This is a genomic window from Cupriavidus pinatubonensis (genome assembly GCF_019602855.1).
In the GTDB taxonomy this organism is placed as follows: Bacteria; Pseudomonadota; Gammaproteobacteria; order Burkholderiales; family Burkholderiaceae; genus Cupriavidus; species Cupriavidus pinatubonensis.
Window position 1 is genome coordinate 2,536,916 of sequence record NZ_CP080767.1, and the last position, 112,386, is coordinate 2,649,301.

At 64.5% G+C, this 112,386-nt stretch carries 108 protein-coding genes, 7 tRNA genes and 4 pseudogenes (2 of these 119 only partly in view); 42 read left to right on the forward strand and 77 right to left on the reverse strand.

The genetic code is table 11. From position 1 onward, the window contains the following. The 3 genes from K2O51_RS24390 to gloB all read right to left on the reverse strand — a co-directional run. Positions 1–1,312, reverse strand: the 5' portion of a protein-coding gene (locus K2O51_RS24390) for a propionate--CoA ligase (protein WP_011298343.1). It extends 581 nt beyond the left edge of the window; 1,312 of the gene's 1,893 nt are visible here — the first part of the coding sequence; it begins with the start codon at positions 1,310–1,312; the stop codon falls past the left edge of the window. 169 nt (positions 1,313–1,481) lie between these two features. Then, entirely contained in the window at positions 1,482–3,155 is a 1,674-nt protein-coding gene (locus tag K2O51_RS24395) for a transglycosylase SLT domain-containing protein (protein ID WP_220630897.1), read from the reverse strand. Positions 3,156–3,308: 153 nt separating this feature from the next. Further along, entirely contained in the window at positions 3,309–4,109 is an 801-nt protein-coding gene (gene gloB, locus K2O51_RS24400) for a hydroxyacylglutathione hydrolase (RefSeq protein ID WP_011298345.1), read from the reverse strand. Positions 4,110–4,121: 12 nt separating this feature from the next. On the opposite strand from gloB, the gene K2O51_RS24405 reads away from it, so the two are divergent. The 6 genes from K2O51_RS24405 (at position 4,122) to K2O51_RS24430 (ending at position 9,344) form a co-directional block, all read left to right on the forward strand. After that, a complete protein-coding gene (locus K2O51_RS24405) occupies positions 4,122–4,916 on the forward strand; it encodes a class I SAM-dependent methyltransferase (protein WP_041679653.1) in 795 nt (264 codons plus the stop codon). 63 nt (positions 4,917–4,979) lie between these two features. Then, on the forward strand, positions 4,980–5,417 hold the full coding sequence (gene rnhA / locus K2O51_RS24410; RefSeq protein ID WP_011298346.1) for a ribonuclease HI: 438 nt from the start codon (positions 4,980–4,982) through the stop codon (positions 5,415–5,417). Between the two features lie 31 nt (positions 5,418–5,448). After that, a complete protein-coding gene (gene dnaQ, locus K2O51_RS24415; protein ID WP_041679992.1) occupies positions 5,449–6,162 on the forward strand; it encodes a DNA polymerase III subunit epsilon in 714 nt (237 codons plus the stop codon). A 120-nt stretch (positions 6,163–6,282) separates the two neighbouring features. Continuing rightward, positions 6,283–6,357, forward strand: a tRNA-Val gene (locus tag K2O51_RS24420). Positions 6,358–6,615: 258 nt separating this feature from the next. After that, positions 6,616–7,164, forward strand: coding sequence for a hypothetical protein (locus tag K2O51_RS24425; RefSeq protein WP_235679765.1), 549 nt, complete (start codon positions 6,616–6,618; stop codon positions 7,162–7,164). 206 nt (positions 7,165–7,370) lie between these two features. Further along, positions 7,371–9,344: a sensor domain-containing diguanylate cyclase gene (locus K2O51_RS24430; protein WP_049796422.1), complete on the forward strand. Its 1,974-nt coding sequence runs from the start codon at positions 7,371–7,373 to the stop codon at positions 9,342–9,344. Positions 9,345–9,393: 49 nt separating this feature from the next. Here K2O51_RS24430 and K2O51_RS24435 read toward each other — a convergent pair whose 3' ends face one another. The 6 genes from K2O51_RS24435 to K2O51_RS24460 all read right to left on the reverse strand — a co-directional run bounded on the left by K2O51_RS24435 (position 9,394) and on the right by K2O51_RS24460 (position 15,512). Further along, positions 9,394–11,109, reverse strand: coding sequence for an ABC transporter substrate-binding protein (locus tag K2O51_RS24435; RefSeq protein WP_245001962.1), 1,716 nt, complete (start codon positions 11,107–11,109; stop codon positions 9,394–9,396). A gap of 129 nt (positions 11,110–11,238) precedes the next feature. Next, the gene (locus K2O51_RS24440) at positions 11,239–11,547 is read right to left on the reverse strand and encodes a DUF2160 domain-containing protein (RefSeq protein ID WP_011298361.1); all 309 of its coding nucleotides are present in this window, start codon (positions 11,545–11,547) and stop codon (positions 11,239–11,241) included. Between the two features lie 28 nt (positions 11,548–11,575). Continuing rightward, the gene (locus tag K2O51_RS24445; RefSeq protein ID WP_011298362.1) at positions 11,576–12,397 is read right to left on the reverse strand and encodes a carbohydrate ABC transporter permease; all 822 of its coding nucleotides are present in this window, start codon (positions 12,395–12,397) and stop codon (positions 11,576–11,578) included. Beyond that, positions 12,390–13,274, reverse strand: a complete 885-nt coding sequence (locus K2O51_RS24450; RefSeq protein ID WP_011298363.1) for a carbohydrate ABC transporter permease — start codon at positions 13,272–13,274, stop codon at positions 12,390–12,392. The genes K2O51_RS24445 and K2O51_RS24450 overlap by 8 nt, the downstream gene beginning before the upstream one ends. Continuing rightward, positions 13,271–14,389 carry an ABC transporter ATP-binding protein gene (locus K2O51_RS24455; RefSeq protein WP_011298364.1) on the reverse strand — a complete coding sequence of 373 codons (1,119 nt, stop codon included), beginning with the start codon at positions 14,387–14,389 and terminating at the stop codon, positions 13,271–13,273. The genes K2O51_RS24450 and K2O51_RS24455 overlap by 4 nt, the downstream gene beginning before the upstream one ends. A 1-nt stretch (position 14,390) precedes the next feature. Beyond that, entirely contained in the window at positions 14,391–15,512 is a 1,122-nt protein-coding gene (locus tag K2O51_RS24460) for an ABC transporter ATP-binding protein (RefSeq protein WP_220630899.1), read from the reverse strand. A 156-nt stretch (positions 15,513–15,668) separates the two neighbouring features. Here K2O51_RS24460 and K2O51_RS24465 point away from each other — a divergent pair, with 156 nt between their 5' ends. Further along, the gene (locus K2O51_RS24465; protein ID WP_182142199.1) at positions 15,669–16,439 is read left to right on the forward strand and encodes a DeoR/GlpR family DNA-binding transcription regulator; all 771 of its coding nucleotides are present in this window, start codon (positions 15,669–15,671) and stop codon (positions 16,437–16,439) included. A 76-nt stretch (positions 16,440–16,515) separates the two neighbouring features. On the opposite strand, the gene purU is transcribed toward K2O51_RS24465, so the two are convergent. After that, positions 16,516–17,382 carry a formyltetrahydrofolate deformylase gene (purU, locus tag K2O51_RS24470; protein WP_011298367.1) on the reverse strand — a complete coding sequence of 289 codons (867 nt, stop codon included), beginning with the start codon at positions 17,380–17,382 and terminating at the stop codon, positions 16,516–16,518. Between the two features lie 69 nt (positions 17,383–17,451). Beyond that, complete coding sequence (locus K2O51_RS24475; RefSeq protein ID WP_011298368.1) at positions 17,452–18,294, reverse strand: NUDIX hydrolase; 843 nt, start codon at positions 18,292–18,294, stop codon at positions 17,452–17,454. 47 nt (positions 18,295–18,341) lie between these two features. Here K2O51_RS24475 and glpK point away from each other — a divergent pair, with 47 nt between their 5' ends. The 4 genes from glpK to K2O51_RS24495 all read left to right on the forward strand — a co-directional run bounded on the left by glpK (position 18,342) and on the right by K2O51_RS24495 (position 22,451). After that, on the forward strand, positions 18,342–19,892 hold the full coding sequence (gene glpK, locus K2O51_RS24480; protein ID WP_011298369.1) for a glycerol kinase GlpK: 1,551 nt from the start codon (positions 18,342–18,344) through the stop codon (positions 19,890–19,892). 54 nt (positions 19,893–19,946) lie between these two features. Further along, complete coding sequence (locus K2O51_RS24485; RefSeq protein ID WP_011298370.1) at positions 19,947–21,551, forward strand: glycerol-3-phosphate dehydrogenase/oxidase; 1,605 nt, start codon at positions 19,947–19,949, stop codon at positions 21,549–21,551. Positions 21,552–21,594: 43 nt separating this feature from the next. Further along, positions 21,595–21,972: an MliC family protein gene (locus K2O51_RS24490; RefSeq protein WP_011298371.1), complete on the forward strand. Its 378-nt coding sequence runs from the start codon at positions 21,595–21,597 to the stop codon at positions 21,970–21,972. Positions 21,973–22,058: 86 nt separating this feature from the next. Further along, positions 22,059–22,451 carry a hypothetical protein gene (locus tag K2O51_RS24495; protein ID WP_011298372.1) on the forward strand — a complete coding sequence of 131 codons (393 nt, stop codon included), beginning with the start codon at positions 22,059–22,061 and terminating at the stop codon, positions 22,449–22,451. A 23-nt stretch (positions 22,452–22,474) separates the two neighbouring features. Here K2O51_RS24495 and K2O51_RS24500 read toward each other — a convergent pair whose 3' ends face one another. The 4 genes from K2O51_RS24500 to K2O51_RS24515 form a co-directional block, all read right to left on the reverse strand. Then, on the reverse strand, positions 22,475–22,705 hold the full coding sequence (locus K2O51_RS24500) for a hypothetical protein (RefSeq protein ID WP_011298373.1): 231 nt from the start codon (positions 22,703–22,705) through the stop codon (positions 22,475–22,477). A gap of 137 nt (positions 22,706–22,842) precedes the next feature. Continuing rightward, the gene (locus tag K2O51_RS24505) at positions 22,843–23,244 is read right to left on the reverse strand and encodes a YXWGXW repeat-containing protein (protein ID WP_011298374.1); all 402 of its coding nucleotides are present in this window, start codon (positions 23,242–23,244) and stop codon (positions 22,843–22,845) included. A gap of 118 nt (positions 23,245–23,362) precedes the next feature. Then, entirely contained in the window at positions 23,363–23,566 is a 204-nt protein-coding gene (locus K2O51_RS24510) for a hypothetical protein (RefSeq protein WP_011298375.1), read from the reverse strand. A gap of 98 nt (positions 23,567–23,664) precedes the next feature. Beyond that, complete coding sequence (locus tag K2O51_RS24515; protein WP_011298376.1) at positions 23,665–24,126, reverse strand: DUF4149 domain-containing protein; 462 nt, start codon at positions 24,124–24,126, stop codon at positions 23,665–23,667. Positions 24,127–24,491: 365 nt separating this feature from the next. On the opposite strand from K2O51_RS24515, the gene yfiR reads away from it, so the two are divergent. The 4 genes and pseudogenes from yfiR to K2O51_RS35255 form a co-directional block, all read left to right on the forward strand. Continuing rightward, positions 24,492–25,079 carry a regulatory sequestration protein YfiR gene (gene yfiR / locus K2O51_RS24520; RefSeq protein ID WP_041679656.1) on the forward strand — a complete coding sequence of 196 codons (588 nt, stop codon included), beginning with the start codon at positions 24,492–24,494 and terminating at the stop codon, positions 25,077–25,079. After that, positions 25,076–26,353 (forward strand): annotated as a pseudogene (gene dgcN, locus K2O51_RS24525) (diguanylate cyclase DgcN/YfiN). Before yfiR ends, dgcN begins: the two are co-directional and overlap by 4 nt. A 33-nt stretch (positions 26,354–26,386) precedes the next feature. Next, on the forward strand, positions 26,387–26,776 hold the full coding sequence (locus K2O51_RS35675; RefSeq protein ID WP_342394096.1) for a hypothetical protein: 390 nt from the start codon (positions 26,387–26,389) through the stop codon (positions 26,774–26,776). Continuing rightward, positions 26,755–26,811: pseudogene (locus K2O51_RS35255) on the forward strand (OmpA family protein); the annotation flags it as partial. The gene K2O51_RS35675 and the pseudogene K2O51_RS35255, both read left to right, overlap by 22 nt. Before the next feature lie 157 nt (positions 26,812–26,968). Here K2O51_RS35255 and K2O51_RS35810 read toward each other — a convergent pair. The 3 genes from K2O51_RS35810 to K2O51_RS35590 all read right to left on the reverse strand — a co-directional run bounded on the left by K2O51_RS35810 (position 26,969) and on the right by K2O51_RS35590 (position 28,157). Further along, entirely contained in the window at positions 26,969–27,094 is a 126-nt protein-coding gene (locus K2O51_RS35810) for a hypothetical protein (protein ID WP_425332987.1), read from the reverse strand. Positions 27,095–27,303: 209 nt separating this feature from the next. After that, a complete protein-coding gene (locus tag K2O51_RS24540) occupies positions 27,304–27,891 on the reverse strand; it encodes an aminotransferase class IV (RefSeq protein WP_280640417.1) in 588 nt (195 codons plus the stop codon). Beyond that, entirely contained in the window at positions 27,888–28,157 is a 270-nt protein-coding gene (locus tag K2O51_RS35590) for an aminotransferase class IV (RefSeq protein ID WP_280640418.1), read from the reverse strand. The genes K2O51_RS24540 and K2O51_RS35590 overlap by 4 nt, the downstream gene beginning before the upstream one ends. A 193-nt stretch (positions 28,158–28,350) precedes the next feature. On the opposite strand from K2O51_RS35590, the gene K2O51_RS24545 reads away from it, so the two are divergent. After that, positions 28,351–28,575 carry a DUF2188 domain-containing protein gene (locus K2O51_RS24545; RefSeq protein ID WP_011298382.1) on the forward strand — a complete coding sequence of 75 codons (225 nt, stop codon included), beginning with the start codon at positions 28,351–28,353 and terminating at the stop codon, positions 28,573–28,575. A gap of 96 nt (positions 28,576–28,671) precedes the next feature. On the opposite strand, the gene K2O51_RS24550 is transcribed toward K2O51_RS24545, so the two are convergent. From K2O51_RS24550 to acs, 4 genes and pseudogenes are all read right to left on the reverse strand, one after another. After that, entirely contained in the window at positions 28,672–29,325 is a 654-nt protein-coding gene (locus K2O51_RS24550) for an acetyltransferase (RefSeq protein ID WP_140950755.1), read from the reverse strand. 252 nt (positions 29,326–29,577) lie between these two features. Further along, positions 29,578–29,668 (reverse strand) — tRNA-Ser (locus K2O51_RS24555). Positions 29,669–29,727: 59 nt separating this feature from the next. Then, positions 29,728–31,780, reverse strand: a pseudogene (locus K2O51_RS24560) (sodium:solute symporter family protein). Between the two features lie 102 nt (positions 31,781–31,882). Further along, positions 31,883–33,865, reverse strand: coding sequence for an acetate--CoA ligase (gene acs / locus K2O51_RS24565; protein WP_011298385.1), 1,983 nt, complete (start codon positions 33,863–33,865; stop codon positions 31,883–31,885). Positions 33,866–34,170: 305 nt separating this feature from the next. Here acs and K2O51_RS24570 point away from each other — a divergent pair, with 305 nt between their 5' ends. The 4 genes from K2O51_RS24570 to murI all read left to right on the forward strand — a co-directional run bounded on the left by K2O51_RS24570 (position 34,171) and on the right by murI (position 38,312). Continuing rightward, positions 34,171–35,079, forward strand: coding sequence for a DMT family transporter (locus K2O51_RS24570; protein ID WP_220630900.1), 909 nt, complete (start codon positions 34,171–34,173; stop codon positions 35,077–35,079). Between the two features lie 103 nt (positions 35,080–35,182). Then, positions 35,183–35,716 (forward strand): TIGR00645 family protein, encoded by a 534-nt coding sequence (locus K2O51_RS24575; RefSeq protein WP_220630901.1) that lies wholly within the window; start codon positions 35,183–35,185, stop codon positions 35,714–35,716. A gap of 190 nt (positions 35,717–35,906) precedes the next feature. After that, complete coding sequence (locus K2O51_RS24580; RefSeq protein ID WP_011298388.1) at positions 35,907–37,430, forward strand: fumarate hydratase; 1,524 nt, start codon at positions 35,907–35,909, stop codon at positions 37,428–37,430. 72 nt (positions 37,431–37,502) lie between these two features. Next, complete coding sequence (gene murI, locus K2O51_RS24585) at positions 37,503–38,312, forward strand: glutamate racemase (RefSeq protein ID WP_041679658.1); 810 nt, start codon at positions 37,503–37,505, stop codon at positions 38,310–38,312. A 3-nt stretch (positions 38,313–38,315) separates the two neighbouring features. On the opposite strand, the gene K2O51_RS24590 is transcribed toward murI, so the two are convergent. After that, entirely contained in the window at positions 38,316–40,616 is a 2,301-nt protein-coding gene (locus K2O51_RS24590; protein WP_011298390.1) for an AAA family ATPase, read from the reverse strand. 408 nt (positions 40,617–41,024) lie between these two features. Here K2O51_RS24590 and K2O51_RS24595 point away from each other — a divergent pair, with 408 nt between their 5' ends. From K2O51_RS24595 to K2O51_RS24610, 4 genes are all read left to right on the forward strand, one after another. After that, positions 41,025–41,681 carry an energy transducer TonB gene (locus K2O51_RS24595; protein WP_011298391.1) on the forward strand — a complete coding sequence of 219 codons (657 nt, stop codon included), beginning with the start codon at positions 41,025–41,027 and terminating at the stop codon, positions 41,679–41,681. A gap of 33 nt (positions 41,682–41,714) precedes the next feature. Continuing rightward, the gene (locus tag K2O51_RS24600; protein ID WP_011298392.1) at positions 41,715–42,443 is read left to right on the forward strand and encodes a MotA/TolQ/ExbB proton channel family protein; all 729 of its coding nucleotides are present in this window, start codon (positions 41,715–41,717) and stop codon (positions 42,441–42,443) included. Positions 42,444–42,467: 24 nt separating this feature from the next. Then, positions 42,468–42,881: an ExbD/TolR family protein gene (locus K2O51_RS24605; protein WP_011298393.1), complete on the forward strand. Its 414-nt coding sequence runs from the start codon at positions 42,468–42,470 to the stop codon at positions 42,879–42,881. A gap of 229 nt (positions 42,882–43,110) precedes the next feature. Continuing rightward, positions 43,111–43,431, forward strand: coding sequence for a hemin uptake protein HemP (locus tag K2O51_RS24610; RefSeq protein ID WP_140950739.1), 321 nt, complete (start codon positions 43,111–43,113; stop codon positions 43,429–43,431). A 131-nt stretch (positions 43,432–43,562) separates the two neighbouring features. Here the strand turns inward: K2O51_RS24610 and K2O51_RS24615 are convergent, their stop codons facing one another. Both K2O51_RS24615 and K2O51_RS24620 read right to left on the reverse strand, forming a co-directional pair. Further along, positions 43,563–43,970 carry a GlcG/HbpS family heme-binding protein gene (locus tag K2O51_RS24615; protein WP_011298395.1) on the reverse strand — a complete coding sequence of 136 codons (408 nt, stop codon included), beginning with the start codon at positions 43,968–43,970 and terminating at the stop codon, positions 43,563–43,565. Positions 43,971–44,155: 185 nt separating this feature from the next. Continuing rightward, positions 44,156–44,413, reverse strand: coding sequence for a hypothetical protein (locus K2O51_RS24620; protein ID WP_011298396.1), 258 nt, complete (start codon positions 44,411–44,413; stop codon positions 44,156–44,158). Positions 44,414–45,206: 793 nt separating this feature from the next. Between K2O51_RS24620 and K2O51_RS24625 the strand changes: the two genes are divergently transcribed. Continuing rightward, positions 45,207–45,293: transfer RNA gene (locus K2O51_RS24625), tRNA-Leu, on the forward strand. A 52-nt stretch (positions 45,294–45,345) separates the two neighbouring features. On the opposite strand, the gene K2O51_RS24630 is transcribed toward K2O51_RS24625, so the two are convergent. Then, the gene (locus K2O51_RS24630; protein ID WP_011298397.1) at positions 45,346–46,431 is read right to left on the reverse strand and encodes a YeiH family protein; all 1,086 of its coding nucleotides are present in this window, start codon (positions 46,429–46,431) and stop codon (positions 45,346–45,348) included. A 95-nt stretch (positions 46,432–46,526) separates the two neighbouring features. On the opposite strand from K2O51_RS24630, the gene K2O51_RS24635 reads away from it, so the two are divergent. Next, positions 46,527–47,438 carry a LysR family transcriptional regulator gene (locus K2O51_RS24635; RefSeq protein WP_011298398.1) on the forward strand — a complete coding sequence of 304 codons (912 nt, stop codon included), beginning with the start codon at positions 46,527–46,529 and terminating at the stop codon, positions 47,436–47,438. Positions 47,439–47,497: 59 nt separating this feature from the next. Here the strand turns inward: K2O51_RS24635 and K2O51_RS24640 are convergent. From K2O51_RS24640 to uvrC, 5 genes are all read right to left on the reverse strand, one after another. Next, a tRNA-Cys gene (locus tag K2O51_RS24640) sits at positions 47,498–47,571 on the reverse strand. A gap of 103 nt (positions 47,572–47,674) precedes the next feature. Then, a tRNA-Gly gene (locus tag K2O51_RS24645) sits at positions 47,675–47,750 on the reverse strand. Between the two features lie 70 nt (positions 47,751–47,820). Then, positions 47,821–47,896 (reverse strand) — tRNA-Gly (locus K2O51_RS24650). A gap of 145 nt (positions 47,897–48,041) precedes the next feature. Continuing rightward, the gene (pgsA, locus tag K2O51_RS24655) at positions 48,042–48,641 is read right to left on the reverse strand and encodes a CDP-diacylglycerol--glycerol-3-phosphate 3-phosphatidyltransferase (RefSeq protein ID WP_011298399.1); all 600 of its coding nucleotides are present in this window, start codon (positions 48,639–48,641) and stop codon (positions 48,042–48,044) included. A 99-nt stretch (positions 48,642–48,740) separates the two neighbouring features. Further along, positions 48,741–50,732 carry an excinuclease ABC subunit UvrC gene (uvrC, locus tag K2O51_RS24660; RefSeq protein ID WP_140950737.1) on the reverse strand — a complete coding sequence of 664 codons (1,992 nt, stop codon included), beginning with the start codon at positions 50,730–50,732 and terminating at the stop codon, positions 48,741–48,743. Between the two features lie 124 nt (positions 50,733–50,856). Here uvrC and earP point away from each other — a divergent pair, with 124 nt between their 5' ends. Continuing rightward, positions 50,857–52,020: an elongation factor P maturation arginine rhamnosyltransferase EarP gene (gene earP / locus K2O51_RS24665; RefSeq protein WP_011298401.1), complete on the forward strand. Its 1,164-nt coding sequence runs from the start codon at positions 50,857–50,859 to the stop codon at positions 52,018–52,020. Between the two features lie 236 nt (positions 52,021–52,256). Continuing rightward, positions 52,257–52,817 (forward strand): elongation factor P, encoded by a 561-nt coding sequence (gene efp, locus K2O51_RS24670; protein ID WP_011298402.1) that lies wholly within the window; start codon positions 52,257–52,259, stop codon positions 52,815–52,817. Between the two features lie 95 nt (positions 52,818–52,912). Here the strand turns inward: efp and nagZ are convergent, their stop codons facing one another. The 21 genes from nagZ to K2O51_RS24775 all read right to left on the reverse strand — a co-directional run bounded on the left by nagZ (position 52,913) and on the right by K2O51_RS24775 (position 72,772). Next, a complete protein-coding gene (nagZ, locus tag K2O51_RS24675) occupies positions 52,913–53,962 on the reverse strand; it encodes a beta-N-acetylhexosaminidase (RefSeq protein ID WP_220630902.1) in 1,050 nt (349 codons plus the stop codon). 15 nt (positions 53,963–53,977) lie between these two features. Next, positions 53,978–54,400: a holo-ACP synthase gene (gene acpS, locus K2O51_RS24680; protein WP_011298404.1), complete on the reverse strand. Its 423-nt coding sequence runs from the start codon at positions 54,398–54,400 to the stop codon at positions 53,978–53,980. Then, positions 54,397–55,179 carry a pyridoxine 5'-phosphate synthase gene (gene pdxJ / locus K2O51_RS24685; RefSeq protein ID WP_011298405.1) on the reverse strand — a complete coding sequence of 261 codons (783 nt, stop codon included), beginning with the start codon at positions 55,177–55,179 and terminating at the stop codon, positions 54,397–54,399. The genes acpS and pdxJ overlap by 4 nt, the downstream gene beginning before the upstream one ends. Before the next feature lie 37 nt (positions 55,180–55,216). Next, the gene (gene recO / locus K2O51_RS24690) at positions 55,217–56,092 is read right to left on the reverse strand and encodes a DNA repair protein RecO (protein ID WP_011298406.1); all 876 of its coding nucleotides are present in this window, start codon (positions 56,090–56,092) and stop codon (positions 55,217–55,219) included. Positions 56,093–56,097: 5 nt separating this feature from the next. Next, entirely contained in the window at positions 56,098–57,033 is a 936-nt protein-coding gene (gene era / locus K2O51_RS24695; protein WP_011298407.1) for a GTPase Era, read from the reverse strand. Beyond that, positions 57,030–57,800 (reverse strand): ribonuclease III, encoded by a 771-nt coding sequence (gene rnc / locus K2O51_RS24700; protein ID WP_011298408.1) that lies wholly within the window; start codon positions 57,798–57,800, stop codon positions 57,030–57,032. The genes era and rnc overlap by 4 nt, the downstream gene beginning before the upstream one ends. A 1-nt stretch (position 57,801) precedes the next feature. Continuing rightward, entirely contained in the window at positions 57,802–58,182 is a 381-nt protein-coding gene (locus K2O51_RS24705) for a DUF4845 domain-containing protein (protein WP_373460943.1), read from the reverse strand. A gap of 54 nt (positions 58,183–58,236) precedes the next feature. Further along, positions 58,237–59,136 (reverse strand): signal peptidase I, encoded by a 900-nt coding sequence (lepB, locus tag K2O51_RS24710; RefSeq protein WP_011298410.1) that lies wholly within the window; start codon positions 59,134–59,136, stop codon positions 58,237–58,239. A 92-nt stretch (positions 59,137–59,228) separates the two neighbouring features. Next, positions 59,229–61,022: a translation elongation factor 4 gene (lepA, locus tag K2O51_RS24715; RefSeq protein WP_011298411.1), complete on the reverse strand. Its 1,794-nt coding sequence runs from the start codon at positions 61,020–61,022 to the stop codon at positions 59,229–59,231. Positions 61,023–61,318: 296 nt separating this feature from the next. Next, on the reverse strand, positions 61,319–62,815 hold the full coding sequence (locus K2O51_RS24720) for a DegQ family serine endoprotease (protein ID WP_011298412.1): 1,497 nt from the start codon (positions 62,813–62,815) through the stop codon (positions 61,319–61,321). 118 nt (positions 62,816–62,933) lie between these two features. Further along, complete coding sequence (locus K2O51_RS24725; RefSeq protein WP_011298413.1) at positions 62,934–64,013, reverse strand: MucB/RseB C-terminal domain-containing protein; 1,080 nt, start codon at positions 64,011–64,013, stop codon at positions 62,934–62,936. Positions 64,014–64,021: 8 nt separating this feature from the next. Next, positions 64,022–64,660, reverse strand: coding sequence for a sigma-E factor negative regulatory protein (locus K2O51_RS24730; RefSeq protein WP_011298414.1), 639 nt, complete (start codon positions 64,658–64,660; stop codon positions 64,022–64,024). 110 nt (positions 64,661–64,770) lie between these two features. Beyond that, positions 64,771–65,370, reverse strand: a complete 600-nt coding sequence (gene rpoE / locus K2O51_RS24735; RefSeq protein ID WP_011298415.1) for an RNA polymerase sigma factor RpoE — start codon at positions 65,368–65,370, stop codon at positions 64,771–64,773. A 636-nt stretch (positions 65,371–66,006) separates the two neighbouring features. Beyond that, positions 66,007–67,239 (reverse strand): beta-ketoacyl-ACP synthase II, encoded by a 1,233-nt coding sequence (gene fabF / locus K2O51_RS24740; RefSeq protein ID WP_011298417.1) that lies wholly within the window; start codon positions 67,237–67,239, stop codon positions 66,007–66,009. A gap of 194 nt (positions 67,240–67,433) precedes the next feature. Further along, positions 67,434–67,673: an acyl carrier protein gene (gene acpP / locus K2O51_RS24745; protein ID WP_008644813.1), complete on the reverse strand. Its 240-nt coding sequence runs from the start codon at positions 67,671–67,673 to the stop codon at positions 67,434–67,436. Positions 67,674–67,842: 169 nt separating this feature from the next. Continuing rightward, positions 67,843–68,592, reverse strand: a complete 750-nt coding sequence (gene fabG / locus K2O51_RS24750; RefSeq protein ID WP_011298418.1) for a 3-oxoacyl-ACP reductase FabG — start codon at positions 68,590–68,592, stop codon at positions 67,843–67,845. Between the two features lie 26 nt (positions 68,593–68,618). Then, a complete protein-coding gene (fabD, locus tag K2O51_RS24755) occupies positions 68,619–69,548 on the reverse strand; it encodes an ACP S-malonyltransferase (RefSeq protein WP_011298419.1) in 930 nt (309 codons plus the stop codon). Positions 69,549–69,616: 68 nt separating this feature from the next. Further along, the gene (locus K2O51_RS24760) at positions 69,617–70,597 is read right to left on the reverse strand and encodes a beta-ketoacyl-ACP synthase III (protein WP_140950735.1); all 981 of its coding nucleotides are present in this window, start codon (positions 70,595–70,597) and stop codon (positions 69,617–69,619) included. Between the two features lie 53 nt (positions 70,598–70,650). Further along, a complete protein-coding gene (gene plsX, locus K2O51_RS24765) occupies positions 70,651–71,727 on the reverse strand; it encodes a phosphate acyltransferase PlsX (RefSeq protein WP_011298421.1) in 1,077 nt (358 codons plus the stop codon). 151 nt (positions 71,728–71,878) lie between these two features. After that, a complete protein-coding gene (rpmF, locus tag K2O51_RS24770) occupies positions 71,879–72,058 on the reverse strand; it encodes a 50S ribosomal protein L32 (protein ID WP_008644820.1) in 180 nt (59 codons plus the stop codon). Positions 72,059–72,178: 120 nt separating this feature from the next. After that, positions 72,179–72,772: a DUF177 domain-containing protein gene (locus K2O51_RS24775; RefSeq protein ID WP_041680000.1), complete on the reverse strand. Its 594-nt coding sequence runs from the start codon at positions 72,770–72,772 to the stop codon at positions 72,179–72,181. A gap of 168 nt (positions 72,773–72,940) precedes the next feature. On the opposite strand from K2O51_RS24775, the gene K2O51_RS24780 reads away from it, so the two are divergent. Then, on the forward strand, positions 72,941–73,540 hold the full coding sequence (locus K2O51_RS24780) for a Maf-like protein (RefSeq protein WP_011298423.1): 600 nt from the start codon (positions 72,941–72,943) through the stop codon (positions 73,538–73,540). Positions 73,541–73,554: 14 nt separating this feature from the next. Continuing rightward, entirely contained in the window at positions 73,555–74,286 is a 732-nt protein-coding gene (locus tag K2O51_RS24785) for an SAM-dependent methyltransferase (RefSeq protein ID WP_220630903.1), read from the forward strand. Positions 74,287–74,351: 65 nt separating this feature from the next. Here the strand turns inward: K2O51_RS24785 and K2O51_RS24790 are convergent, their stop codons facing one another. Genes K2O51_RS24790 through K2O51_RS24805 form a run of 4 tightly spaced genes read right to left on the reverse strand, consistent with a single transcriptional unit; the run spans position 74,352 to position 77,689 of the window. Next, positions 74,352–75,536 carry a S49 family peptidase gene (locus K2O51_RS24790; RefSeq protein WP_011298425.1) on the reverse strand — a complete coding sequence of 395 codons (1,185 nt, stop codon included), beginning with the start codon at positions 75,534–75,536 and terminating at the stop codon, positions 74,352–74,354. Positions 75,537–75,593: 57 nt separating this feature from the next. Further along, on the reverse strand, positions 75,594–75,998 hold the full coding sequence (locus tag K2O51_RS24795) for a Rieske (2Fe-2S) protein (RefSeq protein WP_011298426.1): 405 nt from the start codon (positions 75,996–75,998) through the stop codon (positions 75,594–75,596). Next, positions 75,991–76,650, reverse strand: a complete 660-nt coding sequence (locus K2O51_RS24800) for an HAD-IA family hydrolase (RefSeq protein WP_220630904.1) — start codon at positions 76,648–76,650, stop codon at positions 75,991–75,993. Before K2O51_RS24800 ends, K2O51_RS24795 begins: the two co-directional genes overlap by 8 nt. Further along, a complete protein-coding gene (locus K2O51_RS24805) occupies positions 76,631–77,689 on the reverse strand; it encodes an RluA family pseudouridine synthase (RefSeq protein WP_011298428.1) in 1,059 nt (352 codons plus the stop codon). Before K2O51_RS24805 ends, K2O51_RS24800 begins: the two co-directional genes overlap by 20 nt. 772 nt (positions 77,690–78,461) lie before the next feature. Here K2O51_RS24805 and K2O51_RS24810 point away from each other — a divergent pair. The 5 genes from K2O51_RS24810 (at position 78,462) to K2O51_RS24830 (ending at position 85,265) form a co-directional block, all read left to right on the forward strand. Then, positions 78,462–81,599 carry an Rne/Rng family ribonuclease gene (locus K2O51_RS24810; RefSeq protein WP_220630905.1) on the forward strand — a complete coding sequence of 1,046 codons (3,138 nt, stop codon included), beginning with the start codon at positions 78,462–78,464 and terminating at the stop codon, positions 81,597–81,599. A 167-nt stretch (positions 81,600–81,766) separates the two neighbouring features. Beyond that, positions 81,767–82,891, forward strand: a complete 1,125-nt coding sequence (gene moaA / locus K2O51_RS24815) for a GTP 3',8-cyclase MoaA (RefSeq protein WP_041679660.1) — start codon at positions 81,767–81,769, stop codon at positions 82,889–82,891. Positions 82,892–82,913: 22 nt separating this feature from the next. Continuing rightward, on the forward strand, positions 82,914–83,513 hold the full coding sequence (mobA, locus tag K2O51_RS24820; protein WP_011298431.1) for a molybdenum cofactor guanylyltransferase MobA: 600 nt from the start codon (positions 82,914–82,916) through the stop codon (positions 83,511–83,513). 15 nt (positions 83,514–83,528) lie between these two features. Beyond that, positions 83,529–84,818 carry a molybdopterin molybdotransferase MoeA gene (gene moeA, locus K2O51_RS24825; RefSeq protein WP_011298432.1) on the forward strand — a complete coding sequence of 430 codons (1,290 nt, stop codon included), beginning with the start codon at positions 83,529–83,531 and terminating at the stop codon, positions 84,816–84,818. 162 nt (positions 84,819–84,980) lie between these two features. After that, on the forward strand, positions 84,981–85,265 hold the full coding sequence (locus K2O51_RS24830; protein WP_011298433.1) for a hypothetical protein: 285 nt from the start codon (positions 84,981–84,983) through the stop codon (positions 85,263–85,265). A 42-nt stretch (positions 85,266–85,307) separates the two neighbouring features. Here the strand turns inward: K2O51_RS24830 and K2O51_RS24835 are convergent, their stop codons facing one another. The 6 genes from K2O51_RS24835 to K2O51_RS24860 form a co-directional block, all read right to left on the reverse strand. Continuing rightward, positions 85,308–86,774, reverse strand: a complete 1,467-nt coding sequence (locus K2O51_RS24835) for a DNA recombination protein RmuC (protein WP_011298434.1) — start codon at positions 86,772–86,774, stop codon at positions 85,308–85,310. Between the two features lie 10 nt (positions 86,775–86,784). Continuing rightward, on the reverse strand, positions 86,785–87,780 hold the full coding sequence (locus K2O51_RS24840) for a 2-hydroxyacid dehydrogenase (RefSeq protein WP_011298435.1): 996 nt from the start codon (positions 87,778–87,780) through the stop codon (positions 86,785–86,787). 4 nt (positions 87,781–87,784) lie between these two features. Next, complete coding sequence (locus K2O51_RS24845) at positions 87,785–89,209, reverse strand: sodium:proton antiporter (protein ID WP_011298436.1); 1,425 nt, start codon at positions 89,207–89,209, stop codon at positions 87,785–87,787. 152 nt (positions 89,210–89,361) lie between these two features. Continuing rightward, positions 89,362–90,048 carry a LutC/YkgG family protein gene (locus K2O51_RS24850; protein ID WP_220630906.1) on the reverse strand — a complete coding sequence of 229 codons (687 nt, stop codon included), beginning with the start codon at positions 90,046–90,048 and terminating at the stop codon, positions 89,362–89,364. Between the two features lie 92 nt (positions 90,049–90,140). After that, positions 90,141–91,319, reverse strand: a complete 1,179-nt coding sequence (gene pncB / locus K2O51_RS24855; protein ID WP_011298438.1) for a nicotinate phosphoribosyltransferase — start codon at positions 91,317–91,319, stop codon at positions 90,141–90,143. An 84-nt stretch (positions 91,320–91,403) separates the two neighbouring features. Next, positions 91,404–91,949 carry a hypothetical protein gene (locus tag K2O51_RS24860; RefSeq protein WP_011298439.1) on the reverse strand — a complete coding sequence of 182 codons (546 nt, stop codon included), beginning with the start codon at positions 91,947–91,949 and terminating at the stop codon, positions 91,404–91,406. 326 nt (positions 91,950–92,275) lie between these two features. Here K2O51_RS24860 and fdxA point away from each other — a divergent pair, with 326 nt between their 5' ends. From fdxA to K2O51_RS24875, 3 genes are all read left to right on the forward strand, one after another. Continuing rightward, positions 92,276–92,599 (forward strand): ferredoxin FdxA, encoded by a 324-nt coding sequence (fdxA, locus tag K2O51_RS24865; RefSeq protein ID WP_010814656.1) that lies wholly within the window; start codon positions 92,276–92,278, stop codon positions 92,597–92,599. A gap of 74 nt (positions 92,600–92,673) precedes the next feature. Next, a complete protein-coding gene (locus K2O51_RS24870; protein ID WP_011298440.1) occupies positions 92,674–93,780 on the forward strand; it encodes an NAD(P)/FAD-dependent oxidoreductase in 1,107 nt (368 codons plus the stop codon). A 255-nt stretch (positions 93,781–94,035) separates the two neighbouring features. Further along, positions 94,036–94,111 (forward strand) — tRNA-Asn (locus K2O51_RS24875). Between the two features lie 50 nt (positions 94,112–94,161). On the opposite strand, the gene K2O51_RS24880 is transcribed toward K2O51_RS24875, so the two are convergent. The 9 genes and pseudogenes from K2O51_RS24880 to K2O51_RS24920 form a co-directional block, all read right to left on the reverse strand. Next, entirely contained in the window at positions 94,162–94,305 is a 144-nt protein-coding gene (locus K2O51_RS24880) for a hypothetical protein (RefSeq protein WP_166486969.1), read from the reverse strand. Further along, positions 94,278–94,642: pseudogene (locus tag K2O51_RS24885) on the reverse strand (TorF family putative porin); the annotation flags it as partial. The gene K2O51_RS24880 and the pseudogene K2O51_RS24885, both read right to left, overlap by 28 nt. 30 nt (positions 94,643–94,672) lie before the next feature. Then, positions 94,673–95,368, reverse strand: coding sequence for a two-component system response regulator KdpE (gene kdpE, locus K2O51_RS24890; protein WP_011298441.1), 696 nt, complete (start codon positions 95,366–95,368; stop codon positions 94,673–94,675). Between the two features lie 34 nt (positions 95,369–95,402). Continuing rightward, positions 95,403–98,258 carry a DUF4118 domain-containing protein gene (locus tag K2O51_RS24895; protein ID WP_220630907.1) on the reverse strand — a complete coding sequence of 952 codons (2,856 nt, stop codon included), beginning with the start codon at positions 98,256–98,258 and terminating at the stop codon, positions 95,403–95,405. 63 nt (positions 98,259–98,321) lie between these two features. Then, entirely contained in the window at positions 98,322–98,948 is a 627-nt protein-coding gene (kdpC, locus tag K2O51_RS24900) for a potassium-transporting ATPase subunit KdpC (RefSeq protein ID WP_220630908.1), read from the reverse strand. A gap of 26 nt (positions 98,949–98,974) precedes the next feature. Further along, positions 98,975–101,050, reverse strand: coding sequence for a potassium-transporting ATPase subunit KdpB (gene kdpB, locus K2O51_RS24905; RefSeq protein WP_425333000.1), 2,076 nt, complete (start codon positions 101,048–101,050; stop codon positions 98,975–98,977). Between the two features lie 163 nt (positions 101,051–101,213). Then, the gene (kdpA, locus tag K2O51_RS24910; protein WP_220630910.1) at positions 101,214–103,031 is read right to left on the reverse strand and encodes a potassium-transporting ATPase subunit KdpA; all 1,818 of its coding nucleotides are present in this window, start codon (positions 103,029–103,031) and stop codon (positions 101,214–101,216) included. Beyond that, positions 103,031–103,120 (reverse strand): K(+)-transporting ATPase subunit F, encoded by a 90-nt coding sequence (gene kdpF, locus K2O51_RS24915; protein WP_041679662.1) that lies wholly within the window; start codon positions 103,118–103,120, stop codon positions 103,031–103,033. The genes kdpA and kdpF overlap by 1 nt, the downstream gene beginning before the upstream one ends. Then, positions 103,120–103,290 carry a hypothetical protein gene (locus tag K2O51_RS24920; protein ID WP_220630911.1) on the reverse strand — a complete coding sequence of 57 codons (171 nt, stop codon included), beginning with the start codon at positions 103,288–103,290 and terminating at the stop codon, positions 103,120–103,122. The genes kdpF and K2O51_RS24920 overlap by 1 nt, the downstream gene beginning before the upstream one ends. A 536-nt stretch (positions 103,291–103,826) precedes the next feature. On the opposite strand from K2O51_RS24920, the gene rpsU reads away from it, so the two are divergent. The 4 genes from rpsU to K2O51_RS24940 all read left to right on the forward strand — a co-directional run bounded on the left by rpsU (position 103,827) and on the right by K2O51_RS24940 (position 106,332). Next, positions 103,827–104,039, forward strand: coding sequence for a 30S ribosomal protein S21 (gene rpsU, locus K2O51_RS24925; protein ID WP_008648415.1), 213 nt, complete (start codon positions 103,827–103,829; stop codon positions 104,037–104,039). 169 nt (positions 104,040–104,208) lie between these two features. Next, positions 104,209–105,120, forward strand: coding sequence for a nodulation factor ABC transporter ATP-binding protein NodI (gene nodI, locus K2O51_RS24930; protein WP_041680003.1), 912 nt, complete (start codon positions 104,209–104,211; stop codon positions 105,118–105,120). Between the two features lies 1 nt (position 105,121). Then, complete coding sequence (locus K2O51_RS24935; protein WP_220630912.1) at positions 105,122–105,991, forward strand: ABC transporter permease; 870 nt, start codon at positions 105,122–105,124, stop codon at positions 105,989–105,991. A gap of 71 nt (positions 105,992–106,062) precedes the next feature. Continuing rightward, positions 106,063–106,332 carry a hypothetical protein gene (locus K2O51_RS24940; protein ID WP_235679763.1) on the forward strand — a complete coding sequence of 90 codons (270 nt, stop codon included), beginning with the start codon at positions 106,063–106,065 and terminating at the stop codon, positions 106,330–106,332. A 29-nt stretch (positions 106,333–106,361) separates the two neighbouring features. Here the strand turns inward: K2O51_RS24940 and K2O51_RS24945 are convergent, their stop codons facing one another. From K2O51_RS24945 to accD, 6 genes are all read right to left on the reverse strand, one after another. After that, positions 106,362–107,567 carry an O-succinylhomoserine sulfhydrylase gene (locus K2O51_RS24945; RefSeq protein WP_011298449.1) on the reverse strand — a complete coding sequence of 402 codons (1,206 nt, stop codon included), beginning with the start codon at positions 107,565–107,567 and terminating at the stop codon, positions 106,362–106,364. Between the two features lie 286 nt (positions 107,568–107,853). Beyond that, the gene (purF, locus tag K2O51_RS24950) at positions 107,854–109,380 is read right to left on the reverse strand and encodes an amidophosphoribosyltransferase (RefSeq protein ID WP_011298450.1); all 1,527 of its coding nucleotides are present in this window, start codon (positions 109,378–109,380) and stop codon (positions 107,854–107,856) included. A 100-nt stretch (positions 109,381–109,480) separates the two neighbouring features. Then, complete coding sequence (locus K2O51_RS24955) at positions 109,481–109,978, reverse strand: CvpA family protein (protein ID WP_041680005.1); 498 nt, start codon at positions 109,976–109,978, stop codon at positions 109,481–109,483. Between the two features lie 35 nt (positions 109,979–110,013). Continuing rightward, the gene (locus tag K2O51_RS24960) at positions 110,014–110,751 is read right to left on the reverse strand and encodes an SPOR domain-containing protein (RefSeq protein ID WP_011298452.1); all 738 of its coding nucleotides are present in this window, start codon (positions 110,749–110,751) and stop codon (positions 110,014–110,016) included. 103 nt (positions 110,752–110,854) lie between these two features. Beyond that, complete coding sequence (folC, locus tag K2O51_RS24965) at positions 110,855–112,165, reverse strand: bifunctional tetrahydrofolate synthase/dihydrofolate synthase (protein ID WP_220630913.1); 1,311 nt, start codon at positions 112,163–112,165, stop codon at positions 110,855–110,857. A gap of 140 nt (positions 112,166–112,305) precedes the next feature. Further along, positions 112,306–112,386, reverse strand: partial view of an acetyl-CoA carboxylase, carboxyltransferase subunit beta gene (accD, locus tag K2O51_RS24970; protein WP_011298454.1) — the end only. 792 nt of this gene lie beyond the right edge of the window; 81 of the gene's 873 nt are visible here — the last part of the coding sequence; its start codon lies off the right edge, out of view; it ends in the stop codon at positions 112,306–112,308.

Here is a 112,386-nt window from a genome sequence, read left to right on the forward strand (position 1 = left end):
TCTGCCCCGGGGCACACTCCTCGCCGGTGCTCTCATCGACGATGCGCAAGTCATAGCCATACGCCGGCACGCCCGGCGAGCCGAGCTTGGGCTGCAGCGCCTCGATGCCGCGCTGGATCGCGATGATCGGCCAGCCCGATTCTGTCTGCCAGTAGTTGTCGACCACGGGCTTGCCGATGCCATCCTGGATCCACTGTGCGGTGGGCTCGTCGAGCGGCTCGCCGGCCAGGAACAGCAGCCGGAGGCTCGACAGGTCGTATCGCGTCAGGAACGCCGGATCCTGCTTCTTGAGCACGCGGATGGCCGTGGGCGCGCTGAACATCAGGTTGACCTTGTACTGCTCCACCAGCCGCCACAGGATGCCGCCGTCCGGGCGGATCGGCGTGCCCTCGTACATCAGCGTGGTCATGCCCGCGAGCAACGGGCCATAGACGATGTAGCTGTGCCCCACGACCCAGCCGATATCCGACGCCGTGAACATGGTGTCGCCGGCCTTGCCGCAGAAGATGTAATCCATGGAAGTGGCCAGCGCCACGGCATATCCGCCCGTGTCCCGCTGCACGCCCTTGGGCTTGCCGGTGGTGCCGGACGTGTAGAGCACGTAGGACGGTTCGGACGACTCCAGCCACGTGCACGGCACCTGCGCGCCGGCCACGCGTTCGCGCCAGGCTGCGTAGTCTTCATCGCGGCCATCGACGCGCGGCATGTCCGCGAGCTTGCGATCGACCAGCAATACTTTCTCGGGCTTGTGGCTGGACAGGCGGATGGCTTCGTCGAGCAGCGGCTTGTACGGCACCACCTTGCCGGCTCGCGAACCGGCGTCGGCACTGATCACCACGCGCGGCTGCGCATCATCAATGCGCGCGGCAAGGCTGACCGATGCAAACCCGCCGAACACGACCGAATGGATCGCGCCAATGCGGGCACAGGCGAGCATCGCGAACGTCGCCTCGGGGATCATCGGCATATAGACCAGCACGCGGTCGCCCTTGCGCACGCCAAGCCCCTGCAGGATGGCCGCCATGCGGTTGACCTCCTCGTGCAGTTGCGCGTAGGTGTAGGTGCGCTGCTGGTCGGTTTCGGTGGATACCCAGACCAGCGCTGGCTGCTGAGCGCGGGCGGCCAGGTGCCGGTCCAGCGCGTTATGGCACAGGTTGGTGCGGCCGCCGACGAACCAGCGCGTGAACGGTGCGCGGCTGTTGTCGAGCACTTGTCCGAACGGGGTTTCCCAATCGATGCGCTGCGCCTGTTCGGCCCAGAACCCCTCAGGGTCGGCCAGCGAACGGGCATGCACGGCATGGCTTGCCGTCATGGCAGGTCTCCTCCGCTTCTGCGGTCGTTATCGTCCTGCTAGTTTGCCACCGGCACGGCGTCCTGTGCGCCTTCGGCCAGATGGGCATGCGGCACTCCGCGCCGCGCCGAGGCAAAAAAAACGGGGCGTGCCCAGGCAACGCCCCGTTTAGTCCGGCGATTCCGGCGCCCTATCGCGCCTTGGCAGCCTTCGAAGCCCCCTTTGACGAGGCCTTGACCGACGGCGCAGACTTGGCGGCGGCCGAACGCGAGGCGCCAGCGCTCTTGCTCGCCGCCTGGCGTGGTGCGGCTTCCACCGTCATGCGCTTGCGGCCTTCCGCCTTGCCTTTGCCCTTGCCGGACGCGGATACGCGTACCACCTCGGGCTTGTCGGCCTCCGGTTCCGCGCGTGCGGTGCGCGTGGCCTTGCCGGCGCCGCCGGCGCGAACCGGCACCATCAGCACCAGGCTTTGCCCTGCGACCAGCTTGGTGCCTGAGAGCTTGTTCCACGACAGCACCTGGCTGGGCGATACCCCGTAGCGGTGCGCCACCGAGGTCACCGTATCCCGGCGCCCTGCGCGCACGACGAGGCGGCGGGCATCGGGCAGGTCCGGCTCCATCGCCAGCATGGCACTGTCGGCGAGCGTGGCGCTGATGTCCTGGTCGTGGTGGCCGGAGCGCGGGATCATCACCGTCGAACCTGCCTTCAGCCGCATGCCGCGTGGGATGCTGTTGATCTCGCGCAGCGTGTCCGGATCGACATTGAGGCGCGCCGCGAGCGCTTCCACGCGTTCTCGGTTGTCCACCGTCACCGCGGTCCAGCTCGACAGCCCGCCGCGGTAGGTGTTCAGGTTGTACTGGAAGCGTTCGGCGTTATCGAACGGCAGCAGGATCTGCGGATTCGACGCCCCCAGGATCACCGGCCGGTTGAACGACGGGTTCAGCGCCTTGAACTCCTCGAGCGACATATTGGCCAGCTTGGCCGCCAGCGTGACGTCGATATCGCGGCTCGTTGTGACCGTCACGAAATACGGATGGTCCGGGATCTCGGGCAGCCTGACGCCGTACGCGGCCGGGTTGGCGATGATGTTCTTCACCGCCTGCAGCTTGGGCACGTAGTAGCGTGTCTCGTTCGGCATGGTCAGGCTGGCGTAGTCCGTCGGCAGGCCGCGCGCCTGGTTGCGCGCAATCGCGCGCGACACCGCGCCCTCGCCCCAGTTGTACGCCGCCAGCGCGAGATGCCAGTCGCCGAACATGTCATAGAGGCGCGCCAGGTAGTCGAGCGCCGCGTCGGTCGACGCCAGCACATCGCGGCGTTCGTCCCGGAACATGTTCTGCTTCAGGTTATAGGTCTTGCCCGTGCTCGGGATGAACTGCCACATGCCCGCCGCCTTGGCGCTCGACTGCGCCTGCGGATTGAACGCACTCTCGACGAACGGCAGCAACGCCAGTTCGGTCGGCATATTGCGCCGCTCCAGCTCTTCCACGATGTGATACAGGTAGCGGCTCGAACGCGCCACCATGCGTTCCATGTATTCCGGTCGCTGCGAATACCACTGCGTGCGGTCGTCAACCAGCGTCCCTTCCAGGTCCTGCATGGCGAAGCCACGGCGGATGCGATCCCAGATGTCGGTGGACGGACCACGCAGCCAGTCCAGCCCGGGCTGATCCGGGTTCATGCTGGCTGCGCCAGGGGCAAGCGTCTTGTCGACGCTGAGCGAGTTGAGCGGGTCCTTGCCGCTGCGCGCGGAGGTCAGGGCGGTCGGGGCGCCGGACGCACTGGCGCCGGGCGGTGTGGGCGTGCTAGCGCAGGCTGCGAGCAGCGCCACGCTTGCAAACACCGCCAGTAATCGACCAAATTTCATTAAATTCTCGAATTGTGACGCTAAAAGGTTGCGTGATGCTAAAAAAAACAGGCTTTCACGTCAATGAGATTTTCCAGAAGACAATTGGCATTCGACTTGTCGCAGACCCTTGCCGCACGGACGCAAGCGAGCCCGCGAGGTTGATCACTACACTCAGCGGAAGTTGTCTTTCCAGCCACGCAGCGCGCCGAACGCTTCCGCATCTCCTGCCACGCTGCCGCCCTGGGCCTTGACCGCCTCCCGCACCGTCGGTTCTCGCGAACGCAGGAACGGATTGACCTGGCGCTCGAGTCCGATCGTGGACGGCACAGTCGGCTGGCCCGCTTCACGCAGCGACTCGACGCGCGCTTCCCAGTCGGCCAGCGCGGTGTTGCCGGGTTCCACTGCGCGCGCGAAGCGCACATTGCTGCGCGTGTATTCATGTGCGCAGTACACGCGCGTCTCACCGGGCAGCGACGCCAGCTTGTCAAGCGACGCGAGCATCTGGGCCGGCGTACCCTCGAACAGGCGGCCGCAGCCGGTAGCGAACAGCGTATCACCACAGAACACGACCGGGCCAACGCCTGGCAGGTCGCCGGCGTAAGCAACATGGCCGGCCGTATGACCCGGCACATCCAGCACGCGAAACTGCAGCGCGGGCGCCGGCAACGTCACCGTATCGCCTTCGCGCACGGCCTGTGTGCGTCCGCCGATGCGTTCCCCGGCGGGCCCGATCACGGGCATCGGCGCGCCGTCGTGCGTAGTCGGATAGGCCGAAAGCAGCTCCGCCACACCGCCCTGGTGATCACCATGGTGATGGGTGATTACAATAGCGCCCAGAGCCAGGCCCTTGTCCTTCAGGAACCGCTCCACCGGCGCCGCCTCGCCGGGATCGACCACGGCGGCATTGCGGCCGTCGTGGATGGCCCAGATATAGTTATCCTGGAATGCGGGGATCGGCTCCACTTTCAACATGCGCGTGCTCCTATGGCTGACCGTCCGATTGTAAGCTGGGAAGACTGGCTGGCTTCGCCCCCCGGGCAATACATGCTCGAGTGGGAGGCGCGGCAATACGACCGGACCGTGCCGGATATTTTCGGCTATCACGCGGTCCAGATGGGGCTGCCCGCCATCGATACCCTGCGCGAGAACCGGATGCCGTTCTCGGCGCTCGCGCTCGATCCTGCCAGTGGCCCACACGGGCCGCGCGCGGCACACCCGGACGCGCGCCAGCTGCTGTGCCGCTTCGACGAACTGCCGTTCGACACCCAGAGCATCGACCTGGCCACTCTGCCCCATGTGCTGGAGTTCGCCGAAGATCCGCACGAAGTCCTGCGGGAGGTATCGCGGGTGCTGATGCCCGAAGGCCGCGTGGTGGTGACGTGCTTCAACCCGATGAGCCTGTGGGGCGCGCGCCAGGGCCTGAACCGCCTTGGCGCCATGCCGTTCCTGCCGACGGATGCGCAGTCCATCGGCTTCGTGCGCATCAAGGACTGGCTCAAGCTGCTCGGCTTTGACATCATCCGCGGCCGCTTTGGTTGCTACTGCCCCCCATACCGTACCGAGCGCTGGCTGCAGCGCGCCGCGTTCATGGAAAAGGCCGGCGACCGCTGGTGGCCGATCTTCGGCGCGGTCTACATGATTTCCGCGGTCAAGCGTGTGCGCAATATCCGCCTGGTCGGCCCGGCCTGGAAGACTGCCAAGGCGGCACTCGCGCCTGTCGCCGCGCCGGTGGCTACGCCGACGGGCACGCACGGCAAGACGCCGGGCGACGAAAGCTGACCCGGCCGGCGCGCACACATAACTCCTGTGGCAGCCCTTGCGGGCTGCCCTGACAAACGACACATGCAAGAAGTAATCATCTATTCCGATGGCGCCTGCAAAGGCAATCCCGGCCGTGGCGGCTGGGGCGCGGTACTCGTGGCCGGCACGAACGAAAAAGAGCTGTTCGGCGGCGAGGCCAACACCACCAACAACCGCATGGAGATGACCGCGGTCATCGAGGCGCTGCGCGCGCTCAAGCGGCCCTGCACCGTGCAGGTGTACACCGACTCGCAGTACGTGCAGAAAGGCATCAGCGAATGGCTGCCGGGCTGGAAGGCGCGCGGCTGGAAGACGGCCGACAAAAAGCCCGTGAAGAACGCGGACCTGTGGCAGGAACTCGATACGCTCGTACAGCCGCACAAGATCACCTGGCACTGGGTGCGCGGACATAATGGCCACCCTGGCAACGAGCGCGCCGATGCGCTTGCCAACCGCGGCGTTGCATCGCTCGCCTCCTGACCTCGCCCTGCCGTCCGCTAGAATGCGCGCCATGCGACAAATCGTTCTCGACACCGAAACCACTGGCCTCAATGCCGCCACGGGCGACCGCCTGATCGAAATCGGGTGTGTCGAACTGGTCAACCGCCGGCTCACGGGCCGCCACCTGCACTTCTACGTCAACCCCGAGCGCGACATCGACGAAGGCGCCATCGCCGTGCACGGCATCACCGTCGAATTCCTGGCCGACAAGCCAAAGTTCGCCGAGGTCGTCAACGAGGTCCGCGACTTCGTGCAGGACGCCGAGCTGATCATCCACAACGCGCAGTTCGACCTGGGCTTCCTGGATATGGAGTTCCGGCTGCTCGGCTTGCCGCCGTTCCGCGAACACGTCGGCAGCGTGATCGATACCCTGCTCGAAGCGCGCCAGATGTTCCCCGGCAAGCGCAATTCGCTGGATGCGCTGTGCGACCGGCTTGGCGTGAGCAACGCGCACCGCACGCTGCACGGCGCGTTGCTCGATGCAGAACTGCTGGCAGAGGTCTACCTGGCCATGACGCGCGGCCAGAACTCGCTGGTCATCGACATGCTCGACGGCGCCGAAGCCGCGGACGGTTCCGTCGCGGAATCAGACCTTTCGCACATCGTCCTGCCTGTGCTGTATGCGAGCGAAGCCGAAGTGTCCGAGCATCTCGCTGTGCTCAAACAACTGGACAAGGCAAGCGGCGGCAAGACGGTATGGCAGGACACCCCCGCAGTGCAATAGCGCCCGGCACCCATCTTCTGAAAAAAAATCTGAGAAAAGGGCTTTACAAGATACAGGAAGGTCTGCATAATCTCGTTTCTCAGCTGCACGACAGTGTCAACGCGAAAGCGAAGCAGCCTGGGGTGGTTAGCTCAGCGGTAGAGCACTGCCTTCACACGGCAGGGGTCACAGGTTCAATCCCTGTACCACCCACCAGATTCCAAAAAAGCCAGCTTTGTGCTGGCTTTTTTCATTTCCGCCTCCCTGCTGCAAAGCCCCGGTTTCAACTAAGCGGCATCGTCTCATTCCGGTTCCAATCCCGCGTCGATACGGTAGTCCGCTTCACAACCGAGCAGGAGCGGGCTCATGCCGCAACCCTCCCTTCCAACACGTTGGCAACCAGCCGCCACACAGCCAGCATTCGCGTGGACCGGCCGCTACCCAATATCACCTGGCTGGTTCGAAATCCGCCCCGTGCGCATTCCTCGCGACGCCAGGCCAGTCTACGACGAGGACTTTGACTGCATCACGGGCTACCACCGCTGCTTCGGGCGAACCGCGCTCACGTATGACCTGCTGGGTGGTTTCGTGGCGATCGATGAAGTAGGCGAAGCCGGGTTGCTGCAAGCCGCGGCGCCCTACCTCGCCATCGGCGCACTGTGGCAGCCCGGTGCCACTGGCATGACGCGCGCCGGCTTCCATGCCGAAGGCGCCGCGCTGGGCGCGCGTACAGGCGCCAGCCTTCGGCAACGGGTCATTGAACTATCGCGGCTGCCGCTGCATTTCTCTTTGGCAGCCCTGGCCGACATGCAGCAGGCTGAGCGCTTCGTGCCCTTGCATATCCTTCGGCTCGCGATGCGATGCGGCTGCTGCGAGCCGTCGACCGATGACGACGATACCGCCGCCGTACGATACACCGCCGGCATCACGCGTAAACAGATGCCGGCGTTGCTGGAGCTGGCCGTGCGGGTCGCCGACCGCGCCATCCTGCGCATCCGCCAATGGCCGCTCGGCGCTGCGTAGCGCGCCCGACCGTCGCATCGTTGCCACCGATTGCATAGACGGAGTGCCGCATGCCCCACAATGCCGAACCATAAAGTTCCATGTGCGTGGCGACAAGTAGGACATCTGCTACCCTGAACGCCTGGTTCCGTACGAATAGGGCGGGGTCGTCATTCCACATGCCCCTGGGACCGGAAAACGGGTCAGTGCGCAGAAGAAAAGTAACCATGCGTCACTCAATAAAGCTGCGGATGGCGGTGGCAACCGCCATGGTGGTTACGTTGATCATCGTGCTGCGGGCGCTCTACTCGCAGTACTACGCGTACCACACGCTGAAGGAGCTGCTGCAGAACCATCAGGACTCGCAAGTCCGGATGGTGGCCGAACAGCTCGATGGAAAGTTCGAGATTCGGGCGTCCATGCTGCGCCATATGGCCCAGCAGTTTGCGCCCATGCTTGGCAGTCGCCCTGCCGAACTCCGACGCATGGCGGCACAAATGCCGGATTTGCCGGACACCTTCAACGCCGTCTTCATGGCCGCTCCATCAGGCGAAATGATCTTCAGCACGGCCGTGCCGGAAGGCGTGCGTATGAGCCTCAGCGACCGCGACTATTTCCGGGCGATTGTGCGCGGCGCGCCGTTTGCCGTATCCGACCTGCTGCAGGGCAAGCTCACCAGGTCGCCCGGGGTGGTATTGGCAGTTCCGCTGCGCGGCCCCGGCGGCGAACTGCGTGCTGTGCTCGGCGGCGTGATCAACCTTTCTCTGGACAATTTCCTGCGCGAACTGGCGCGCAGTCCGGTCGGCGTCACGGGTAGCTACTGCCTGGTTTCCGCCGGCCCCCGACCGCGCTACGCCATGCACCGGGATCCGGCCAAGCTGCTGACGCCCGCCCGCGCCATCGGCGAGACGTGTGGCGCGGACCAGCCCGAGTCGTTCTGGGAGCCGATCCGTCCGCGCCGGCCGATCGTGGGTCGTTACCTGCTGGAATCGAATGGCTGGGAGTTGGTCGCAGTCCTGCCTGCCAACGAGGCCTATGCGCCGCTGATCGAAGCCAGGCGCCGAATGTTCGCCATTGTCGGCCTCTCGCTATTGGTTGCCGGCGCGCTGATGTGGCTGGCGATGTGGCGCTTGCTGGCGCCGCTGCACCGGCTGCATCGCGCCGTGCGAGGCATCACTGCCAACCCGGCCGCCATCAAGGAACTGCCAGTCGGCCGCGAGGACGAAATCGGCGAACTCGCTTCCACGTTCGCCGAAGTCATGCACCAGCTTTCCGAGCGCGAAGCCGCGCTGAAAGCCGCCAAGGACCACGCCGCCGAGAGCGAGAAGCGCATCGAGGCGATCGCCAACCATGTACCCGACTTTGTCTCGTTCATCGACATGAATGAGCGCTTCGTCTTCGTCAACCAGGCCTACGCACGCCATTTCGGCTTGCCGGCACAGCAGATCATCGGCCTGACGTTGCGCGAGCTATGGGGCACGCAGGCCTATCTGGCCTCGCGGCCCTACCTGGAGCAGGCGCTGGCGGGCAAGGTCGTCAGGTTTACGCGCGAGAGCCCGGACGGCTCCGAATGCATGCAGTTCACCTGCCAGCCAGCCTGGAACGACACGCATGACGCGATCCATGGCATGCACCTGTTCGCACGCAATGTCACGAGCGAGCGCCAGAAGCTGCGCAGCCTGGAAGCGCAGACCGTGTCGGACCACCTGACCGGACTGCTGAACCGCAAGGGCTTCGACCGACGCTTTGCCGAAGCACTGGCGCGCGCCGATGACAGCGGCCAGGCGGCAGCACTATTGCTGGTCGACCTGGACGACTTCAAGGCCGTCAATGACGGCTACGGGCATTCGATCGGCGATCGCCTGCTGGTCGCTTTCGCGCAGCGCCTGACCCGCAGCGTGCGCAAGAACGATGCCGTGGCGCGCATCGGGGGCGACGAGTTTGCGGTGATCCTCGAAAACGTGGGCGATGTCCGCGCGGTCGAGCGTATCGCCAGCACCATCGTGCAAACTGCGCTGGCACCGGTGATCATCGACGGCCATGAACATGCGGCCACGGTCAGCGTCGGCTCGGCGATCCACCGCCCCGGACAGGGCATGTCCGTGAGCGAGCTGTTCATGCGGGCCGACATGGCGCTGTATGAAGCCAAGCGCCATGGCAAGGCCCGCTACGCGGCGCCGCTGGAAGATTCGACGGCCTGATCCACTGCGACACCGGAGCCTGCCCATCCGGACAGGCCCGCTTCCCGCCTCAACGCACGCGCCCCTCCTTCCAGGCCTGCAGCAGCTTGTCGTAGGCGATGGTCTCGCCCTTCGGCTTCTCGTTGTCGAGCTTCTTCCACGGTGCGTGGTCACTCGACAGCCACTTCGACGGATCGCTCTTCGCATTAAGCTTCGGCGCGCAGTTCGTCATGCCCGCACGCTGCAACCGTGCCATGACCTGATCCATCTCCTCGGCCAGGTTGTCCATGGCGGCCTGCGGCGTCTTTTCGCCGGTCACGGCGGTGGCCACATTCTTCCACCAAAGCTGCGCGAGCTTCGGATAGTCGGGCACGTTGGTACCGGTCGGCGTCCACGCCACACGTGCCGGGCTGCGATAGAACTCGATCAGCCCGCCATACTTGGCCGCGTTCTTGGTCAGGTACTCGTGGTGGATATCGCTGTCGCGGATGAACGTCAGCCCAACCAGCGACTTCTTCAGCGACACCGTCTTCGCCGTCACGAACTGCGCGTAGAGCCATGCAGCCGCTAGCCGGTTCGGATCGGTGTTCTTGAAGAACGTCCACGAACCCACGTCCTGGTAGCCGTTCTGCATGCCCTGCTTCCAGTACGGGCCATACGGCGACGGCGCCATGCGCCACTTGGGCGAACCGTCGGCGTTCACCACCGGCAGGCCCTTCTTGGTCATGTCGGCGGTGAAGGCCGTGTACCAGAAGATCTGCTGTGCGACCTGGCCCTGTGCCGGCACCGGGCCAGCTTCCGAGAAGGTCATGCCCATGGCCTGCGACGGCGCGAACTTCTTCATCCAGTCGATGTACTTGGTGAGGGCGTAGACCGCTGCAGGGCTGTTGGTGGCGCCGCCGCGCGACACCGACGCACCCACCGGCGTGCACTTGTCCTCCGCCACGCGGATGCCCCATTCGTCGATCGGGATGCCGTTCGGCAGGCCCTTGTCGGCTGTGCCCGCCATCGACAGCCAGGCATCCGTGAAGCGCCAGCCGAGCGATGGGTCCTTCTTGCCGTAGTCCATGTGGCCGTACACCTTCTTGCCGTCGATTTCCTTCACGTCGTTCGTGAAGAAGTTGGCAATGTCCTCATAAGCGGACCAGTTGGTCGGCACGCCGAGGTCATAGCCATACTTGGCCTTGAACTTGTCCTGCAGGTCCTTGCGGGCGAACCAGTCGGCGCGGAACCAGTACAGGTTGGCGAATTGCTGGTCGGGCAACTGGTACAGTTTGCCGTCGGGCGCGGTGGTGAACTTCGTGCCGATGAAATCCTTTACGTCGAGTCCGGGGTTGGTCCACTCCTTGCCCGCGCCGGCCATGTAGTCCGACAGCGGCAGGATGGCGCCGTAGCGGTAATGGGTGCCGATCAGGTCGGAGTCCGAAATCCAGCCGTCATAGATCGACTTTCCCGACTGCATCGACGTCTGCAGTTTTTCCACGACATCGCCTTCCTGGATGATGTCGTGGTTCACCTTGATGCCAGTAATCTCCTCGAACGCCTTGGCGAGCGTCTTGGATTCGTATTCATGCGTAGTGATGGTTTCCGACACCACGCTGATCTGCGTAACGCCCTTGGCTTTGAGCTTGGCGGCCGCGTCGATGAACCACTTCATCTCGGCCTGCTGCTTGTCCTTCGAGAGCGACGAGGGCTGGAACTCGTTGTCGATCCACTTCTTCGCTTCGGCCTCGCCAGCCAAGGCGTGGCCGCATGCCAGCGCGGCCGCGCAGGCAAGGACTGTCATTCCCGACTTCACGTGCACGTTCATCAGTGTCTCCTCAAGAGCCCCCTCCCCGTTTGCTGTCCGGGCGCGGCCCCGGGGAAGGGATAAGCCGCATGTCCCATGACTTCGGTCGCGTGTCGTGCCGCGCTTTCAGCCCTTGCGCATGATCAGCAGCAACACCAGCATAGACAGGCCGAAGCTGATCCAGATAGACGGCTCCTCGGGCAGCGACAACCAATGCGTGATCTTTTCACCCAGCCCCACCCACGCGAGGTTGATCCACGCCGCGCACATCAGGCCGATGAACAGCCGGTCGCCGCGCGTGGTGGCAATCGGCAGGAAGCCCTTGCGCATCACGGCCGGCGAGCGGACTTCCCAGACCGTCATGCCGAGCAGCATGACGACGATGCAGGCGAAGAACACGGCCACGGGCGTGGTCCAGACCATCCAGCTCAGCATGGCGATCTCCTTTCCGTCGGCAACTGCACTACACGCGGCCCATCGCGAAGCCCTTCGCGATGTAGTGGCGCACGAACCAGATCACGATGCCACCGGGCACGATCGTAAGCACGCCGGCAGCGGCCAGCACGCCCCAGTCCATGCCCGACGCCGAAACCGTGCGCGTCATAGTCGCCACGATCGGCTTGGCGTTGACCGACGTCAGCGTGCGCGCGAGCAGCAGTTCGACCCAGCTGAACATGAAGCAGAAGAACGCCGCCACCCCGACACCAGCCTTGATCAGCGGCAGGAAGATCGTGAGGAAGAAACGTGGAAAGGGATACCCGTCGACATAGGCGGTTTCATCGATCTCACGCGGTACGCCCGACATGAAACCTTCGAGAATCCACACCGCAAGCGGCACGTTGAACACCAGGTGCGCAAGTGCCACGCCCAGGTGTGAATCCATCAGCCCGATGGTGCTGTAGAGCTGGAAGAACGGCAGCAGGAACACCGCCGGCGGCGTCATGCGGTTGGTCAGCAGCCAGAAGAACACATGCTTGTCGCCGATGAACTGGTAGCGCGAGAACGCGTAAGCCGCAGGCAGCGCCACGGTAATCGAGATCACCGTGTTCATTGCCACATAGATCAGCGAGTTGATGTAGCCCGAGTACCACGACGCATCGGTGAAGATGGTCTGGTAGTGCTCGAGCGTGAACGCCGCCGGCCATAGCGACAGCGTCGACAGGATTTCCTCATTGGTCTTGAATGACATGTTCACCATCCAGTAGATCGGCAGGATGGCGAACAGCAGGTAGACCAGCAGGAACGCAGGGCGCCACCATGTGGCGCGATCGCTCGTATCAGCCATGGGGCATGTCCTCGCTGCCGGCGGTGCCCGCGCGCTGCATCCAGTTATAGAGGACGAAGCACAGGAGCAGGATGATCAGGAAGTAGACGATCGAGAATGCTGCAGCCGGGCCAAGGTCGAACTGGCCGACGGCCTTCTGCGTCAGGTACTGCGACAGGAACGTGGTGGCATTGCCCGGCCCCCCGCCGGTGAGCACGAACGGCTCGGTGTAGATCATGAAGCTGTCCATGAAGCGCAGCAGCACCGCGATCATCAGCACCCCGCGCAGCTTGGGCAACTGGATGTAGCGGAATACGGCGAAGCGGCTCGCGCCGTCGATCTGCGCGGCCTGGTAGTAGGCGTCGGGAATGGCGCGCAGGCCCGCATAGCAAAGCAGCGCGACCAGCGGCGTCCAGTGCCAGACGTCCATCACCAGCACGGTCACCCAGGCATCGAAGGCGCTGCCGGTGTAGTTGTAGTCAAACCCCATGGCGTCGAGCGCGGCGCCAAGCAGGCCGATATCGGTGCGGCCGAAAATCTGCCAGATAGTACCGACCACGTTCCACGGGATCAGCAACGACAGAGCGACGATGACGAGCACCGCAGATGCCTTCCACCCCTTCGCCGGCATCGCCAGCGCCAGCAGGATGCCCAGCGGTATTTCCACGAGCAGTACTGCGAGCGAGAAGCCCAACTGGCGCAGCAGCGCGTCATGAAGTTCGCCATCGCGCAGCACCGTGCGAAACCACTCCGTACCGACAAACACGCGCCGCTCGGGCGAGATGATGTCCTGCACCGAGTAGTTCACGATGGTCATCAGCGGCAGGATGGCCGAGAACGCCACGCACAGCACCACCGGCAACACCAGCAGCCACGCCTTCTGGTTGATGGGCTTCATGACGGGCTCCCGGGCACCAGCACTTCGTTCACGTAGTAGCACGTGTGGCGGTTGAAGACGGACAGCCACGCGGTGTCGCCGGGGCGCAGTGCCGCGGCCTCGCCGCCCAGCCGCGCGCGCAGCGTGCCGGCCTGTCCGCCGGCTTCCTGCAAGGTGCCGGTCACGAGCCAGTAGGTTCCGATATCCTGTGCGCGCTCGACGCGAACGGGCACCGCCTGTGCGTCGTCCTGGCCGGCCAGTCGCAAATACTCGGGCCGCACGCCGACGCGGAAGCTGCCCGCCTCGCGCAGCGCGCCCGCTACGGCATCGGGCAGCGCTGGCAAATAGCGGCGCCCGGCAATTTCCACGGCACCCTCGCGCCAGTCCGCCGACACGAAGTTCATGCCCGGCGAACCGATGAAGTGTCCGACAAACGTGTGTGCGGGCCGCCCGAACAGCGCGTCGGCCGACCCCACCTGCACGGCCTTGCCGCGCGACATCACGACAACCTGGTCGGCAAAGGTCAGCGCCTCGGTCTGGTCGTGCGTCACGTATATCAGCGTCAGCCGGAATTCGTGATGGATCTCCTTGAGCTTGCGCCGCAACTGCCATTTCAGCTGCGGATCGATCACGGTCAGCGGTTCGTCGAACAGAATCGCCGACACATCATGCCGCACGAGGCCGCGCCCCAGCGAGATCTTCTGCTTGGCGTCGGCCGCCAGTCCGCTCGCACGCCGGTCCAGCGATGCCGACAGTTCAAGCATCTCGGCCACCCGCCCTACCCGCTCGCGCACCTGCGCCGCCGGCACGCCGCGGTTGCGCAGCGGAAAGGCGAGGTTCTCCCCCACGGTCATGGTGTCGTAGATCACCGGGAACTGGAACACCTGCGCGATATTGCGCGCCTGCGGCGACTCGGCGGTGACGTCCCGCCCGTCGAACAGGATGCGGCCCTGAGACGGCCGCAGCAGCCCCGAAATGCAGTTCAGCAGCGTGGTCTTGCCACAACCCGAGGGGCCCAGCAGCGCATAGGCGCCGCCGTCCTCGAAGCTGAACCTGAGCGGCAGCAGCGCGTAGTCGTCATCGGAGCGCGGATCGGCCACGTAGGAATGGGCGAGATCAAGGTCGACGCGCGCCATCTCAGCCCCCCGTCGCTGCGCCGGCAGGCGGAACAGTGGCCGCCAGGCCGCCGGGCCGGCGCGGCGCGCTCAAGCGCCGGCCGCTGTCATCGAACACGTAGAGCTGCGCCGGGTCGAGATGCAGCGTCAGTGGCGCACCGAGCCGGAGATCGAACACGCCCGCGAACTGCGCCACCAGGTTGCCGACCGGTGTATCGGCATGCACGAAGGTATCGGAACCGGACAGTTCCGCCAGTGCCACGCGGCCAGGCACGGGGACCGATCCCGGCACGCCATCGAGTCGCAGTGCGGCCGCGCGCACCCCCACAGTAACGGGGCCGGCGTGGCTGCCCGCTCCGGGCACGGGCACCGCGATGTCGTCCGACAATGTGACCCAACCGCCTCGCAGCGAGCCTTCCATGAGATTCATGGGCGGATCGCTGAACGCGCGCGCGACGCGCAGCGAATCGGGATAGTGGAAGACCTCGGGCGTCGGGCCGTATTGCAGCAATTCGCCGGCATCGAGCACGGCGGTGTAGCCGCCGAGCAGCAGCGCCTCGGCCGGCTCGGTGGTGGCGTAGACCACAGTGGCATCGCCTTGCGCGAACAGGTGGGTCAGTTCTTCGCGCAACTCTTCGCGCAGCTTGTAATCGAGGTTGACCAGCGGCTCGTCCAGCAACATCAGCGGCGCGCCCTTGGCTAGCGCGCGGGCCAGCGCCACGCGCTGCTGCTGGCCGCCCGAGAGTTCTGCCGGGTAGCGGTCCAGCAAGTGGTCGATATGCAGCCTCGCCGCCAGCGACCGCACGCGTGCCGCGATGTCATCGCGACTGGCCTGCCGCTGCAGCCGCATCGGAGAAGCGATGTTGTCGAATACGCGCATCGACGGATAGTTGATGAACTGCTGGTACACCATCGAGACATTGCGCTCGCGCACCGACACACCAGTCACGTCGGCGCCGTCTACCAGAACGCGGCCGGCGCTGGGGCGGTCCAGTCCGGCCATCACGCGCATGAGGGAAGTCTTGCCGGCTTGCGTGGCGCCAAGCAGCACTGTCACCGCACCCGCCATGGGCGCCAGCGACATTGGATAAAGGCAGGCTTGCGAGCCCGCTTGCTGCGCAATGCCCTCAAGACTCAGCTGCATCCGATCTCCATGTTCGAACTTCCCCTTCCACCAGGAAGCCAGCGCGCTGCGGGCGCCCAATGTGTGGCTTATGCTCGTTTTAGTAAATGAACGAACATAAAACAATAGTGCACCGCATCATTTGTTTTCGTTTGTGTTTGAACTAGAATGCCTCGCATGACCCTGAATCCCCGCCAGACCGCCCTTCTCGAAGAAGTCCGCACCCAGGGCTTCGCGTCGATCGACGCGCTTGCGCGAAAATTCGGCGTGACATTGCAGACCGTTCGGCGCGACGTGAATCTGCTGGCCGAAGGCGGCATGCTCGCGCGATTCCACGGCGGGGTGCGGGTCGAGGGCTCGACGACAGAGAACATCGCTTACCGGCAGCGGCAGGTGCTAAATGCCCAAGGCAAGGTGCGCATTGCGCGCGCGGTGGCCAAGGTGGTACCCGAAGGCTGCTCGCTGATCCTGAACATCGGCACCACGGTGGAAGAGATTGCGCGTGCGCTGATGCATCACCGCGGCTTGCGCGTGATCACGAACAACTTGAACGTGGCCAATATCCTGGCGGACAACCCCGACTGCGAAGTCATCGTCGCTGGCGGCGTATTGCGCTCGCGCGACCGCGGCATCGTCGGCGAAGCGACGGTGGAGTTCATCCGCCAGTTCAAGGTCGATATCGGGCTGATCGGCATCTCGGGCATCGAGGCCGACGGCACGCTGCGTGACTACGATTTCCGCGAGGTCAAGGTGGCACGCACGATCATGGAGCACGCGCGCGAGGTGTGGCTGGCCGCGGATGCCAGCAAGTTCCATCGCCAGGCAATGGTGGAACTGGCGCACCTGTCGCAGATCGACAGGCTGTTCACCGATGAGCCGCTGGTGGCCCCGTTCGGGCAGATCGTGGCGGACAGCGGAGTGAAATGTGTGGTGGCGGACCAGGACTGACGCTGCCGCCGCGGCGGCGCACGCCAGTATCCGCATACCGGCCGGCGCGATGCGCGCCGGCGGCGAATTGCAGCAATTACTTGAAGACGACGGTCTTGTGGCCGTTCAGCAGGATGCGGTGTTCCGCATGCCACTTGACTGCGCGGGCGAGCGCCACGCATTCGACATCGCGGCCCACGGACGTGAGCTGGTCGGGGTCCATGCTGTGATCCACGCGCGCGATTTCCTGCTCGATGATCGGGCCTTCGTCGAGATCGGCCGTCACATAGTGCGCGGTCGCCCCGATCAGCTTCACGCCGCGGTCATGGGCCTGGTAATACGGCTTGGCACCCTTGAAGCTCGGCAGGAACGAGTGGTGGATATTGATCGCGCGGCCGGCCAGCTTGCGGCACAGGTCATCCGACAGCACCTGCATGTAGCGCGCGAGCACGACGAGGTCGATGTTCTGGTCGCGCACCACTTCAAACACGCGCGCTTCCTGCGCGGCCTTCTGCTCGGCCGACGCGTTCATCAGCGGCAGGTGGATGAACGGCACGTCGTAGGACGCGGCGAGCTGGTAGAAGTCGCGGTGGTTCGAGACGATGGCGGCAATCTCGACCGGCAGGCCGCCCACCTTGGCACGGAACAGCAGGTCGTTCAGGCAGTGTCCGATCTTGGACACCATGATCATCACGCGCGGCTTGGCGGAGGCATCGAACAGCTCCCACTGCATGCCGAACTGGTCGCCGACCGGCGCGAACGCCGCCTTCAGCGCATCCAGGTCCGGACCGCCGGCCGACGGGGTGAAATGCACCCGCATGAAGAAGCGGCCGGTGAATTCATCACCATACTGGTCGGAATCGACGATATTGCAGCCGTGCTGGAACAGCAGGCCGGAGACGGAATGAACGATGCCCGGCTGGTCCGGGCACGAAAGAGTAAGAATGAATCCGGTGTTGCTCATCGTGTGTTGTTCTGTCGGGTGCGTGCGGCACGGGGCCGGGAGAGCGCAGGCGGGGCCCGGGGCCCTGCATCAGGCGGGATTGCCCGCCGGGGCCAGCCAGCCGCGTCGGCGGAGAGCATCCAGCGTCACCAATGTCGCATCGACCGTCATGGCGCCGGCCGACATGATAGCAAGCAATGCGTCGGGACCGATGCGGCGGTGCTCGGCCACCTCGCCGTCCTGGTTATGCGGCGTGAAGTCCGCGGGCAGCTCCAGATCATAGACATAGACGTGCTCCCACTGCACGCCTTCCGGAATCTCGCGCAGCACTTCGATGCAGCCATGAGCCTGCACGCCGCGCGCCAGTGCGGCCGGGATGCCGGATTCTTCCTCGCATTCGCGCACCAGCGTGGCGAGCGGATCGCTACCATGAGGCATGCCGCCGGCGACGAGGTTGTCCCACATGCCGGGATCTACCGCCTTGCTCTGGCTACGGCGCGAGATCCAGAACGTCGGCTCGCCATGAACCACGCCGTTCATGTGAGAAGCAAACGTCAGCAGGCCCAGGAAACGCGCGGCGGCACGTTCGACCACCGCAAGCGCTGGCGCATCCAGGGACGGCGTCACCGCAAACAGCTCGTCGCGCCAGCCGCGCACATGTCCGCCCTCGGCCAATTGCCTTGCCAGCGCCTCGAGCGCGGCACTGCGTACCGCGAAGTCGCCACGTCCCGGCAGCAGTTCGACGCAGGGGCCCGACGGCGTCTGCTCTTCCGGCCCGAGCACGCAACCCATGCCGCGCAGGACATCGGCATGGGCACGCGGCAGCCAGCCGACGTGCTGCCCCGCCACCATCAGGCGCAGCTTGGTGGCGCGGTCGAACGGGCTGCGCGCGGCGATGGACGCGTCAATGGCGGCAAGGGTGTCGGTGGGCATCGGCGGACGCAAGTTACGCAAGTTGAGGATTTTCAGGGACGAAAGGCATGAACCAGCAGACCACGCAGGCCGCGCAGCAGCAGTTCGTACTGGCGCTGGACCAGGGCACGAGCAGTTCGCGGGCCATTCTGTTCGACCACGCCGGCAATGTGGTACGGCTTGCCCAGCGCGAATTCCGCCAATATTACCCACATCCCGGCCACGTCGAGCACGACCCGTACGAAATCTGGCAGACGCAGCTCGCGGTCGCGCACGAGGTCCTGAACGACGCGGGTATCTCGGCCTCGCAGTTGCGCGCAATCGGCATCACGAACCAACGCGAAACCACGGTCCTGTGGGACCGCAAGACCGGCGAGCCCGTGGGCCGCGCGCTGGTCTGGCAAGACCGCCGCACCGCGCCCATGTGCGAGGCACTGCAGGCGGCCGGCCATGCCGGCATGATCCGCGACAAGACCGGGCTCGTCATCGATGCCTACTTCTCCGGCACCAAGCTGCGCTGGATGCTCGACAACGTCAAGGGCGCGCGCGAACGCGCCCAGCGCGGCGAACTGGCGTTCGGCACGATCGACAGCTGGCTGATCTGGCAGCTCACCGACGGCGCGCGCCATGTGACCGACGTGTCCAACGCTTCGCGCACGATGCTGTTCAATATCCACAGCTTCGCATGGGACGATGCGCTACTCGCATTGCTGGACATCCCGCACAAGGTGCTGCCGGAGGTGGTGCCCTCCAGTGGCCAGGTCGCGCGCACGGTGCCGCGGCTGTTTGGCGCGGAAGTCCCTATTGCCGGCATCGCGGGCGACCAGCAGGCCGCCACGTTCGGCCAGGCCTGCCTGTCTCCGGGCATGGCCAAGAACACGTATGGCACGGGTTGCTTCCTGCTGATGAATACGGGGCCGCAGCCGGTGGTCTCGCGCAACCGCTTGCTGACGACGGTCGGATGGCAGATCAACGGGCAGACGCAATACTGCCTGGAAGGCGGTGTCTTTATGGGCGGCGCCACGATCCAGTGGCTGCGCGATGGCCTGAAGATCATCGCAAGCGCCCCGGAGGTCGAGCCACTCGCGCGCCAGTGCACGGACACGGGCGGTGTGGTGCTGGTGCCGGCCTTTGCCGGCCTCGGCGCGCCGCACTGGGATGCATTCGCACGCGGCACGCTGGTCGGTATGACGCGCGGCACCGGCCGCCCGCAGATCGCACGCGCGGCGCTGGAATCGATTGCGCTGCAGAGCGTGGACGTGCTCGATGCCATGCAGAAGGACGCCGGCATTTCGCTCGCGGAACTTCGCGTAGACGGCGGCGCGTCGCGCAGCGACCTGCTGATGCAGATGCAGGCCGACCTGCTCGGCACGACCGTGGTACGTCCGCGCATCACCGAAACGACGGCACTGGGCGCAGCCTACCTGGCCGGCCTCGCCACCGGGTACTGGAGCGACCAGGAGCAGATTTCCCGGCAATGGCAGGTGCAGCAGCGCTTCGAGCCCAACCTGTCCGCCGATGAACGCGCGCACCGGCTGTCGCGCTGGCACCGCGCCGTGGAACGGGCCCGCGACTGGGCCCGGGAAGATCACGAGGCCACCAGCGGCAAGAGAACGTGACGCGCCGTCGCGGCCACACCTTACGGAACCCTTTATTCAGATTCAGAGAGTGTCATGCCGAAAGCCCCGACCCCGATCCAGCCGCCGTCCCGAGCCGCCCTGCTCGCAAGGCTGGAACGCGAGCCGCGCTGGGACGTGATCGTCATCGGTGGCGGCGCCACCGGCCTCGGCACGGCCGTCGATGCCGCGTCGCGCGGATATCGCACACTGCTGGTGGAGGCCGCCGACTTCGCCAAGGGCACGTCGAGCAAGGCCACCAAGCTCGTGCACGGCGGCGTGCGCTACCTGGCCCAGGGCAATATCAGCCTGGTGCGCGAAGCGCTGCATGAACGCGGGCTGCTCGCCCGCAACGCGCCTCACCTCGTGTGGCCGCTCGGCTTTGTCGTACCGGCTTACCAGCTGTTCGACCAGCCGTTCTATGGCATCGGCCTGAAGCTTTATGACATGCTGGCCGGCGGCCTGAATCTCGATGGCAGCCGCTGGCTCAACCACCGCGAGGTACTGGCCGCCGCCCCCACGCTGGCCGAGCATGTCGGCGGACGCCCGCTGCGCGGCGGCAACCTGTACTTCGACGGCCAGTTCGACGACGCACGCCTCGCCATTGCGCTGATGCGCACGCTGTTCGACGTCGGCGGCACCGCCATCAACTACCTGCCGGTAATCGGCCTGTCGCAGCAGGGCGGCGTGGTCAATGGCGTGACCGTGCGAGATGCGCTTGGCGATACCACGTTCCGCCTGCGCGCGGATTGCGTGGTCAATGCCACCGGCGTGTGGGTGGATGCCATCCGCCGGATGGAAGACGGGCAGGCGCGCACCATGGTCGCGCCGAGCCAGGGTGTGCATCTGACGCTGCCGCGCAGCTTCCTGCCCGGCGATCGCGCCATCCTGATTCCGAAGACCGATGACGGCCGCGTGTTGTTCGTGGTGCCGTGGAACGGGCATGTCATCGTCGGCACCACCGACACGCCGCGCAAGGACCTGCCGCTGGAGCCTGGCGCAAGCGGCGACGATGTGGATTTCATCCTCGATACCGCTTCGCGTTACCTGGCGCGCGACCCCGGCCGCACCGATGTCACAAGCGTCTGGGCCGGATTGCGGCCGCTGGTCAAGGCGACAGGCGAGGCATCCACGGCTTCGCTGTCGCGCGAGCACACCATCGTGGTGTCGCGCGCCGGGCTGATCACGGTGACCGGCGGCAAATGGACCACGTACCGCAAGATGGCCGAAGATGTCATCGAGACGGCCATCCAGCGCCAGATGCTGCGCGCCGCGCCTTGCGTGACCGCCGATCTGCCGCTGCACGGCGCGAGCGGCCTGCCAGCCGACCTGCCCGCGCCGAATTCGGTGTCGCCCGATCGCTACTATGGCAATGAGTTGCCCGCATTGCGCGCCTTGCCCGGCATCGACCATGTCCTGGCGCCGGCGTCCGGGCTGACCGAGGCGCACGTGCGCTTTGCGGCTCGCCATGAACTCGCGCGCCGCGTCGAGGATGTGCTGGCGCGGCGCAACCGCGCGCTGTTCCTGGACGCGCGCGCGGCCGTGGAAGCCGCCCCACAGGTGGCAGCGATCCTGGCGGAAGAACTGGGCCACGACGAAGCCTGGCAGGCCAGCGAAGTGGAAAACTTCCGCAAGCTCGCCGCCGGATACATGCTCGACTGAACGTGACGGATGCCGGATCCACGTATCCGACCGGAAAACTGATATGACCCATCACCCGCACCCGCACCCGCTCGCCCTCCCCGCCCTGCTTCTGGCCGTTTGCGCCAGCGCCAGTGCATTCGCCGCAGGCGCCCCCGGCATCGACAGCGTTCGTTTTCCCGACGTCCGTACCGTGCGGTACCAGTGCGACGGCGGCAAGGACCTGACCGTGCGCTACTTCAACAGCCCGGACAACCAGGCAGCCATCCTGCGGCTCGAAGGCAAGCCGGTGCTGGCGGTCAGCGTCGTGAGCGGTTCCGGCGCGCGCTATGTGGGCGGCCGCTATGAATGGTGGACCCAGGGCGACGACGGCACGCTGCGTGACCTCATGCAGACAGACGCCAGTCCGCCGATGCTGGGCGGGTGCCGCGCGGTGCGATAGCGCGCTCCGCCACTCCGCCATCACCCGCCTTTTGAGGCGACGGCATTCCGGGAGATAATGCGGGCCATTGCAATACGGAGAACACCATGGACGAGATTGAAGGCCTGTCCGACTTGCCGATGCCACGCTTCATCTGGGGCTTCGCGGTCGCCGCGGGCAGGGACGGAGACGTTCTGCACGATGAATTCGAGTACCTGACCCATACGCGCACCCCGCGCTTTACCTGCCGCGTGGTCGAACTCGAAGACGTGCCGAGCGACAACGAAGAAGGCGACATCGACGGACGCATCGTCCACCCCGACGACCCGCGCCGGATGTTCTACATCACCGATGCCGGCATGGCGCTGGTCAACTTCGCGATGTTCGACAAGATGCCGGACCGCCAGAAGCTCAAGAAGATCTGCGACGACGCCATCGCCAACTGGATGCTGCGTCGCGAATTCCTCGAGGACGAGGAAGACGAGGACGACGAAGAGTAAGGCGCCGCCGCCAAGCGGACCGGCTACGCCGGTTCGTCCTTCACCTCGATGAGGTCCGCCGCCACGCGCTGGATCTCCGCGTAAACCGGAATGGCTTCAAGCGGTCCGGTACAACCCACGGCCGTTGCCTGACGGGCATCGGCACCCGGTGGCAGGAACACGAAAGCCATGCCGGGCCGCCAGCCCGGATGGTTGCGCAAACTGTCGTTGAGGATGTCGAGATACTGAGCACGCGTGAAAACATGCTTTGCCATTGTCCGTCTCTCCGTATCCGCGGCCGGCGGACCGCATGGCCTGCTGTTCGCAGGATCACCGCGGACGATCGTAGCATGGCATCCCGCACGCTTGTCATCGTGCGGGCCGAGGCGCCAGCCTGACAACAGTCAAGGCTTCAGCATTCCCCCTTCTTGGCGTGCCCCGGCGGGCAGTGATAGCCCTTGGGACCCTTGCCTTTGCCACGGTGGTCGTCCCACCGGCCCGGCACCAGCACCCAGCCATCGCGCGACTGAATCCAACGCGGAGACTCATAGACGTAACCCGGACGCTCGTGTTCCCAGCGACCTTTCTTCCACGCGTGCTTGTGGTGGTGATCGTCCCAGTCCCAATAGCCTGGCATCCAGACATAGCCTGGGCGCGGCGCGGGCACTACCTCGTAAACCGGCGCCGGCGGTGGCACGCCAATGGCAATATTGACCGAGACCTGAGCCTGTGCGGACTGGCCAACGGCAAGGCCACCGCAAACGAAGGACGCAAGCAGAATCGCGCGCGGCAAGACGCGGGAACGAATCATCATGGAAACCCTTTCTTGTCTTGGAGATGTGGCCCAAGTCTAACGCTGGGACGGGCACATCCATTGTAAGAAAGGGTATCCGGGCACCGGCCGTCGCACCGGGTTGCGGCGGTGCAACGGACTAGTGGTCCGCAGCCATGGCCTTCAGTTCGGCGTCGCCCGCCACCCGGGCAGCATCCGATGTCGTGAAGGTATCGTCGGACACAATGGTGCGCCGGATCTGCTGCGCACTGAAATCGACCAGTGAAATGATCCAGACATAGCGGCCCGCCTGGGGCGCGGTCTGCACGAAAGCCTTCAACCCGGAACGGGATTCATTCACCATGATCCACCTCCTCGCAATGCGTGTCTGAAAAGACTAGCACAGCGGTGCGACAGTTCCCCGACAGGCGCCGGACACTCAATCTGTCGATCGGCCGGCCATCAGTTGGCCATGCGCCCCAAGGTCGCCACCGCGACATTGAGCAGGCCCAGCACAAGATTGATACCGACCGCCTGACGAATCCGATTCAGCGCAGCGCCGGCAACCGGCCATTCGCCGGCATCCACGGCTTGCCGCAAGACCGGATAGGGCTTGAAGAAAACAAACAGAAAAACCAGGGCCATCACCACGCCGATGCCGGCCATCAGGTGCCAGTTTGGCGGCGCCGCTGCCATGCCCGCATTGGCCATCATGGCGCCGCCGCTGCCCAGTATCAGCACCAGCGCTACCCAGACCCAGCGGAAAAACCGCTCGAAGACGCCGCGCCAGAGCCGCAGCCGCGACGGCGGGTCGAGCACCTGCCCCGCAACCGGGCGCAGGCACAGGTAAGCGAAGAACATGCCGCCCACCCATACGACGGCGGCAACCACATGCAGGAACAGGAGAATCGGCAGGAAAGTCATCGTGATGGTGTGGGATAGGCGCTGCGCGCTGAACCTGCATTCTATGCGCCGCGCGCATTATTGCGCACAGTCAGCGGACGCCACGATCCCCCGGAATTCAGGATTCCGGCGCTTCTGCCGATAACCGGTCCTGACAGTGCCGGCCCCGCCCCAACCCGCATCCCGGCGCGATTCAGAACCAGAACCAGTACAACAACCGCGGCCTGGCGCCGGCTGGTGCATGGCTTGACCGCCCGACGCAGCCACCGGGACAATATTTTCGCCACGCCGCCTGCCCCTGGAACAACTCATGGAAGGAACGCACGTATCCTGCCATGAGTGCCCCCCGGACAACCCGATCAGGCAGTACGCATACTCCGCCACCCATGGCTCGCGCCCCAGCCAGATTCCGAATCATCCGCGACCGCAGCCCGCTTCGCTACTGGCTGCGGCTGCTGACGGCAGCCGTGCTTGCCATCGTGCCGGCCGTGCTGCCTCCGGGCGTCACCGCGCAACCGGCTCCGCAACGCACAGACATGGTGGCGCGCGTGGTCTTCAGCCTGCTTGGCTACGCGCGCTGGCCGTCGGAACGCGAACCGGTCCGCCTCTGCGTCGACAACACCAGCCGGTATCCGGCGCGCCTGCTGGAAGGCGGCACGCTGAGCAACGGCCGCACGGTACGCACGCGCGAAGTCGATGTCATGACGGAAGCGCTCGCGAGCAACTGCGACGCGCTTTATCTTGGCGCCATGACCGACGCACGACGCCAGCGGCTGGGCGCGGAACTGACCGGACGGCCGGTGCTGGTGATCAGCGAAGAGGACTTCGAGTGTGAAGTTGGCAGCATGTTCTGCCTGAACATCCGCGAGAACCAGGTGTCGTTCCGCGTGAATCTCGATTCGCTGGCCCGCAGCGGTGTCCACGTCCATCCGGCCGTGCTGCAACTGGGTCGCCGCAGGGGCGCGTCGTCATGAAGCCCGGATCGAGGCCCGCGGGCGGCCGACAACGCCCTACCCTGTACAGCACGCTGCGACGCATTCATCTTGGCGTAGCGCTGCTGGCGGTCTGCACGGCGGGCCTCTCCCTGACCGCGCTCGGCTTTGCTGCACTTCGGGTCTATGCGGACCACAACCTGCGCCTGGTGGCACGGTCGATCTCCTATACGCTCGAAGCGCCGGTGGTATTCCGCGACAAGGTCGCCACTGGCGAGACGCTGGCCGTGATTGCCGCGTCCGAAGACGTCTCCCGCGCTACCGTCCTCGATCTCGACAACCGCGTGCTGGCCGACTGGCAGCGTCCGGCCACGAACGCCGAGACGGCTTGCGGTACGCGCTCGGGCGAATTGCTCAGCACCGGCGTGATCGAGCAGCCGATCCTGCACGACACCCAGCCGGTCGGTACCCTGCGGATGACCGGCGATCCGTCCAATCGCTGCAGTTCCTGCTGCAAGGCGCGCTGGGCCTGCTAGCCTGCCTGCTGCTGACCGCCGTCAGCGCGCACTATATGTCGAGCCGCATGCTCGCGCAGATCGTCGAGCCGTTGCGCAACCTGCGCGTGGCTCACGCCGTACGTTCGGAGCGCGCGACTTCGCCCAGCGCACCCCCCCCCCCGCCCGCATCGAGGAACTGAATGCACTTGGCGACGACTTCAACGGCCTGCTCGATGAGCTGGAAACGTGGCAAAACCAGATGCAGCATGAGAACCGCTCGCTCGCGCACCGTGCCAGCCATGACTCGCTGACCGGCCTGCTCAACCGGTCCGCGTTTGAAGAACTGCTTGAGCTTGCCGTTCGCGCCGCGGCTGCCAGCGCTAGCTATGCGGCATTGCTCTATCTCGACAGCGACGACTTCAAAGGCATCAACGACCGGTTCGGCCATGCCGCCGGAGACGTGGTGCTGGTCGCGCTGGCTCAGCGCATCCGAGCAAGCGTGCGCGAAGGCGATGTGGTCGCGCGCCTTGGCGGCGACGAGTTTGCGGTGCTCGTCACGTCCTTGCGCGCTGCGGCGGATATCGTGCCGATTGCCGAGCAGATCCTGCGGCGAATCCCCGAACCTATCCTCTTGCCCGATGGCACCTGCATCACGGCATCGCTTAGCATTGGTGTAGCCGTGTTTCCGATGCATGCGCAGGGCAGCCAGGGGTTGCTGCATGCGGCAGACGCGGCCATGTACGGCGCCCAAGTCGCCGATGCGGCGGGACCTGGCAGAGTGCCGAGCCACGCCTGGAGGCCAGCCGGGACCAGCGATGACGCCTGCCCTACCGTTCCGCTGCGGCAAGCCAGTTGCCGCATACCGGCCCGCGGGATACCCGCGGGCTGGCGGCGGGCGCACTGCTGGCGGCTCTGGCAGCGATGGTTCTGGCTTTGTCCGGGCTGCAAGACCGCCCCTTCCGGCCCAGGGCGGGCCTGACACCGGCACAGGTAGCCGTGTGCCGCAGCAGGGAAGGCTTTACGGAGACAGACGTCGGCTGGGGAACTCGGCCGTCCGCTCAAAGTCCTGTTTGGCTTCGACGAAGATGCCATCCCTCCCGATCGGATTGCCGACATCCGGCGCCTCGGCGGCGTGCTGCTAGGCGTGGGCATCGACCATGTACGCGTGAGATGGCCACACCGATCACACCGGCAGCACCGAATACAACCTGCGGCTTTCGCTGCGGCGCGCGGAAGCCGTAGCCAGGGTACTGGTCACTGCCGGTTTCGAACCGGCGAACATTGAACTGCGCGGCATGGGCAAGGGCCGGCCGGTGGCAGACAACCGCACCGCCCGCCGGTCGCGCGGAGAATCGGCGCGCCTCCATCGTGGTGACGGTGGAGTAACCGCGCGGGACACATCGCGGCAAACGACTGCCGGCAACGCCGACAGCCTCAGTCGCCGAAGGGATTGGACGCGCGGTTCTCGATGGAGTCAGACAGGTCGAATTCGTCGCGCACCTTGTCGACGACGGCGCGAATGCTTGCCTCGTAGCCGGTGGACCGGCCGAAGCCCTTCATGTCCCAGTTTCCGTCCGCGTGCATCGCGTGGATGAGGCTCAGGCATTGGTGCGCGGATCTTTGCACCGTCCTCGCCGATTTCGTCGATCTGCTGCACTCGCCGGCTTACACTCGTCCTTGCAAGGCGCGCCGGCCGCGCTCGGCGCTTGGCCATGGCTGTCTCCCGGAAGCGGTTCGGCGGTCATGCTAGCACGGGCATGCCCGTGCGCTCAAAGCGCGGCCTTGGCGGCCTGGTAAGCGTCGTAGAGCTTGCGAAAGACCGGGCCGGGCGCTCCTGCTCCAATCGTCTGTCCATCAATGGACACCACTGGCAATAGTTCCTTGCTCGCCGACGACAGCAATACCTCGTCCGCACCGAAGACCTCCTCGCGCGAGATGCGGCGGGTTTCCAGCGAGATGTCCAGCGCGGCGCACAACTCTTCCAACAAACCGTAGCGGATGCCCTCCAGGATCAGGTTGTCCTTGGGTGGCGCCGATACTCGGCCCGCTAACGCACCACCCAGACATTGGACGCCGAGGCTTTCCGTGAGCCAGCCATCGCGAAACTGGATCGCCTCGGTTGCGCTATGCTCCGCCGCATATTGCGCGGCCAGCACATTACCGAGCAGCGACGTCGACTTGATCTGGCAATTGAGCCAGCGCCGATCCTCCATCGTCACGCACGCCACCCCCTGCGCCACCGCCTCCGCAGCCGGCAGCACCATCGGATTGGTCATGATCAGCACGGTCGGCGTGACTTCCGTTGGAAACGCATGTGTGCGCCGTGCCACGCCCCGGGTGACCTGGATATAGCTCATTCTGGTCGGACAGCCCGTTCGCCTCCGCCACGCGCGCGATCAGCGCCAGCCATTCGGGACGCGTCGTGCGGATCGGGAATACCGATGGCCGCCAGGCTACGCGCGAGGCGTGCCAGGTGCTGAGCGCCCCGGAACGGCTTGCCGTTGTAGATCGGGATGACCTCGTAAATGCCATCACCGAAGATGAAACCGCGATCCAGGACGGGGATGCGGGCTTCGGACAAGGGGGTCAGATCGCCGTTGAGATAGACGAGAGGCTCGGACATGGTAAGTGCTTGCTGAGGGGATGTCCGATTCTTTCACAGGCGCGTGGGATGGCTTATGCAATATGCGCATAAGGCTTCGGAGCTCCGGACGGGTCGCTTCCCAACAGGGTCAGGCGCCCGCTGTCGGACGGCGCCTGATACCGGCGCACCGTTTACCTGTCGACACTGTCTCCATCAACCCAGGGAGACAGAGATGCCCAATAAAAATATCCACGTCGTACCCACCCACAACGGTTGGGCAGTACAACTCGACGGTGGCTCCGGTAACGAACATCGATTCACCTGCCAGAAACATGCAATTGCCACCGGCACCGAAAGAGCCAGGCAGGCGAAAGTCGCGTTACTGATACATGGCCGCGACGGACAGATCGTGGAACGCAGTTCGTTCGAAACGGAAGCGCTCGAGGTGAAGGACTAAACCCGCGGCAAAGGGGCGCAATCAGAGCGTGCAAAAACAAAAAAGCCGCCTACGAGACGGCTTTGGATGGTGCAAGCGGCAACCTCGCTCCGGTCCTTAAAGATAGCGCTCACCATGCTGGCGCGTTCGGATAACCTTCGACGGCAGCCCATAGGCGACCGTCAGCGGCTCTATGTCTCTCGCAACCAACGATCCAGCGCCAATGACCACGTCGTCGCCGACGGTGATGCCGTGAATCAGGTTCGCACCTAACCCTATGGCGGAAAAGACGCCGATCTTGCACTCCCCCCCTGTGACAACGCCAGGCGCGAGACTGGCATAATCGCCCACCTCGCAATCGTGATCCACGCATGCGCCGGTGTTGATAATGCAATGCCGGCCAACGGTCGAACATGCATTGATCACCACGCCCGCCATCACGACCGAACCTTCGCCGATCGTGGTCCCTCTGCCGATGCTGGTTGCCGGATGAATGGCCGCTGGAAACCGGAGACCCGGGCACAGCGCCATGATTCTTTTGGCGACCTGGGCACGTGCGCTGTTATCGCCGATTGCGATCAGCGCGCCATCGATCCGATATTCCCTGACAAGAATCGGCAAAGCCGCCTCATCACCGAGCACCCGATAACCCATCACTTCGCGCCGGGAAGTGTCGATCAGTCCGACTATGTGATGTTTGCGCTGAGTTTCTACCGCATCGATGACGGACTTCGCATGGCCGCCCGATCCGATGATGACAATGTTTTCCACAGCGGCTTATCGATGTCGGCGAGAGTGTCAAACCCACCGATAATAATAATCCCCCGTTCGGGTCGGAGCCTTCGCAAGGTTGTCCATAATGCGACCTTTCGAACATTCCGTAATGGCAGGACTATGAGTGTCCTGCATAAGGTAGTGTTGGCGCCCCACAGGCAAACAAAAAGGGGCCGGGGTCAATGACCCCAGCCCCTTTTTTACGGCCTACTGCGAGCGATTGCTAACCCGCGAAGCCCTAAAGAATCCTGGCGGAGAGAGGGGGATTCGAACCCCCGATAGGCTATTAACCTATACACGCTTTCCAGGCGTGCGACTTAAACCACTCATCCATCTCTCCGGGAAGTCCGCGATTATAGCAGAGCGCGGCGACGCGTCCAGTGTTTCATTGGCCACCCCCTACCCCTTCCGCAAGTAGTTCACCAGCCTGTTGATGACAGGCGCATTCCTCGGTGTGACCAGACTGACCAGGATGGCTGCAGCGAAAACCCGCAGGAACGCCAAAGGCACCTGACGCGATGGGATCGACGCCAAACCACCGGTCACCAAAGATACCCGTCATCCGCGTGAAGAAAGGATAGTTGACGAAGATGTAGTAGACCGAAATGCCCAAGCCCGCCGCCATCCCCGCGACCGCGCCAGCGGCCGTCGTGCGGCGCCAGAAGATGCCGAGCACCAGCACCGGAAAGAAGCTTGATGCCGCCAGCGAGAAGGCCGCGCCCACCAGGAACAGGATGTTGCCGGGACGCAGCGATGTGACGTACGAGGCGAACAGCGCTACGCCGAGCAGTACGATCTTTGCCGTCGTTACGCGCCGCTGGTGGCTCGCCTGGCGGTCGACCATGTGATAGAAGACATCGTGCGACAGCGCATTGGCGATGGTCAACAGCAGGCCGTCCGCCGTCGATAGTGCAGCCGCCAGCGCGCCGGCGGCGATCAGTCCGGATATTACGTAAGGCAACCCCGCAATTTCAGGTGCGGCCAGCACGATCATGTCGGGTTGCAACAGGATTTCGGCCCACTGCACGATGCCATCGGCGTTGACGTCACGCAGCGCGAACACCGGTGGATCGACCTTGCGCCACTGCACGACCCACTGCGGCAGTTCAGCGTAGGGCGTGCCGACCACGTGCTGGAAGAATTCGTACTTGACCAGCGCCGCCAGCGTGGGGGCCGACACGTAAAGCAAGGCGATACAAAACAGCGCCCACGCGACGGAGTTGCGCGTTTCCTTCACCGATGGTGTTGTGTACAGGCGCGTGAGGATGTGCGGGAGGCTGGCGGTCCCCACCATCAGGCAGAACACCAGCAGCACGAAATTCAGGCGCTTGGTGCCACGCTCCTGCTCGGAGGCCGAAGGATAAGGCTCCGTCGATGGCGTGGAAGGCTTGCTGCGTGCGAGCGCATCTTCACGCATCTGGTTCCACTGCAGTTGCGCGGCAGCCGCGTCGGCGGGGAACTCGATCCGTTCTCGCTCCAATGCCTTGATTTCCCGCAGCGGCGCATTGCGAGCGCGCAAGTCGCGCAGGCGCACGTCGAGCGCGTCGCGTTCTTCGGCAAACGACTGGGGCAGACGGGCGATGCGCTCCTGCATCTGGATGGCCTGCTGCCGGTAGAAATCGCGCACGGCCAACTCGGCCGGTTCGCGCTCAAGCTGCCGTTCGCGCTGGTCCAGCTGCGAAAGCAGCGGCCCGTAGCTCAGTTGCGGCACGACTTCATGATGATGCTTCCACGCAATCATCGAGACCGTTACCAGGAACGCGACGATCATCATGATGTACTGCGCGACCTGGGTCCACGTGACGGCGCGCATGCCGCCCAGGAACGAACAAACCAGGATGCCGGCCAGCCCGAAGAAGATGCCGACCGCGAACTCGACGCCGATGAAGCGTGTCACGACAAGGCCCACCCCCTGGATCTGCGCGACCAGATAGACAAACGAACACAACGATGCCGCAAGCACCGCAATGGCGCGCACAGGGAGGTTGCCGCCCGGCTTGCCGTTGCCATAGCGTGCCGCGAGAAAATCGGGAATGGTGTAGCCGCCGTACTTGCGCAGGTATGGCGCGAGCAGGAACGCCACCAGGCAATAGCCGCCGGTCCATCCCATCACATACGCCAGCCCCTCATAGCCGGAAGCGAACAGAATGCCGGCCAGGCCGATGAACGACGCGGCGCTCATCCAGTCCGCCGCGATCGCCATGCCATTGAACATCGCCGGCACGCGCCGCGCGGCGACGTAGTATTCGTTGAGGTCGGACGTACGGCAGATCAGCCCGATACAGGCGTAGATCGCGATGGTGACGAAGAGAAAGACATAGCCGAGCCACAGCGCATCGGCATTGGATTTCTCCAGCAGCCCCATCATGCCGACGAAGCCGAACAGACCCAGCGTGAACAGGCCGTAGTACAACATCAGCCGGCGGCGGAAACGCGACTGGGCGTCGGGCATAGGCAAGGATCTGGCTGTGAGGGAAATCTAGAGTAAAGAACCCGCCGGCGCGATTCACGCGGCGGCGGGTTCTGTCGGACGAGCCGTTACCGAATGGACCGGTTATTGCGCCTGCTTCAATTGATCAAGGATCGCAGGGTTCTCCAGCGTCGAGGTGTCCTGCGTGATTTCCTCACCCTTGGCCAGCGAACGCAGCAGGCGGCGCATGATCTTGCCCGAGCGCGTCTTCGGCAGGTTGTCGCCGAAGCGGATGTCCTTGGGCTTGGCGATCGGACCGATTTCCTTCGCGACCCAGTTGCGCAGTTCGGTGGCGATCTGCTGCGCCTCGGCATCGCTCGGACGCGCACGCTTGAGCACCACGAATGCGCAGATGGCCTCGCCCGTAGTGTCGTCCGGGCGACCGACCACGGCGGCTTCAGCCACGATCGGGTTCGCGACCAGCGCCGATTCGATTTCCATCGTGCCCATGCGGTGGCCCGACACGTTCAGCACATCATCGATACGGCCCATGATGGTGAAGTAGCCGGTCTCCTTGTCGCGGATCGAGCCATCGCCGGCCAGGTACAGCTTGCCGCCGAGTTCTTCCGGGAAGTAGCTCTTCTTGAAGCGTTCCGGATCGCCCCAGATCGTGCGGATCATCGCCGGCCACGGGCGCTTGACCACCAGGATGCCGCCGCTCCCGTTAGGTACGTCATGTCCAGTCTCGTCGACGATCGCCGCCATGATACCCGGCAGCGGCAGCGTGCACGAGCCCGGCACCAGCGGCGTGGCGCCCGGCAGCGGCGTAATCATGTGGCCACCGGTCTCGGTCTGCCAGAACGTATCGACGATCGGGCAGCGCTCATTGCCGATGTTCTTGTAGTACCACATCCAGGCTTCGGGGTTGATCGGCTCGCCCACGGTGCCGAGCAGGCGCAGGCTGGAAAGGTCGTACTGCTTCGGATGGATCTTCTCGTCTGCCTCGGCGGCCTTGATCAGCGAGCGAATCGCGGTCGGCGCGGTGTAGAAGATGCTGACCTTATGGCGCGCGATCATGTCCCAGAAGCGGCCTGCGTTCGGATAGGTCGGCACGCCTTCGAAGATGATCTGCGTGGCACCGGCGGCCAGCGGGCCGTACGCGATATAGGTGTGACCGGTGACCCAGCCGATGTCGGCAGTACACCAGAACAGGTCGTCGGGCTTGATGTCGAAGGTCCACTGCATCGTCATCAGCGCCCACAGCAGGTAGCCGCCGGTGCTGTGCTGCACGCCCTTGGGCTTGCCGGTGGAGCCCGAGGTGTAGAGCACGAACAGCGGATGCTCGGCGCTCACGGGCACGGCCTCGCAGGTGTCGGGCTGGCCGGCGGATACGTCTTCCATCCAGCGGTCACGGCCTTCGACCCAGTTGACCTTGCCGCCGGTGCGGCGATAGACGATCACGTTTTTGACCGCCTCGCAGCCGCCGAGCGCCAGCGCATCGTCGGCAATCGCCTTGAGCGGTAGCGCCTTGCCGCCGCGCATCTGCTCGTCCGCGGTGATCAGCGCCACGGCGCCGACGTCCACCAGCCGCTCCTGCAGCGACTTGGCCGAGAACCCGCCGAACACCACAGAATGCGTGGCACCTAAACGCGCGCACGCCTGCATGGCCACCACGCCTTCGACCGACATCGGCATGTAGATCACCACGCGATCGCCCTTCTTGATGCCAAGCGCCTTCAGGCCATTGGCGAAGCGGCAGACCTTGGCGTGCAGGTCGCGATACGACACGCGCGTCGCGGTGCCGTCATCGGCCTCGAACACGATCGCGGTCTTGTCGGCATTGCCGTTCTGCAGGTTGCGGTCCAGGCAGTTGTACGAAGCGTTCAGTTCGCCATCCTCGAACCACTTGTAGAACGGTGCATTGCTTTCATCCAGCACCTTGGTGAAGGGCTTGTTCCAGTGCAGCAGGTCGCGCGCACGGCTGGCCCAGAAGCCCTCGTAGTCGCGCTCCGCCTCGGCGCACAGCGCGCGGTAGGCGTCCATGCCTGGAATCGCGGCTTGCCGGACGAAGGACTCGGGCGGGTTGAAAACGCGATGCTCTTGCATCACCGATTCGATGGCGGACATAGGCGGGTCTCCTGGTATTTGACTGAACGGCTTGGCTGCAAAAGTACGCGCGGCGGCTTACTTAAACCTGACGCTCCCTTGCGCGGCAAAAGCATGCCCGGTTCTTGCTGCAAAGCAACAAACCCGCATGAAAGGGCGCGGCGCGAGGAATGTGCAGCCTTCTTCATTAGGCTAGCACAGCTATAATGCCGCGGGCCCGATATTCGGCTGCCCGCGCGGCCCCGGCGCGTCCAATGCCAGCGCTCACGAAGCGCCCGCACCCTGCCCGCAAAACCGGCTGCGTGCATACTCCCGAGGCAGTATCCGTGTCCATTTATCCCTTCTTCCTGATCGCCTCGATGGCGCTCGTTGGCAGCAATGTCGGCCTGGGCAAATCGATCATCGTGCATGTGCCCGTGCTGCTGTTCGCACTGCTGCGCTTTGTCATCGCCATCATCTGCCTGTCGCCGTGGTACCGGCCGTCGCGCATGCGCCAGGTGGCGCGCGCGGAATGGCGCAACCTGTTCCTGCAGGCGTTCTTCGGCACCTTCCTGTTCACGCTGCTAATGCTCAATGGCATGCGGCTGACCAGCGCAATGGCCGCTGGGGTCATCACCAGCACCATTCCCGCGACGGTCGCGATCCTGTCATGGCTGTGGCTGCGTGAGCGGCTGTCGCGCCGGACGATCGGTTCGGTGCTGCTGGCGGTGGCCGGCGTCGCGGTACTGAATATCGCGCGCGGCGGAGCGCACGACAGTGGTGGCGGCGGCCAGGCGCTGCTCGGCAACCTGATGATCCTCGGCGCCGTGATCTGCGAATCGATCTACGTGATCCTGTCGCGCCGCCTTACGCAGACGCTCGCGGCGATCGAGATCTGTGCCTACACGCACCTGATCGGCGGCCTGCTGATGCTGCCGCTGGGCCTGATCCCGCTGCTCGGGTTCGATCCCTCCACCGTGCCGACGCAGACCTGGCTCATGCTGCTGTGGTACGCGCTGTCCGCCAGCGTGTTCTCGTTCTGGCTCTGGATGAAAGGGATCCGGCATGTGCCCGCACAACTCGCGGGCGTTTTCACTTCGGTGCTGCCGGTGGCGGCGGCCGCCTACGGCATCGTCTTCCTTGGCGAGACACCGGGCTGGCCTCATGCGGTGGCGCTGGCGTGCGTGCTGGGCGGCATCGTGCTGGCGAGCTGGCCGGGCCCGGTAGCGCGCCGGGCATGGCGCGACGTGACCTGAAGCGTTTCAGGAAGTGACAGGCGTCGCGGGACGCAAACAAGGCAAGGTACAATCCAGACCCATTTCGAATGTCTGGCGACAAAGACTTTTCACCTGTTTGCTTATGGCCCAAACCCCGATGCGTCCCATCCCCCGCCTTATCTTTGCTTCGCGCTGGCTCCAGCTGCCCCTCTATCTCGGCCTGATCGTCGCGCAGGGCGTCTACGTCTATCACTTCATGGTGGAGGTATGGCACCTGCTGTCGCATGTGACCGAGTACGACGAGAACAAGATCATGCTGGTCGTGCTGGGCCTCATCGACGTGGTGATGATCTCGAACCTGCTGATCATGGTGATCGTGGGCGGCTACGAGACCTTCGTTTCCCGCCTCGGGATCGACAACCACCCCGACGAGCCGGAATGGCTCGACCACGTCAACGCCGGCGTGCTGAAGGTCAAGCTGTCGATGGCGCTGATCGGCATTTCCTCGATCCACCTGCTCAAGACGTTCATCGACGCCGAACAGCGTTCGACCCACACGATCATGTGGCAGGTCGCTATTCACCTGGCATTCCTGATGTCGGCGCTGGCAATGGCCTGGGTAGACCACATGGTTTCCCATCCGGCCGCCGGCCACGCGAAGTCCGAGTCATACTAAAGCGGCATACATCGTCGGCTTCACCCCGGACCGCGACCTTGTGCCGCGGTTTTCGATCGGGTGTCGTCAATGCCAACATGTGCCGTAATATGCACGGCGAGCCGTGTAGACGCCTGTATGCAGCCGGGCAGAGCGCCCCGGCTCGGTGTATGATTTCGGGCTGTGTTTCACCGCTGCCACCCCCCACAAAATGACCGTCATCAAGCAAGAAGACCTCATCCAGAGCGTCGCAGACTCCCTGCAGTACATCAGCTACTACCACCCGATGGACTACATCACCAGCCTGGGCCGTGCCTATGAGCTGGAGCAGAGTCCCGCGGCAAAGGATGCGATCGCGCAGATCCTGACCAACAGCCGCATGTGCGCGGAAGGCAAGCGCCCCATCTGTCAGGACACCGGCATCGTCACGGTCTTCGTCAAGGTGGGCATGGACGTGCGCTGGGATGGCGCCACCATGGGCCTGACCGACATGATCAACGAAGGCGTGCGCCGCGGCTATACGCACCCGGACAACGTGCTGCGCGCGTCGATCGTCAGCCCGCCCGAAGGTGGCCGCAAAAACACCAAGGACAACACCCCGGCCGTGATCCACTACGAAGTGGTGCCGGGCAACACGGTGGACATCCAGGTCGCGGCCAAGGGCGGCGGCTCGGAGAACAAGTCCAAGTTCGTGATGCTGAACCCGTCCGACTCGATCGTTGACTGGGTGCTGAAGACCGTGCCGACCATGGGCGCCGGCTGGTGCCCGCCGGGCATGCTGGGCATCGGCATCGGCGGTACCGCCGAGAAGGCCATGGTCATGGCCAAGGAATCGCTGATGGAGTCCATCGACATCCAGGACATCATCGCTCGTGGTCCGAAGGACTGGGTCGAGGAACTGCGCGTCGAGCTCTACGAGAAGGTCAACGCGCTGGGCATTGGCGCGCAAGGCCTGGGCGGCCTGGCCACCGTGCTGGACGTCAAGATCATGGCCTGCCCGACGCACGCTGCGTCCAAGCCGGTCGCGATGATCCCGAACTGCGCAGCCACCCGCCACGTGCACTTCACGCTGGACGGCAGCGGCCCGGCCAAGCTGGAAGCGCCGGACCTGTCGCAATGGCCGAAGGTCGAGTGGGCGCCTAACACCGAAACGTCGAAGCGCGTCGACCTGAACACGCTGACGCCGGAAGAAGTCGCCTCGTGGAAGCCGGGCCAGACCCTGCTGCTCAACGGCAAGATGCTGACCGGCCGCGACGCCGCGCACAAGCGCATCGCCGACATGCTGGCCAAGGGCGAAAAGCTGCCGGTGGACTTCAAGAACCGCGTGATCTACTACGTCGGCCCGGTTGACCCGGTCCGTGACGAGGCCGTCGGCCCGGCAGGCCCCACCACCGCCACACGCATGGACAAGTTCACCGAGATGATGCTGGCGGAAACCGGCCTGATCTCGATGATCGGCAAGGCCGAGCGCGGCCCGGTAGCCATCGAAGCCATCAAGAAGCACAAGTCGGCTTACCTGATGGCCGTGGGCGGCGCCGCTTACCTGGTGGCCAAGGCCATCAAGGAAGCCAAGGTCGTCGGCTTCGAAGACCTCGGCATGGAAGCCATCTACGAGTTCGACGTCAAGGACATGCCCGTGACCGTCGCCGTGGACAGCCAAGGCACTTCGGTCCACAAGACCGGCCCTGCGGAATGGCAGGCCAAGATCGGCAAGATTCCGGTCGCGGCGCTGTAAGATTGCGCATCTGCATAAGAAAGCCGGGCTCCGCCCGGCTTTTTTCCATCCCCGCCCTTCTGCTTGCCTAACGTGAACCCCGCACCCATCGGCGTCTTCGATTCCGGCCTCGGCGGCCTGTCCGTGCTGCGCGAGATCCGCGCGCTGCTGCCGCATGAATCGCTGCTCTACCTGGCCGACTCGAAGTACGCGCCCTATGGCGAGAAACCGGAAGCTTTCGTGCAGGCGCGTACGCTGCAGGCGTGCGAGTGGCTGCTCGCGCAAGGCTGCAAGGCTCTGGTGATCGCGTGCAACACTGCCACCGGCCATGCCGTGGAGCTGCTGCGCCAAACACTTCCCGTGCCGATCATCGGCGTGGAACCGGGACTCAAGCCGGCTGCGGCGGCCAGCCAAAGCAAAGTCGTGGGCGTGCTGGCCACGGCCAACACGCTCAAGAGCGGCAAGTTCGCGCGGCTGCTGGCATCACTCGACGGCGAAAGCCGCTTTATCTGCGAAGCGGGACTGGGCCTTGTGCCACTGATCGAGCAAGGCGACATCGATGGCCCCGACATCCGCGGGCGGCTCGACAATTACCTCACGCCGATGCTCGAGGCCGGCGCCGACACACTGGTACTCGGCTGCACTCACTACCCTTTCCTGTCCGACACCATCCGCGACATGGTCGGCAATCAGCTGACACTGGTGGATACGGGCAGCGCGATCGCACGTCAGCTGGCGCGCAAGCTCGTCGAGCACGATCTTGCCGTTGCGCCCGGCGCCGTGCCGCAAGACCGCTTCGTCTCGACCAAGGATGCCGCCCACCTCAGGCAGATGGCCGCCGCGCTGCTGCATATCGAAACGCAGGCGGAAACGGTAGCCATCGAACCCGCCCCGGCTTTCTGACGCCTATCGCAGGAACCCCACCGGACGGTGCGCGCGCACGTCTGGCTTGACTGCATGCTCATGGCGCAACTGCGCGAGGAATTCCTCTGGCGTCAGTGAGTCCCCGAGCAGCACGCACTGGCGCTTGACCGTGGCGAAGTCACCCGGAGTCAGGCAATCCATCGCATCGAGTTCGTGCCGCATGGACTCCGTCAGCCGGGTTTCATCGCCTTCGAGCGCTTCGTCGACGAACATCGTGACTCGCTGCGCGGGCTTCAGCGGCAGGAAGCGGATCTTGAACGAGAACCTGCGCAAGGCGGCCTCATCGATGCGGTCGAACAGGTTGGTCGTGCAGACGAAAATGCCGTTGAAGCGCTCCATGCCCTGAAGCATCTCGTTGACCTCGGATACCTCATAGTTGCGCACGGCCTGCTGGCGGCTCTGCATGAAACTGTCGGCTTCGTCGAGCAACAGCACGGCACCGTCTTCCTCGGCCCGCGCAAACATCGCGGCAATCTGCTGTTCGGTTTCGCCGACGTACTTGCTCATCAGGTCGGAGGCGCGCCGGATCATCAGTGGCATGTCGAGTGCGGCGGCAATGTGCTCGGCAAGCGCGGTCTTGCCCGTGCCCGGTGGGCCGTAGAAACACAGCGTGCCGCGCTCGCGCACGCGCAGCGCCTCGATGATCTTGGCGACTTCGTAGCGGGTTTCCAGGTGCAGGTTGTCGAGGCGGTAATGCGTCACCACCGGTCGCGCCTCGGCTTCCGGTCGCAGCCCCATCGCGCGGTCAGCGTGTTCGAGCTGGCGCAGGATCAGCGCCTCGACGGGTTCGTCCACGTCGGGCCGCGCGAGCTGCACGAAGCGCGCGGCGGATTGCACTTGCGCCGGCGTGAGCGTCTTGCGCCCCGCCAGCGCTGTGATGAAGGCATCGCTGACATCGAGCCCGCCCAGATGCTTGCGAATGATGTTTTCGCGCACCAGCGGCGGCGGAATCTTCAGTTCGAGGTGGAACTGAAAGCGGCGCAGGTACGCCGGATCGATCTGGCGAATCGAATTCGAGATCCAGATCACGGGCACCGGGTTCTGCTCTAGCGTCTGGTTGACCCAGGCCTTGCCGTTGACCGACGCACGCGGATCTTCCTGGGCAAACAGGCTCATCAGTTCGCGCGAGCTCCCGGGAAAAACGTCCTCGACTTCGTCGAACAGCAGCGCCGTGCGCGGCCGCCCGCGCAGGAAAGCCTGCGATACCTGCAGCGACCGGTAGCGGTCCTTGCCCGAAAGGCTGTTACCGTCGCGGTCCAGGCAATCGACCTCGTACAGCTCGCAGCCGGACTCGCAGGCCAGCAGGCGCGCAAACTCGGTCTTGCCGGTGCCGGGCGGGCCATAGATCAGCACATTCACACCAGCCGCGTGCTGGCGCGTGGCATTGGAAAGCAACGCGGAAAGATAGCGCGCGTCGGTTTCCACATGCGGATAGTCGGTCACGGTCAGCGTGGGCGGCGCGGCCGGCCGCGTGAAGACCGCCATCATCTCGGCTTCGTTCGCGTAGTTGCCGAGCAGTACGTGCAGCAGGCGGTCGGACAGGCGCATCAGGTCGCCGAGATCGGTCACGCTGTTCTCGGGCAGCGGCTGTTCGATCAGGTTCAGCGTTTCCAGCCGGGAACCGGGCCGCAGCGACGCAGCGACGTCCGCCGGGCTGGCGCCGGTCAGGCCGGACAGGATCTGGAACGCTTCCTGGCTGTGCGCGACCTTGCAATCGACCATCACCGCACGCAGGTCGCGCTTGTACTTGGCCAGCGCCGCGTACAGCAACAGCTTGCGCTCGTGCTCGGGCAGGTCGAGCACATGGCTGAGCATGTCGATGTTGCGCACCAGCAGCACGCGTTCGCCATCAAGCCGGCTCGCGATGGCCGCAGCCGAGGCGTCGAACACTGCGAACATGTCCTTGGCGTGGTGCTTGACGTACTCATCAAGGTAGTAGAACAGCGCGCTCTCGTCGAACGCGCTGTTCCACTGCCCGTGGCGTTCCAGGAACTCCTCGGGCGTCAGGCGCCCCGCCCCTTTCCACGCCGGCATGTCGGCGCAGCGGGCCGACAGGAAACGCTGCACGCGCAGTACGACACCGTACGGCCATACCATTTCCGGCGCGCTGACCGTGAGTACGTCATTGATATTGCTGCGCAGATTGAACCGAGGGCCCAACGCACATACGACGCGCAGGGCAAACTGGGCACACATCCAGTCCAGCGCCGAACTGGCCGAGATGCCCGGACCGGAGCGCAGTATCCGCGAGCGGTCCTCTTCAGCAAAACGTGTGAAGTCCATCGCATCGTCCCCGTGTACCCGCGGGCGGCGCCGCAACCGGCCCCACCGCCACGCTTGCAGTCTTTTTCCTATGCTACGCGCTTTGCTGCTTGCAGCGCATTCGGCCGCCCTGCCATTCGCCGGTCACTGTGGTACCGGCCACCAATGCGAAATTGCTGCCTGGATTTGAGGGTATAACTGCGCTTCGGACAAATTTCCAGCTGCGACGCACAAATCACAACAAATAAGAATCATTATCGTTTATACTATCCAGCTACACGCCGCCCGAGAGTGGCGCTCCCCAGCAGACCCATTGCAGGAGCGTTTATCATGGAATTGCTTGTCAGCTTGCTGGTCGGATGTGGTATCTCGCTGATTCTGTTCTATCGCAAGTGACTTGTGCCGTCCGGCAGACCTGTTGTTCATCCCATGTTCGATCAACGCTTCTTCAAGATTACGCTCGCCGTCCTGCTGTTCCACGCCGGCCTGCTTTACCTGATCCAGAGCGGCATGGGCCGCAAGATGACCGAGGCGGTGATCGCCCCGGAAATCATCGCCCGCATCATTCCGCTCGAGCAGCCTAAGCCGGCCGCCCCGGAACCGCCCAAGCCCAAGACGGAAACGCCACCCAAGCAGGTCAAGGTGACCACGCCGCGGCCGACGCCGCAGCAGCCCAAGCCGGTTCCGCAACCAGTCGCCGCGCTGCCGCCATCGCCCACTGCGATCGAGGCCCCGCCGTCGCCCCCTGCTCCGCCCACCCCGGCGCCCGCGCCAGCGCCTGAGCCGGCGCCCGTCGCCGCAGCACCCCGCGCCGTCGGTATCGGCGAGATCCAGTGCTCGCCGCCGCAACCGAGCTATCCGGCCCAGTCACGTCGCATGGGCGAGACCGGCAAGACCGTGGTCCGACTGACAACCGACGAAACCGGCAAGGTGATCAAGACCTCGGTGGTATCTAGCAGTGGATCGTCACGACTGGATAATGCTGCTGTGGAGGCCGTCCAGCGTATGCGCTGCAAGCCGTACATGGACAACGGCCGCGCCATCGCCGTGACCGCGCAGCAGCCGATCGGATTCGAACTCAACTGATCTCAACCTACAACGCACCTACCAGGAACCAACATGCAGGATCTCGGACTTTCCCACCTCTGGTCGCAAGGCGATTTCGTCATGCGTGCGACGGCCATCATTCTGCTGATCATGTCGCTCTTGTCGTGGATCGTGATCCTCACCAAGGCGTGGGATCTGATTCGGCTGAAGAAGATGGCGCACGGCGCGGAAAAGCGCTTCTGGCACTCCGACGACTTCGACCACGCGCTGGAGACACTCGGTTCCAATGACGCGAACCCGTTCCGCACGCTGGCCATCGCCGGCAAGGAAGCGGCACAGCACCACCGCGCCAGCCAGCCGCAACTGCATGACGTGATGGACATCTCCGACTGGCTGACGCGCTCGCTCAAGAGTTCGATCGACGACGCCGTGGCACACATGCAGTCTGGCCTGGCCGTGCTGGCTTCGGTTGGCTCGACCGCGCCGTTCGTGGGCCTGTTCGGCACGGTGTGGGGCATCTACCATGCACTGATCGGTATCGGTGCCTCAGGCGTGCCGACGATCGACAAGGTCGCCGGCCCGGTCGGTGAAGCGCTGATCATGACCGCTTTCGGCCTGGCCGTTGCGATTCCGGCCGTGCTGGGCTACAACGCACTGACCCGTGGCAACAAGTCGGTCATCTCCAAGCTGAACCGCTTCGCGCACGACCTGCACGCCTATTTCGTGACCGGCGCACGCGTTCGGCCGGCCAGCACCCGCGGCGACGACAACGCCGTACGCCTCGCCTCTGCACGGCAGTAACACTACCGCATCAAGGAAGTCATCATGGCATTTGGCACGCTCGACGGGGACGATGACGAGGTGATGAGCGAAATCAACATGACGCCGCTGGTCGACGTCATGCTGGTGCTGCTGATCATCTTCATCATCACGATCCCGGTCATCAACCACGCGGTGAAGATCGACCTGCCGCGCGCAAGCAGTACCCCGAACGAATCCAAGCCGCAGAACATCAACGTCTCGATCGACGCCCAGGGAAAGGTCTACTGGAACCAGACCGAGGTGGACGATACTACGCTGGCCAACAACATCGCGCTGGCCGCGAAGCAGGAGCCGCAACCTGAACTTCACCTGCGCGCGGACCGCGACGTGCGCTACGAGCGCGTGGCCGAGGTCATGGCCGCCGCGCAGCATGGCGGGCTAGGAAAGATTGGTTTCATCACCGAGCCGAAGCAGTAAATTCTGATCGTCCGGCCACACCGGTCGACAGCTTCAGGAAAGGGCATCCCTACGGATGCCCTTTGTGCTTTTGGTGCGTCAACTCGACGAGAGATGTAACGATTGATCAGCACCATTGAAATGGTAATGGTTCTCATTTAATATCCATTTCATCGCAAGCACATGCCTGTCGAAATCGCACTAGACAGTGTGCAAGCCAACCAACCTTACCGCCGAACGGAGCCAGATGATGAGCACCCTTTCCCTGCCGCTGTCGCAACCCCGTGAAGTTACCCGCCGCCGCCTGTCGTTGCGCCGCGTGGAAGTTTCGCCCCAGGGCCGACGCGATGCTGCTGCGGCATCCGCCCTCGAATCCGTGAAATCGGCCGTTGCAGCGTTGCCCGCAAGGCTGGAAGCGCTCGTGCGAGACAGCCTGCCGAGTACGCCGGCGAGCGAGCCCGTCGCGCTGGAAACGATCATGCGCGGCGCCACGACGCTGCCGATCCGCCACAACGGCGACATCTACACGCTGCGCGTCACGCGCTACGGCAAGCTGATCCTGACGAAGTAAAGGGAATGCACGACGCCTGCACTATGGTGCGGGCTGTGGAGAAATGAGAAGCCGGGGGAGCGGCAGGCCGAACGGCCCGCCGGGAGGATGCAAATGCCAGCCCCGCCGCTGCGGGGCTCTACGACGAGCGATCAGAGACCCAGCGCAGCAATGCCGGCACGGGCGATCTGCGCGTCTTCCGTCGACTTGACACCGGAGACACCCACTGCGCCAACAACCTGGTCGTTGTGGACGATAGGCACGCCGCCCTCCAGCATGCCCTGCAGCGTCGGGGCAGTCATGAACGAATAGCGGCCGTTGTTGATCATGTCTTCGTAGACCTTCGACTCGCGGCGGCCCAGCGACGACGTGCGGGCCTTTTCCGTGGCGATGTAGGCCGAGATTGGCGCGGCGCCATCCAGGCGCTGCATGGCCAGCATATGGCCACCATCATCCACCACCACGATCGAGACAGCCCACTGATGGGTCTTTGCCTCGGCCTCTGCTGCGGCCATGATCTTCTTCACGTCTTCTGCCGTCAGCACGGTCTTTTGCTGCATACCACTCTCCTGATGTTCATACTGTGTGAACCGGAAGTATAGCGCTGCACAAATACCCCAGTCATCGCGCCAGCCGCGTCAGCAAAGGTCAAACACAATTGCCCAAAACGACTTGACCCGCACGAATGCGGGTCAATCTGCGGTCTGCAAGATGAGCGCCCTCAGCCGGCGCCATCCACTGCGGGTCAGGCGCCGTCCGTGAACGGGTCAGGCTTGCTGACGCGGCCGCCATCGGTATACGGATCGCGCTGGCTGATGCTGGCGCCGTCCGTATAAGGATCGGTCTTACCAACGCGTGCGCCATCGGTAAACGGATCGGGCTTGCTGATCTTCGAACCGTCCAGATAGGGGTCCACCTTGCCCGTGCCGGCGAACGAGGGCAGCGATACCATGGAAAGCGCCGCAAGGGCCATTGCTGCCGCCAAACTACGCTTGAGATTCATGAGAGATTCCCCTTTTTTTCACTGACAGAAGGCGCCGGCGGACACGAACTTTTCGTGTGACATCGCGGCGTCACAGGTGCAGTTTAGGGGAAAACCCTAATCCGAACATCTGCAACCGTTTGATCAGTCTGTTCAGGAAATTTGACCACACTGATCTCATAGGGAACCGGCGGAGACCCGCCTGCTACAAGCCTCCGATTTGGGGTCAAAATAAAAGAGCCCCGTTTCCGGGGCTCTTTCTTTTCAAAAGCCTTGCAAAATCGGCTCAACGCCAGTGGCCATGGCCGTGACCGTGACCACGAGGCCCGTAGTAGCCACGAGGCCCGTAGTAAGGCCGCGGGCCATAGTAACGCGCCGGGCCGTAATAACGGGGACCGTAGTATACCGGCGCGGGCGGCCCATAGTAGACCGGCGCTGGCGCCACCACCACCGGCGGTGCGGGCGGATAGTAGACGGGAGCCGGAGGGTAATACGCCGGCGCGCCAATCACGACACCTGGCACACCGACCGCAACGCCAACGCTCACATGAGCCATTGCCGCTCCCGACGCAAGGCCGGCGCCGATACCGAATGCTGCGAGCCACCAACGTTTCATTTCCTGCCCCTCTGTCCCAGGATTCCTCATGACTCTATTTTAATGGCTCAGAAATTTCCGAGTGCAACGGCGCTCGCGACATTGTTACCAGCCGTAACAGAGGGATCACATTTGTCGGAGAATCGGTTTCGACAAGCAGCGATTGCGCCATGTACTTGCATCCCGGATGCGCAACCACCACAATATCGGGCTTTCCGCGCGGCCGTGGAGAAATTGGTAGACTCAGCAGACTTAAAATCTGCCGCCCTTACGGGCTTACGGGTTCGAGTCCCGTCGGCCGCACCAACCCCAGGCTGGGTGCGGCCACTGCCTTAGTCATTCAGCTGGATCCCGTCGCTCAGGCCATCACGTAGCAGAGCGAAGCACCAGCGACCATCAGGAAGATAAACAGCACACCGGCGAGGGCGAGCGGCTTGCGCCCGGCGCGCAGCAGGTCGCCGATCCGCGTGTGCAGCCCGATCGCCAGCATGGCACAGGCCAGCAGCCAGTTGTCGAGCGCAATCAGTCCGCCCTTCCATTCCTGAGGCACCGCACCGACAGAGTTCACCGCCATCACCGCGACGAAGCCGACCGCAAACCACGGCACCGACTTCAGCAGGCCACGCAGGCTTGGGCCGCCAGCCTGGGCTTTTGCGTCCTTGTTCGGCCACAGGGCCATCACCAGCAGCACCGGGCCGAGTGCCAGCACGCGCACCATCTTGGCCACCACCGCGGCGTCCGCCGTGGTGTCGCCGATCATCTTGCCTGCCGCGATCACCTGGGCCACCTCGTGCAGCGTAGCGCCGGTGAAGATGCCGAACATCCGCTCGCTGACATTCCAGTGCCACGGGCCCGTCACCAGATCGAACAGGTACGGATAGAGCAGCATGCCGACGGTACCGAACAGCACCACCGTCGCCACGGCCACGGCCGTCTGCTTGTCATCGGTGCGCACGACGGACGCCACCGCAATCGCTGCAGCGGCGCCACAGATCGCGCTGCCCGAGCTGACCAGGATCGCCTCGCGCCGGCTCAGACCGAACACCTTCGTGCCGATCAAGGTACCGAACAGCAGCGTAGCAAGCAGCATGGCAAGCGGCACCACGATGCCCGGCAAGCCCAGCGCCGCAATCGACGCAAAGGTCAGCCGCAGCCCGTACAGCGCCACGCCGAGACGCAGCAAGTAATGGCGCGCGATCTGCATGCCCGGTGCCAGCGGCTGCAGCCAGTGCTTGGGCATCGTGTTGGCGGCGACCATGCCGGCGCACATCGCCAGCGTCAGCGCGCTCAGGCCGTAACGCGAAATGGCCGGATGATTGGCCAGGACCATTGCGATCCAGGCCACGCCGCCCAGAGGCAGCAAAGGCAGCAGGCGCTGGTGCCACGAGAGCACGGCGGCTGGCGAAACAGCCTGGGCAGAATTGGGAGCGGACACGGTAGACATGGCGGCAGTGGGTTTTGGTTAGTGCTTGCAGCGTAACTGCCCCACTTCAATCTGCAAAACGGGTAATATCGCTATGAATTACCTGAAATGTCGATATGGACCAGCGCCCTCTTCGCCTGACATTGCGCCAGCTGCAAGTCTTCGTGTCCGTGGCCCAGCACGGCAGCACGGTGGCCGCGTCGGAAGCGCTGGCCATGTCGCAGTCAGCTGTCAGCGCGTCGCTGGCGGAACTGGAACGTGCGCTCGACGGCCCCTTGTTCGACCGCGTGGCGCGGCGCCTGAGCATCAACGAGACTGGACGCCAGTTCTTTCCGCGCGCCTTGTCGCTGCTCGACCAGGCACAGGAACTCGAGCGCTTTGCCACGCAGACCGGCGTGCAGCTGCGCATCGCGGCCAGCAATACAATCGGCAGCTATATCCTCCCTGCCCTGCTGGCGGGCTTTCGCGCCTCGCAAGCGGGCCCTTGCCAGCTCGACCTGCGGATCGGCAACACGCGCGATGTGCTGCGCTCATTGATGCAATTCGATGCCGACATCGGGCTCGTTGAAGGCGCGAGCCATGAACGCGAATTGCGGAGCGTGCCTTGGTGCGATGACGAGATGGTCGTAGTCGTGGGGCCGTCTCATCCGCTCGCCGGACCGAATGCACCACTCGATGGCCTGCGCGATGCCGAATGGATCGTGCGCGAGCCCGGTTCAGGCACGCGCGAGATCATCGAGGAAAGGCTTGTGCCGCTGCTCGGAGAGCTGCGCTTCGCACTGGAACTGGGCAATGCGGAGGCCATCAAGCGCGCCGTGATGAGCGGTTTCGGCGTGAGCTGCCTGTCGCTGCATGTGGTGCGCGACGAACTGGAGCGCGGCACGCTGGTCGCAGTGCGGGAAGGCCTGCCGCGCATCATGCGTCCGCTGCAGCTTGTCGTGCACCAGGACAAGTTTCCGACGCGGGGATTGCTGGCCTTCACCGAATACCTGCGTGTCGTCGCAGCGCAAGCCAGCGCACCGGCCTGAACGTCGCAAAGTCGACGCACAAACGAAAACAGCGCCCATCGGGCGCTGTTTTCTTCAACTGGAGGCGGAGGTCGGAATCGAACCGGCGTACACGGCTTTGCAGGCCGCTGCATAACCACTCTGCCACCCCGCCAGGTGACGTGCTGCTGGATTGTATCTGCATTCATCGAACGCTGCCTGACAGCGCCTGCGGATCCCAACCCAAACAAAAAGGGAAGCGCTGCTTCCCTTCGGGATGGAGCGGGAGACGAGTCTCGAACTCGCGACCTCAACCTTGGCAAGGTTGCGCTCTACCAACTGAGCTACTCCCGCGTACAACGTTTGCTACTTCGAGCCCGACGCAGGCGATACGAATTGCCTGACATCAAACCCAGAATCAATCTGGAGCGGGAGACGAGTCTCGAACTCGCGACCTCAACCTTGGCAAGGTTGCGCTCTACCAACTGAGCTACTCCCGCATTGCACCGCTACGCATTTGACTGCAAATAACAGCTTCTTGCGTTAAACCGGCTTATCTTGCTGCTTTCGTTTGCGTCGTCAGCAGCGAGAACGAGATTATTGCAAAGAATGAATCCGTTCGTCAACACTTTTTTGCGCGGGACTTCATTTTGGCGCGCGCGCTTCGTTGAGCACGCCGCTGCGCTCGCGGATCTGCGGCCACGCCAGCTTCATGTAATAGAACATCGACCACAGCGTCAGCACTGCCGCCAGGTAGATCATCCACGTACCCAGCACCTGCGCGTCGACGCCGAACAGGCGGTCCGTGTAGAGCAACAAGGGGATCGCGATCATCTGCACCGTCGTCTTCAGCTTGCCGAGGAAGTTGACCGCGACGCTCTTGGAAGCGCCGATCTGCGCCATCCACTCGCGCAACGCCGAGATCGTGATCTCGCGGCCAATGATGACCAGCGCCACCAGATCCGCCACGCGGCCCAGGGCCAGCAGCGATAGCAGCGCAGCCGTGACCATCAGCTTGTCCGCAACCGGATCCAGGAACGCACCGAACGCCGAGGTCTGGTTCCAGCGCCGCGCGAGGAATCCGTCCAGCCAGTCGGTGACCGCTGCGATGATGAAAAACGACGCCGCAGTGATGTTCTTCGTGTGCATCGGCAGCCATGCTTCCGGCAGGTAGTACACGCCCACCACGAGGGGAATCATGGCAACGCGCAACCAGGTCAGCAGGATCGGGATATTGAAGGGCATGGGGCTGGGAAACCGACAGTGCAGTGACGAATTCCGCGATTGTCGCCGATTTCCGTACCAATGCGCGCCCGGCGGGACAATTCGCCGGGCACGGGCACATCAATGTAGCTGGCGATAGATCTCTTCGGCCAGACCACGGGAGATGCCGTCGACGCTGGCGAGCTCGTCGATACTGGCCGCCATGACGCCGCGCAGGCCGCCAAACCGCGTCAGCAGCTTCTGCCGCCGGCGCGCCCCCACGCCCTCGATCTCTTCTAGCCGCGACGTGGTACGCGCCTTGGCCCGGCGCGCGCGCATGCCGGTGATGGCGAAGCGGTGTGCCTCATCGCGGATCTGCGCCACCAGCATCAACGCCGCACTGCCCTGCCCCAGTTCCAGCGATGGACGGCCATCGGCGAACACCAGGGTTTCCAGGCCCACCTTTCGGCCCTCCCCCTTGGCCACGCCGACCAGCAGCCCGATATCGAGACCGAGTTCCTCGAACACCTGCCGCGCCACCTCGACCTGCCCCTTGCCCCCGTCGATCAGCACCACATGCGGCATCGGCGACGAAGCCTCGCCAGCCGGATCGAGACCGCCCTGCTCCTGCATCAGCTCGACGAGCTTCTGATAACGGCGCGTCAGTACCTGCCGCATGGCCGCGTAGTCGTCGCCCGGCGTGATGTCCTGGATGTTGTAGCGCCGGTACTCGCCATTCTGCATATCGTGGTGATGGAACACGACGCACGACGCCTGCGTCGCTTCGCCCGCGGTATGGCTGATGTCGAAGCACTCCACGCGCAGCAGTGCAAGATCTTCCAGGTCGATGCCGATGGTCTCCGCGAGTGCGCGTGTACGGGCCTCCTGGCTGCCCTGCTCCGAAAGCCGCCGCGCGAGCGCCAGCGCGGCGCCCTGCTGCGCCATTTCCAGCCAGGCCTTGCGCTGGCCCTGCGGCTGCCGCACCAGCGCGATCTTGCGACCGGCGTGAAGCGCCAGCGCCTCCAGCAACGCCGCATCGTCCGGAACATGGCTGACGACAATGATCGGCGGCGGCGCCTGGTCGAGGTAATGCTGCGCCATGAATGCCGACAGCACGCGTGCGGCAATGCGCTCCACGCCAAGCGGCACTGCCGGCGCCGGCTCGGTTTCCCCGCCTTCAGCGCCTTCGTCACCGTCCTCGACGATCATCGCCGCTTCGTCGGCATGCGCGGGGAAATAGGCTTTGTCGCCAAGATGGCGGCCGCCACGCACCATGGCCAGGTTGACGCACGCGCGGCCACCTTCCACGGCCACCGCCAGCACGTCGATATCGCGTGCCTGGCCGACTTCCTCCACCGCCTGGCGCTTGAGCACCGTCGACAGCGCTGCGATCTGGTCGCGCACCGCGGCGGCCTGCTCGAACTCCAACTGCATGGCGTGCTCTTCCATCTTCGACTGCAAGCCTTCGAGAACCTCCGTCTCGCGTCCTTGCAGGAAACTCGCCGCGTTGCCGACGTCGCGTGCATAGTCAGCCTCGCTGATCGCACCCACGCAGGGCCCGGTGCAGCGATGGATCTGATGCAGCAGGCAGGGCCGCGTGCGGTTGTTGAAGACGGTGTCTTCGCAGGTGCGCAGCTGGAACACCTTCTGCAGGATCTGCATGCTCTCGCGCACCGCATAGGCGCTCGGGAACGGGCCGAAGTACTGGTGCTTGCGATCCGTGGCGCCACGGTAGTAGGCCATGCGCGGAAAGCGATGGCCCGTGAGCTTGAGGAACGGATACGACTTGTCGTCGCGGAACAGGATGTTGTACCGCGGCGCCAGGGCCTTGATCAGGTTGTTCTCGAGCAGCAGCGCCTCGGCCTCGGTGCGCACGACGGTGGTGTCGATGCGCGCGATCTTGGCCACCATCATCGCGATGCGCGGCGACAACTGCGTCTTGTTGAAATAGCTCGATACGCGCTTCTTGAGGTCGCGCGCCTTACCGACATACAGCACGTTGCCGGCACTGTCGATGTAGCGGTACACACCAGGCAAGCCCGGCAGGCGGGCGATGACCGGCTTGGGGTCGAAGGGCTCTGCCTGGGCAGGATCAGGCGGTTGAGCCGAAGCGTCTGGAAGCTGGTCGGACATGAGGGACGATGACCAAATCGATGCGGCCGGCTCGCGATTCGCGGCAACGGCTCTAAAATCCGGAGTTTAGAGCCGAAGTTTAGTGCAATTCACCGCCCCCCTTGCTTTACCCGCCTTGCCTGACATGCCAATCCGTTCGTGGGACATCTTCTGCACCGTCATCGACAACTTCGGCGACATCGGCGTCTGCTGGCGGCTGGCGCGCCAGCTGGCGCAGGAACACGGCCATGCCGTGCGCCTGTGGGTCGATGACCTGCACAGCTTCGCGCGGCTCGCGCCGACGCTCGACACGGCCGCCCGCAGTCAGCACTTATCGGGCGTGGAGATCCGCACATGGCGCCCGGGCGGCGATGCGGACGACCGGGCGCGGTTTGCAGACGTCACCGTACATGACGCCGTCATTGAAGCGTTCGCCTGCCACCTGCCCGATGTGTTTCTTGCGCGCATGGTGGCGCGCGAACTTGCGCCGGCATGGATCAACCTCGAATACCTGAGTGCCGAGCCATGGGTGCGCGAGCACCACGGCATGCCGTCGCCGCATCCGCGGCTGCCCCTGGTCAAGCACTTCTTTTTCCCGGGCTTCGAGCGTGGCACCGGCGGCCTGTTGCGCGAATCGATGCTCGGCGCGCAGCGCAGCGCTTTCCTCGCCGGACCGGCCGCACAGGCCGCGCTGTGGCACCGGCTGCGTGCGACGCCAGACGGCAGTGCGCTGAAGATCAGCCTGTTTTCATACCAGAATCCCGCACTGCCGGTGCTGCTCGAACAATGGCGCGACGGCCCGGAGCCGGTCCAGTGCCTGATCCCCCAGGGGCTCGCGGCCGAACAGTGGGCCGCATGGTCGGGAGAAGCCGCCGTGCCTGGCAAGGCGGTCACGCGCGGCAACCTGCAGGTCAATATCGTGCCGTTCGTGCGCCAGGAGCACTACGACGAGATGCTGTGGGCCTGCGACCTCAACTTCGTGCGCGGAGAAGATTCCTTCGTGCGTGCGCAGTGGGCGGCCCGGCCACTCGTATGGCATATCTACCCGCAGGACGAGGATGCGCACCATGACAAACTCGACGCCTGGCTCACGCTCTTCGGCCGCAGCGGTGTCGACGCCGGGGCCGCGCAAGCGCTGACGGCTTTCTGGCATGCGTGGAATGCGTACGGCAATGCACCCGACTGGGCCGCGCTGCGCAGCAAACTGCCCGCGCTGACGCAAGCTGCGCAGCAATGGCAGGCGCGCCTGCTCGGATTGGGCGACCTGGCGGCAAATCTCGTGGCGTTTTGCGAAAATCGGGTAAAATAGCGGGTTGATTTGATGGCGACCGGGCCGGGTAACCAAGGCTCCCCATCACCAGCCGGCAGCGATGCAATGCGCGCGCCGCGGTGCGGGAACCTGAGCGAACACTGAGCACGGGGTCAAGAGCGCGTGGGCATGGGCCCACCAGGCGCTGCCGGTAGCGACAGGCTGCCTGCACGGCGCCTCCGCCATACCTCGCCATACCAATTTCCGAGACTTTCTTTTTCAGGAAAACAGTTCAGATGAAAATCGCACAGGAACTCCGCGTCGGCAACGTGTTCATGATGAACGGCGCTCCGATGGTTGTGCAAAAGGCCGAGTACAACAAGTCGGGCCGCAACGCCGCCGTGGTCAAGATGAAGTACAAGAACCTGCTCACCGAAGCCCCGGGCGAGTCGGTGTTCAAGGCTGACGACAAGTTCGAAGTCGTGGTGCTCGAGCGCCGCGAATGCACCTACTCGTACTTCGCCGACCCGATGTACGTGTTCATGGACGCCGACTACAACCAGTTTGAAGTTGAGCAGGACAGCATGGGCGACGCCCTGAACTACCTCGAAGACGGCATGGCCGTCGAAGTGGTGTTCTACAACGAGAAGGCCATCTCGGTCGAAATGCCGACCACGCTGGTCCGCGAGATTGTCTACACCGAACCGGCTGTCAAGGGCGACACCTCGTCGGGCAAGGTGCTGAAGGGCGCCAAGATCAACACCGGCTTCGAACTGCAAGTGCCGCTGTTCTGCAACATCGGCGACAAGATCGAAATCGACACGCGTACCGGCGAATATCGCAGCCGCGCCAACTAAGCGCACGGCTCGCTCCGCCTCCGTGGCGGAGCCGGTGATGAAAAAAGGCAGCCGCGGCTGCCTTTTTTGTCGTCTGGCGCAAACCCGTCGCGCGCTCAGGCGATCAGATCGTGGTCCTTGAGCAGGCGCAGCGCGGCACGGTATTCGCCCTCCTGCTGCAGCTTGTTCCAGTCGAGCGGCTTGCGGCGCGCGAAGAGCTTGCGGATCCGGCGCTGCGAAGTCTTGCCGATGTTCACGTCGAGTTCGGTCAGCAACTGGTCGGCACGCTCGGGATGGTTGCAGATCAGCACCATGTCGCAACCGGCCGCCAGCGCGGCGCGCGCGGCTTGCGTGACGTTACCTGCAACGCTGGCGCCTTCCATGCTCAGGTCGTCGCTGAAGATCACACCCTCGAAGCCGAGTTGCGTACGCAGGATGTCCTGCAGCCAGAAGCGCGAGAAACCCGCCGGGTTGGGGTCGACCTTCGGGTAGATCACGTGCGCCGGCATGACCGACGCCAACGACAGGCCCATCCAGTCGTACGGACGTGCGTCCTGCGACAGGATATCTTCCAGCGAACGCTCGTCCACGGGAATCGCGACATGCGAGTCCGCTTCCACGTAGCCGTGGCCGGGGAAGTGCTTGCCGCAGTTGCTCATGCCGGCCAGCAACAGGCCATGGTTCAGGTGGCCCGCCAGCATGGTGACCACGCGCGGATCGGCGTGGAAAGCGCGGTCGCCGATCACGGCGCTGCGGCCATAGTCGAGGTCGAGCACCGGCGTGAAGCTCAGGTCGATATCGCACGCGCGCAGTTCGGCGGCCAGCACATAGCCGCACGCGATTGCTGCCTTGGTAGCAGCCAGGACATCGCGCTCCCACAGTTCGCCAAGCTTTCGCATCGCTGGCAGATGCGTGAAGCCATCGGTCTTGCAGCGCTGCACGCGGCCGCCTTCGTGGTCGATACAGATCAGCACGTCTTCACGCACCGCGCGGATCGCACGCGTGAGCGCCAGCAATTGCGCGCGCGACTCGAAGTTGCGCGCGAACAGGATGACGCCGCCAGTCAGCGGGTGCGCAATACGGCGTGCGTCTTCGGCGTCGAGCTGCTTGCCGACGACGTCAAGTACCACCGGTCCCGGCCGTTTGCCGGAAAGCTTCTTGATCATGGAGTTTGTTCGAGGCTAGGCTGGGTTTTCGGGGACTGCCGCATGGCCGCCCCGCTCGGCGATTGCAAAGGCAACCGCATAGTCACGTTCATCACTGACACTGACACGCACGGTGATGCCGCGTTCCGCGATCCACTGCGCGAGTTCACCATGACAGATCGGCGTCGGCTCGCCAGAAGGCAGGTTCATCAGTTCCATCGCGCGCCAGGTCATCGGCCAGCGCATGCCGAGGCCGATGGCCTTGGAGAAGGCCTCCTTGGCGGCAAAGCGCGTCGCAAGAAAGGCCAGCCCGCGCCGCTCGGAGCGCGCCTTGCGCGCGTGGTACTTGGCCAGTTCATCGGCCCCGAGCACCTTCTCGGCAAAGCGGCCGCGCGTGCGCTCCATCACGCCCTGCACGCGCGCGATCTCGATGATGTCGGTGCCGACGCCGTAGATCACGCCGGCTTGCCTGCAGCGGGGTAACGGGTGCCGAGGCGCGCGGCCACCATGATGGCCTTCATCTCGCGCACGGCGTTTTGCCAGCCCACGAACACGGCATGCGCGACGACCGCGTGGCCGATGTTGAGTTCCTTGATGCCCGCCAGCGCCGCAATCGGCTGCACGTTCGTGTAATGCAGGCCGTGGCCCGCGTTCACGACCAGGCCGTGGCGGATGCCGGCATCGACGCCGTCGGCAACGCGGCGGAATTCGATGGCCAGCTCGTCAGGCGTATGCGCATCGGCATAGCGGCCGGTATGCAGTTCGATCACCGGCGCACCGCAGGCCGCAGCGGCGGCGATCTGGTCGGCATCGGCGTCAATGAACAGCGATACACGGATGCCGGCGGCGGCGAGCTGCTTGCAAGCGGAACTGACCTGTCCAAAGCGACCTGCCACATCGAGCCCGCCTTCGGTCGTGACCTCCTCGCGCCGCTCGGGCACGAGGCAGACGTCCTGCGGCCGGATCTCGCAGGCGATGTCGAGCATCTCCTGCGTGATGGCGCATTCCAGGTTCATGCGCGTGGCGAGTTGTGGGCGCAGCGCGCGCACATCGGCATCGCGGATATGGCGGCGGTCTTCGCGCAGGTGCAGCGTGATCAGGTCCGCGCCGGCTTCTTCGGCCTGCAATGCTGCCTCGATCGGGTCGGGATACACCGTGCCGCGCGCATTGCGCAGCGTGGCGACGTGGTCGATGTTGATGCCGAGGTCGATGACGCCCGGATTTGCGTGGAAGATCATGCTTGCGGAATCAGCGGTGGGCCGGCTGCCCGGCGGGTCAGAGATAGTGCAGGTCGATCAGGATCTGCCGCGTCTTGAGCGGCGCTCCCTGCAAATAATAATGCAGAAGGAAGCGCATCAGCGCGCGGCTTTGCAGAGCGGTCTGCGCGCGCCCGTAATCGTCCTGCGACATGTCGAGCAAGGTCTGGCCCGACACCACGGGCCACGACGACGGATCGCTCGGCTGGGCCCGGCGCACACCGCGCTCGGGCTGGTAGACATAGTCCAGATGCGGCTGCACGCGCTCCCCTGTGCTCAGGCACTGGTCGAAGGCCACTGCAAAGCCGGTTTCCTGCAGCAGCACACGCTCGAAGCTGCGCAGCACCAGACCTGCGGCCTCGCCGTGCGCCAGACGCGTGAGCGTCGCCATGTAGTGCCGGAACAGCGCCGGATGGCCGTCCTCGCGCGGGCAGAACCGCATCAGCAGTTCGTTGAGGTAGAACGCGGACAGCAGCGCATCGCCGGCCAGCGGCGGCATGCCGCCGACCCACTCGGCGCGCGTCAGCGTCTTGACCTCGCCGCGGCCGCTCCACGACAGGGAGATCGGATGGAAGTGCTGCAGCACAGGACGCAGCGCCGAATGCGGCCGCTTGGCGCCCTTGGCAACCATCGACAGCCGCCCGTGGTCGCGCGTAAAGACATCGAGGATCAGGCTGGTCTCGCGATACGGCCAGGCATGCAGCACGAAGCCCGGCTGCTCCGACACGCGGGTTTCGCTCCGCGCCGGCACGATGCGCATCGCGCGGTCCATCATCGCGCGGCCGGCAGCGTCGGCCATGCCGGGCAGCGCGCGGCTGTCCAGCAGCTCGGCGGCCTCGTCCACGACCGGATCGGCGCGGCGGGCCTTCGCAGGCCCACGCGCGAAGTCAGGCATTTTGCTCACTCGTAGCCGTATGCGCGCAGTCCGGCTTCGTTATCGGCCCAGCCGCTTTTCACCTTGATCCACATTTCCAGGTAGACCTTGCCGTCGAACAGCTTTTCCATGTCGAGGCGCGCCTCGGTGGAGATCTGCTTCAGCTTGCTGCCCTTGTTGCCGATGATCATGGCCTTGTGCGCGTCGCGCTCGACCAGGATCGTGGCAAACACGCGGCGCAGGCGCCCTTCCGTCTCGAACTTGTCGATGATGACGGTGCTCGTGTACGGCAGTTCGTCGCCGGTCCAGCGGAACACCTTCTCGCGGATAATTTCCGAGGCGAGGAAACGCTCGCTGCGGTCGGTCATCGCGTCGGCGTCGTACATCGGTTCGCCTTCCGGCAGGTAAGGCCGGATGATCTCGAACAGGCGCGCGATATGGTCGCGCGTCTTGGCCGACATCGGCACCACTTCGCGGAACGGGAACAGCTGGCCCATCTTTTCGAGGAAGGGCATCATCACCCCGGCGCGGTCGTCAGTCACGCGGTCGAGCTTGTTGGTCACCAGCAGCACCGGCGTGTTCTTCGGCAGCAGCGCGAGCACCTTTTCGTCATCGGCGCCATAGTAGCCGGCTTCCACGACGAACAACACCAGGTCCACCGACGACAGCGTGGAGGTGACTGCGCGGTTGAGCGAGCGGTTCAGCGCACTGGCGTGGCGGGTCTGAAAACCTGGCGTGTCGACGAAGACATACTGCGCGTCATCCGTGGTCTGGATGCCGACCAGGCGGTGACGCGTGGTCTGCGCCTTGCGCGACGTGATGCTGATCTTCTGGCCGACCAGCGCATTCATCAGCGTGGACTTGCCGACGTTGGGGCGGCCAACAATGGCCACGGTGCCGCAGCGGAACGCCTTGGCTTGGGTATCCGCAGCGGGCTGCTGCGAATCATGGGATTCGGTCATTCCTTCAACCTGAGAGACAACTGTGGGTCCGGCGGTACCGGCTGCTTGCGGGTCTTGCCGGTGCGCTCGGCGCGGCTGCGCTTGAGCAGCTGCGGCACGAGCTTCTGGACTTCATCGAGCGCCAGCTTGGCCGCCGCCTGCTCCGCGGCTCGGCGGGAGGCACCGGTGCCGAACACCCGGACTTCCAGTTTAGGCACCATGCACTCGACTTCAAACTGCTGGCTGTGCGCGGCGCCGTGAGTGGCGATTACGTTATATTGAGGCAGGGCGATCTTGTGGCCCTGCAAGTATTCCTGGAGCAGCGTCTTGGCATCCTTACCGAGCGTGCGTGGATCGACTTGCTCCAGGATGGGGATATACAACTTGCGGATCAGCGTGCGCGCGGCTTCGAAACCGGCATCGAGGAACACCGCTCCGACAATGGCTTCAAGCGCATCGGCGAGAATCGACGGGCGGCGGAATCCACCGCTCTTCAGTTCGCCCTCGCCCAGGCGCAGCACTTCGGACAACTGCAGCATCTGTGCAATTTCGTACAACGCCTGCTGCTTGACCAGGTTCGCGCGCACGCGCGACAGGTCGCCTTCATCGAGTTTGCCGAACATGCCAAACAGCATGTCGGCCACGGCGCAGTTCAGCACCGAGTCGCCCAGGAATTCGAGGCGTTCGTTGTGCTGGGCGCTGTGGCTGCGGTGCGTCAGCGCCTGCTGCAGCAACTCAGGCTTGCTGAAACGGTAGCCGAGACGTTGCTGCAAGGCGTCGAGGTTCATATCAGTGCTGCGTTCCCGAATAAGTAATCAGTAAGCTCAGTGGACCGTAGACAGGAACTTCGGTCCGGTAGGCAAAATCGACCGACTGGATCGTTCCATTCTCATTTTCGCGAATCTGGAGGTCTTCCCCCTTCACCGCGGCAATCCGGTCGATGGTTGCCTGCTTGTCAAAATACTCCACCACCTCTCGCTTGTTGGTGGCTCGTTGCTTGGCGTAACTTGCCGCCCGCTTGACCGAAAAATATTCAGTCAGGCTCGGTATCGCCCTGAGCGCCGGCAAGGCAACGCCGATCACGAATACGATCACGACCAGCAGCGTCCACAGAGAAAATCCCCTTGCCCGCCGCCGGCTATCTTTCCCGACCCAACCCAATTGACCCATCTGACCCATTTGCGCTTCCCTCGTTCTAGTTGAGTGTTCTGCGCCGCGCAGGTGTTATTTGAATGAACCGACGCGTCCAAAATTGCCGAGGTTCATCCAGATCACGAACGCCTTGCCGACGATATTCTCGTCCGGCACGAATCCCCAGTAACGGGAATCCAGGCTGTTGTCGCGATTGTCACCCATCACGAAATAGTGACCTGCAGGCACCTTGCAGGTCACACCCTGCTGATTGTAAGTGCAGTTTTCCCGGAACGGGAAATCCGGATCGGCACCGGCGACAAATGCCGGTCGATCCACATCATTAAGGATGCCGTGCTCCACGCCGCCGGGCAGTTTCTCCCGGAAATGCTTGGAATAGGCCAGGCGTTCCTCATCCAGATAATCAGGCAGTGGCGTGTAGTCAGCGGGCTTGCCGTTGATTGTCAAATGCTTGTTCGAATACTGCACCACATCGCCAGGCACGCCGATCACGCGCTTGATGTAATCGAGCGAGGGGTCTTTCGGGTAGCGGAACACCATGACGTCGCCGCGCTGCGGCTCGCCGACGTCGACGATCTTCTTGTTCACCACCGGCAGGCGAATCCCGTAGTCGTACTTGTTGACCAGGATGAAATCGCCGATCAGCAGCGTGGGAATCATCGAGCCGGACGGAATCTTGAACGGCTCGACCACGAACGAGCGCAGTACGAACACGGCCAGGATGACCGGGAAGAAGCTCGCCGAATACTCAAGCCACCACGGCTGGCGCAGCTTTTCTTCGGCCAGACGCTTGCGCGTCGAATCAACCTCGCCGGAACCGAAGCGGCCCTGCAGGTCCGACTGGCGCGAATCGAACTCGGCCAGCGCAAGCCGCGCTGAAGCGCGCCGTTGCCGCTCGAACACGAGCTTGTCCGCGACCCACGCGATACCTGTAATCACCACCAGCACAAAAAGGATCAGTGCAAAATTCATGACGGCTTCTGGTTCTTGGATGTCTTGCTACAGCCTCTTCTACTACCGCCGCGCCTCAGACGCGGCAGCCCCGTTCCTGTTCGCGAAACCGCTTACTTGTCGTCGACCTGCAGGATCGCCAGGAAGGCTTCCTGCGGAATCTCGACGGTACCGACCTGCTTCATCCGCTTTTTGCCGGCCTTCTGCTTTTCGAGCAGCTTTTTCTTGCGGCTGATATCGCCGCCATAGCACTTGGCCAGCACGTTCTTGCGCAACGCCTTGACGTTTTCGCGCGCAATAATATTCGAGCCGATCGCGGCCTGGATCGCCACGTCGTACATCTGGCGCGGAATGATCTCGCGCATTTTCGCGGCCACTTCGCGACCACGGTATTGCGAATTCGAGCGGTGCACGATCACCGACAGCGCATCGACCTTGTCGCTGTTGATCAGGATATCGACCTTGACCACGTCGGACGGTCGATATTCCTTGAACTCGTAATCCATCGATGCATAGCCACGCGACACCGACTTGAGGCGATCAAAGAAATCCATCACGATTTCCGCCATCGGAATTTCGTAGGTCAACTGCACCTGCTTGCCGTGGTAGCTCATGTTGATCTGTGAGCCGCGCTTCTGCGTACACAGCGTGATCACCGAGCCGACATATTCCTGCGGCATGTACAGGTTGACCGTGACGATCGGCTCCAGGATGGCCTCGATCCGGCTCGGGTCGGGCATCTTGGCCGGGTTCTCCACGGTCACCATGGTGCCGTCGCGCATCTGTACCTGGTACACCACGGTCGGCGCCGTCGTGATCAGGTCCATGTCGAATTCGCGCTCGAGGCGCTCCTGCACGATTTCCATGTGCAACAGGCCCAGGAAGCCGCAGCGGAAACCAAAGCCAAGCGCCTGCGACACTTCCGGCTCGAACATCAGCGACGCGTCGTTCAGGCGCAGCTTTTCGAGCGATTCGCGCAGTGCCTCGTACTGGTTTGCCTCGACCGGATACAGGCCGGCGAACACCTGCGGCTTGACTTCCTTGAAGCCCGGCAGCGGCGCCTCGGCCTTGCGCGGCAGGGTCGTGATGGTGTCACCGACCTTGGCGGCCTTGAGTTCCTTGATGCCTGCGATGACGAAGCCCACCTGCCCGGCGGTCAGCGAATCGCGCTGCACCGACTTCGGCGAGAACACGCCAACCTGCTCCACGAGGTGCTGCGCACCGGTGGCCATCAACAGCGCCTTGTCCTTCGGACGCAGCGTGCCATTGACCACGCGCACCAGCATGACCACGCCGACGTAGTTGTCGAACCACGAGTCGATGATCAGCGCCTGCAGCGGCGCGCTGGCGTCGCCCTTGGGCGGCGGCACCTTGGCGATCAGCGCCTCGATCACGTCCTCCACGCCCTGGCCAGTCTTGGCCGAGCACGGGGTGGCGTCGTGCGCGTCGATGCCGATGACGTCTTCGATTTCCTGAATGGCATTGGCCGGGTCGGCCTGTGGCAGGTCGATCTTATTCAGCACCGGCACCACTTCCACGCCGAGTTCGATCGCCGTGTAGCAGTTGGCCACGGTCTGCGCTTCGACACCCTGCGAAGCATCGACCACCAGCAGCGCGCCTTCGCACGCCGACAGCGACCGGCTCACTTCGTAGCTGAAGTCGACGTGTCCCGGCGTATCGATCAGGTTCAGGTTGTAGACCTTGCCGTCACGGGCCTTGTAGGTCAGCGCGGCAGTCTGCGCCTTGATCGTGATGCCGCGCTCCTTCTCGATATCCATCGAGTCGAGGACCTGGGCCTCCATTTCGCGATCGGACAGCCCCCCACACAGCTGAATGATCCGGTCGGCCAGGGTGGATTTCCCATGGTCGATATGGGCAATGATCGAGAAATTGCGAATGTGGTCCATCTAATCTTCAGGCAGGCGCCGGCGACTTCGCCCGGGCGCAGCGGATTCGTGAACGGCCCCGTCGCGGGCGCCCATCACAGGCGCCCACGTCGTGGCCGCGGGTCTTGGGGCGCGGATTTTGCGCCAATCTGGAATTTTACCGGATTTTCAATGACTTCCGGCCGCTTCGGTGCGATCGGAAGTGGCCGTTCGGTCGCCTGCTGCGACGCATGCCACACCCGAAGGGCCACGACATAGAGGAAGTCGTGGCAAAGCTCACAGGGATCCCTTCCCCGTGAGCGGCAGCATGACGACGGTCAGCGGGCGGCGGTCGCCCCCGGACGCAGCGTCAGGACCTGGGTGGCATCGCCACGACGCACGAACACGGCGGCGATGCGGCTCTTGTCCAACCCCTTCACCAGATCATTGAACTGGCGCGCGCCGGTCACGTCAGTATCGCCAAGCCGCAGGATGATGTCGCCAGGACGAATGCCTGCACGCATGGCCGGGCCATCCGCGACCTCGACCTCCACGCCGGACCTTACCTTAAGCTCCTTCAGGCGAGCGTCGGGAATGTCGTTGACGATCAGACCGAGCGCGTTAGGTTTAGGTGCCTGCGCACTGGCGTCATCCTTGGACGAGGGGGCATTGCGCGCCTTCGCGCGGGCTTCCGGCTCCAACTCCGTCACGGTGATCGACACATCGCGGGTGGCGCCCTTGCGCCACAACTGAATCGGCACGCGCGTGCCCGGCTTGGTATCGCCAACCATGCGCGGCAGGTCGGACGCCTTTTCGATCTCGCGGCCGTTGAACTTCAGGATGATGTCACCGGGCTCGATGCCGGCCTTTTCCGCCGGTCCGCCCGGCTCCACGCTGCCGACCAGTGCCCCGCGCGCACGGCCCAGGCCGAGTGAATCGGCCACTTCCTTGGTCACATCGCCGATCGCCACGGCAATCCGCCCGCGCGTGACGCGGCCCGACGTCTTCAACTGCTCGGTGACGCGCATGGCCTCGTCGATCGGGATCGCGAACGAAATGCCCATGTAGCCACCGCTGCGGCTGTAAATCTGCGAGTTGATGCCGATGACTTCACCGCGCAGGTTGATCAGCGGGCCGCCCGAATTGCCTGGGTTGACCGCCACGTCGGTCTGGATGAACGGCAGGTAGTCGCCGGTATCACGGCCCTTGGCGGACACGATGCCGGCGGTCACGCTGTTGTCGAGGCCGAACGGCGAACCGATCGCGAGCACCCACTCTCCGGCACGAACCTTGTCGGAATCCCCAAGCACCAGCTTTGGCAAGCCTGTCGCTTCAATCTTGATCAGCGCCACGTCGGTACGCTTGTCCGAGCCAATCAGCTTGGCCTTGAACTCGCGCTTGTCAGGCAGCGTGACATAGATGGTTTCCGCGTCAGCCACCACATGGGCATTTGTCATCACATAGCCGTCCTGGCTGATGATGAATCCGGAACCGACGCCGCGGCTCTGTTCCTCGCCCTGCGGCGGCTGGCCGCGGCGCGGCGCATTTGGGGCCCCCGGCGTCGGAGCGCCTGGCATCGGAACCCCGAAGAAACGCCGGAAGAACTCAGCCATCTCGTCGTCGTCGCCGCCTGAACCACCGCGCGAGCGAATGCGCTCCGTGGTCCGGATGTTGACCACGGCGGGGCTGGCCTTTTCCACCAGGTCGGTAAAGTCGGGCAGGTTGTAATTGGACGCGGCGGCCTGGGCGTGGCCCACTTCGGCAACCGCCGGGCCGAGAATCAATATGGCAGCCATGACCACGGCACGCGCCAGGGCTGGGGATCTGAACGTCATCGACAACTCCCGGGATTCAGCAAATGATGAAGTAGCGACTGGAACGAAGCGGCAGGACGCCCTCACAGGGGCCACCGGACACGGGCTTGCGAGCCCCGTATCCGGCACTTCCCCGAGCTCAGTGTAACGCCTTGGGAGGGCGATATTCCACGGCCGACGCGAACTGCCGCACCGTGCTGGCGGGCACTTCGCCCACCACTGTAATCCAGTAGTCCGCAATGCGGCGGACCACAACCTGCGTGGCGCCCAGCGACGCGACGCCTTCGCGGCGCACACGCTGCTCGGAGACCGGTTCGATAAACACCGACAAGCCAGTCAGCCCGTCGCTGTAGACGACCTGGAGCACCTCGAACACCTGGCCGCGTCCGCTGCCCTGCGCAGGCGCGCGCAGTTCACCGAGCGGGCGACGCACCTCGCGGATCTTCTGGAAGCCCTTCAGCGGCACCGCAATGGTCCAGCCTTCGTCCGCGACGTTGGTTGGCTGGTACGTGACCTCATAGTGATTCCAGGAACTGGCGTTCTTGATGGCCCCGAGGATGCGCTGCTTGTCCGACGGCACGCCGATGTCGACCTGCGAAAAGGCAACCTGCTCCAGCACCTTGCCGCCGTCCCCGATGGTCTGCGCCCGCATCAGCAGGCCCGAATTTTTTTCGGCCCACAAGCGTACGGCGTAGCGGGCCGCATCGTGCGGCTCCAGCGAGAACACCTCGCATTCCACGCCGGCCACGCGCTCGCCCGGGAGCTTGCGCATCTCGTAGAGATCGAGCACGTCGCTCTTGGTGGTGGCCAGCAGCGCCGGGAAGCGGTCCTTGGCCTCCTGCTTCTCGACCACCACGAGCTTGGCTTCGGGAATCAGGCTGTGCACCACGTCATTCTGCCGCAGCACTTCGCGCGGCTTGCCGTCGAGCGTCTCAAGCCGTTCGTACTCGTTGTGCACGAGATCGCTGTAGTGCTGGATCTTCGACGCATGCATCACACTGCCGCGCTGATAGATCAGCGTGCCGACATAGTTTTCGCGCTGCGCTGCACGGTGGATCTTGCTGAGCCAGGCGGACGCGTCGCGCCGGTTCAGCGAACTGTCCGAGGGCTGGGCCGTGGCCGCCGCCGCGCTCAGACACAAGGCCAGAAAAAAGGACCTACGCAGGGCCCCCATTCTCGGTGCGCCCGCTACGTTGGCGGGCGACCATCCTTTGTGCATGTCCGGCATTATTCCTGCGAATTGTCCTGAGAGAAATTGGCACCGTTGGCGACCGTACGCATGGTCGGCACGAATGCCTCCGTTGCGACGGACGTGCGGTGGGCACGCAGGTATTCGTCCAGCCGCGGATCGCGGATCATCTGGGCGTTTTCGGCTGCGACGGTAACGATGTTCGCGGCCGCGGCTTTCGCGGCGGCGGGCTGGTCGACGCGCGCAACCACGGCGTCAGGCGTACCCAGGTCGGACGGTCCGCGCAACTGGGGAACGACGACCCAACTCACAGCCGCTACTGCCGCGGCAATCGCGGTGCCCGGCATCACGCGCCGCACCCACGAAGGTCGCACCAGTAGGCGCTGTCGCATGCCAGCGGCCTGGGCCACGGCGGGCACCAGTACGTGCGGCTCGTCTTCGAGGCGCGCGGCGAAGCGGGCAAGAAAATCGCCGGTCGGGCCCGCATGGCTCAACTCTTCCGACCGCAGCGTATCGCCGATCATCTGGAACATGGTCCAGTTCTCCATGCCGGGCTCGCTTTTCGCGAGCGCCAGTACGGGATCGACCTCGTGCGGCGACAACTCGCCATCCATCAGGACGGAGATTTGCTCCGCCGCTTCCACTACATGAACCGACTGCTTATGAGCCTGACCCATTTCCCACCCCAAGACATTCCAATTCCATTGAACACCGATAATCCCGTCACTTGCTGTCGCTTATCGATGCAGGAATAGGCTGCAACGCTGGCCGCACGACATTCTTCTCACTACCATCGCTTGCCCTCTGCCGTTCCCAGCAGCGGGCGCAATTTTTCAGCAATCGCCTCACGCGCACGGAAAATGCGTGAACGCACCGTTCCGATCGGGCAACCCATCGCCTCCGCGATTTCCTCATAGCTGAGGCCTTCGATCTCGCGCAGGGTGATGGCGGTACGCAACTCTTCCGGCAACGCTTCCATCGCTCGGTTCACCGTTTCGGCGACTTGGCGCGTGTGAAGCATCGACTCCGGCGTATTGATATCCCTTAGTTGCTCACCGTCCGCAAAAGTTTCAGCCTCTTCCGTATCGATGTCGGTGGACGCCTCGGGTCGTCGTCCCTGCGTAGCCAGATAGTTCTTGGCCGTGTTCACGGCGATCCGGTACAGCCATGTGTAGAAGGCGGATTCCCCGCGGAATTGGGGCAAGGCACGATATGCCTTGATAAAGGCATCCTGCGCCACATCCTCGACTTCGGCGGGATCTCTCACCAGGCGCGAAATCAGGCGGATGATCTTCCGGTGGTACTTTGCCACCAGCAGCTCAAAGGCCCGCTTGTCGCCCTGCTGGACGCGTTCAACTAGGAGCTGATCGGCTTCGCGTTCGCTCACGTATGGTTCACCTGCAGTGTATCTCTTGGTTTGGTCGTCACGACGAACGTTGTATTTTACCTACGAACTGCGATCGCCCAGTGCTTGAAAGTGCATGCTGTGACCGCTGGCTAACAATAACGTTCCCTATGGTCTTGCAAAGGTTGCACCTCTCGTGCAACCGCCAGAGCAAGCCGCGCGGCACGTAGCACTCGATGGGATCGCGCCTGGAACGGCAAAACCAGCAGTCCGCGGCGTTTGCCGGGGCCCTGCGCCAGACTCAGGAAGAGGATGCTGCCGATGTTCCAGCTGCCCGTCACGACCGCAGTTTCACTGCTGGCGCCGGACCGCCGCACCACCACGCGAGGCATGCCGTAGCGCTGCGGCGACGGCAAGACCGCGGAACAGGACTGGGCGGCCCACGACCACCAGCCACGCGTGACCCAGCCAAGCAGGACAGACAGACCTAGCCCAGCAGTACAAATCAGGAAGGGATAGACGCTGCCGACCAAGCCCCGAGGCGGGATTGCATTCAGGCACATCCGGGCCAGCAGGCCGAAGGCAATTGCCTCGCCCGCCCAGAGCACGAGCAGGGCCCACCGCAAGCGATGAAGCCCGCCGAGTCGGGAGCCGGCGAGGCGTGTCCGTGACACCGAATCAGGCGCGACGGAAGACCAGCGTGCCGTTGGTACCGCCGAAGCCGAAGTTGTTCTTCACGGCCACATCGATTTTCATTTCACGCGCCGTGTTGGCCACGTAGTCCAGGTCACATTCCGGATCCTGGTTATCGATGTTGATGGTCGGCGGCGACACCTGGTTATGCAGTGCGAGCACGGTGAACACCGATTCCAGGCCACCTGCGCCCCCGAGCAAGTGGCCGGTCATCGACTTGGTCGAATTCACCACCATCTTGTAGGCATGGTCACCGAAGGCTGCCTTGATAGCATCGGTTTCGTTCTTGTCGCCGAGCGGCGTCGACGTGCCGTGCGCGTTCAGGTACTGCACCTCGTCCGCGTTGATGCCGGCGTCCCGCAGCGCGTTGACCATGCAGCGGCGCGGGCCGTCCATGTTCGGCGCAGTCATGTGGAATGCGTCTCCACTCATGCCGAAGCCCACGAGCTCGGCATAGATGCGCGCACCGCGCGCCTTCGCAGATTCGTACTCTTCCAGCATCATGACGCCGGCACCCTCGCCCAGCACGAAGCCGTCGCGGTCCTTGTCCCACGGGCGCGAAGCGGCTGCGGGATCGTCATTGCGCGTCGACAAGGCGCGCGCGGCCGCGAAACCGCCGATGCCCAGCGGCGACACGGTCGACTCGGCACCGCCCGCCAGCATGGCGTCGGCGTCGCCGGCCTGAATCAGGCGAGCAGCCAGGCCAATGCTGTGCAGGCCGGTCGTGCAGGCGGTCACCGCGGCGAGGTTCGGGCCCTTCAGGCCGTGCATGATCGACAGGTGGCCAGAGATCATGTTGATGATCGATCCCGGCACGAAGAACGGCGAAATACGGCGTGGACCACGCTCGGTCAGCGTGGCATGCGTGTCCTCGATCATCGGCAAGCCGCCAATGCCCGAGCCGACCAGCACGCCGATGCGCTCCGCATTGGCATCGGTCACCTCATAGCCGCTGTCCTTGAGCGCCTGGGCGCCGGCAGCAATGCCATAGTGGATGAACGTATCCATATTGCGGGCTTCCTTGGCCGGGATGTAATCCTCGGCATTGAAGCCCTTCACTTCACCGGCAAAGTGCACGGAAAGCGCGGAATGATCGAATTTGGTGACGGTGGCGATACCGGACTTGCCGGCAACCAGGTTGGCCCAGCCTTCGGCAACCGTGTTTCCGACCGGAGACACAAGGCCAAGCCCAGTGACAACGACGCGACGACGGCTCACTATGATTTCCTACGGGTGCGTGATGCAGGATCAGGGACACGTGCCGCCAAGATCGCGGACCCGAGGGTCAGCGGCGCGCGGTACGTGCCTTGATTCTGCGTCTTCGAACAGACGAAAGCCACAGAAAACAGCGAGGCGCGACCGAACGGTGCGCCCACCCGCCTTCTGTGGCTCGGAATTCAGAAACGACTGGCTTAGGCCTTGACGTGCGCGGTGGCGTAGTCGATTGCCTGCTGCACGGTCGTGATCTTCTCGGCTTCCTCATCAGGAATTTCCATGCCGAATTCATCTTCCAACGCCATCACGAGTTCAACCGTGTCCAGCGAGTCCGCACCGAGATCGTTCACGAACGACGATTCGTTCTTGATGTCTGCCTCGGCCACGCCAAGCTGTTCTGCCACGATTTTCTTGACGCGTTGTTCGATATTGTCCATGTAACCCTCCAGGGAAGTTCGACAAAAAGTGGGCGCATTTTAGCAGGTTTGGGGCGTCAGAAATGCCGCCTGCCAAGCTTTGCAAGAATCGCGCCCGATTGGTTCGGAAAACTACGACTTCAGGCAGCTTCTTCCGGCTTCTGCACCGAACGATCCGCCCAAAAACTCATTAATTCATGTACATGCCGCCGTTCACATGCAGCGTGGTGCCGGTGATATAGGCGGCTTGCGGACCAGCCAGGAAAGCGACCGCATTGGCAATATCTTCCGGCTGGCCCAGGCGGCCAAGTGGAATCTGCTGCTTGAGCGAAGCATGCTGCTCTTCCGACAGCGCCTTGGTCATGTCGGTATCGATAAAGCCCGGCGCGACGCAATTGACGGTCACGTTGCGGCTGCCGATCTCGGCAGCCAGCGAACGGGTCATCCCGGCCACGCCGGCCTTGGCCGCCGAGTAGTTCATCTGGCCGGGGTTGCCCACCGAGCCGACCACCGAAGTGATGTTGATGATTCGGCCCTGGCGTGCCTTCATCATCGGGCGCAGCACCGCGCGCGACAAACGGAACACGGAAGTCAGGTTGGTCTGGATCACGGCGAGCCAGTCCTCATCCTTCATGCGCATGGCGAGCTGGTCCTGCGTGATGCCGGCATTATTGACCAGCACGCCGATGCCGCCGTGGGTCTTCACGATCTCGTCGATCAGCGCGTCGCAGGCTGCCGCGTCATTGACGTTCAGCACTGCACCCTTACCCTTCAGCCCGTCGGCGCCCAGGTATTCGGTGATACCCGCTGCACCGGACTCGCTGGTAGCGGTGCCGATCACCGTGGCGCCCTGACGCGCCAACTCCAGCGCGATGGCGCGGCCAATGCCACGCGAAGCGCCGGTGACCAGTGCGACCTGGTTCTCGAGAAGTTTGGTCATGCTAATTATCCTTTTCTTGCGTTCGCTTACTTCAGCAGCGCCAGGGTTTCCTGCAGCGAGGCCGGATCGAACACCGCGCCGCCGGTCAGGCTGCCGTCGATACGCTTGGTCATGCCGGCCAGGACCTTGCCCGGGCCGCATTCGATCACGTGCGTGACGCCTTCGGCGGCCATCTTCTGCACGCACTCCACCCAGCGCACCGGCGCGGCGGCCTGGCGAACGAGCGCGTCCTTGATCGCTTCCGGATCGTTGACGATGGCGACGTCCACGTTGTTGACCAGCGGAATGGTCGGTGCCGAGAACGTCAGGCCGGCCATGCGCTCGCGCAGGCGGTCCGACGCCGGCTTGAGCAGCGACGAGTGGAACGGCGCCGACACCGGCAGCGGCAGCGCACGCTTGGCGCCCTTGGCCTTCGCGACTTCGCAGGCCTTCTCGACGCCGGCCTTGCTACCAGCGATCACGACCTGCGACGGTGCGTTGAAATTGACGGCCTCGACCACGCCAGCAGCCGACGCTTCGGCGCAGGCAGCACGCACGTCATCGTCGGACAGGCCCAGGATGGCGGCCATGCCGCCCTGGCCCACCGGCACCGCCTCCTGCATGGCTTGTGCACGGAAACGCACCAGCGGTACGGCTTCGGCGAACGGAATCACGCCGGCCGCGACCAGTGCCGAGTATTCGCCCAGGCTGTGGCCAGCCACCATTGCGGGCGCCGGACCGCCGGCGTCGAGCCATGCGCGGTAGACCGCCACGGCGGCGGTCAGCATGACCGGCTGCGTGTTGGTGGTCAGGTTCAGTTCTTCAGCCGGGCCTTCGGCGATCAGGCGGCCGATGTCCTGGCCGAGTGCCGTCGAAGCTTCCTCCAGGGTAGCGCGCACCACGGCGTTGTCGGCGAACGCATTGAGCATGCCGACCGACTGCGAGCCCTGGCCAGGAAATACGAATGCAAATTTCATCGGAGTGCAATCCTAGATTTGAATACCGGTAGCCGCGCGTCCGGTCTCGCCCGCCGCGCCGGCTGTCGTTACATGCGCAGCAGCGCAGCGCCCCAGGTGAAGCCCCCGCCCACGCCTTCCATCAGCACGGTCTGGCCGGGACGGATGCGGCCGTCGCGCACCGCGGCATCCAGTGCCAGCGGAATTGACGCGGCCGAGGTATTGCCGTGTTCGTGGACGACCGCAATCATGCGCTCGGCGGGCAGGCCGAGCTTGCGCGCGGTGCCCTGCATGATGCGGATATTGGCCTGATGGGGAATGAGCCAGTCGATCTGCTCGGGCTGGATCTCGGCCGCCGCCATGGTTTCGCGCGCGACCTTGTCTAGCACGGTCACGGCAAGCTTGAACACTGCCTGGCCATCCATGTGCAGGAAAGCATTGCCTGCGATCGCGCCGCCGTGGACGTTGCCCGGCACGCACAGGATGCCCACATGGCTGCCATCGGAATGCATGGCCGTCGACAGGATGCCGGGCTCGTCGGATGCCGACAGCACGACTGCACCGGCGCCGTCGCCAAACAGCACACAGGTCGTACGGTCGTTGAAGTCCAGGATCCGCGAGAACACTTCGGTGCCAATCACCAGCACATTGCGGTGCGAACCACTGCGGATGAACTTGTCGGCCGTGGCCAGCGCATACACGAAGCCCGAGCACACCGCTTGCAGGTCGAAGGCGGCGCACTGGTTATTGATGCCCAGCTTGTTCTGGATGATGCACGCGGTGCTCGGGAACACGAAGTCTGGCGTCGACGTCGCGACCAGGATCAGGTCGATGCTCTGGCGGTCGATGCCAGCCGCTTCGATCGCCTGCTCGGCCGCCTTGACGGCCAGGTCGCTGCTGGCCACGTCCGGGTCGGCCCAGTGGCGTGCCGAGATGCCGCTGCGCGAGAAGATCCACTCGTCGCTGGTCTCGATGCCCTTCTCGGCCAGTTGCGCCGTCAGATCCTGGTTGGTCACACGCCGCGGGGGCAAGTAGCTCCCGGTACCGATGATTTTTGCGTACTTGGTCATGTAGTGTCGGATCGATTTGTCCGTATGGCAGCCTCAGGCGCCGGCCCGATGCATCAGGCGGCGCGGGTGCTGGGGTGCGGGGTCGGGGCTGTCTCCGGGCTGGCCGGCGCAGCGCCCGCAGCGCTGGTCTTGTCGGCAAATGCCCTTGCTATGCGTTCGATGACGCCGTTCTTGGCGGCATCATACCCGCGTTTGATCGCCCATTCAAAAGAATGGGCATCCGCCGACCCGTGGCTCTTGATCACCAGACCGCGCAGGCCGAGCAGCGAGGCGCCGTTGTAGCGCGCCGGGTCGAGCCGCTTGGCCAGCCGCGACAGCACCGGCATGGCAATGCCCGCAAGCAGCTTGGTGAACCAGGAACGCGTGAATTCTTCCTTGATCATGCCGCCGATCATCTTCGCCAGGCCCTCGGTGCTCTTGAGCGCCACGTTGCCGACGAAGCCGTCGCAGACGACGATATCGGTCGTGCCCTTGAAGATGTCGTTGCCTTCCACGTTGCCGTGGAAATTGAGTTCCGAGGCGCGCAGCAACTCACCGGCGCGCTTGACCACCTCGTTGCCCTTGATGACCTCTTCGCCGATGTTGAGCAAGCCTACCGTCGGGTGTTCCTTGTGGTCCACCACGGCCACCATGGCCTCGGCCATGCGCGCGAATTGGAGCAGGTGCTCCGGCTCGCAGTCCGCGTTGGCGCCGAGGTCCAGCACCGTGGTGCCCCAGCCCTGCTCGTTCGGAATCGTGGTGGCAATGGCCGGGCGCTCGATGCCTTCGAGCGTCTTCAGCACATAGCGCGATACCGCCATGAGCGCGCCGGTGTTGCCTGCGGAAATGCACGCGCCGGCCAGGCCTTCCTTGACCTGGGTCACCGCGACCCGCATCGAGGAATCCTTCTTCTTGCGCAGTGCCACTTCCACCGGGTCATCCATGGTGATGACCTCGGTTGCCGGCACGACGCTGACGCGCGGATGATCCTGCGCGCGCAGCTTTTTCAGCTGCGCCTGGATGGCGTCGGGCAGACCGACCAGCACCACCGCGGCATCGTCGTGGCTGGCGAGAAAACTGATCGCTGCCGGGACAGTCACGGAAACGCCGTGGTCGCCGCCCATGCAGTCGATAGCGATTTTGATCGTCATTGTTCCGGATACGGATTACGCATCGGCGCCGGCAAAAAGCCGGTGCGCGTCCCGAGCGCCCAACAAAAAAGCGGCAACGATCTTGCCGCTTTTTTGTTTCTGATCTACAGGCATGCGCGAGCGAGACGCAATGTCACGCCGAACGAAGCGATCAGTCGTTCTTGGTCTTGATGACCTTGCGACCACGGTAGTAGCCGTTCGGGCTCACGTGGTGACGCAGGTGGGTTTCGCCGGTGGTCGGCTCAACGGCCAGCGGGGCGACCGACAAGTGGTCGTGCGAACGATGCATGCCGCGCTTGGACGGCGACTTCTTGTTCTGTTGAACAGCCATGATGACTCCTTCGAGAATTTTTCAATATTAACACACGCACCCTGCACTAGGCGTAGCCGGGGCCCGGCCGGATGCTTCAACCACTACCTGCAAGACCTTGCGTCGTGCCGCATCGCGGCATCAGTGCTTGGTCTTCAGGCCGGCCAGCGCCGCGAAGGGCGATGGCCGCTTTTCCTCTTCTTCGGGTGCAGCCTCAGGCTCCACCTCGCCGTCCACGCCCGTCACGAGACTCTCGTGCACGGTCGGGCAGACGGCATGCTTGGGTGCCGCCGGCAATGCCAGCAACACCTCATCTTCAATCAGTTCCAGCAACGAAAACCGCTTCGAGCCAGCGATTGCATCGAGCTCGTCGTCATCCATCGGCGCGGCATCGGCCGCTTCCTCGCTGGAGAAAACCTCGAAGCGCATTGACGTGGCAACAGGCTCGGCATAGGCCGCCAGGCAACGCTGGCAATCCAGCCAGACCTGGCCATTCACTGCGAGTTCCAGGAACAAGCGCTGCACCATCGGCGCGCCGGGCTCGGTGGCCTCTTCATGCACGAAGCCGGTAGCCGTATAGGTGAATACCTCGTCGGGCGCAGAAGCTGGCGCTTGCGCGGCCGTCTCGGCTAAGATGCGCGGCAAATCCCGCACCGCCACCTCGCCGGCTGCGCTGCTGCCTTTGCGGCAGAACGCAAAGAGATCTAGCTCGCGCAGGTCGATCGGCTGGGTCATATTGCTGCTCATGCTTGGCTCGCCACACCCAGGGCCCGCCGCCTGACCGGCAACAAGGCAACCGATATTCGGATGCAGCTAAACGCGCGATTATAAGATGAAATCTGCCCTGTGGTCAAAGGCCTTGCCTGCATTGCCCATGGAATTCCTGTTCCGCTTCAATCACTTATGACTTCAACACCGCTTCCCAGGCTGATCCTGGGCTCCAGTTCCCCCTATCGGCGCGAGTTGCTCGAACGGCTGCGCCTGACTTTCGAGGTGGCGGTGCCCGATATCAATGAAACCCCTCTGGCCGGCGAGTCGCCGGAAGCCACCGCGCTGCGTCTCTCGTTGAACAAGGCTCAGGCCATCGCACAGCGGCACCCGGACGCCCTGATCATCGGATCGGACCAGGTCCTGACGCTCGATGGCCGGCAGATGGGCAAGCCCGGTTCCCATGACAAGGCCCGGGAACAACTGCGCCTGATGCGCGGACGCACGGCCACATTTCATTCGGCGCTGTGTCTGCTAGATGGCCGCACCGGCCAGTCGCAGCTTGCCGATGTGCAGACCCGCGTCACCATGCGCGACCTCACCGATGCCGAAATCGACGCCTACCTGCGTCTGGAAAAGCCGTACGATGTCGCCGGCAGCGCGAAGTCGGAAGGCCTGGGCATTGCCCTGCTGTCGCGCGTCGAGTCGGATGACCCCACCGCGCTGGTCGGCCTGCCCTTGATCGCACTCACGTCGATGCTGCGTCAGTCCGGTTACCCCTTCTTTGCCGCATGAGCGGTACGCATACGATGAGCGGCACTCTTTATCTGATCCCCAACACCCTCGGCAAGCGCGACGAAGCCGACCCGCTGCCCGACGTCATCCCGGCCGGCGTCCAGCAGATCGCCGCGAAACTGGACTATCTCGTCGCAGAAAACGCCAAGACCGCTCGCGCCTTTCTGAAGAAGCTGGGCGAAACATGCCCGCTGGCGCGCCCGATCCAGCAGATTGAAATCCGCGAACTGAACGTCAATACCCGTACCGATGCGCTGGCCGACCTGCTCGCCCCGCTGGCGACAGGGCGCGACGGCGGCCTGCTTTCCGAAGCCGGCGTGCCCGCCGTGGCAGACCCGGGTGCCGAACTGGTGCGGCTGGCCCACGCACGCGGCATCCGCGTGCGCCCGCTCGTCGGACCGAGTTCGATTTTGCTCGCTGTGATGGGATCCGGGCTGAACGGCCAGAGCTTTGCCTTCAACGGCTACCTGCCGGTGGAGCCGGACGAGCGTGCGAAGCGGCTGCGTGAACTGGAACAGCATTCGCGCAAGTTCCGCCAGACGCAGGTGTGGATCGAAACCCCTTACCGCAATGGCCCGCTGCTTGATGCGCTGCGCCAGCACTGTGCCGGCACGACGCTGCTGTCAGTTGCCGTGGATCTCACGCTGCCCACGGAGACCATCGTCACTCTGCCACTCTCGGACTGGCGGCCGGACCGGCTGGACCTGCACAAGCGCCCCGCCATCTTTTCGCTGCTTGCGGGCTGAAATACAAGGCAAACAGAAAAGAGGAAGGCTCCCGAAAACATCGGGGAGCCCCGCTGTATTGCCTGTTACCGCATGCCCTGCATCCCGGTGCTCCAGAGCATCGTTTTCATCGCCGCCGTGCCCACGGCCGCGCCAAAACGCTTGGCCACGCGTTCGGCGATGTTCTCCTTGACGGTGTAGTCGACGATGTCCTCGGCCTTGAACAGGTCGCGTGCGACGTAGTCAGCACTGCCCAGCCCGTCCGCCAACCCCAGTTCGACACTGCGCTCGCCCGACCAGAACAGCCCCGAGAACAACTCAGGATCGCTCTTGAGGCGATCGCCCCGCCCTTCCTTCACTACATCGATGAACTGCTGATGGATTTCCTTGAGCATCGTCTCGGCATAGGCCTTCTGCCGCGGCACCTGCGGAGAGAACGGATCGAGCATGCCCTTGTTGGCACCCGACGTATACAGACGGCGCTCGACGCCGAGCTTGTCCATCAGACCCGTAAAGCCGAAGCCATCCATCAGCACACCGATCGAGCCGACGATGCTGGCCTTGTCGACGTAGATCTTGTCAGCCGCCGCCGCCACGTAGTAGCCGCCCGACGCGCAGATTTCTTCCACAACCACGTAGAACGGCTTGGACGGATACAGCGTACGCAGCCGATGGATTTCATCATTGATGATGCCGGCCTGCACAGGCGAGCCGCCCGGCGAGTTGATCTTGAGAATCACGCCGGCCGCATTGCTGTCGGCAAACGCAGCCTGCAGCGATGCGTTGATCGATTCCGCGCTGGCCGGTGTCCCGGCAGCGATTTCGCCGTCCAGCGAAACCATGGCGGTATGGCGGCCAGATCCGATCCCGCTGTCGCCCTTGAAATCGAACACCGCGAAGAAGACCACCAAAAGGATACCCAGCACGGCAAAGCGGAAGAAAATGCGCCAGCGCCGCGCGGCGCGCTGTTCGCGCAGCGTCGCCATCAGCACCTTCTCAAGCACATCGCGCTCCCAGCCCGCGCCGCCGCCCACCGGCGTGCTGGCCTTGCTGCCCTCCAAGCGCGCCTTGCGCTCGCCCGCCTCGCGGCGCGCGGCATCGTCGGCGGCTCTCAGTTCGCGTTCGAGCGGATAGTCGGCCTTGTGAGCCGTCTCCAGACGTTCCGATTCGCCGTTACTGCCCGTGCCTTCCGGCGCTGCCGCCGGGCTGGCCACCCCGTGTTCATCCGGCTGACCCGATTCGCCAAGCGGCGGTTTCTGCTGTTCTGTCATGCAAGTGGCTCGTGGAAAGGCTCTTGGAATGGCTGGTGCGACAGCACCCTGGCCAAGTTACGCGTTATCCGCCGTGTCGGCCGGATGATATGGCGCTTCGGGCACCCAGAATACATTGCCGTCACGCTCTTCGATCCGCAGTTTGGCCAGGGAAGCACCCCGGCACGGGCCGCCAACGCACAGTCCGCTATCAGGCTCGTACATCGCCCCATGTGTCGCACAGATCAAGTATAGGCCCGAGGACTCGAAAAACTGACCCTCCAGCCAGTCCAGCTCCATGGGCACGTGGGCGCACTGATTCAGGTAGCCGTGCACGGCGCCGTCGAAACGCACCGCGAACGCGCCAACCTGGCGCGTGTTGAGTTCAACGGTGAAGCGCACGCCGGACCCGCCATCCACCAGCGCATCAGCCGGGCACAGAAACCGGGCGGCCGCCATGCCTTCAATACCGGACTCAGGCATTCGCCAGCAACCATTCGGTCAGGTCGCCGATCGACCCCGCGCAGTGCAGCGGGGTCATTGCACGCAAGGAATCTTCGGGATGCGCACCATAAGACACGCCGATGCCATGAGCGCCGGCATTGGCTGCCATCTGCAGGTCGTGAGTCGTATCGCCGATCATGACGGTGCGGCCCATGTCCTGGCCGAGTTCCCGCGTGAGCTCCTGCAGCATGGCCGGGTGCGGCTTCGAGAAGGTTTCGTCCGCGCAGCGCGTGGCATCGAACCACTGGGTCAGGCCGCTGGCGGCCAGCGCGCGTTGCAGCCCGACTCGGGTCTTGCCCGTTGCGACACCAAGGAAATAGTGCTCCCCGTGCAGGGCTTCGAGCATCTCTCGCACGCCGGCAAACAGCACCAGCTCGGCATCGCGCGTCAGAAAGTGATAGCGATAGCGCTCGGCAAGACGCGGATAGTCAGACGGATCCAGCGTCGGCACGGCATAGGACAGCGCGTCCTTGAGGCCCAGGCCGATGACGTGGCTCGCAGCGCTGTCATCGGGCACCGGCAGGCCCAGGTCCTTGCTGGCCAGCTGGATGCACTTTGCGATGGTCGGGGTGGAATCCATCAGGGTTCCATCCCAATCGAACACGATCAGGTCAAATTGTTGCCTGGCCATTGGTTTCCTTGTTGGCTGGGTAGGCACCCGGCTTCGGAGTGCCCTGATTGCTCTGGCTGCGCAATTGTTGCAGGAATCCGGTGCATTCGTCCGGCAGTGGCGCCGCCACCACAAGAGGCTCGCGCGTACCCGGATGGACAAACGTCAGCCGGTGCGCGTGCAGGAACATGCGCTTGATGCCCGGCCGCGCGCCGGCGCGGGCCAGTTGCTTGTTGAGCGCGAAGTCACCGTATTTTTCGTCGCCAATGATCGGATAGCCCGAATGCGCCAAGTGCACGCGGATCTGATGCGTGCGGCCGGTCTTCAGTTCCGCCTCCAGCAGCGTGAAGCCGGGAAATGCCTCGACCCGGCTGAATACGGTATGCGAGGGAAGGCCATCTTCCTGGACGCGGACCCGGCGCTCGCCGTCCGGCGTACTGTACTTATATAGAGGCAGCTTGACGTGCTGGCGGTTGTTGGGGAATTCGCCGGCCACGCAGGCAAAGTAGCGCTTGTCCATGCTGTTGCCGCGGATCTGCTCGTGCAGGTCGACCAGCGCCGAGCGCTTCTTGGCCAGCACCAGGATGCCCGACGTCTCGCGGTCGAGTCGATGAACCAGTTCGAGAAACTTGGCCTGCGGCCGCGCCTTGCGCAGTTGTTCGATGACGCCGAAAGCCACCCCGGAACCGCCGTGGACGGCCACGCCGGCCGGCTTATTGATGACCAGCAAGTGCGCGTCCTCGAACAGCACCGGAAAGTCGGCTGCCGGCACGGGATGCCGCGTCGTTTGTGAAGGTTCCGCCACCCGCATCGGCGGAATACGCACGACATCCCCGATCTGCAGCCGGTAGGTAGCATCGACGCGCCCCTTGTTGACGCGAACCTCGCCCGAGCGCAGCACCCGGTAGATATGGCTCTTCGGCACCCCCTTGGAAACCTTCAGCAGGAAGTTGTCGATACGCTGCCCTTCGGCGCCTTCGTCAATCGTGACATACGCCACCTGGGGGCCCGCGGGCGCAGACTTTGTCCCTGTTTCAATTTGATGGCGTAACTCATTCATTTTCAATATAATTTCCTCGCTGATCCGGCCAATGACCGGTAGCGCAAGACCTGTGTAAGCGATTTATCGCATTTTACACTTGGGGCTGCCGCCAGCCCTTCCGTCTCCCGCTTATTCGCGTAACCCGCAAAGCGCCAGACGGGCAAATGGCGGCAAAGCAGCACGCGCGCAGTTGCCGGCGCGCAGGAAGTCGCCCATAGGTGGCTTCGGCAAGGCCGGCAATTACGTGGGAACAAAGTGTTCAGGTAATACAGAATTCAAAGGCGGATGCCACGTGGCATCCGCTTCGGTGAGAGAAAGTCCCGCCGCACCGGGAAACGGTGCCGGCCGGCAGGCGGTGCCTGCCCCCTGACTAGATACACCGGCGCCCGGTCGCAGAACTCCAAGAAGTAGTAGGTGCGCCCGCCAGGAGATGTCAGGTGGCAAATGGCCGCAGTGCCGTGTCCGAAAAACTTGCTCTTTGACGCGCCCAGGCCTTCCGTGGCCGGCCGCGATGCCGCCGGCGCCAGTTGTGCCGGCCCCGCATCGCCACCGGCATCCGGGAACGCGCCGGATGTCTGCGACAAGAGCAGCAGCCGGTGTTCTCTCCCGCCACGCGGACGTCCTCCCGGCGTCGTCGCCTTTCTTTCACCCGCGCCCAGCCGGTTGTGTTCCAACGCAATCTGGCGCTTTTCGGCAATTCTCGCGCCTCGCTTCGCTCCCTTGCGTGCTTCATCGATAGCCGCGGACACCGCTTGACGGTGAATCCGCGACACTGGAGTGAGGTATTGCGATGAAACGCATGCTGTTCAACGCGACGCAACAGGAGGAGTTGCGCGTCGCCATCGTCGACGGTCAGAAGCTGATCGATATCGACATCGAAACTGCCGGGCGCGAACAGCGCAAGGGCAACATCTACAAGGGTGTCATCACCCGCATCGAACCCTCGCTGGAAGCCTGCTTCGTCAACTACGGCGAAGAACGCCACGGCTTCCTGCCGTTCAAGGAAGTGGCCCGCGCCTTCTTCAAGGAAGGCATCGATGTGCGCAACGCGCGCATCCAGGACGCCCTGCACGAAGGCCAGGAACTGATCGTCCAGGTCGAGAAGGAAGAGCGCGGCAACAAGGGCGCGGCCCTGACTACGTTCATCTCGCTGGCTGGCCGCTACCTGGTGCTGATGCCCAACAACCCGCGCGGCGGCGGCGTGTCGCGCCGCATCGAGGGCGAAGATCGCCAGGAACTGCGTGAAACCATGTCGCAGCTGCAGGTACCGGACGGCATGAGCATCATCGCCCGTACCGCCGGCATCGGCCGCTCGGCCGAGGAACTGCAGTGGGACCTGAACTACCTGCTGCAACTGTGGAAGGCCATCGACGGCGCCGCAGGCGACAACAAGGCCCCGCTGCTGATCTACCTGGAATCGAGCCTGGTGATCCGCGCGATCCGCGACTACTTCCAGCCGGATATCGGCGAGATCCTGATCGACACCGACGAGATCTACGAACAGGCCCGCGCGTTCATGAGCGTGGTGATGCCTGACAACATGAACCGCGTGAAGAAGTACCGGGACGACGTGCCCCTCTTCTCGCGCTTCCAGATCGAACACCAGATCGAGTCGGCGTACTCGCGCATGGTCATGCTGCCGTCGGGCGGCGCCATCGTGATCGACCACACCGAAGCCCTCGTTTCCGTGGACGTGAACTCGGCCCGCGCCACCAAGGGCGCCGACATCGAGGAAACCGCGCTGCGCACCAACCTCGAGGCCGCCGACGAAATCGCCCGCCAGTTGCGCCTGCGCGACCTGGGCGGCCTGATCGTGATCGACTTCATCGATATGGAGTCGGGCAAGGCCCAGAAGGATGTCGAAACCCGCCTGAAGGATGCGCTGCGCCACGACCGTGCGCGTGTGCAGATGGGCAAGATCAGCCGCTTCGGCCTGATGGAGCTGTCGCGCCAGCGCCTGCGCCCGTCGCTGTCGGAGGGCTCGCACATCACTTGCCCGCGCTGCAATGGCACGGGCCATATCCGCGATACCGAATCGTCCGCCCTGCAGGTGCTGCGCATCATCCAGGAAGAGGCGATGAAGGAAAACACCGCCGCCATCCACTGCCAGGTGCCGGTGGAGGTTGCTGCCTTCCTGCTGAACGAGAAGCGTCAGGAAATCAACCTGATCGAACTGCGCTTCAAGGTCAACGTGCTGCTGATCCCGAACAAGCATCTGGAGACGCCGCACTACAAGCTGGAGCGCTTGCGCCACGACGATCCGCGCCTGGAAGAAGGCATGGCCAGCTACCGCATGGCCGAAGCCGCCGCCAAGGAACTGGAGGCGGACACCAGCTACAGCGCCCGCAAGAAGGAAGACGCCAAGCCGCGCCAGGAAGCCGCCGTCAAGGGCATCACCCCGGAGCAGCCGGCGCCCGTGTCGGTGCCGCGCCCCGAGCGCGCGCCGCGCCAGGAAGCCGCTCCTGTGGCGCCGCCGGTCCCGGCTACCAAGCCCGTGGAAAGCGGCGGTTTCATCGCCTGGCTGAAGGGTCTGTTCGGCGCACGCCCGGCTGCACCGGTCGTCGTGGAGCCGGCCAAGCCGGCCGCCAGCGAGGCGCGCAGCGCCGATGGCCGTCGTGAACGCGGCCAGCGTGGCGAAGGCCGTGGCCAGGGTCAGCGCGGGGACCGCGCCGAGCGTGGCGAACGTACCGAACGTGCCGAACGCGGTGAGCGTGGCGAGCGCGGCGAACGCCAGCGCGGCGATCGCGGCCCGCGTGGCGAGCGCGTCGAGCGCCAGGGCGGCGAGCGTGCCGAACAACGCGAACAGCGTGAGCCGCGGGAACAGCGCGAGCCGCGTGGCGAGCGCCAGGGCCGCCAGCCGCGTCAGGGTGAACAAGCGACTCCGGCGCTGGCTCGCCAGCCTGAAGCCGCACAGGGCGAACGTGCCGAGGCGCGCCAGGAAGGCCGCCGCGACCGCAACCAGGAGCGCCGTGAACGTCAGCGGGAACGCCAGCGTGATCGCGGCGACGCACGGGAAACCGAAGCCGGCGAAGCCGTGCCGGCTGAAGCGGTAGCCGCCATTCAGGCCGCCGCCAGCCTGCCGGAAGCCGCGTTCGAAGACACCCAGCCGGCCGGCCAACGCGCTGAACTGCCGGAAGGCGCGGAAGCCGTGACCGAAGGCGGCGAAGGCGAGGAACGCCGCCGCCGCAACCGCCGCGGTCGCAACCGCTATCGCCGCGAACGCGACGACTCGGTGCAAGGCACGCAGGATGACGCCGAGGACACCACGTCCGCCGAGGTCGTGGCAGATGCCGCACAAGCCGTCGCCGTCGAAGCCAGTGCCGCCCCGGCCGTGGCGGCCCCGGTGGCCGACGAGCGTGAAGTGGAACCTGTCGCGCTGGCCGCTGAAAAGCCGGCCCAAGCCGTGGAAGCTGTCGCTGCCCCTGTTGTCACCGTGACTGAAGTGGCTGCCCAACCGGCTATGACGCAGGTGGCGGCGCCGGTGGTTGCCGAGGCCCCGGCTGTCGAAACTGCACCGGCTGTCATCCCGGCCGTGACCATGGCCGAGCCGGCACCGGCTCCGCAAGCGGCACCGATCGAACCGGCCGCACCGGCGGTGCAGCCTGCCGCAGCCGAGCCTGTGGCGGTCGAAGTGGCTATCGCAGCGCCTGCCGTCCCGGTTGCCGCGCCTGTGACCACCGTTGCCGCTGCTGCGGCCAGTCCGTCGACCCAGTCGCTGGAAGGTCTGCAGCCGATGCTGGCAACGGCCGGCCTGGAATGGGTCAGCACGGACAGCGAAAAGCTGCGTGCCGCGCAGGAAGCGGCTGCTCGCATCGTTCCGGCGCCGCGCGTGCCGCGTGAACGCAAGCCGCTGCCCCCGCTGCCGGAAGGCCCGATGGTCCTGGTCGAGACCAGCGCCCGCGAAGTCGAGAAGGCTGAGCAGCACTAAGCACCACATCCGCGTCAGTGGAGAATAAAAGGGGACGGCCGAGGCCGTCCCCTTTTTTCGTGCATGGGCAATCCCGATGCCGGTGGCCCGCCTCGGCTAGAATGGCACCAGAATGCATCCGGTTCCCCCGAGCCTTGCTCGCCGGAGGCATCGCCCACCCACAGGCCATGACCGACACCGTCATTCCGATCTTCGACCTGCGCGATCATCGCTACCGCTCGATGACGCCCAGCATCCCCGAAACGCTGGTCGAGCCTTCCGGGCTGGTCGCCGATACCCGTGCGCGGCCGCTGCACGACCTGCGCATCTCGGTGACGGACCGCTGCAATTTCCGCTGTGTGTATTGCATGCCGAAGGAAGTCTTCGACAAGGACTACACCTTCCTGCCGCATTCGGAGTTGCTGAGCTTCGAGGAAATCGAACGCACCGCGCGCCTGTTCGTGAGCCTTGGCGTCGAGAAGATCCGTCTGACCGGCGGCGAACCACTGTTGCGCAAGAACATTGAGAAGCTCGTCGAAATGCTCGCGCGCATCGACACCGTCTCGGGCAAGCCGCTGGACCTGACGCTGACGACCAACGCGTCACTGCTCGCGCGCAAGGCGCAGTCGCTGCGCGATGCCGGCCTGCGCCGCGTGAGCGTGAGCCTCGACGCCATCGATGACGTCACCTTCCGCCGCATGAACGATGTGGACTTTGCCGTGGCCGATGTGCTGCACGGCATCGAGACCGCTCAGGCCGTTGGGCTGGCGCCGATCAAGGTCAATATGGTGGTCAAACGCGGCACCAACGATGCCGAGATCGTGCCGATGGCGCGCCACTTCCGCGGCAGCGGCATCATCGTGCGCTATATCGAGTTTATGGATGTCGGCGCCAGCAACCACTGGCAGATGGATGAAGTGCTGCCGTCCGCCGAGGTGGTTCGCCGCATCGACGAAGTTTTTCCGCTGGAGGCCGTTCAGGCGAACTACGCCGGCGAAACCGCCGAGCGCTGGCGCTACCGCGATGGCGGCGGGGAGATCGGCGTGATCTCCAGCGTGACGCACGCGTTCTGCGGCGACTGCAGCCGCATCCGGCTGTCCACCGAAGGCCGCCTCTACCTGTGCCTGTTCGCGACCGAAGGCTATGACTTGCGCGCACTGCTGCGCGGCGACTACAGCGACCTGCAGGTTGCGAATGCGATCGCGCAGGTCTGGCAGGGCCGCACCGACAATTACTCGGAGCAGCGCAGCAACCCGGCGGTACGGCAGGCGCGCGCCGAGCGCAAGATCGAAATGTCATACATCGGTGGATGACCCGCCGACCTCCCTTCCTCCGATGATTGCACGCGACGACATTACCGGCCTGATCCTCGCAGGCGGCAGGGGCAGCCGCATGGGCGGCACGGACAAAGGCCTGCAGCCCTTGCGCGGCACGCCCATGGCCATGCACACGATGATGCGCCTGACGCCGCAGACCGGTGCGCTGATGATCAACGCGAACCGGAACCTGGCAGCCTACGAGTCTTTCGGCGTACCGGTGGTGACCGATTCGGTGCCGGACTTCGCCGGCCCGCTGGCCGGCATGCTGGCCGGACTGGAGCAATGCCAGACCGGCTGGATGGTCACCGCGCCATGCGATTCTCCGTTCCTGCCGGCAGACCTCGTACCGCGGCTTGCCCAGGCCATCGAAGCCGAAGGCGCGGAGCTGGCCATCCCGGTCACCGTGGATACGGATGGCCGCCGCCAGCTCCAGCCGGTGTTCTGCCTGATGCCGGTCAGCATGCTGGACGACCTGATTGCCTACCTGAACGGCGGCGGGCGCAAGATCGAAACGTGGGCCACGTCGCACCGGCTGGCGGAAGTCCTGTTCGATGACGCTGGCGCCTTTGCCAATATCAACACTCTCGACGAGCTGCGCACGCACGAAGCCGGCTGAACGCCCGTTCCCACCATGCCATCCCTGCAATCCGTCATTTCCTGCCTGTCCGACTACGATCCCACCGCCCTGCCCGTGGACCAGGCCAACCGCATCATCGGCGAAGTGGTCGAACCCGTGCGCGGCATCGAGCAAGTGCCGATCCGCAGCGCGCTGGACCGCGTGCTGGCCGAGGACATCATCTCGCCGATCGATGTCCCCGCTCACGACAACTCGGCAATGGACGGCTACGCGTTCGCCAGCAGTGCACTGCTGGCCGCCGATGCAGGACAAGTGGAACTCGAAGTCGTCAGTACCGCATTCGCGGGCGGCGGCTTGAGCAGCCAGCCGGGCGCGAGCCAGGCCGTGCGGATCATGACCGGCGCCGTCATGCCGGATAGCTGCGATACCGTCGTGCCGCAGGAATTCGTCGACGTGTTGGCAGACGGCAGCCGGATCCGCTTTGCCGCGGACACTGTGCGTGCCGGCGACAACCGCCGCCTGCGCGGCGAAGACCTCGCGCGCGGCCAGTCCGCGCTGCAGGCCGGCCGTATCATCCAGCCTGCCGACCTGGGCCTGCTCGCCTCGCTCGGCTTCGCCGAGGTACGCGTGCGCCGTCGTTTGCGCGTGGCGTTTTTCTCGACCGGCGACGAGCTGCGCTCGATCGGCGAGCCGCTGGACGCCGGTTGCGTCTACGACTCGAATCGCTACACGCTGCACGGCATGCTGCGGCGCCTGAATGTCGATCTGATCGACATGGGCGTAGTGCGCGACGACCCCGCGGCGCTGGAAGCCGCGTTCCGCACGGCCTGCGAGACGGCCGATGCGGTGATCACCTCGGGCGGCGTCTCGGTCGGCGAAGCCGACTATACCAAGCAGATCATGGCCAGCCTCGGCGATGTCACGTTCTGGAAGATTGCGATGCGCCCCGGGCGGCCGATGGCGTTCGGGCGGATCGCTTCGGGCGGGCGCGACGCGCTGCTCTTCGGCCTGCCGGGCAACCCGGTCGCCGTCATGGTGACCTTTTACCATTTCGTGCGCGCCGCGCTGCATCGACAGATGGGCGCCAACGTGCCGCCGCTGCCGCTGATGCGCGTGCGCAGCGCCCAAGCCATCCGCAAGAAGCCCGGCCGCACCGAATACCAGCGCGGCATACTTGCGCGCGCCGATGGCGGAGAGTGGGAGGTGCGCATCACCGGGCAACAGGGCTCCGGCGTGCTGCGCTCGATGAGCGAGGCCAACTGCTTCATCGTGCTGGCCCATGAACAGGGTGCGGTCCGGGCCGGCGACATGGTCGACGTGATGCTGTTCGACGGGCTGGTCTGAAGGACGCACGCCCACCCCGATCTGTCGTTTTTGCGCCGCATATTGATGCCTGCCGCCGAGCCGCGGCAGGTGAAATGCACGCCACCTCTCTGCCGGACTATGCTTGCGTCCGGGCAATCGCTACACTTGCCGCACGATTTTGAAACAATGTCCTCCCCCGTCATGAATCAGGAGATTGCCTACCTCCACCCGGTCAAGACCGCCCGCGCGCTGGTGCTGGTCTACCTGTGCTTTTCGGTGCCGATCGTCTCGCTGGGCCTGTTTGTCGCGTTCGTCCGCTACGGCGACCTGCCCGGCATTACCGTGTTCAGTGCATTGATCCTGAACGCGCTGATCGGATTCGGGCTGCTGTGGCTCGCCTGCAAAGCCTACAACTGGGTCGCCGCGCGTTTTGGCGGCATCGAAGTCCACGTACGCGAACTCGCTCCCGAAGAAGCGGAGCACTGATCAGCCCCCCGAAGGCCGGCGCGCATCACGCGCCGACCGGTCTCAGCCGCCTGCGTCTTCCGGCACCTCGGGCACGGCCGTGCCCAGTAACTGCTGCGCAGCCTCGCCAGGCAAAGCCTCTACCGTCCGCAGCTTGCGCGCCATCTGGCGCGTGCGAACCTCGGCCTGCTCGATATTCCGCGCCGCGCGTTCGAGCGTATCGCGGGTCTTGGCCAACACTTCCCCGAACTTCCCGAATTCCGTCTTCACGGCGCCCAGCACTTCCCACACCTCGCTCGACCGCTTTTCCAACGCGAGCGTACGGAAGCCCATCTGCAGGCTGTTGAGCAAGGCCGTCAGCGTCGTCGGCCCCGCCACCGTCACGCGGTAGTCGCGCTGCATGACGTCCGTCAGCCCAGGCCGGCGCAACACTTCAGCATACAGGCCTTCGGTCGGCAGGAACAGGATCGCGAAGTCGGTCGTGGCCGGCGGCGACAGGTACTTCTCCGAGATGGCCTGCGCCTCGCGCCGCAGTGCCACTTCGAGTTCGCGGCCAAAGGCAGCCACGCCGTCGACATCGCCACGCTCCTGGGCATCGAGCAGCCTCTCGTACTGTTCCTTGGGGAACTTGGCGTCGATCGGCAGCCACACCACGCCCTGTGCGGGATCCTTGCCCGGCAGACGGATGGCAAACTCTACGCGTGCGCCCGAGTTGCGCACAGTTTCCACATTCTTGCCGTACTGATCCGGCGTCAGCATCTGTTCGAGCAGCATTTCTAGCTGCACCTCGCCCCACGTGCCGCGCGACTTCACGTTGGTGAGCACCTTCTTCAGGTCCCCCACGCCCTGCGCGAGCATCTGCATCTCGCCAAGACCGCGATGCACCTGTTCGAGCCGCTCGGAAACCAGCTTGAACGATTCGCCAAGCCGCTGCTCCAGCGTCGCATGCAGCTTCTCGTCGACGGTCCGACGCATCTCGTCCAGCTTGGCGGCATTGTTCGCCTCGATATCGCGCAGCTTCTGCTCGAGCGTCGCGCGGACTTCCGCCAACCGGCGTTCGTTGGCTTCCGACATCTGCGCAAGCTGCTGCTGCAGGCCGTCGCCAAAGCGGCGCAGCGACACCGCCTGCTCGTCACGCGCCTGCTGCCCCTGCAGCAGCAGGTTCTGCCTGACGTGTTCGAGCTGCTGCGTGTTCGATTCCGTCAGCTTGGCGAGCTGCTGGGCAAAGGTGTCGATCTGGTTGTTCTGCAGCGTTGCGATGCTGGTCAGTTGCGACGACAGCGTCTGCTGGAAGCGCAGCATCTGCTGGGCAGACTCCGAACGGCCGCCGCGCGCGGCTTCGGCCACGTCGTTGCGCAGTTCGCGCTCGAGCCGCTCCATGCCGCGCTGGCTATCGGTTCGAGTATCGGCAAGCTCGCGCATCAGCTCGTCAGCCGCGGTAGGTGTCGCCTGCTGGCGCAGCAGCAGAACGACAAGCAGGGCGAGCGCCAGCAGCGCTACGCCCAGCGTCAGCAAGGGAATCCAGGTCATGAGTAAAACTTCAGCGGCGATGCCCCATCACGGCAGGGTCGATCACCGAAGGCGGATGGCCGGCATTGGGACCGGCGTCGAGCGCGGCGATCAGGTTGTCCGCGGCCAGCATCGCCATGGCGCGGCGCGTCTTCTCGGATGCGCTGGCGATGTGCGGCGTCAGCACCACGTTCGACACGGTCAGCAGGTCCGGATGGACATCGGGCTCGCCTTCGAACACGTCGAGGCCTGCGGCAAAGATGCGGCGAGTCTTGAGCGCATGGGCCAGCGCCTCGTCATCGACGATACCGCCGCGCGCAAGGTTGACCAGCGTGGCCGTCGGCTTCATCTGGGTCAGCTCCGTGGCGCCGATGGCATGGTGGCTTTCCGGCCCGTATGGCAGCACCAGCACCAGGTGATCGGACTGCTGCAGCAACTCGGCCTTGCTCACATAGCGCGCGTTGAGCGCGCGCTCGGTCGCCTCGGGCAGCTGGCTGCGGTTGTGATAGAGCACGGTCATGCCAAACCCGGCCGCGCGGCGTGCGAGCGCCTGGCCGATCCGCCCCATGCCGAGGATACCCAGCGTGCTGCCGTACACGTCCATGCCGACCAGCATGTCGTAGCTCCACCGCTGCCACCTGCCATCGCGCAGGTAGTGCTCGGACTCGGTCACGCGGCGCGCGGTGGCCATCAGCAGCGCCCAGCCGAAGTCGGCCGTGGTCTCCGTCAGCACATCGGGCGTATTGGTGGCGACGATGCCCGCCGCCGTCAGCGCGGGGATGTCGAGGTTGTTGTAGCCGACCGCCATATTGCAGACGGCACGCAGGTCGGGCAGTGCGGCGACCACGCCGCCATCGATGCGGTCGCCAGCGTTGGTGAGCACGCCCGCCTTGCCGGCCAGACGCGCCTTGAGCGCCGCAGCGTCGAGTACGACATCCTGCTGGTTGTCGTCGACCTCGAAGTACTGCGCAAGATGGTCGATGACATCGGGAAAAATGGCACGGGTGACAAGAATGGACGGCTTCATGGCATCACACACGGAAAAAGAGGAACGTCATCACCAGGAACAGCGGCAACAGGATGGAGCCAGACCATAGCATGTAGCCGAAGAAACTGGGCATGCGCAGGCCGCGGTTTTCTGCGATGGCCTTCACCATCAGGTTCGGCGCATTGCCGATATAGGTATTGGCGCCCATGAACACCGCGCCGGCCGAGATCGCGGCAAGTGTCGACGCGTCGCGTGTCATCAGCGTGGCGGCGTCGCCACCGCCGGTATTGAAGAACACGAGGTAGGTCGGCGCATTGTCCAGAAATGAAGAAAGTATGCCGGTTGCCCAGAAGTACATGCTGTCGACGGGCTGACCGTGGGCATCGCTCACGGCCCGCACCACGACGGCGAACGCACCATCGGTACCCGCCTTGAGCATGGCGATGACAGGAATGATTGTCAGGAAGATGCCGGCAAACAGCTTGCCCACCTCAAGAATCGGCTCCCAGCTGAACTCGTTGCCGCTGCGCGCGGTGTGCGGCGTCACCAGCAGCGAGACGATCGCCACCACCACGAGCAGTACGTCGCGCACCGCCGCCTGCAACGGCACCTCGGTACCGAGCACGTCGAACGAAATGCCAGGCTTCCACAGGCCGCTCATCAGCACCAGTCCCACCACCGCGAGCAACAGCACGAAATTGATCTTGCCTTCAATGCGGATGCCCCGCGTGTCTGGCGTCGGATCGCTGCGCTCGGGCAGCGCTTCTTCCTTGTTGAGGAAGTAGTGGCGATCGATCAGGTAGAAGATCGCAAGCAGCGCGGCACACAGGAACAGCGTCTCTGGAAGGATATTGCGCATGGTCCAGAAGAAATCCACGCCTTGCAGGAACCCCAGGAACAGCGGCGGGTCGCCGAGCGGCGTCAACGCCCCGCCCGCATTGGCCACGAGAAAGATGAAGAACACGACCACGTGGGCCACATGGCGGCGGTTGTCATTGGCGCGCAGCAGCGGACGGATCAGCAGCATGGCCGCGCCCGTTGTACCCATGAAGCTGGCCAGCAACGTACCCAGCGCCAGGATGCCGGTATTGAGGCGCGGCGTTCCATGCAGGTTGCCGCGCACGCAGATGCCGCCAGCAACGATATACAGCGCCGCGATCAGCGCGATGAACGGGATGTACTCGCCGAGCAACGCATGCACAGCACTTGCCAGCGCTGCATGTATGCCGAATACGGCGGCAAACGGCAGCAGGAACAGCAGGCCCCAGACCGCCGCGATCTTGCCGTAGTGGTGGTGCCAGAACCGCGGCGCGAGCAGCGGGACCAGCGCGATCGACAGCAACACGCCGGCGAACGGCAACCCCCACCAAGCGGACAGGGTCGCGCCGTCGACGTCGGCGGCGTGGGATAGCGAAGGAACGATGGCCAGCATTGCCGGCAGCGGCAACAGCACGCGGGCGCGTTGCATCAGATGGGCTCTCCTTTTGACAGTGCACGTGGCCGGCATTACCGCAGCGGAGTTTCCCCTGCGGCAATGCCGGCGCCTCGCGCGTGAACATGCCAGTGTAAATCAGGCGCCACTGCGTCCCGCGCGGCGCCGGCCGGACAGGCGCGGCGAGATCAGGCCTGGTCGACCAGGATCACGTGGACGCGGTACGGCCCGTGAGCACCGAGCACGATGGTCTGCTCGATGTCGCCGGTACGCGACGGACCGCTGATGATATTGGTTGCGCGCGGCAGCTCGCCGCGTTCGCTGCGCACCAGTGCAAAAGCGTCTTCGAGGCTGTCGACGATGCGCGATACGGGCACCACGGCGATATGCGTTTCGGGCAGCAACGCGGCCGAGGCAAACGTTTCGGGCCCAGACAGCAGCATCAGCGAACCGGTTTCGGCAATGGCGCAGAAGCAGCCGGTAATGCCGACCAGGTCACCATGGTCGTGATCGGCCTGTGGATCGCGCACCGGAGGCCGGCATTCGACCGTCATGCCGCTTTCCTGCCATGGCAGCGCGCCGAACGCATCCCACGCCACGGCGCGATGCGCGAGGTTCAGGCTGTCGAGGAAGCACACCGTTGCGGCAGGCACGTCGTCGAGCGTGGCAACGCGATCGACTGTGGAAGCCATGCGCTGCGCCCAATCCATGAACGCTTCGGTACGGTCCGGCCGAGGCGTCGGGCGCGGCCCCTGCGGATGGCGCGCCAGATAGTCGGCCACGGCCTCGCGTTCGCCGCTGGTCACCTTGGGCGAACGCCCCTGCGCGGCGCGGATACGGGCAAAGATGCGATCACGGGCGTTGTTGGTTTCCATATGGCTTGGACAGGTTCAGAAAATGCGGTGCGATGCACGCCATTATAGAGACGCACCCTACCGCGCCCGTCTCTCCGAGCCGCTGAAAATGGCTACGCGGACGCCTTAACGTCGAATACCTGACGCAGGTAGGCCAGGTAGCCGGGGTCGTCGCACATGGTCTTTTCCGGGGTATCCGACAGCTTGGCCACCGGCTGGCCGTTGCAGCGGACCATCTTGATGACGATCTGCAACGGCGTGTAGCCGAGGTCGTTGGTCAGGTTGGTGCCGACGCCGAATGCCAGCTTGCAGCGGCCATGGAACCGCTCGTACAGCTCGATCACGCGCGGGATATCGAGGCTGTCGCTGAAGATCAGCGTCTTGCCGAGCGGATCGACACGATTGGCCGCGTAGTGCGCGAGCATCTTCTCGCCCCACAGGAACGGGTCACCGGAATCATGCCGAACGCCATCGAACAGCTTGCAGAAAAACAGATCGAAGTCCCGCAGGAACGCGTCGAAGCCGTAGGTGTCCGACAGCGCGATGCCCAGGTCGCCACGGTATTCGCGCGCCCAGTTCTCCAGCGCGAATACCTGTGAGTCGCGCAGGCGCGGACCCAGTGCCTGGCACGCCTGCAGGTACTCATGGGCCATGGTCCCCAGCGGCACCATATTGTGCCGGTATGCAAAAAGCACGTTGCTGGTGCCGGCCAGTTGCGCCCCCAGCGTCTTGCGTGTCGCCAGCAGGATTTCCTCCTGCCAGTCGCGCGAGAAGCGCCGGCGCGTGCCATAGTCGGCAATCACGCAGTCGCGGTACTTCGGCGCCCGCAGCAGCGTCAGCTTCTGTTCCAGCCGGCGACGCCCCTCGGCGAAGTCCGGCTGCGGCTGGGTGGCCCGGAAATAAACCTCGTTGACGATGGCCAGCAGCGGCACCTCGAACAGGATCGTGTGCAGCCACGAGCCGCGGATCGCAATCTCGATTTCACCATTGCCCTGCGGCGCCGGCTCGATCGACACGTATTTCTCGTTCAGGTGGAACAGCGCGAGGAAATCGACGAAATCGCTCTTGATGAAGCGCATGCTACGCAGGTAGGCAAGTTCGTCATCCGAGAAGCGAAGGCTGCACAGGTGGGCCACTTCCGCGCGGATCTCGTCGACATACGGAGTCAGGTCAACATCCGCGTTCCGGCACTTGAAGCGGTACTCGACCTGGGCCTGCGGGAAATGGTGCAGCACCACCTGCATCATCGTGAACTTGTACAGGTCGGTGTCGAGCAGGGATTGGATGATCATAACGGGCCAGACGGCGATGCCGGTTCAGGCACACATGCTAACCGAAGTCCGCGCTTGCCGGCGGGCGTGCGCCAGGATGGCAGTTCAGCCGCCATCGAGAAAAGGTTGTGGACGCCGGAGGACCCGAGCGCCTTGCACGCACCACAGGGGGCGCCCGTCGGTGGCCTGGCACGACACCAGCGTAGCCGACGCGCGCGGCACGTGTACGGGCAACGGATCGGCGAAGGCACCATTCTCGGCCATGATGCGCTCGGAATAAACCTGCCGTCCCGAACGTTGGAAGGTCAGCACCTGCACCATCTGCCCCGCTTCTGGCTGGAGCTCGGGCCCGCACGGCAACAGGCCGGCTCGCCCGCAACTGGCCATGGCATCTCCGGCGGGGGCCCGCGTGACGCTGAAGCTTTCCCAATCGAAGCTCGTCAGTGCCGCCAGCGTCACCGGCTGATCTGACCGCGTGCGCCAGGCCACCAGCCGGGATACCACGCTATCGGCCATGGCCGGCTCGGACAATGTCTGCGCAGTCGCAGCGGGCGCAGTTCCCAGCATATGGAGCGCGATTAACCCGTACAGCGTCAGGCGAAACACCCGCTTCCCGAACCCCGACGAACCAAAGCGCTGCTGGCAAGGCATGGTGAGCTTCTCCTGGTGGACCACGACGGCGGACGCGGCGCGCAAAGTGCTTCCGGCACCATGGCATCGTGCCAGTACTGCACAGCCTGGCACAGACCTGTTCGCAATCAAATATACATAAAGAAATAAGAAAACTATCTGATCCAGCTATATAGACCCGCTATTCTTGCCAGAAGGCTCGGATACAATATCGGCTTCTGAAAGGCCACGGCACTCGCTCGTCCCGTGCAGCTCGCCCTCGGCGGACATGCACGGCCGTGCGCTGACATATAAGTGGCCGAAACCAGTTTCCCATTCAAAAGCCGACCCGTTTTCCTGGAACCGAAATGACTCACGTTGTCACCGAATCCTGCATCCGTTGCCGCTACACAGACTGCGTTGACGTATGTCCGGTGGATTGTTTCCGTGAAGGCCCGAATTTCCTGGCCATTGACCCGGATGAGTGTATCGACTGCGCCGTGTGCGTGGCCGAATGCCCGGTGAACGCCATTTACGCCGAGGAAGACGTTCCGGGCGACCAGCAGCAGTTCATTGACCTGAACGCCGAGCTGGCGCGCAACTGGCCGTCCATCACCAAGACCAAGGCCCCGCTGGCCGAGGCCGAAGAGTGGAAGGACGCGACCGACAAGCTGCAATACCTGCAGCGCTGAGCTGACTAGAAAGCCGTCCCCACGCGCTTTCCGCAATGCCGGGCACGCGGTGCCCACAACGTATCAGGACGATTATGGACTTGAGCATTCCCAATCCCGTTGCCGACACGACGAAGGCCGCTGACGCCGGTACCGCTGGCGGCCAGCCGCTGGAAATCGATGCGCTGATTGTCGGTGCCGGCCCGGTCGGGCTGTTCCAGGTGTTCGAGCTGGGCCTGCTCGAAATCAAGGCGCACGTCATCGACTCCCTCAAGGTGGTCGGCGGCCAGTGCGTCGAGCTGTATCCGGACAAGCCCATCTACGATATCCCGGCCGTGCCGAGCTGCACCGGCCAGGAACTGACCGACAACCTGCTCAAGCAGATCGAGCCGTTCGGCCCCACTTTCCACCTGGGACAGGAAGTCGCCGTGGTCGAGCGCCGTGATGACGGCCGCTTCTTCGTCGAGACCTCGCTCGGAACGCGCTTCATCACGAAAACCATCTTCATCGCCGCGGGCGTGGGCTCGTTCCAGCCGCGTACGCTGAAGGTCGACGGCATCGACAAGTTCGACGGCAAGCAGCTGTTCTACCGCGTCAAGGATCCGAGCCGCTTCCACGGCCGCAACCTGGTGATCGTCGGTGGCGGCGACTCCGCCCTTGACTGGACGCTGGACCTGGTTGGCAAGGCCGAGTCGGTGGTGATGATCCACCGCCGCGACGGCTTCCGCGCCGCGCCGGCATCGGTCGCCAAGATGAAGGAACTGTGCGAACAGATGGAAATGCAGTTCCTGGTCGGACAGATCGGCGGCTATGAAGAAAAGGACGGCGTGCTCACCGAGATCAAGGTGACCGGCGCCGACGGCGTGACCCGCCGCCTGCCGGTGGACGACGTGCTGGTGTTCTTCGGCCTGTCGCCGAAGCTCGGCCCGATCGCCGAGTGGGGCCTGGACCTGGAACGCAAGCAGATCAAGGTGGACACCGAGAAGTTCCAGACCAATATCCCGGGCATTTTCGCGGTGGGCGACATCAACACCTACCCCGGCAAGAAGAAGCTGATCCTGTCTGGCTTCCACGAGGCCGCACTGGCCGCGTTCGGTGCTGCGCCGTATATCTTCCCGGAAAAGAAGATCCACATGCAGTACACCACCACCTCGCCGAAGCTGCACAAGGTGCTTGGCGTGGAATCGCCGGTGTTCGACTGATCACGGCGCGACCCGCCGCGATCGAAGAAAAAGGCCGCCGAAATGGCGGCTTTTTTCTTTTGGCTGTAAGTCCGGCGCGCCGCTATAATGCGGCCTCGCTGTTGGATGCGACGCTGCGGAGAGCCAAACAGGCCTTCTCTGCACAGCGCCCGCGGCAGCCAGTCATCTCGCCATTACAAACCGGCGGCAACAAAAAGATGCCGAAGGGTATTGACGAAGGAATGAGAAGCTGGCTATAATTTCTTTCTCTGCTGTTCCCCGATAGCTCAGTCGGTAGAGCGCCGGACTGTTAATCCGTAGGTCCCTGGTTCGAGCCCAGGTCGGGGAGCCATCCGATACAAGACGAAGGCCGATGCGAAAGCATCGGCCTTTTTCTTTTTCTCACTTCAGCGAGCTTGCGGCACTTTCCGCATCGTTGCGATCGAAGTAGCGCCCAGGCAGCGGCATTGGAGTCGCCTTTACGCCCTCCCCCCGCATTAAGAGCCCATCCAGACGTTTCAGAACGTCTTGCTGATCGACGCCCATGCCGTCGCCTTGCCCATGTAATTTCCCCTGGCATTGGTATAGACGGTTTTGTCGGCATTCGTGTCGATATACGCCGCCACCGACACCGAAAAGCCCTTGCCCAGGTCCTTGGTCAGGCCTAGCTTCCAGTCCGTGTACGAGACGCATCGGTGATCTGCACCTTCTGGTAGCCCACGTGCGCGTTCAGCGTCAGTCCCCACACATTGAGCGGCACGTTCGCCGACAGGTCGGCATACCAGCTGTGCTTGCTGTCGGCAAACCCGAACAGGTTCGTCGGCGCGTAGGAGTATTTCAGGAACACTGGGCCATAGCCGATGCCCGCGTACAGCTCGGTGGAAGTGATTGCAATAAAAAGCGCTGCGCTGCCCTACCCTGCAAATCGGTAGCCTACGCCGACTTCAGTGAGCAGATGCGCTGGCTGCGCAGGGTCTGCCTCGAGCTTGTGACGCAGATGGCCCATGTAGACGCGCAGGTACTGGCTGCTCTCGGAATGCGATGGTCCCCAGACCTCCCGCAGCAACTCGCGGTGCGTCATCACCTTGCCGCGATGCGCGATCAGCACCGATAGCAGGCGGTATTCGATCGGCGTCAGGTGCACGGGCTCTCCGGCACGCGTGACCATGCGGTTGGCCAGGTCAACTTGCACCTCGCCAAAGGCGATCTGCGCAGAGCCGTGCGGGTTCGACCGCGCATGGCGGCGCAGCAGCACGCGCAGTCGCGCCACCAGTTCGCCAACGCCGAACGGTTTGGTCAGGTAGTCGTCGGCGCCGGCATCCAGCGCGCCGATCTTGTCTTCTTCTGCACTGCGCGCCGACAGCACCAGCACCGGCACTTCGGTCCAGGTGCGCACTTCACGGATCAGGTCAACGCCATCGCCGTCGGGCAGGCCAAGATCGAGGATCACCAGGTCGGGCTGGCGCGTGCCGGCCTCGATCAGCCCGCGCTTGAGCGAATCGGCCTCGCGCACCGTGCAGCCCTCGGCCTGCAGCGCCGCACGCACGAAACGGCGGATATGAGGTTCGTCCTCGACGAGCAGCACCGTGGGCGAAAACTCGAAAGGCATCTGTTGCACTCCATCTATGTGTGTCCGCGCGGATTTATGCGGGAATGTCCGCGGCTTCGGGCTCGATCACCGGCGGATTGCCGCGCGGCAAGGCCACTATGAATCGTGCACCGATGCCAGCCCCTGCCGTGGCAGCATCGCGCACAGGCTCGACCCAGATCCGTCCGCCATGCGCCTGCACGATCGCGTCGCAGACGGCAAGGCCCAGGCCCACGCCGGTTGTCACCGATTCACGTTCACCGCGCGTGAACTTCTCGAAAATCTGCCGTTCGCTGCCGGGGGGCACGCCGGGGCCATCATCTTCCACCACGAGGCGCACCTCGTCGTCCACGACCTCCGCGCGGATGCGGATTTCGGTTCCGGCAGGCGTGTACTTGGCGGCGTTCTCCAGCAGGTTGCACAGCACGCGATCCATCAGCACGGCATCGCACTCCACCAGCGGCATCTTGTGCAGATCCGCCACCGCGACACGATGTCCGACAAGCGCATCGCGCAAGGCTCCAAGCGCCGCGCCAACAAGCTCCTCGAACGACTGCCACTCCTTCTGCATGCGCACGTCCCGCCCTTGCAACCGCGCCATGTCGAGCAGGTTGACGACCATCGTGCTCATGCGCCTGGCCTGGTCACGCATCGCCGAGACCGTATCCGCTACGCGCGGCGCGAGCGGCGGATCGCCGCGCTGCAGGGTCTCGGCCATGCCGATCAGGCTGGTCAGCGGCGTGCGCAGGTCATGCGACACCGCGGCCAGCAGCGAACTGCGCAACCGCTCCGACTCCATCGACAACAGCGCCCGCTGCGCGACGTCCACGTAGTGCAGCCGTTCGATGGTGATGGCGATCAGCGTCGCGAATACATCGACCTGGCGCCGCAGTGCCGGCTGCGCAAATGCGCGCCACGCCTGCGGCTCGACGGCCAGCACGCCACGCGTCTGCATCGGCGCCTTGAGCGGCAGGTACAGCACGGTACCGGCCGGCAGCGTATGGGTGCCTGTGCCGGCCGGCTGGCCATGGTCGAACACCCACTGCGCGAGCACGCGGTCGATCGCGTCGCTGTGCCCGCCGGCCTGTCCCTGCGTATCCACCACAGGCGGCAGCAGCCGGCCGTCCGGTCCGACGAGGAAGAATGCCGAGCGTGCGTCGAAGGCCGCGCGCAGGAAGCGGCTGCCAATCGAGACGATCTGCTCGTTCATCAGGGCCGACGACAGTTCGCGCGCGAGCTCGTACAGCGTGCGCGCATCGGTCTCGCGTTGCACCGCGACTTCGGCCTGTTCGCGCAGTCCGGCCGTGAGCTGACCGATGACCAGGCCCACCGACAGGAGCACCAGGAAGGTCAGCAGGTACTGCACGTCGCTCACGCTAAACGACATTCGCGGGGGCACGAAGAAGAAATCGAATGCGCCCACGGCAACTACCGAGGCCAGTGCCGCCGCCGCGCGGCCATGGCGCAGCGCCACGCCGACCACCGCCACCAGGAACAGCATGGCGATGTTGACAAGGTCGAACCACGGCCGTGCGAGCATCGACACTGCCGTCGCGCCGGCGCACCACGCAATGGCCCACAGGTACGACTGCATGCGCACGCGACGCTCCTGTGCGTGCGCGGCCTCGCTTTCCTCGAGCGGGATCGGCGCGCTGGCGGGCTTGACGTCTACGCGCGTGGTATCAGCCGCGACGCGTATCACGTCGATCTCCGGGCACGCGGCCGACAGAGCATCGGCAAAGCTCTTGCGGCCGAACAGCCATGCGCGCGCGCCCAGGAATGGAGATAGTACCCAGGCCAGTAGCGAACGCCCCTGCATCAGCAGCGAGTCATCTTCGCGCCGCCATCGCGTCGGCGTGCGGCCAAGCACGACCTTGGTCAGGTTGTGCCGCCGGACATAGCCGGCCACCGCCTGCACCATGTCGCTGCCGGCCAGCGTCTCGGTGCGCGCGCCGAGTTCCTCGGCCAGCCGCATCGCCGACTCCAGCCGCACGCGCTCGGCATCGGGGACAGACGCCAGTCGTGGCGCCGCTACCGTGATCACATGGCAGTCGCAATCGAGCTGGCCGGCCAGCCGGCGCGCGCTTCTGACGACCTGCTCGGCATCGCTGCCAGTGCCGATGCAGGCGAGCACCGCCTCGCGCGTGCGCCACACCGACTGGATCGATTCGGCGCGGCGATAGGCACGCACATCGTCATCGACACGGTCCGCGGTACGGCGCAATGCCAGTTCACGCAGGGCAATCAGGTTGCCCTTGCGGAAGAAGTTGCGCACCGCATGGCGGGCCTGCTCGGGCAGGTAGACCTTGCCTTCACGCAAGCGCCGCAGCAACTCGTCGGCCGGCAGGTCAACGAGGATCACTTCGTCGGCGCCGTCGAACACGGCGTCCGGCACGGTTTCCCAGACGCGAATGCCGGTAATGCCGCCGACGGCTTCATTGAGGCTGTCCAGGTGCTGCACGTTGACGGTCGTCCAGACGTCGATGCCAGACGACTGCAGTTCCTGGATGTCCTGCCAGCGTTTCGGGTGGCGGCTGCCCGCAGCATTGGAATGGGCCAACTCGTCGACGAGAACCAGCGCCGGACGACGCGCCAGCGCACCGTCGAGATCGAACTCCTTGAGCACGCGGTCGCGGTACGGCACGTCCTTCATGGGCAGGCGCTCGATGCCATCGATCAGTGCCTCGGTCTCGGCGCGGCCATGCGTCTCGACCACGCCGATGACCACGTCCACGCCCTGCTCTCGCAGCGACCGCGCCGCGGCAAGCATGGCAAAGGTCTTGCCCACGCCGGCCGAGGCACCGAAATAGACGCGCAGCTTGCCACGCGCGGCGCGCGCGCCCTCCTCCTGCATGCGTTGCAGCAGGGTGTCCGGATCCGGACGTTCGGCGGGAGATCGCATTTCGGGCATGGTCAGCTGCGCCGCCCGGCGTGGGGGCAGCCGCAGTCAGATTGTGCCACGCGCACCGCGTGCCTATTTGCCCGATGCCGCATCCAGCGCCAGGTTCAGTTTGAGCACGTTGACGCCTGGGGCACCCAGCACCGCCAGCCGGGGCGATTCCATGTTCGCCTTGATCAGATCCTGGACCTTTTCGAGCGGCAGGCTACGCAGCCGCGCGACGCGCGGCGCCTGGTAGTCCGCCGCAGCGATGCTGATGTGCGGATCGAGACCGCTGCCGGAGGCGGTGACCAGATCCACCGGCACCGCTGCCTTGTTGTCAGGATCCGCCGCACGCAACGCATCGATGCGCGCACGTGCCGCATCGGTCAGCGCCGGGTTGGTCGGCCCAAGGTTCGAACCGGCCGACGCTCCGGCGTTGTACGGCATTGGCGCGGTGGCCGACAGGCGACCCCAGAAGTACTTCGGGTCCGAGAACGACTGGCCAATCAGCGACGAGCCCACTGCCTTGCCGTCCCTGACGATCAACGAGCCGGCTGCCTGCTCCGGAAACACGGCTTTCGACACCGCCGTGATCACGCCGGGGTACAACAGCCCCGTCACCAGCGACAGCACGACGAAAACCACCGCCACGGGCCGCAACAGTCCGCCTTGCAGCGGTGCCGCCGGCGCGGATTGCGTGGATTGCGCTTGCATATTCATGAGTTCCTCTCAATGCAGGAATAGGGTCAGACCCAGCCCAGCAGGGCCAGCGCCATGTCTATCAGCTTGATCCCGACAAACGGCACGAGAATGCCGCCAAGGCCGTAGATCAGCAGGTTGCGACGCAGCAGCACCGCCGCGCCGAGCGGCCGGTAGGCGACGCCCTTGAGCGCCAGCGGGATCAGCGCGACGATGATCAGCGCATTGAAGATCACCGCCGACATGATCGCGGACGCCGGCGTGCTCAGCCCCATCACGTTCAGCAGGTTGAGCTGCGGATAGGTCGTGGCAAAGGCAGCCGGAATGATGGCGAAGTACTTGGCGATGTCGTTGGCCACGCTGAACGTGGTCAGCGAACCGCGCGTCATCAGCATCTGCTTGCCGATCTCGACGATCTCGATCAGCTTGGTCGGGTTGCTGTCGAGGTCGACCATATTGCCTGCCTCCTTCGCCGCCTGCGTGCCGCTGTTCATCGCCACGGCGACGTCGGCCTGCGCCAGCGCGGGCGCGTCGTTGGTGCCGTCGCCGGTCATCGCCACCAGGCGTCCCTCGCCCTGGTACTGGCGGATCAGCTTGAGCTTCGCTTCAGGCGTGGCCTCGGCAAGGAAGTCATCGACGCCCGCCTCGGCCGCGATGGTCGCCGCGGTAAGCCGGTTGTCGCCCGTAATCATCACGGTCTTGATGCCCATCTTGCGCAATTCGGCAAAGCGCTCGCGGATACCGGTCTTGACGATGTCCTTGAGCTCGACCACGCCGAGCACGCGCACATTGCCGTCGGATTCCTCGGCCACCACCAGCGGCGTGCTGCCGGCACCGGCAACGTCATCGACGGCCTGCATCACGGCTTCCGGGAACTTGCCCGCGCGTTCGGTCACGAAGCGGCGCACTGCGTCGGCAGCGCCCTTGCGTACGATGCGTTCGCTGTCGCCATTGCGCAGGTCCACGCCGCTCATGCGCGTCTGCGCCGTGAACGGCACGAACACCGGGCGCAGCTGCGCCATGTCCGGCGCGGCAACCCCTTGCTGCTGGCGCGCAAGCGTCACGATGCTGCGGCCTTCGGGCGTTTCGTCGGCGAGCGACGACAGCCACGCTGCCTGCGCAAGCTGCTGCGCCGAGATGCCCGGTGCCGGCACAAAGCGCGCGGCCTGGCGGTTGCCATGCGTGATGGTGCCGGTCTTGTCGAGCAGCAGCACGTCGACGTCGCCTGCCGCTTCCACGGCACGGCCCGAGGTGGCGATGACGTTGGCCTCCATCATGCGGCTCATGCCGGCCACGCCGATGGCAGACAGCAGGCCGCCGATCGTGGTCGGAATCAGGCACACGAGCAGCGCGACCAGCACGGTGATCGTCACCGGCATGCCGGCCTTGGTGACCAGCACGCTGTAGAGCGAGAACGGCAGCAGCGTGGCGGTCGCCAGCAGCAGCACGATGGTCAGGCCTACCAGCAGGATGGTCAGTGCGAGTTCGTTCGGCGTCTTTTGCCGCTTGGCGCCCTCGACCATGCTGATCATGCGGTCGATGAAGCTCTCGCCCGGGTTGGTGGTGATGCGCACCACGATCCAGTCGGACAACACGCGCGTGCCGCCGGTCACCGACGAGAAGTCGCCGCCGGATTCGCGGATCACGGGCGCCGATTCGCCGGTGATGGCGCTTTCGTCCACCGACGCCACGCCCTCGATCACTTCACCGTCGCCGGGAATCATGTCGCCGGCCTGGACCTGCACGATGTCGCCGCGCCGCAGGGTTGTAGCCGCGCGCGTTTCCGTCGCACCGCCTCGCTTGCCGTCCACGAGTACGTGCGCCATGGCAGTCGTCTTCAGACCACGCAGCGATTCCGCCTGCTGCTTGCTGCGCCCTTCGGCCAGCGCCTCGGCAAAGTTGGCGAACAGCACCGTGAACCACAACCAGACCGAGACGGCCAGGATGAAGCCGGCGCTTTCGCCGCCCGCCACCGGCGAAGCCAGCGCCTTGAGGAACAGGACAGTGGTCAGGATGCTGCCGACATACACCACGAACATCACCGGGTTGCGCACCTGATCGCGTGGCGACAGCTTCTTCACTGCGGCCAGCAAAGCCGGCTTGACGAGTTCGGCAGCGAACATGCCGCGGCGCGGCGGGCGATGCGGATGCTGGCCGTGCGGACGGTTAGCGACGCCCGATGGCGGGGCGGCATTGGCCGCCGATGCGTTGGTTCTGGATGCGGCGCCGCCGGTCTTGCCCTGCGTCGCCATGGATTCTTGTTGCATGCGTTTCTCCGCAATACGCTTACTTGGCAATCGCCGTCACCGCGCCCTGCAGCTGCTCGGCGACGGGTCCCAGTGCCAGGGCCGGGACATACGTCAGCGCACCCACCAGCAGCACCGAGCCGACCAACAGCACCACGAACAACGCGCCGTGCGTGGGCATGGTGCCGCCCGTCACCGGCAGCCGTTTCTTCGCCGCGAGCGAGCCGGCCAGCGCGAGGACCGGGATGATGATCCAGAAGCGGCCAAACCACATGGCCGCGGCCAGCAGGGTGTTGTAGAACGGCGTGTTGGCGGACAGGCCTGCAAAGGCGCTGCCGTTGTTGTTGGCCGCCGAGGACAGTGCATAGAGGATCTCGGAGAAGCCGTGCGTGCCGGGGTTGAACACGCCCGCCCTGCCCGCCTCCGTCATCACCGCGATCGACGTGCCGACCAGCACCAGCAGCGGCGTGACGAGGATGGCCACCGCGGTCATCTTCATCTCGTAGGCTTCGATCTTTTTGCCGAGGTACTCGGGTGTACGGCCGATCATCAGGCCGGCGATAAACACGGCCAGCACCGCGTACACGAGCATGCCGTACAGGCCGGAGCCGACGCCGCCGAACACGACTTCGCCAAGCTGCATCAGCAGCATCGGCACCAGCCCGCCGATGGCGGTGAACGAGTCATGCATGGCGTTGACCGCACCGCACGAGGCCGCCGTGGTGATGGTGGCGAACAGTGCCGACGCCGCCATGCCGAAGCGCGTTTCCTTGCCCTCCATGTTGCCGCCGGCCTGCAGTGCCGATACAGCGTGGTCCACCGGGAGGCCGGATAGCGCAGCATTCACCTGCAGCTCGGAAATGGACGTCACGCAGGCCATGGCGATGAAGATCACCGTCATCGACGCGAGCACCGCCACGCCCTGGCGCCGGTCCTTCACCATCTCGCCGAACGTAAAGCACAGCGCTGTGGGGATCAGGAAGATGGCCAGCATCTGGATCAGGTTGGTGAGCGCGGTCGGGTTCTCGTAGGGATGCGCCGAGTTCGCGTTGAAGAAGCCGCCACCATTGGTGCCGAGCATCTTGATCGCTTCCTGCGAGGCCACCGGACCCATTGCCAGCGTCTGCTTGTCCGTCTTCAGGTCTTCGGTGACCGGCTTGCCTTGCGCGTCGAGCACCGGCTGTCCGGCCGCATCCACCTTGGGCTGGCTGTACTCGACCGGCGTCACCAGGCTGACTTCCTTGTAGCTGTCGAAGTTCTGGATCACGCCCTGGCTGACCAGCGCGAGCGCGATCACCGTCGAGATCGGCACCAGCACATACAGCGTGCTTCGGACTATATCGACCCAGAAGTTGCCGATGGTCGCGCTGCTCTGCCGCGCGAAACCGCGGATCAGCGCGAACACCACGGCAATGCCCGTCGCCGCGGAGAAGAAGTTCTGCACGGTGAGCGCCAGCATCTGCGTCAGGTAGCTCATCGTCGATTCGCCCGCGTAGCCTTGCCAGTTCGTGTTGGAAACGAAGCTGATGGCGGTGTTGAAGGCCGAGTCCGGCGTCACCGCGCCAACGCCCTGAGGGTTGAACGGCAGATAGGCCTGCAGCCGCTGCAGGGCGTAGACCACGATCACGCCAAGCAGGTTGAACGCCAGCACGGCGATCGTGTACTGCTTCCATCCCATCTCGGCATCGGCGCGCACGCCGGCGAGCCTGTAGATCACGCGCTCGAACGGACGCCCCCATGCGGTCAGCTTGTAGCTGCCATCTTCCATTGCCCGCCGCATATAGCGGCCGAGAAACGGACCTGCGGCGAACAGGATCGCCAGATACAGGGCCAGCAGGCCCAGGAACTCGTTCGACATCAGAATTTCTCCGGGCGGAAGAGCGCGATCAGAAGGTAGATGAAAATCAGCGCGGCGAGCGCGCCGCTCAGCAGGTCAGCCCAGTCCATCACATCCCCCTGTCGGCAGCGCTGTGCTTGCCAGGCGCTGCGTGGTAGTGAACATCGCCGTGCTGTGTGCCGGCATCTGGTGCCTGGCTGCCCAGCGCATCGCAGAGCCGCAGCAGTGCCGCGGTGGCGGCGGCGAATACGATCAAGGCGATCAGAAAAACTCCGTCCATGACTTCTGCCATCCGTGAGTATTTGGTGTCTGGCAGCTTATGGATCGGGCGCTAAAAACGGGGTAGAAAGTGGCGCAAGCGGTATAAAGAACGCATAAAGACGGGCGCGTTGCCGTGCTCGTCGATGCCGCGCTTCGGTATCGCCGGACGCAGTCGCCGGTTCTCGCGTATCATCGGCGCCGCGCCCGCAAGAGCTCGACGAATTGATGTGCAGCGAGCGTCGCAACCCGTTTCCGGAAGACCCGCTCACCGCTGCCTTGTTGCGGCACATTCTTGACATTTGCGTCGTATACGTGCCATAGTTACGGGCGTATAGCTTTTTACGGAAACCGGTACTGCCAGGCTCCCGCTGTTCAAGGAACCCGGCGCTATCAGCCCCTGACACTGGTTGCACGGACTCACAGGTCCACATCTTTCAGGTTCGCGGGGGTGCACCAGGGCAAATCGCTCCTCGTGCAATACCAGCTGCTCCGGCGGCCGCAGTTTCCCCCTCGTTTGAACCAGCCGCATGTGCGGCACTCCCCTAAAGGACTGAATTGACTAAGATCGTCTTGAAACCCGGTGAGCCGGTTGAAGTTGCAATGCGTCGCTTCCGTCGCGCGATTCTGCAGACCGGCCTGATCGTCGAACTGAAGAGCCGCACGGCCTACGAAAAGCCGACGACCGAGCGCAAGCGCAAGAAGAAGGCTGCCGAAGCGCGCCTGCGCAAGCGTCTGCGCATGCAAATGCTGCCGAAGAAGCTCTACTGATTCGGTTTCGCGCTCAGAAAAAACCGCCAGCATGCTGGCGGTTTTTTTATGCCTGGAAGTCGACTGGCTGACCGGCGCGCAATGGTGCAGTGCATCACAGGTCATGCGCGGCGATGACCGGCATAATGGCGGATATTGCGCCCCGCCGGCGCGCCTACCGGTTCCTGCCTTGACTGCCATCCTCGAGTTGCGCAAGGTGCGCAAGCAATACGGCGACACGGTTGTCGTCAACGATCTGGATCTGCAGGTGCACCGTGGCCAGTGCTTCGGCCTGCTCGGCCCCAACGGCGCTGGCAAGACCACCACGCTGCGGTTACTGCTGGGCCTGACCACGCCGGCAGGGGGCTCGCTGACGCTATGCGGAGAGCCGATTCCCGAGCGCGCGCCGCAGGCACGCATGCGCGTCGGCGTGGTTCCGCAGTTCGACAATCTCGATCCGGACTTCTCCGTCATCGAGAACCTGCGCATCTTCGGCCGCTACTTCGGCCTGTCCTCTGCCGTGATCGAACGCCGCGTGCCGGCCCTGCTGGAATTCGCCCGGCTCGAAAACCGCGCCAACGCCCAGGTGCGCGACCTGTCCGGCGGCATGCGCCGGCGCCTGACCGTGGCGCGTGCGCTGATCAACGACCCGGACCTGCTGATCATGGACGAGCCCACGACCGGGCTCGATCCGCAGGCCCGCCACCTGATCTGGGAACGGCTGAAGTCGCTGATGGCCAGCGGCAAGACCATCCTGCTGACCACGCACTTCATGGAAGAGGCCGAGCGCCTGTGCAATTACCTGTGCGTGATCGATGGCGGCCGCAAGATTGCCGAAGGCAAGCCACACGACCTGATCGACAGCCAGATCGGCTGCGATGTGGTCGAGGTCTATGGCGATGAACTCGACACGCTGCGCGGCAGCCTGACACCGCTGGCCGAGCGCACCGAAATGAGCGGCGAGACGCTCTTCTGCTACGTGCGCGAGCCAGCCCCGCTACTCGCCGCCCTGCATGGCCAGAGCGGCGTACGCTACCTGCACCGTCCGGCCAACCTCGAGGACGTGTTCCTCAAGCTGACCGGCCGCGAGATGAGGGACTGACATGAGCGAACAGGATCCGCGTCCGGACACGGCAACTGCCGCAGCGACGCAAACCCGCACCCGCAACGGCAACGCCGCATCGGCACAGCACTATCCGCAGCCACTGCTGCCGCGCAATCTGCGCAACTGGATGATGGTCTGGTACCGCAACTACATGGTGTGGAAGAAGCTGGCCATCCCGTCAATGATCGGCAACCTGGCCGATCCGATGATCTACCTGTTCGGCCTTGGCCTCGGACTCGGCCTGCTGGTCGGGCAAGTGCACGGCGTGTCGTACATCGCCTTCCTCGCCGCCGGCACCACGGCATCGAGCGTGATGATGTCGGCGAGCTTCGAATCGATGTACTCGGCGTTCTCGCGCATGCACGTGCAGCGCACGTGGGAAGCGATCATGCATGCGCCGCTGACGCTCGGCGACGTGGTGCTCGGAGAGATCCTGTGGGCCGCCAGCAAGGCGGTGCTGTCGGGGCTGGCGATCATGCTCGTGGCCGGGGCGCTCGGCTATGCGCACATGCCGGGCGCGCTGCTGGCACTGCCGGTGATCGTGCTGGCGGGCATCACGTTCGCGAGCCTGGCGATGATCGTCACGGCGCTGGCCCCCGGCTATGACTTCTTCATGTTCTACCAGACGCTGGTGATGACGCCAATGCTGCTGCTCTCGGGCGTGTTCTTCCCGCTCGAACAGTTGCCCGAAGGCGCTCGCGCGGCGACCAATGTCCTGCCGCTCGCGCATGCGGTTGCACTGATCCGTCCGCTGATGCTGGGGCGGCCGATCGACAATGCCGGGTTGCATATTGCCGTGCTGATGGCCTACGGCATTGTTGCCCTGGTGCTTTCGCTGGTACTGTTGCGGCGCCGCTTGCTGCGCTGAGCTTCGCAGGCGGCCGGTTGCCGGGGCCCGATGTCCTGGCGCCTATTTACGTGCCCACCGGGCAGCCTTGCATGCCGTTTTCGTTTTCCGGTTTTCCCCGACCCTCATACCGCGTCGCCGCACGGCTAGTCGCGATCGCAACAGGCGCCTTGCTGGCAGGATGCAGCGTCGTTGGGGCGACCATTGCGGTAGGCAGCGCTGCCGTTTCCACCGTGACAACGGTGGGCTCCGCAGCCGTCAGTGTCGCTTCGACGGCGGTGGAAACCACTTACGACGTGACCAAGGCCGGCGTCAAGGCCGTGGCTGGCAGCGATAACGCAGCACCAGCCCAGACGCCCTGAGCCGGCACTATCCTTCCGCGGCTGTCGTCTTACTCGCCGAGCCCGCGCAGCAGATCGGCCTTCAGATCGGCCACCGTCTCAAGTCCCACCGCCAGGCGGATCAGGCCTTCACCGACACCCGCAGCTGCCTTGGCCTCCGGACTCACACGCGCGTGCGTGGTCGTGTACGGATGGGTAATCGTCGTACGCGTATCACCGAGATTCCCGGTGATCGAGCACAAGCGCGTGTTGTCGATCACGCGCCAGGCATTCGCACGCTGCTGCTCGGGCGTCGCACCCTTGAGCTCGAACGACACGATCGCGCCACCACCGCTCTGTTGACGCATGGCGATCTCATGCTGCGGATGCGACTTCAGCGCGGGATGGAACACGCGTGCCACTGCCGGATGCGATTCCAGGAACTCGGCGAGCGCCAGCGCATTGGCAGAATGCCGCTCCATGCGGATGGCCAGCGTCTCCATGCCCTTGAGGAGCACCCACGCGTTGAAGGCCGACAGCGTCGGACCCGCGGTACGCACGAACGGGAACACCTTGCCCATGATGAAATCGTGCGAACCGACTACCGCGCCGCCGAGCACACGGCCCTGCCCGTCGATATGCTTAGTGGCCGAATGCACCACGATGTCGGCGCCAAACTTGATCGGCTGCTGCAGCGCTGGCGAACAGAAGCAGTTGTCGACGATCAATTGGGCGCCGGCGTTGTGCGCGATGTCGGCCACGGCCGCGATGTCCGCTACCTCGGTCAACGGATTCGACGGGGTCTCCAGGAAGAACAGCTTCGTGGTCGGTCGCACTGCCGCGCGCCAAGCGTTCAGATCGCCCGGGTCGACGAAGGTCGTCTCGACGCCGAACTTCGAGAAAATGTTCCCGAACAGCGTCATGGTCGACCCGAAGATCGCGCGCGAGCTCACCAGGTGGTCGCCCGCCTGCATCAGCGACATCACCACCGACAGGATCGCGCTCATGCCCGACGCGGTCGCCATGCACGACTCCGCGCCTTCCAGCGCCGCCAGGCGCGACTGGAACATCGAGACGGTCGGGTTGGTGAAGCGCGAGTAGGTGAAGCCCTCTTCCGAGTTGGCGAAGCGTTCCGCGGCTTCGGCGGCGCTGTGGAAGCAGAAGCTCGAGGTCAGGTACATCGCCTCGGAATGCTCCATGTATTCGCTGCGCAGCGTGCCGGCGCGCACGCCAAGGGTATCGATGCCAAGCGATTCAGGATTGAGCGGTTGGTTCATGCTGGTGGCGCGGTCGTACCCGCGCGAATGCAGTGGTCTCGACAAGCCGGCGGCAAACGGCCGGCCATGAAAAAAGCCCGTGCGATCGGAGAGTCGGATCGACGGGCTTGCGTATTCTGCGGATACCTAGGGATTTCACGGCGGCTGCGCCGGAATTTCCCTTCTGACGGCTATCTCTTTAGCTGTTTCGGGCAGGACCCGCGTCCGCAAGCTGACTCTCAAATCGACGCCCGGCCATGTTACGGCCGGGCCTCGCATTCGTCAACGCGCACGGACGCGGCGCGGCTTACTCGTTGCCGCCCGAACGCTGCAGGTGCAGTTGCGAGCGCTCCATGTCTCCGGTGCCTTCGCGATCAGCCAAGCTGCGCGCCGTTTCCAGGCGATCCAGGTAGGCCTCGTCGATGTCGCCGGTAACGTAGCGGCCATCGAAGCACGACGCGTCGAAGTCGTTCAACGCGGGGTTGATGTCGCGTACAGCCTGCTTCATCGCTTCCACGTCCTGGTACACCAGCTTGTCGGCGCCGATGATCTTGGCGATCTCTTCGTGCGTGCGGCCATGGGCCACCAACTCGCTGCGCGTCGGCATGTCAATGCCGTACACGTTCGGGTACTTCACCGGCGGCGCGGCCGAGGCGAAGATGACCTTGTTGGCGCCGGCGTCGCGCGCCATCTGCACGATCTCGAACGACGTGGTGCCGCGCACGATCGAGTCATCGACGATCAGCACGTTCTTGCCCTTGAACTCGACGGCCATCGCGTTGAGCTTCTGGCGCACCGACTTCTTGCGCACCGCCTGGCCCGGCATGATGAAGGTGCGGCCCACGTAGCGGTTCTTGAAGAAACCTTCGCGATAGCCCACGCCCAGCCGGTTGGCTACCTGCATGGCGGCCGGGCGGCTGGAATCGGGAATCGGCATGACCACGTCGATGTCGCCGGCCGACACTTCCTGGCGGATCTTTTCGGCCAGGTAGTCGCCCATGCGCAGGCGGGCGTCATAGACGGGCACGCCATCGATGCACGAATCCGGACGGGCCAGGTAGACGTACTCGAAGATGCACGGCGTCAGCACGGGGTTGTCCGCGCACTGCTTGCTGTACAGCTTGCCGTCGAGGTCGATGAAGATGGCCTCGCCGGGCGCCACGTCGCGCTCCATGCGATAGCCGATGCCTTCCAGCGCCACCGACTCCGACGCCACCATCCATTCCTTGCCGGTGGGCGTGTCCACGCTGCCAAGACTCAGCGGGCGGATGCCGAACGGATCGCGCACGGCAAGCATGCCGTAACCGGCGATCTGCGCGGCAATGGCGTACGAGCCCTTCACGCGGCGGTGCATGCCGGAAACGGCCTTGAAGATCGTTTCCGGATCCAGCGCCATGCCCTGGCTCGCGCGCTGCAGTTCGTCAGCGAGCACATTGAGCAGCACCTCGGTATCCGAGTGCGTATTGATGTGGCGGCGGTCGCGGCGGAACATTTCCTCGCGCAGTTGCTGCCAGTTGGTCAGGTTGCCGTTGTGGGCCAGGATGATGCCATACGGCGCATTGACGTAGAACGGCTGTGCCTCTTCTTCGCTGGAGGCGGAGCCCGCGGTCGGGTAACGCACCTGACCGATGCCGGCGGTGCCCGGCAGGCCGCGCATATTGCGGGTCCGGAACACGTCGCGCACGAGGCCGTTGGCCTTGTGCATGTGGAAAGTACTGCCGTTGGCGGTGGCGATGCCGGCAGCATCCTGTCCGCGGTGTTGCAACAACAGCAGGCTGTCGTAAATCAATTGGTTGACGGGCGAGGTAGAGACCGCGCCGACGATACCGCACATGCCATGCTCCCAGGAAAGGCTTTGAATCAGGGGCGCAGCCCGGTCCTGAGGACAGGGCCTGCGTTTCGTACCGGCCAGGCATCGGTGCCGGGCCTCAGTGTCATGTCTTGACGTACTTCGCCAGCTCCGGTGGCAGCCATGGTTTCAGCGATTCCATAGCCTGCATCACATAGGGGCGGCTCAACGCGTCGCGCCAGAATTCCTCTTCCGGCAATTTCGTCAGTCCGGCCAGCGTGACCAGCAGCATCACGATCAGCGCGCCGCGCAGCAGGCCGAACACCAGGCCGAGTCCGCGGTCCGCCGGCTTCAGGCCGGTGCTTTCCAGCAGCTGGCCGACCACCGTGCCCGCCAGCGCCGCGCCGATCACCGTGCCGATCAGCAAGGTCACGAAGCCCAGCGCGTGGCGCGCGATCTCGCCGCCGGGCAGCGATTCCGGCATCCATCCGGCGGCCACGCCACCAAACCGGTAGGCAACCCAGAACGCCACCACCCAGCCGATCAGCGACAGCACCTCGCGGACCAGTCCGCGCAGCACGCCGATCAGGCCGGAAGCAAGCAGGATGAAGACGACAGCGTAGTCGAAGAAAGTCGGCTGCATCGTTGCAGGCGGCCGCATCGCGCGGCCACGCAGGCTTACTGTTCCACCACCTTCGACGCGAGCCCGGTCGCGCGTACGCGCTTGTCGGCGGCGTCGGCGGCATCACGGTCGTTGAAGGGGCCCGCGCGCAGCAGGATACGCTCGCCGTCAGCCAGGACTTTCCGTTCGACATACGCCGGCACCTTGCTCGCCTTGAGCTTGGCCAGCCAGTTCTTTGCCCTCTCTTCCGAAGAGAAAGCGCCAATCAGGATCAGGTACTTGCCGCTGCCTTGCGGCTTGGCATCCGCCGTCTTGGTCTCGGCGGGCTTGGTATCGGTACGTGCCGCGGGCTTGTCCGCGGCGGGGGCCGGCTTTGACGGCGCGCTGACCACTTCTTCGCCAGCGTCGAGTGCTTCCGCGGTGTCGCCCCGAGCCTGCTGGGACTGCGGCGCCGGCGGCAACGGATCCGCCTTGCGGGCTTCAACCTTCGGCTTCTGTGCACCCTGGCCGCCTGTGACTTTCACCGACACATCGTCGGACACCGGGCGCGGCTTGGTTTCGAAGATGATGGGCAGCACGATGACCGCGGCCACCACCAGCACCACGGCACCGATCAGGCGGCGGCGTGCGCGCTGCTTCTGCGGAAATTCGGGATCCAGCGTGTCGTCGGCATATTCCTCCGCGAGTCGACGCGACGAGGCGATGCCTGCACCAGGGTCGGTACGCTGCCTGCGCGTACGCTCGGGTGCCGGGTCGTTGCCCTTGCGGGAAGAAAACAGCGAAAGCAGGCCCATAGATTGGTTCGGTGCGGCGGCCGTCGGATTCGCTCCGTGCCGGCCGCTGGTTTGTCGCTCGATTGCCGCGAACTTGTGCCGCACTTTCGTGTGCGGCGCTGCGCTAGTTTGCCTGAGTGGCGCGGTATGCCATTACGCCGGCAACGGTATAGAACGATCCGAAGACCAGAATTCTATCATTCTCGGTCGCTCTCTCGATGGCATCGCGGTAAGCGGCTTCGGGGCTGGAAAAACAGGCCGCCGTGGCATCCGGCCCCGGCTGGAAACCGCCCTCTTCGAGCTTCTGCAGCAAATCGGCGGCAGTTGCCGCGCGCTCGGTCGGCAGGTCGCACAGGCACCAGTGATCCACCTTGTCGGCCACCTGGCGCAGGACACCCGCGAGATCCTTGTCCTGCATGGCGCCGAACACCGCGTAGGTGTAGCGGAAGAAGCCCATGTTTTCCAGGTTCTGGCCCAGCGTGGCGGCCGCATGCGGGTTATGCGCCACGTCGAGGATCACCGCCGGGCGTCCCGGAAGCACCTGGAAGCGCCCGGGCAGCTCCACGAAGGCCAGGCCGTTGCGGACTTCCTGCGCACTCACGGGCAACTGCGCACGCATCGCCTGCAGCGCTGCCAGTGCAGCCGAAGCGTTCAGCAATTGATTCGCGCCGCGCAACGCCGGATAGCCAAGCCCGTTAAGCTTGCGCTCGCGTCCGCTCCAGTCCCACTGTTGGCGCTCCTGGCCCTTGGCGGCCTGGTGGCGGAAATCGCGCCCGACCAGCCACAGGTCGGCGCCGATCGCCTCGGCATGGTCGATCAACGACTGTGGCGGCACCGGATCGCCACAGATCGCCGGCACGTCCGGACGGAAAATGCCAGCCTTCTCGAAGCCGATCTTCTCGCGCGTGTCGCCGAGGTATTGCGTGTGGTCGATATCGACGCTGGTGATCACGGCACAATCCGTATCGATCACGTTGACCGCATCGAGTCGCCCACCCAGGCCCACTTCCAGGATCATCGCGTCCAGCCCGGCCGCCGCGAACATATGGATGATCGCCAGCGTGGTGAACTCGAAATACGTCAGGCTGATCGGGTCTGCAAAGCTGGTGCGGGCACGCTCCACGGCCTCGAAGTGCGGCAGCAGTTGCGCATCCGTCGCCATCTCGCCATTGAGGCGCGCGCGCTCGTTGAACGTCACCAGATGCGGTGAGGTATGGCAGCCCACCTTGTAGCCGGCTTCCAGCATGATGCGCTCCAGCATGGCGCAGGTCGAGCCTTTGCCGTTGGTACCGCCGACCGTGAACACCACGGCATCAATGCGCAGGCCCAGCGCTTCCTTGACGCGCGTGATACGGGTCAGGCCCATGTCGATGCCCACGGGATGGGCGGTTTCGAGATGGGCGAGCCATTCGGGAAGGTTGTGGAAGACAGGCATGAAGGGGGGTGGAAATGCTTTGCTTCTAGATTTGGCCAGCCGGCCTGAAAGTCAAGGCCGGAGCTGACATTGCCTCGGCGCCAGGAAAAGCAAAAGGCGCGTCAACCGCCCGCGCCCTTGCCTGTGCCATCCGGCCGCTCTTACGCGACCGCGTCCGCCGGCTGCTTCTGCAGCAGCGCAAGCAACTGCGCCAGCTCGGCGCGCAGCTTGCGGCGGTCGAC

What these genes read in the sequence shown, in the direction of transcription:
- K2O51_RS24395 (WP_220630897.1), bottom strand. Translation starts at nt 3,155, where the DNA reads ATGAAATTTGGTCGATTACTGGCGGTGTTTGCAAGCGTGGCGCTGCTC.
- gloB (WP_011298345.1), bottom strand. Translation starts at nt 4,109, where the DNA reads ATGTTGAAAGTGGAGCCGATCCCCGCATTCCAGGATAACTATATCTGG.
- K2O51_RS24405 (WP_041679653.1), top strand. Translation starts at nt 4,122, where the DNA reads ATGGCTGACCGTCCGATTGTAAGCTGGGAAGACTGGCTGGCTTCGCCC.
- rnhA (WP_011298346.1), top strand. Translation starts at nt 4,980, where the DNA reads ATGCAAGAAGTAATCATCTATTCCGATGGCGCCTGCAAAGGCAATCCC.
- dnaQ (WP_041679992.1), top strand. Translation starts at nt 5,449, where the DNA reads ATGCGACAAATCGTTCTCGACACCGAAACCACTGGCCTCAATGCCGCC.
- K2O51_RS24430 (WP_049796422.1), top strand. Translation starts at nt 7,371, where the DNA reads ATGCGTCACTCAATAAAGCTGCGGATGGCGGTGGCAACCGCCATGGTG.
- K2O51_RS24435 (WP_245001962.1), bottom strand. Translation starts at nt 11,109, where the DNA reads ATGACAGTCCTTGCCTGCGCGGCCGCGCTGGCATGCGGCCACGCCTTG.
- K2O51_RS24440 (WP_011298361.1), bottom strand. Translation starts at nt 11,547, where the DNA reads ATGCTGAGCTGGATGGTCTGGACCACGCCCGTGGCCGTGTTCTTCGCC.
- K2O51_RS24445 (WP_011298362.1), bottom strand. Translation starts at nt 12,397, where the DNA reads ATGGCTGATACGAGCGATCGCGCCACATGGTGGCGCCCTGCGTTCCTG.
- K2O51_RS24450 (WP_011298363.1), bottom strand. Translation starts at nt 13,274, where the DNA reads ATGAAGCCCATCAACCAGAAGGCGTGGCTGCTGGTGTTGCCGGTGGTG.
- K2O51_RS24455 (WP_011298364.1), bottom strand. Translation starts at nt 14,389, where the DNA reads ATGGCGCGCGTCGACCTTGATCTCGCCCATTCCTACGTGGCCGATCCG.
- K2O51_RS24460 (WP_220630899.1), bottom strand. Translation starts at nt 15,512, where the DNA reads ATGCAGCTGAGTCTTGAGGGCATTGCGCAGCAAGCGGGCTCGCAAGCC.
- K2O51_RS24465 (WP_182142199.1), top strand. Translation starts at nt 15,669, where the DNA reads ATGACCCTGAATCCCCGCCAGACCGCCCTTCTCGAAGAAGTCCGCACC.
- purU (WP_011298367.1), bottom strand. Translation starts at nt 17,382, where the DNA reads ATGAGCAACACCGGATTCATTCTTACTCTTTCGTGCCCGGACCAGCCG.
- K2O51_RS24475 (WP_011298368.1), bottom strand. Translation starts at nt 18,294, where the DNA reads ATGCCCACCGACACCCTTGCCGCCATTGACGCGTCCATCGCCGCGCGC.
- glpK (WP_011298369.1), top strand. Translation starts at nt 18,342, where the DNA reads ATGAACCAGCAGACCACGCAGGCCGCGCAGCAGCAGTTCGTACTGGCG.
- K2O51_RS24485 (WP_011298370.1), top strand. Translation starts at nt 19,947, where the DNA reads ATGCCGAAAGCCCCGACCCCGATCCAGCCGCCGTCCCGAGCCGCCCTG.
- K2O51_RS24490 (WP_011298371.1), top strand. Translation starts at nt 21,595, where the DNA reads ATGACCCATCACCCGCACCCGCACCCGCTCGCCCTCCCCGCCCTGCTT.
- K2O51_RS24495 (WP_011298372.1), top strand. Translation starts at nt 22,059, where the DNA reads ATGGACGAGATTGAAGGCCTGTCCGACTTGCCGATGCCACGCTTCATC.
- K2O51_RS24500 (WP_011298373.1), bottom strand. Translation starts at nt 22,705, where the DNA reads ATGGCAAAGCATGTTTTCACGCGTGCTCAGTATCTCGACATCCTCAAC.
- K2O51_RS24505 (WP_011298374.1), bottom strand. Translation starts at nt 23,244, where the DNA reads ATGATGATTCGTTCCCGCGTCTTGCCGCGCGCGATTCTGCTTGCGTCC.
- K2O51_RS24510 (WP_011298375.1), bottom strand. Translation starts at nt 23,566, where the DNA reads ATGGTGAATGAATCCCGTTCCGGGTTGAAGGCTTTCGTGCAGACCGCG.
- K2O51_RS24515 (WP_011298376.1), bottom strand. Translation starts at nt 24,126, where the DNA reads ATGACTTTCCTGCCGATTCTCCTGTTCCTGCATGTGGTTGCCGCCGTC.
- yfiR (WP_041679656.1), top strand. Translation starts at nt 24,492, where the DNA reads ATGGCTCGCGCCCCAGCCAGATTCCGAATCATCCGCGACCGCAGCCCG.
- K2O51_RS35810 (WP_425332987.1), bottom strand. Translation starts at nt 27,094, where the DNA reads ATGAAGGGCTTCGGCCGGTCCACCGGCTACGAGGCAAGCATTCGCGCC.
- K2O51_RS24540 (WP_280640417.1), bottom strand. Translation starts at nt 27,891, where the DNA reads ATGAGCTATATCCAGGTCACCCGGGGCGTGGCACGGCGCACACATGCG.
- K2O51_RS35590 (WP_280640418.1), bottom strand. Translation starts at nt 28,157, where the DNA reads ATGTCCGAGCCTCTCGTCTATCTCAACGGCGATCTGACCCCCTTGTCC.
- K2O51_RS24545 (WP_011298382.1), top strand. Translation starts at nt 28,351, where the DNA reads ATGCCCAATAAAAATATCCACGTCGTACCCACCCACAACGGTTGGGCA.
- acs (WP_011298385.1), bottom strand. Translation starts at nt 33,865, where the DNA reads ATGTCCGCCATCGAATCGGTGATGCAAGAGCATCGCGTTTTCAACCCG.
- K2O51_RS24575 (WP_220630901.1), top strand. Translation starts at nt 35,183, where the DNA reads ATGGCCCAAACCCCGATGCGTCCCATCCCCCGCCTTATCTTTGCTTCG.
- K2O51_RS24580 (WP_011298388.1), top strand. Translation starts at nt 35,907, where the DNA reads ATGACCGTCATCAAGCAAGAAGACCTCATCCAGAGCGTCGCAGACTCC.
- K2O51_RS24590 (WP_011298390.1), bottom strand. Translation starts at nt 40,616, where the DNA reads ATGGACTTCACACGTTTTGCTGAAGAGGACCGCTCGCGGATACTGCGC.
- K2O51_RS24595 (WP_011298391.1), top strand. Translation starts at nt 41,025, where the DNA reads ATGTTCGATCAACGCTTCTTCAAGATTACGCTCGCCGTCCTGCTGTTC.
- K2O51_RS24600 (WP_011298392.1), top strand. Translation starts at nt 41,715, where the DNA reads ATGCAGGATCTCGGACTTTCCCACCTCTGGTCGCAAGGCGATTTCGTC.
- K2O51_RS24605 (WP_011298393.1), top strand. Translation starts at nt 42,468, where the DNA reads ATGGCATTTGGCACGCTCGACGGGGACGATGACGAGGTGATGAGCGAA.
- K2O51_RS24610 (WP_140950739.1), top strand. Translation starts at nt 43,111, where the DNA reads ATGAGCACCCTTTCCCTGCCGCTGTCGCAACCCCGTGAAGTTACCCGC.
- K2O51_RS24615 (WP_011298395.1), bottom strand. Translation starts at nt 43,970, where the DNA reads ATGCAGCAAAAGACCGTGCTGACGGCAGAAGACGTGAAGAAGATCATG.
- K2O51_RS24620 (WP_011298396.1), bottom strand. Translation starts at nt 44,413, where the DNA reads ATGAATCTCAAGCGTAGTTTGGCGGCAGCAATGGCCCTTGCGGCGCTT.
- K2O51_RS24630 (WP_011298397.1), bottom strand. Translation starts at nt 46,431, where the DNA reads ATGTCTACCGTGTCCGCTCCCAATTCTGCCCAGGCTGTTTCGCCAGCC.
- K2O51_RS24635 (WP_011298398.1), top strand. Translation starts at nt 46,527, where the DNA reads ATGGACCAGCGCCCTCTTCGCCTGACATTGCGCCAGCTGCAAGTCTTC.
- pgsA (WP_011298399.1), bottom strand. Translation starts at nt 48,641, where the DNA reads ATGCCCTTCAATATCCCGATCCTGCTGACCTGGTTGCGCGTTGCCATG.
- uvrC (WP_140950737.1), bottom strand. Translation starts at nt 50,732, where the DNA reads ATGTCCGACCAGCTTCCAGACGCTTCGGCTCAACCGCCTGATCCTGCC.
- earP (WP_011298401.1), top strand. Translation starts at nt 50,857, where the DNA reads ATGCCAATCCGTTCGTGGGACATCTTCTGCACCGTCATCGACAACTTC.
- efp (WP_011298402.1), top strand. Translation starts at nt 52,257, where the DNA reads ATGAAAATCGCACAGGAACTCCGCGTCGGCAACGTGTTCATGATGAAC.
- nagZ (WP_220630902.1), bottom strand. Translation starts at nt 53,962, where the DNA reads ATGATCAAGAAGCTTTCCGGCAAACGGCCGGGACCGGTGGTACTTGAC.
- pdxJ (WP_011298405.1), bottom strand. Translation starts at nt 55,179, where the DNA reads ATGATCTTCCACGCAAATCCGGGCGTCATCGACCTCGGCATCAACATC.
- recO (WP_011298406.1), bottom strand. Translation starts at nt 56,092, where the DNA reads ATGCCTGACTTCGCGCGTGGGCCTGCGAAGGCCCGCCGCGCCGATCCG.
- era (WP_011298407.1), bottom strand. Translation starts at nt 57,033, where the DNA reads ATGACCGAATCCCATGATTCGCAGCAGCCCGCTGCGGATACCCAAGCC.
- rnc (WP_011298408.1), bottom strand. Translation starts at nt 57,800, where the DNA reads ATGAACCTCGACGCCTTGCAGCAACGTCTCGGCTACCGTTTCAGCAAG.
- K2O51_RS24705 (WP_373460943.1), bottom strand. Translation starts at nt 58,182, where the DNA reads ATGGGTCAATTGGGTTGGGTCGGGAAAGATAGCCGGCGGCGGGCAAGG.
- lepB (WP_011298410.1), bottom strand. Translation starts at nt 59,136, where the DNA reads ATGAATTTTGCACTGATCCTTTTTGTGCTGGTGGTGATTACAGGTATC.
- lepA (WP_011298411.1), bottom strand. Translation starts at nt 61,022, where the DNA reads ATGGACCACATTCGCAATTTCTCGATCATTGCCCATATCGACCATGGG.
- K2O51_RS24720 (WP_011298412.1), bottom strand. Translation starts at nt 62,815, where the DNA reads ATGACGTTCAGATCCCCAGCCCTGGCGCGTGCCGTGGTCATGGCTGCC.
- K2O51_RS24725 (WP_011298413.1), bottom strand. Translation starts at nt 64,013, where the DNA reads ATGCACAAAGGATGGTCGCCCGCCAACGTAGCGGGCGCACCGAGAATG.
- K2O51_RS24730 (WP_011298414.1), bottom strand. Translation starts at nt 64,660, where the DNA reads ATGGGTCAGGCTCATAAGCAGTCGGTTCATGTAGTGGAAGCGGCGGAG.
- acpP (WP_008644813.1), bottom strand. Translation starts at nt 67,673, where the DNA reads ATGGACAATATCGAACAACGCGTCAAGAAAATCGTGGCAGAACAGCTT.
- fabG (WP_011298418.1), bottom strand. Translation starts at nt 68,592, where the DNA reads ATGACCAAACTTCTCGAGAACCAGGTCGCACTGGTCACCGGCGCTTCG.
- fabD (WP_011298419.1), bottom strand. Translation starts at nt 69,548, where the DNA reads ATGAAATTTGCATTCGTATTTCCTGGCCAGGGCTCGCAGTCGGTCGGC.
- K2O51_RS24760 (WP_140950735.1), bottom strand. Translation starts at nt 70,597, where the DNA reads ATGACCAAGTACGCAAAAATCATCGGTACCGGGAGCTACTTGCCCCCG.
- plsX (WP_011298421.1), bottom strand. Translation starts at nt 71,727, where the DNA reads ATGACGATCAAAATCGCTATCGACTGCATGGGCGGCGACCACGGCGTT.
- rpmF (WP_008644820.1), bottom strand. Translation starts at nt 72,058, where the DNA reads ATGGCTGTTCAACAGAACAAGAAGTCGCCGTCCAAGCGCGGCATGCAT.
- K2O51_RS24775 (WP_041680000.1), bottom strand. Translation starts at nt 72,772, where the DNA reads ATGACCCAGCCGATCGACCTGCGCGAGCTAGATCTCTTTGCGTTCTGC.
- K2O51_RS24780 (WP_011298423.1), top strand. Translation starts at nt 72,941, where the DNA reads ATGACTTCAACACCGCTTCCCAGGCTGATCCTGGGCTCCAGTTCCCCC.
- K2O51_RS24785 (WP_220630903.1), top strand. Translation starts at nt 73,555, where the DNA reads ATGAGCGGCACTCTTTATCTGATCCCCAACACCCTCGGCAAGCGCGAC.
- K2O51_RS24790 (WP_011298425.1), bottom strand. Translation starts at nt 75,536, where the DNA reads ATGACAGAACAGCAGAAACCGCCGCTTGGCGAATCGGGTCAGCCGGAT.
- K2O51_RS24795 (WP_011298426.1), bottom strand. Translation starts at nt 75,998, where the DNA reads ATGCCTGAGTCCGGTATTGAAGGCATGGCGGCCGCCCGGTTTCTGTGC.
- K2O51_RS24800 (WP_220630904.1), bottom strand. Translation starts at nt 76,650, where the DNA reads ATGGCCAGGCAACAATTTGACCTGATCGTGTTCGATTGGGATGGAACC.
- K2O51_RS24805 (WP_011298428.1), bottom strand. Translation starts at nt 77,689, where the DNA reads ATGAATGAGTTACGCCATCAAATTGAAACAGGGACAAAGTCTGCGCCC.
- K2O51_RS24810 (WP_220630905.1), top strand. Translation starts at nt 78,462, where the DNA reads ATGAAACGCATGCTGTTCAACGCGACGCAACAGGAGGAGTTGCGCGTC.
- moaA (WP_041679660.1), top strand. Translation starts at nt 81,767, where the DNA reads ATGACCGACACCGTCATTCCGATCTTCGACCTGCGCGATCATCGCTAC.
- mobA (WP_011298431.1), top strand. Translation starts at nt 82,914, where the DNA reads ATGATTGCACGCGACGACATTACCGGCCTGATCCTCGCAGGCGGCAGG.
- moeA (WP_011298432.1), top strand. Translation starts at nt 83,529, where the DNA reads ATGCCATCCCTGCAATCCGTCATTTCCTGCCTGTCCGACTACGATCCC.
- K2O51_RS24830 (WP_011298433.1), top strand. Translation starts at nt 84,981, where the DNA reads ATGAATCAGGAGATTGCCTACCTCCACCCGGTCAAGACCGCCCGCGCG.
- K2O51_RS24835 (WP_011298434.1), bottom strand. Translation starts at nt 86,774, where the DNA reads ATGACCTGGATTCCCTTGCTGACGCTGGGCGTAGCGCTGCTGGCGCTC.
- K2O51_RS24840 (WP_011298435.1), bottom strand. Translation starts at nt 87,780, where the DNA reads ATGAAGCCGTCCATTCTTGTCACCCGTGCCATTTTTCCCGATGTCATC.
- K2O51_RS24845 (WP_011298436.1), bottom strand. Translation starts at nt 89,209, where the DNA reads ATGCAACGCGCCCGCGTGCTGTTGCCGCTGCCGGCAATGCTGGCCATC.
- K2O51_RS24850 (WP_220630906.1), bottom strand. Translation starts at nt 90,048, where the DNA reads ATGGAAACCAACAACGCCCGTGATCGCATCTTTGCCCGTATCCGCGCC.
- pncB (WP_011298438.1), bottom strand. Translation starts at nt 91,319, where the DNA reads ATGATCATCCAATCCCTGCTCGACACCGACCTGTACAAGTTCACGATG.
- K2O51_RS24860 (WP_011298439.1), bottom strand. Translation starts at nt 91,949, where the DNA reads ATGCCTTGCCAGCAGCGCTTTGGTTCGTCGGGGTTCGGGAAGCGGGTG.
- fdxA (WP_010814656.1), top strand. Translation starts at nt 92,276, where the DNA reads ATGACTCACGTTGTCACCGAATCCTGCATCCGTTGCCGCTACACAGAC.
- K2O51_RS24870 (WP_011298440.1), top strand. Translation starts at nt 92,674, where the DNA reads ATGGACTTGAGCATTCCCAATCCCGTTGCCGACACGACGAAGGCCGCT.
- K2O51_RS24880 (WP_166486969.1), bottom strand. Translation starts at nt 94,305, where the DNA reads ATGGGCGTCGATCAGCAAGACGTTCTGAAACGTCTGGATGGGCTCTTA.
- kdpE (WP_011298441.1), bottom strand. Translation starts at nt 95,368, where the DNA reads ATGCCTTTCGAGTTTTCGCCCACGGTGCTGCTCGTCGAGGACGAACCT.
- K2O51_RS24895 (WP_220630907.1), bottom strand. Translation starts at nt 98,258, where the DNA reads ATGCCCGAAATGCGATCTCCCGCCGAACGTCCGGATCCGGACACCCTG.
- kdpC (WP_220630908.1), bottom strand. Translation starts at nt 98,948, where the DNA reads ATGAATATGCAAGCGCAATCCACGCAATCCGCGCCGGCGGCACCGCTG.
- kdpB (WP_425333000.1), bottom strand. Translation starts at nt 101,050, where the DNA reads ATGTTCGCTGCCGAACTCGTCAAGCCGGCTTTGCTGGCCGCAGTGAAG.
- kdpA (WP_220630910.1), bottom strand. Translation starts at nt 103,031, where the DNA reads ATGTCGAACGAGTTCCTGGGCCTGCTGGCCCTGTATCTGGCGATCCTG.
- kdpF (WP_041679662.1), bottom strand. Translation starts at nt 103,120, where the DNA reads ATGGACTGGGCTGACCTGCTGAGCGGCGCGCTCGCCGCGCTGATTTTC.
- K2O51_RS24920 (WP_220630911.1), bottom strand. Translation starts at nt 103,290, where the DNA reads ATGGACGGAGTTTTTCTGATCGCCTTGATCGTATTCGCCGCCGCCACC.
- K2O51_RS24935 (WP_220630912.1), top strand. Translation starts at nt 105,122, where the DNA reads ATGAGCGAACAGGATCCGCGTCCGGACACGGCAACTGCCGCAGCGACG.
- K2O51_RS24940 (WP_235679763.1), top strand. Translation starts at nt 106,063, where the DNA reads ATGCCGTTTTCGTTTTCCGGTTTTCCCCGACCCTCATACCGCGTCGCC.
- K2O51_RS24945 (WP_011298449.1), bottom strand. Translation starts at nt 107,567, where the DNA reads ATGAACCAACCGCTCAATCCTGAATCGCTTGGCATCGATACCCTTGGC.
- purF (WP_011298450.1), bottom strand. Translation starts at nt 109,380, where the DNA reads ATGTGCGGTATCGTCGGCGCGGTCTCTACCTCGCCCGTCAACCAATTG.
- K2O51_RS24955 (WP_041680005.1), bottom strand. Translation starts at nt 109,978, where the DNA reads ATGCAGCCGACTTTCTTCGACTACGCTGTCGTCTTCATCCTGCTTGCT.
- K2O51_RS24960 (WP_011298452.1), bottom strand. Translation starts at nt 110,751, where the DNA reads ATGGGCCTGCTTTCGCTGTTTTCTTCCCGCAAGGGCAACGACCCGGCA.
- folC (WP_220630913.1), bottom strand. Translation starts at nt 112,165, where the DNA reads ATGCCTGTCTTCCACAACCTTCCCGAATGGCTCGCCCATCTCGAAACC.